The organism is Shewanella sp. MF08487, assembly GCF_050848685.1.
GTDB classification, from domain to species: domain Bacteria; phylum Pseudomonadota; class Gammaproteobacteria; order Enterobacterales; family Shewanellaceae; genus Shewanella; species Shewanella glacialipiscicola.
In genome coordinates this window covers 1-99,149 of sequence record NZ_JBOZPB010000019.1, presented here as the reverse complement: position 1 = coordinate 99,149, position 99,149 = coordinate 1, and the positions used below count along the sequence as shown (strand labels likewise).

Below are 99,149 nucleotides of genomic sequence, written 5' to 3'. Positions count from 1 at the left end.
TTGCTTGGTGACAATAGCCTTGTGGAACCACCTGATCCCATCCCGAACTCAGAAGTGAAACGCAAACGCGCCGATGGTAGTGTGGGGTCTCCCCATGTGAGAGTAGGTCATCGCCAAGCGCCTAATTTAGGTTAATGTGTAAACGTTAGCTTAAAGGAGCGGTAGTTCAGTTGGTTAGAATACCGGCCTGTCACGCCGGGGGTCGCGGGTTCGAGTCCCGTCCGCTCCGCCAACATAAAGAGATAAGCCTCATCGAAAGATGAGGCTTTTTTCGTTTTTAGTTGTGAGAAATGCATTATTAATCAAAAACGCCGCGTAGAATTATCTATCTGCGGCGTTGTCATTTATCTCTCGTCTCCAAAAATTAACGTAAAACTCGTTGGAAAAATGACACAGCTTGCAGGTACATTTGCAGTGCCAGTGCGGCATCGTAGCGCTCACCTTCATCACGCATAAAAGCATGCTGTGCATTGACTTCAAGCCAAGTGAAATGACAGTTTAATGCCATTAATCGTTGATGAATCAACACTCGACCTTCTGCAGATACATGGGGGTCTTGTTTACCAAACACCAGCACCAATTCCCCTTGAATATCGCCGCAGCGGCTCAGAGAATCATTGCCATAGGCGCAGGGTAGGGTATTTGAGTGGATATCGGTTGGATAGAGGCAAAATGCACCGAGTATAGCGGGATTCAGTGCGGCGCGATAAGCTAAGTGCCCACCGATACACACGCCCATGCTCCCCACTTTACCACTGCAATAGCCTTGTTGACGGGCAAAGCCTACTAGCGCTTGGGTGTCACTATCATGCTGTTCTAAAGACTTAGTAAATTTATCGGCGTTACCTTTATCTTTACCTGACTCATCGTAGGCTAGCACTGTACCTAAGGGATTGAGTTCGTGGAATACTTCGGGGACTAACACCACAAAACCGTGGCTCGCGAGAATATTAGCTGCGCGCGCAATAGGCGCCGTTTGCTGAAATATTTCAGAATAAAAGATAATGCTTGGGAATTGTCCCAGTGCTTCTGGGCGGTAGATATAAGTGCGCATTGACCCTGAGGACGTAAAGATATCCTGAGTTTCCTGAATCACTAACATATTAAGATCCACTATATGAGGCTTCAAAGGTGAAGCCTCACTTTAGCAGTCAGAATTTTGTCTGTCAGTTAAAACAGTTCGTTACCTGATAGTTCACCTGCAGATAGTGCTTTTATGTTACTTAAAGTCGTTTTGGCAATGGCGCTTAGGGCTTCTTCGGTGAGGAAAGCTTGATGCCCCGTGAAAATTACGTTATGGCAGGCTGATAAACGGCGAAATACATCATCTTGAATAATTTCATTCGATTTATCTTCAAAAAATAGGCCTTTTTCGTTTTCATATACGTCTAAGCCGAGTGAACCTATCTGACCTATTTTTAACGCTTCCATGGCATCGAAGGCATTTAGCAAGCCACCGCGGCTAGTGTTAATCACCATCACGCCGGGTTTCATTTTAGCGAAACTGGCTTGATTGAGTAGATGATGGTTATCGGCTGTGAGTGGACAGTGTAGGCTGATAATGTCACTGTTAGCATAAATGGTTTCAAGATCCTCATACTTCACATTGAGTGCTAATACTTCTGGATTAACGTAAGGATCTGCTGCGATGACTTTACAGCCAAAGCCAAGTAGTACTTTAATCGTTGCCACACCGATTTTACCAGTACCAATCACACCGACGGTTTTACCAAACATGTTAAAGCCGACTAAACCTTCAAGTGAGAAGTTAGCATCGCGGGTGCGCTGATAGGCTTTATGGATTTTACGATTGAGTGTCAACATTAATGCGACTGTGTGTTCAGCAACAGACTCAGGTGAATAGGCCGGTACGTTAACGACTTGCATGCCCAAACGCTTGGCAGCGACTAAATCAACATTGTTAAAGCCAGCACAACGCATCGCGATTACTTTAGTGCCACCCTTAGCCAGCTCGACGAGTACTTCTTCGCAGAGTGAGTCGTTGACAAAAGCGCAGACAATTTCAAACCCTTCTGCAAGTTTCACTGTTTGCATGCAAAGGCGATAATCAAAATACTCAATTTGTGCACCAAAGGCGGTATTCGTGTGGTCAAAATACTGCATGTCGTAATGTTTTGCGCTAAAAAATCCAATTCTCATTTCAATCTCCTACCGAGTTTGCAGATAGTGTTATCTGCTAAAGAGTGTAAGTGACTTAGGCCTTTTTGTCCTCAGCCTTAGAAAATCTCCCGTTAAAAGAGTGAGCTTTGTCATCAATTGTTTAATAGTTATAAAAAAGCGAGCCAAGATGGCTCGCTATGGATTTATGACACTTAGCTTTACATTCTTTAGTTTATAACTTTGGGCTAGTGATCCTTGGCAAATTTAGCCGCTTCAGCACCGGCAATACGGCCGTAAGTGACGATGTCGGATACTGCATTACCACCTAGGCGGTTAGCACCGTGAACGCCTCCGGTTACTTCGCCCGCGGCATAGAGACCTTGGATGGGTTTACCGGTTTTTTCGCTCTTCACTTCGGCTTTAGTATCAATGACAACGCCACCCATAGTGTGGTGAACAGCGGGGGCAATTTCTAATGCGTAGAAAGGTCCGACATTCAGTTCTCGCGGTAAATCAGGACGTTCAAATTGAGTATCTTTACCTGATTTCACAAAACCGTTATAGGCAGCGATAGTTTTTGCCAGCTCAGCAGCAGGAACATTAAGTTGTTTCGCTAACTCTTCGATGGTTTTACCTTCTTTAACGATATTCAGGTGCACATAACCTTCAATCGCCTTTAAGCTCTTGCGGATTGAGTCATCAAAGACTAGATACGCACTTTCGCCTTTTTGTTGCAAAATGGCCGCAGAAGCTTTGTCGCGGGTGGTAATTTCGTTCATAAAGCGTTTACCTTCACGGTTAACCACGATAGCACCGTTACCACGAACCGCTTCGGTAATCATCACGCCACCCGCTGGTGAATAGGTTGGGTGAGCTTGAATGAACTCTAAATCACGAGTAGCTGCGCCAGCTTGCTGAGCTACGTCTAGGCCATCACCGGTTGCACCTGGGTGGTTAGTGGCTTTAAAGCCTTTTAACTTAGGGTCGTACTTAGCAACACGCTCGTTATTTTTAGCAAACCCCCCTGCTGCAATAACAACTGCATCGGCTTTGATGACGTAATAGCCGGTGTATTCGCCTTTGACTAATACGCCAGTCACATTGCCTTTCGCATCTTCAATAATGCGGACAACACGGCTATTTAGGCGGATATCAGTACCGCGCTTAACGGCGTTGTCCCACAGGACTTGTGCCACATGTGCACCCACACCAGCGCCACCCGTTGGACGGTGACTGCGGTTAACACTAGCGCCACCCATACGGCCAACGTCTGTCATATCGGCACCCATAGAGGTTAGCCAATCGATAGAGTCAGAAGAGTTATTCGCGAGGACTTTAACCAGCTCAGGATCGTTGATGTTACGGCCACCTTTCATAGTGTCGTCTATCATGATTTGCTTTTTGTCTTCAATATTTAACTTAGCTTGTGCCTTGGTTTCGGCAGCGTTCATTCCACCAGCGGCAAGTTTAGTATTCCCCCCTGGAACCGGTTCTTTTTCTAACAGGATAACGTTAGCGCCAGCATCACGGGCTGATACCGCTGCGGCAAGACCTGCACCACCTGAACCTATAACGACCACATCAGTGGTTTCTTTTACGCCCGCAGCAATGGCTTTATCTTGTGCTGCTTTGTCGGCATCAACAGGGACAAACTTACGTTCCCATTTACCACCGTAAGGCATGTTGAAGTCAAAACTATGGCAAGCATCGCAATAGGTGACTGACTTTTCGTGACCTTTATGGCAACTGGTACAAGCAATTTCGCCTATAAGGTGAGATTTATGTGGTGATACTTTATCTTTAGGTGCGGCGGCGGCCAGTTCTTTTAAATCGCCGTGACAGCTAACGCACTGAGCATTTTCATGGCTAAGATTGTCATCGCTGACGCCACCTTTGTCTGAAACATGGCAGCTATCACAACTGCCCATTTCACCGTGAAAATCAGCTAGCACTTCTGGAGCTGCATAGGCTGTTCCTGCCATTGCACCAGAGATCAGCATGGCTAGTGCTGTTTTTTGAATTTTTGTTGTGAACATGATAGTTCCTCCGCCGTACATTCATCTACTTAATAAGGGGTATTTGTCGTGGCGTGATATTGATTTTCTGCATAGCTCACGCGCTTTTAGAGTATTCTCCATTTGCCAATTTAGCACTATCTAAAGAGGTATATATGTGTTCAGGTCACATAACTTTTTTATTGCGGAAATAACTTATTTAATGTGTGCAACTGAATTGAATATATGAATTTAGTAGAGGCTAATCACTGGTCGAATACGGTATAACTTGCGTGAGTTAACATATAGTGAGAAGTCATTGTAATGTGATGGAATATAAGTAATGTTAATTACTATGTGATGCATTATCCTTTTGTTTTTATGATTATTATAATTTTATCATTACGAGTGGCATGCGTGATTTATTATCGAGAGTTCTCCTCATCATATTATTTCGTCGATATTTATTACATCCAAGTATAATTAATGTTTATATTACTGATTTTCAGAGAGTTATGATGCAAAAAAAAGTGATATCAGAAAAACGTTTTTGGTTTCAACGTTTAAGTAAAACCAGTTTAAGGGCATTACATATTTTAGGCATCATTGGTGTTGGTGGGGGGATTTTATTGGGTGTTGATAAAGTGCAGTGGCTGAATTATTGGTATCTTGCTATGACGACGGGCTGCATATTAATGCTATGGGAAATCGTACGGGATTGGCGCTGGCTTATCCAACTTAAGGGCGTGTTAACGATCGTCAAAGTAGGCTTGCTGAGCTTATTTGTACCTTTGGCGACTTTTAAGCCTGAGCTGTTGGTTTCGATTGTTTTTCTCTCTGTGATTGTATCCCACGGCCCCGCGGGGCTGAGGCACTATTCTATTGTGCACCGTCGGCAAATCGACTCGAAAAAAGAAATTAAGGGCTAATCATGACGTTAGTCACTCGTGCGTCAACCGTAACTCCAGCAGTACTAATCACAGAATTTGCTTGGCCTAACTTATGCTTTGATGAACTTAAGGTGCTTGATCTCGCTTGTGGTTCTGGACGTAATGGGTTGTGGTTTTTAGCACAGGGGGCTGAGGTGACGTTTATTGACAGAGATCTCTCTGGCATGTCACACATTGAGCATATGAATGCCCACAAATATCAATGTGATTTAGAAGCAGAAGCTGCGCCATTATTGCCAATTGAGGCATATGATATTGTCTTAGTATTTAATTATCTGCATCGGCCATTATGGTCACAAATCATCAATGCGGTTAAGGCTACAGGCGTTATAGTCTATGAAACCTTTACAGCGCAACAAGCTCAGATAGGCCTACCCCGTAACCCCGATTTCTTACTGACTGAAAATGAACTTAAATCAGTGTTTGCTAACTGGCAGTCTTTACATTACTTTGAAGGTCAGTTATGTGATCCGCAGTCCACTCACAATAGTTATAAAGCACAGTTGATTGCACGAAAGCCTAAAACGTAAGTTTATCGATTGATATAAAAGAGGCCGTAGGATGTTTCCCTATCCAGAGCAATATCGCATTGCAACACCACCGCTAACCACTGCCACTATGGTTGTTTGGGCTTTATTAAGTCATAGCTTATTTTCCGATGCCAGCCCTGTGGCACTTTATCCGCTGTTAGTGCTTTTTCCGCTAGTGATTTCTATACACTTATATTTGATTTGGCTAGCAAAAGGAATGGGACGACTCGATCAGTGTTTTTATGCTTTAGTGCATATCCCACTGGCATTTGTAGTGTGGACATTTACCATTATGCATGTGAATGGTAATGCTTTTTCTTAAATGACTCTGACTGCCTATCAACAAATAAGCAAAAAAAAAGCGCCCTATCATTAGAGGCGCTTTTTTGATGCTAACAAGCAAACAATTAGGCCGTAGTGTTGATATTGTGGCCTGCATTGCCTACTGGCTTTGGCGCTGCGGCAGCAATTAAATCTACCGCAATTTTACCTTCGGCTTTTTGCTGCTCTTTGGCTAATTGAGCAACCTTAACGCCAATTGCACCATTTTCTAAATTAGGTGCGATAGCTTGGGTGTTCAGTGAAATTGACATAACTAACCTCGATTGTAAGCTGAGCCCATCTATCGGCGGATCCTATATTTACTTTAGTCATAATAGGTTAATTTGCCTATTTTCGATTACTTTTTATAAGTTGCTAACCATTTTCGACCCAGTAAAATCATCGCCGTGATCCCGAGTGAACCAAAGATTAACCCGAGTGCCAATCCCACATTTTGCAGTGCTGTTGGGTCGATAACCAGTGCAATCCCCATACCGCACATCATCACACCTGACATAAGTTTTAGCGTTTGTCCTTCTTTTTCAGTCAGTTTGCGTTTGCCTAAGGTCGCACTGAACACGATAACAATAATCGCTAGCGGTATTACATAAACAATATTGTACAAAACCAGGTACATATAGCGTTCAATGTCAGGTAAATTATGCATAGACAGTACGCTGGTGTAGATCATCGGGAAGCCCGCGGTACAGAGTAATTCATAGGCGTTAGCGAGAATGGCTAATACGGTAGAGCCGATAAGTAACGCACCTAAGCTACTGGAGTTAGACAGTTTGCCCATACGCTTGATCAAACTGGTGCGATTTTCTGCCGACATCGACAGCGTGACATCTCCCTTAGTAAAGAAATAATCCTTGACGTTGATAACGCCAGCTATCAAGGCTAAGCAACCTGCCGCTAGGATGATCATGCCACCATCGCTACCCGCGCCCAGTAATTGGAAGATGTTCAACCACGCGGTCATAAATAAGAAATAGATAAAGCCTGAGAAGAACACGAAAATTCCGCCAACCAGCAACATGCGGCCGCGACTCTTGGCGTTGACCATGATTGACAATAAAAATAACAATACGAAAAAAGCGCAGGGGTTAAATGCATCAACACCTGCGAGCACTAAGGTAAGTAGCGGTAGCGACATGGTCTCGGGCGTGACTACGCCAATTAAGGGTAATTCAACAGGTTGTACTTCAGATTGGCCATTTGACTGCGTGGCTGGCTCATTCAAGCTAGTGGCGTCGCAGGTACCGTCGCCAGTATCGGTGCCACAAGTACCAAAGAGTGGCGCATCCGCTGCTGCGTTTTGGGCTGTATTAGCCACTCCCTTAGTTGGTAAGTCTGCTTCGCTTAATTTACCGCCAAGGGATAAATAACAATTCTTCAGGCGATTGACTAAGAACTCCCCGGTGACCGCGGCACTTGAATAACCGATAATCGCTTTTTCACAACTGGCCATGTAGGGCACAGAACGCGCCTCTGTGCTGGTTTTAGCGGCGATGTTCTGCCAAATATCCTGCACGCCAGTGTCGGACACTTTATGGGATACAAGCTCTATCCAAGGGTATTTTTGTGGTAAGGAATCAATAAAAGGATGAGCTTCTGCACAATGGGGGCAGGTTTTTGACCAAAAAAAATACAGCTTAATTTTAAGCTCACCCTGTTCATTCACATAATGCCATGTTTGATCTGTTGTGTCTGACGACGCTATCTCGGCCCAACTTGGGATAGAAAAGGTAACGAGCAATAACAGTGAGAAACAGAGGGATAATTTCGATAGGTATTTTGTCATAGTGCCTCCCACTCATAGTGGGTTTAAGTATCGTCACACGATTTGGTTAACTCTTACTCTACTTAAATCAATCAGTTTGCTTAAATTAGATATGAAGAAGTGTTAGTTAACTCGCGAATAACCTATTTTTTGGGAACTGAAACAAGTTTATCTTTAGCGTAGTGCGTTGCGCACTTCGGGGGGCCACGAGTTCGGGTGTGCTCACTAGCTTAACTCTATTATAGCGTCATAAAAATAAAGCACCCTAAGGTGCTTTATTGCTGGCTAGAACAATGTGTATAGACGATAGGGTTAACCTAACGCTACGCCATTTACGCTGAGCTTAACGTCGATATTATTACGTGTTGCGTTTGAGTATGGGCAAACTTGATGTGCATGACGCACTAAAGCTTCAGCAGTCTCTAGCGGTAAATCTAAGCTGACCTCTAAGGCAACCGCTAATGCAAAACCACCGGCGTCATTGGCACCTATGCCTACATTGGCACTCACTGGAGCTTCGGTAATATCCACTTTGTCTATTTTGGCTACATGTAAAATCGCATTTGAGAAACAGGCTGCATAACCTGCGGCAAACAGCTGTTCTGGGTTAGTAGCAAGTCCACTTCCCCCCATGGCTTTTGGATAGGCCAACGCGACATCGAGTAAACCATCATCAGTACTGACTTGACCCTGGCGACCGGCTCTAGCTGTGGCGCGTGTTTCATAAAGTGTTTTCATAGTATCGACCTTTTAAGGTTAAGGATTAATTTTGGTTGTGCGCAATTCAATTGTGGTAAACTATAATTCGATCTTCAGTGTGAATGCAAGTATATTGTGCACAACATAGTTAATGTGTCGGATCTTCCTATGACAACAACCCAGTCCAATGTTCGTGCTAATTCTGTCGATATAACCCAAAATGCCAGCACAGATGATGCGTTATGTCTTGAAAATCAAGTCTGTTTCTCACTTTATAGCGCTGCGAATGCGATGGTGCGGGCCTATCGTCCTTTGTTGGATAAATTAGATTTAACCTATCCGCAGTATTTGGTCATGCTAGTGCTGTGGGAAGAGCAGGGGATCAATGTTAAAACCTTAGGCGATAAACTTTTTCTCGATTCAGGCACGTTAACGCCATTGCTAAAACGTTTAGAATCTAAAGGATTAGTGACTCGTGGCCGCAGCGAGCAAGATGAGCGGGTGAGAGTGTTAGCGTTAACCCCAGCAGGATTTACTCTCAAAACACTGGCAAGCGAAGTCCCCCATTTAATGCGTTGCAAAGTAGGGGGTGAGACGAGCGAGTTAAAAGCCTTAAAGGCTATTTGCGATCAAACACTTAAGCAATTACAAACTAGTGCAGATGCCCCTACTGCTACAGATATTTGATCTAAGACTCACTTATTGACATATTAACGCTTATGAACTGTTCGATTGAACCTGATTGTCTGTATGGTTGAGATGAACTATATAGTGAGGCAGTAGGTCGACCGTCTATTAAACGTGAGCGAGAGTGAGTTATGGCCTGTTTCGATATAGCGATTGTTGGCGGAGGGATTAGCGGTGTCGGCATTGCACAATATGCGGCTGCAGCGGGCTATTCCACTCTGTTGGTCGAAAAAGGCGAGATTGGCGGCCAAACGTCGGCTAATTCCAGCAAACTTATCCACGGCGGTTTGCGTTACTTAGAAACGGGTCAAATTAATTTAGTCCGTAAATCCTTACTTGAACGACGTCATTTGCTCGATCTGGCGCCCACTCTGGTTAAAGCTGTGCCGTTTTATATTCCCGTATATGGCAACAGTCAGCGTAGTCCTTTGACCATACGTGCTGGGTTGAGTTTATATGCGCTGCTAAGCCAGTTTGATCCCTTAGGACAATTTGTATCATTACCCGCTGTACATTGGCACCGTTTAACCGGGCTAAAACTCATAGGATTAAAGGCGGTATTTCAGTATTGGGATGCGCAGACCGACGATAAATTGTTAACGCAGGCCGTCGCGCGCAGCGCACAAGCGCTTGGCGCTGAGGTTTATGCTGAGGCTGAGTTGGTAGCATTAACGCATAGACGCGAGGGCTGCGAGCTGAGCTTTAACCATCGAGGCGAGACCCACAAAGCCGAGGCGAGATTAGTGATTAATGCTGCTGGCCCTTGGGTGAATGAGGTTTTGAGTAAAGTGTTACCTCCGCTAGCGGGTGTCGCACTCGATTGGGTGCAAGGCGCCCATGTGCTACTGGATATTCCCGCACCCAACGGCATCTTGTATTTAGAGTCTTGCTTTGATAAGCGGGTCATATTTGTGATGCCTTGGTATGGGCAAACCTTGGTTGGCACCACAGAAACAGAACTGGCTTCTTTGGATAAACCACCCGAGGCGACCGAGTCTGAAATTAATTATCTGCTGGGGATTTATAAACATTACTTTCCGCTAGCGCCAGAGTCCGATGCACTTAAAGCAAAGATAACCCAAACCTTCTGTGGTATTCGAGTCTTGCCTAAGCAAAATAGCCAAGCCTTTGAACGGCCGCGGGATACCCTGATGCAGACATCGATTTCCCATCCCCGAATACTCAGTTTGTACGGCGGTAAGTTAACCACTTTTCGTAGTACCTCGGCAGAAGTGCTTGAATGGATTGAAAAGGCCATTGGTAAGCGAGCATCGATTGCCGATGTGAATAAACTCACACTATCTTGAATGCGCCATAAATTGTGTGCTTGATGCGGATTTGAGTGCGCTTCAAGGTGATTTTTATCCGTAAAACCGCTACAGTGTGGCGCTTTTTACTGATATCTAGGATTTTTCGTGAGTGCTGCCACCGTGAACACTGTCATTGTTAATACCGTCAAGCAATGTGATTATTTTAATCAAGGCCAGTGTCTTTCTTGCCGACATATTCAGCAGCCTATGGCGCAGCAAGTAGCGGCTAAAGCCCAAATATTACAGCAATTACTCGCACCTTTTATTCCCGCAAATTCGGCAGAACTTTTTTTGCCTCCCATTACTGGCGATGACAGCGGCTTTCGTAATAAAGCCAAAATGGTGGTGCTCGGTGCCGCCCATGAACCCGTGTTGGGGATTATTAGCCCAAGTGGCGAGGCGGTAGATCTTTGCGACTGCCTGTTATATCCCGCTGATATGCAAACGTTATTACATCGCTTAAACCGCTTTGTGCAGCAGGCAGGCATTCCTCCTTATCGCGTCGATAAAGCCAAAGGTGAGCTTAAGTTTATTTTGCTAACCCGCAGTCAAGTACGTGGTGAGTATCTGCTGCGTTTTGTATTACGCTCTACCAATGGTATCGAACGTATCGAACGTGAATTGCCGACATTACTTGCGGAATATCCGCAGATCAAAGTGGTGTCAGTTAATATTCAACCCGTTCACATGGCAATTCTCGAAGGCGAGGAAGAGATTTTTTTAACCGAGAATACCCGCCTCGAAGAGCGCTTTAATCATGTGCCTTTGTTTATTCGGCCTAAAAGTTTTTTTCAGACTAATCCGCAGGTTGCGGCAAAGCTGTATCAAACGGCCCGAGAATGGGTCGCTGAATTTTCACCTCGCTCATTATGGGATTTGTTCTGTGGTGTGGGCGGTTTTGGACTGCACTGTGCATCGAAAGATATCAAGTTGACAGGGATTGAAATCGAAGCCGAGGCGATTGCCTGCGCGCAAATGTCGGCGCAAATGATGGGGCTTGAAGATGTGCAGTTTATGGCGCTTGATTCCACCGACTTTGCCAAGGGCAAAAGCGCTGCCGAAAAACCCGATTTGATTATTGTGAATCCGCCGCGACGTGGTATTGGCGAGGCGCTGTGTCAGTCCTTAAGCGAGTTTGCTCCCAAAGCGATACTCTATTCCAGCTGTAATCCGAAAACTTTAGCCAAAGATCTCGAGCATATTCAAGGTTATCACTTAACCAAAGTGCAGCTATTTGATTTATTCCCGCATACGGATCATTTTGAAGTGTTAGCCATGTTAGTGAAAAACTGATGTTTTATCGCTTCTCTATTCTAATCTAAGTCATTGTACTGGGTTGTTTTACTAATATTTCGTTCCAGTTAATCATCTTAAGGGCGGAGCCCTTGCCCTACTTTTATCAGCATTGCTCGCGTGATACTTCATCATAGTGTCTTTTTAGTGGCATAATATTCAGCACTTTATGCATTGAATGGCGGCGATTTATGCTACAGATTTTCCTACGCTTTTTTACCTTGGGCTTGATGAGTTTTGGCGGACCTGCGGCGCATATTGGTTATTTCCGGCACACTTTTGTCAACGAACTCGGTTGGCTCGATGATAAGCGTTACGCCAGTCTCGTCGCCTTAAGCCAATTTATGCCGGGACCAGGGTCGAGCCAAGTGGGCTTTGCCATTGGTTATCAAAGAGGCGGGCTGGTGGGGGCGCTTGCTGCCTTTACTGGTTTTACGCTACCTTCCTTTATCTTGATGTACTTACTGGCGGTAACAACGTCGGCGTGGCTCGCTAATCATTATGTTCAAGGGATGATTTATGGGCTTAAATTGATGGCCGTCGTTGTGGTTACCGATGCCGTTCTTGCCATGTTTAAGCAGTTCTGCCAACGCAAATCCGCCCGGTTGTTAATGCTCGTAAGTGCTGCGACGACTTTGATTGCGCCATTTATGTGGACGCAAATAATCCTGTTACTCGGCGCTGCGACTATCGGTATTTATAAGTTGAGCGTGATGCAAGATGATGCAACTCCACTTACCCCTATTCGATTGAACTACATCTATTTATTGCTGTTTTTAGTGTTACTCATCGGTAGCTTTTTTATCGTGCAGCTTGGGCCAGAGGCGTGGATATTTGGTGAGTTTTACCGTGTGGGGAGTTTAGTATTTGGCGGTGGTCATGTTGTACTGCCACTGTTAGAAACGGCAGTGGGCGATACCTTAAGTGGCGATCGCTTTCTAACGGGTTATGCCTTTGCTCAAGCTGTGCCTGGACCTATGTTTACCTTTGCCAGCTTTTTAGGCGCTGAGATGTTGCTCGATAGCCCATTGAAGGGCGCTGCCATTGCGACCATTGCCATTTTTTTACCGGGTTTTTTATTGATGCTGGTGGCCCTAAAAAGCTGGCATGCCATTGCGGCAAGACCTAAAATTGCTGGCGCTATCGCGGGAGTGAATGCCTGTGTTGTGGGGTTACTCGCCGCGGCGCTTTATCAACCGGTTTTTTCCCAAGCGGTATTTTCGGGCAAGGATATGGCTTTAGTATTACTCGGTTTTGGTGCCTTAAAGTTATTAAAACCATCGATGCTATTACTGGTAGTCGGTTTTAGTCTGAGCGGAATGTTACTGCATTCAATTTGATTCTTTATTAAGGTTTTGAATAAAATTAATAATTTGTTAACTAAATAGCATCCGTATTTATTCATTTTAGCTATACTCCAAAAATAATTATAAGCAGTATCCCTTTGGAGTATCTAGGTATGTCGAATTTTAGTTTGCGCAACAAACTGCTGATGTTATCGCTATTTCCGTTGATCTTAGCGTTACTGGTGTTGATGTCTGTATCATATTATATCGAAGAAGATGCGCTTACTGATACTGTCGCGACCTTCAGAACTAAGCTGGTTGATGAGCGTGAACAACAAATCAAAGAAGCCACTGAAATTGCCGCAGGCATAGTGAATTATCAATTATCGCTAAAAGAAAAAGGTGATGTAAATCAAGCTTTAAGGGATATACGTTTTGGCAGTGCGGGTTACTTCTTCATGTATGACTCTCAAGGAAAAAGTATTTTTCATGCCACGATGCCCAATCTTGAGGGGCAAAATAAAATAGATATGACCGATCCCCGCGGCACTAAAATTATCGTCGGTCTGCTCGATGCCGCTAAACGTGGCGATGGTAGTTTTTCCTATTACTATCAAAAACCTAATACTAATGAGCAGATTGAAAAAATCAGTTACGCCATGATGATCCCAGGTACTGACTGGATGTTAGGTACTGGGGCATATATCGATGATATTGAAGCTGTTGTTGAGGAATATCGCGCCACAGTGACAGAGCAAATGGTAGAAAAATCCTTCGCGATTTTGCTGATAGCGCTTTTCCTTACGGGTATTACGGGCTTTATCATTATGATTGCCGCCCATCGTATGGTCGTGCCAATCAAGAATATGGCCGATAACTTAAATGATATTGCTAAGGGTGAAGGGGATTTAACCAAGCGACTTACTGTAAAAGGTGAAGACGAAATTGCCCAACTTGGGCGCTCCTTTAACCTCTTTGTCGATAAACTTCAGCATATTATCGGCGATGTCGCGACTGCGACGGCTAAAGTAAAAACGGCAGCTAATGCGATTCATGCGCAAACTAAAGTCATGTCGAGCCAGTTGGTGAGTCATAACAATGAAACCGATCAGGTGGTGACGGCGATTACTGAGATGTCATCCACTGCGAACGAAGTGGCTAAAAATACCACTCAAGTGGCAGAGGCCACCCACGCAGCAACGGGCGATGTGGCTAATGCCCAGCGCTGTGTTGATGCTTCGCTGGAAGAAATTGCCTCTTTAATGTCGCAAATCAATAATGCAGCGGGCAGTATCAAATCACTCAGCGAGCAATCTCAGAAAATCAACAGCGTACTGTCAGTGATTGGTGGTATTGCCGAGCAGACCAACCTATTGGCATTAAACGCCGCCATCGAAGCGGCCCGTGCCGGTGAACAGGGCCGAGGTTTTGCTGTGGTCGCCGATGAGGTGCGTAACTTAGCCAGCCGAACTCAAGCGAGTACGTTAGAAATCAACGAGATGTTATCGGCATTACATAAGCTAGTGACCCAAGCCGTGAAAGCCATGGAAGAGAGTCAACAAAGCTGCGTGCGTTCGGTGGATTCTTCTCGTACGATTTCAGAAAGTTTAGGTTCAGTGACATCTGCCGTGACGGCGATTAATGATATGAGTACCCAAATTGCGGCTGCGGCGACAGAGCAAAGCTCAGTAACCGAAGAAATTAATCGTAACGTGTATGCCATCCAAGAGATTGTGAATGAGCTACTGCACTCCAGTGAAGATGCGGCCAGAGTGAGTCTGACGGTATCAGAGGAAGGCATTAATTTAGGTAAATTAGTGGGGCAGTTTAGGATTTAATCGTCTCAATCTTGAATAAAAACGGGAGACTTAAGGTCTCCCGTTTTTATTTGGCTCGTTTATTTTTTAAGCGTTAATTCAGCTTAGTGAATTCATCCAAGCGAATTCGCGTTAGCTAATTCACTCTAGTCAATGTACGTTAACCCATTCACCTTAGCTCGTTCGCCTTAATCAATCTTCTCGACAACCCGTTCCACCCTCACAGAGCAGACCTTATATTCTGGGATAAAAGCGACAGGATCGAGTGCATTGATGGTGAGTTTATTCGCCGCAGCTTCCACAAAGTGGAAGGGCAGGAATAGTACGCCAGCTTGGGCTCTTTTCGTCACAAAGGCGTCGATTTCAATTTCACCGCGACGGGTTGTGAGTTTGATTTTATCGCCATTGCCTATGCCGAGTTGCTCGGCATCGTAGACTGAAATCATTACTTTAGGCGAGCCGAGTAAGTCGAGTCCAGCCGTTTTACGGGTTAAGGTGCCTGTGTGGAACTGTTCCAGTAAACGTCCGGTCGACAGAGTGAGCGGGTACTCACTGCAGGGCATTTCTGCGGGTAAGCGATAACTTACTGGTGTGAACTTGCCTAAGCCGCGGGTGAATTGACCTTGGTGCATGATGGGCGTTCCCGGATGGGTTTCATCTGGACATGGCCATTGAATGCCTTGGGGAATTTTACCGTCAACTCCAGTGCTTAATCGCTGCCAAGTAATGCCGCGATATTGTGGTGTCAGCTCATTGATTTCCTGCCAAATCGCTTCTTCATTAGGGTAATCCCAAGCGGCACCCATCGCATTGGCAATGGCTTGGACAATTTGCCAATCGGGAAGGGCTTCACCTGGCGGTAGCAGGGCCTGTTCGAGTCGCTGCACTCGTCGTTCAGTATTAGTGAAATGACCGCGTTTTTCGACAAAGGCTGCGGCGGGCAGAACCACATCGGCAAGCTCGGCGGTTTCGGTGAGAAAGATATCCTGCACCACTAAAAAGTCGATTACATTAAGCGCCCTAAGCACATGGGCTTGATCTGGGTCGCTTAATACGGGGTTTTCGCCCATTACATATAAAGCCTTGATTTTCCCTTTGGAAATATCATGCATCATATTGGTTGCGGTCACGCCAATTTCTCCCGATAACGGCGTTTGCCAATGTGCCTCGAAACGCATTCTGGCATGAATGTCGGTGACTTTTTGGTAACCACTGAAGAAGTTAGGCAGTGCGCCCATGTCACAGGCACCTTGCACATTACTTTGTCCCCGCAGTGGATTAATCCCCGCTCCTTCAACCCCAATATTGCCGCACAGAAGTTGTAGATTAGATATGGCGGTAACATTGTCGTGTCCCGTCGTGTGCTGGGTAATGCCCATGGCATAGTAGACTGCGGTTTTGTCGGCAGTGCCTATGGTGCGTGCGATGCGGGCGATATCTTCGGCTTTAACGCCTGTTATCAAGGCTGCATTTTCTAGGCTGTAATCTACTTTTTTGAGTTCAGCATAGAGAGCATCCACGCCTTCGGTGCGCGCGGCAATGTAGCTTTTATCCTGCCAGTCGTTGCGGATAATTTCCGCCATAATCGCATTGAGTAGCATGACGTCAGTGCCGGGTCTGTGGGCGACATAAAGCTGTGCACTGTCGGCAATGGCGACACGTTTAGGGTCGGCCACCATTAGTCTCGCGCCATGCAAAGCCACGGCTTGCTTAATTTTCGAGGCGATGATCGGGTGAGCACTGCTGGTGTCTGAGCCTATGATAAAAATCACATCCGATGCTTGAATGCTCGGAATGTCGTTGGTCATAGCGCCACTTCCGATACTTTGCTGCAGGCCTGTGACTGTGGATGAATGGCACAGACGGGCGCAATGGTCGATGTTATTGGTGCCGAGTATGCTTCTGACAAATTTTTGCAGGAGGAAGTTTTCTTCATTGGTGGCTTTTGCCGAGGCCAAGCTTGCCAGTGCATTGCTGCCATGTTGCTGTTTTATTCGCTGTAAATTTTCGGCCACATAGGCGATGGCTTCAGGCCAACTACTTGGCGTGAGCTGGCCATTTTTACGAATGAGTGGCGTGGTGAGGCGTTTTTCACAGTGAATAAAATCGAAACCAAACCGGCCTTTCACACACAACATGCCTTGGTTTACCACAGACTCTTTATTGCCCTCGATATGACGGATCTGATTCGTGCTGGTATCGATTTTAAGGTCAAGCCGACAGCCTACGCCGCAATAGGTACAAATCGTTGATGCGGTTTTGAGTGGCATTTCATCGCCTTGGCGTTTATCCCGCGCATCGACGAGTGCACCCGTTGGGCAAACCTGCACACAGTTGCCGCATTGCACACATTTGCTGTCGGCCATGCTAGCGCTAAAGCCGACTCTCGGTGCGCGGCGCGTGGCGGTTTCGCTTATGTCTTGCGGCAGTGCTTGATAAGAATCATGGGCAAATTGAATCGCACAATGGCCACTCTGCAACTGGCACACATCGACGCACTTACCACAGCTAATACAACGATTTGCATCAAATTGAATGAACGGACTCGATTTATCGACCGAAAACTTGCGCGCGCTTTGAGTGCTGAGTGACTTAGGCTCGACATGGTAGTCGGTCGCATAGTCCCTTAATTTACAATCCGTATTGGCTTGGCAGGCGCATTCAAGGCAACGCGCAGCCTCTTGCATGGCGGCATCGGGAGCAAAGCCTAGCTCGACTTCGCCGTAATTGAGTAAACGTTGCACCGCGTTCAATTCGGGCATGGTTAAACGGGCTTTACGTGCGACATAGGGGTAGAGTTCGGTAGTTGGCAAGCCTTGTTTTATTGTGTTACCGACTGCTTTTGATGAATTAAATTCAGTGGCATGCAGCTCACAGCTTAGGCCTTGTTTGAGCAATTTATCTATGGCAATTGCGGCTTTATGGCCATCACCTATGGCGGCAACTGCGGTGGCAGGACCGCGGCGCGCATCGCCCACCACAAAGAGCTTTTCAACCCCGGACGACATAGTGTGCTCGCAGCCAATGAAGGTATTCCAGCGGCTGAGGGCAAGTGTGCCTTGGCTTAAAGGACTCGCGGGATCTTGCATGAAACTCAGGTCGGGAGTTTGCGATACTGCGGCTATTACAGTATCAAAATCCTGGGTAAAGGTTTCACCGGTATCAACGGGAGCACGTCTGCCAGAGGCATCGGCTTCGCCGAGTGCCATCTTAGCGAAGGTGACTGAATGGACTCTACCTTGCGCATCGCTATGGTTTTCAAGCGGATTGGTTAAAAAATGAAACTTCACCCCTTCGACTTCGGCCTCGTGTACTTCGTAAGCTTCGGCGGGCATTTCTGCGCGGGTACGACGGTAAATTAAGGTGACATCACAGCCTTCACGCACCGCTGTGCGGGCGCAATCAATAGCGGTATTGCCACCACCAATGACAGCGACTTTTTTGCCCAGTACGAGTGTCTTGTCGAGACAATGATCTTTTAAGTAATCGACACCTAAGTAGCAGCCCGCAAGTGTGCTGCCGGGATAATCCATTGGCACAGCTTTTTGGGCGCCAATGGCGAGACAGACGGCATCAAAATCTTCAACTAATTGATTTAAATGTATCTCGTGACCGAGACGTGTTTCTGTGTGGATGGTTAAGCCATTGCGGCACAGGAGTGCGATCTCCTTGTCTAGTATCGCTTTAGGTAAACGATACTCAGGAATGCCATAACGTAGCCAACCACCCGCCTGTGGCATAGATTCGAATATCTCAACGCTATGGCCTTGGTTTGATAAGTAATATCCGGCACTTAACCCTGCTGGACCCGCACCGATAATCGCGACTTTTTTGCCCGTGTCGGTTTGGCGTGGCGGCACATAACTCATGCCCCCATTTTCGCCATCAGCTAAGTCGAGGTCGGCGGCGTGACGTTTTAATTGGCGTATGGCAATGGGCTCATCGACCAGCCCGCGGCGACATTGTGCTTCACAAAAAGCAGGGCAGACACGGCCAATGGACAGTGGTAGCGGCAAAGTTTGTTTAATGACTTTAACGGCTTCAGTATGGTTGCCTTGGGCGATGTGATACAGGTAACTCTGCACATCGACGCCCGCAGGGCATGCTTGTTGGCAGGGGGCTTCGCAATCGGCAAAATGATCGCTCAAGATCTCAGTCAGCGCTTGTTTGCGTTTTTGACTTAAGTATTCAGACTGAGTTATGACTCGCATGCCGACAGTGGCGGACGTTTCACAGGCGCGTACGCAGCGCAAACTGGCGTCGGAATTCTCAATCTGGACGACACACAAATTGCAGGCTTGCTTGTCTGCATGTTCGTGAATGCCTAATTGCTGCGAGGCTGCGCTGGGATCACATAAGCTGGGTATGGCTATGCCAGCAGCATGCGCCACTTGCAGTAGGTTATCGGTCGGATTAACCGACAACACTTGGTCATCAATTCGAAGTTCTATCATCCCATGGCCTTTTTATATGTAGGGTGCTTAGCTGCTATAGCGCGGGGCTGCAGGCTTAGGTTGCTTCGAGTATACCTAGACAGCTTTAGAAGACGCTTATGGGCGAGGGAAGTTTGCTGCAAAATTGCAGCTTGAATCACAAACCCGCCCAGACTGTGCGCTGGTGAATGTTTGTTCTCATTTAGTCGTGATGGGGTTGGCGTTATCTGGCCTTTTTAGTTGTGTTTCCTTTGATATTATGGGTTTTTTTTAGGCAGGAGAGCGTTTGTAAGTCAGTCATTGGCCTCACGCATAGCACTATCTTGGCTAAATTTAAGTAAGATCACAGTCTTAACTCATTGCTTTTTGTTAGTCTCGGCTTTAGTACTATGGTCTTTTAGGTTGGAAAATAATCCTTATTATCCCATTTAATGAACAGTGCACCCCTAGGTTTACCAGCCTGCTTAGGTTAAAATGCGCGGTTGCAAATACTGTTAATCACCGCCTCTTTTAGTGGAAGATCAATTAAAGCGGCCAAATAAAGAAAGTTGAAAACTCATGTTTGAAGTTAATCCAGTAAAATTCAAAATTAAGGAGCTTGCCGAGCGCACGCAGCTTCTTAGGGGGTATCTTTGACTACGATGCCAAAAATGAGCGTCTAGAAGAAGTTACCCGTGAGCTTGAAAGTTCAGAAGTGTGGAACGACCCAGAGCGCGCCCAAGCCTTAGGTAAAGAACGTGCTGGTTTAGAAGCCGTGGTCAAAACCATAGATGATATGGACTCAGGTCTTGAGGATGTTGAAGGCTTACTCGAGCTTGCTATCGAAGAGGCCGATGAAGATACCTTCAATGAAACCAGTAAAGAGCTGGATTATCTCGAAAGCCGTCTTGCTGATCTCGAATTCCGCCGTATGTTCTCCGGCCCACAAGATGCATCAAACTGCTATTTAGACATTCAGTCTGGCAGTGGTGGTACTGAAGCTCAGGATTGGGCCAACATGGTACTGCGTATGTATCTACGTTGGGGCGATGCCCATGGTTTTAGCCCTGAATTAATGGAAGTCACCGATGGTGATGTCGCTGGTATTAAAGGCGCGACCATTAAATTTACTGGCGAATATGCGTTTGGTTGGTTACGTACCGAAACTGGCGTACACCGTTTAGTGCGCAAATCGCCATTTGACTCATCGGGTCGTCGTCATACGTCATTCTGCTCTGTGTTCGTTTATCCAGAAATCGACGACGATATCACCATTGATATCAACCCATCGGATCTACGGATTGATACTTACCGCGCATCTGGCGCGGGTGGTCAGCACGTTAACAAAACGGAATCGGCTATTCGTATTACTCACTTACCGACAAACACCGTCGTGCAGTGTCAAAACGACCGTTCTCAGCACAAAAACAAAGACGCTGCGATGAAACAGTTGAAAGCCAAGCTGTTTGAGTTAGAAATGCATAAGCAAAATGCCGACAAACAGGCCGCAGAAGACGCTAAGTCTGATATCGGTTGGGGTAGCCAAATTCGCTCTTATGTATTAGACGATGCCCGTATTAAAGACTTACGTACAGGCGTTGAGACCCGCAACACGCAGGCGGTGCTCGATGGCGATCTGGACAAGTTTATCGAAGCCAGTTTGAAATCTGGGCTGTAATTAATTCAAGCTATAGACGAGAAATTAAGATGACTGAACAAGTAATTGACGAGAACAAACTGATCGCTGAGCGCCGTGCCAAGCTAGATAGCATTCGCCCAAACTGCAGTGCTAATGCACATCCTAATACCTTCCGTCGCACCCATAAAGCGGCTGAATTACAAGCACAGTATGGTCAAAGCACTAAAGAAGAACTCGAAGCCTTAGGTTTTAAGACCAGCATCGCTGGCCGCATCATGGCAAAGCGTGGTCCTTTCTTAGTGATCCAAGACGTGTCTGGCCGTATTCAAGCTTACGCTGAAAAAAGCGTACAAGCTGATTTGAAAGAGCGTTTTCAAGGTCTGGATATCGGTGACATCATAGGTGTAACCGGTCAGCTGCATTTGTCTGGTAAAGGCGACTTATACGTCAACATGGAACAGTACGAGTTACTGACCAAGGCGCTGCGTCCATTGCCTGCGGATTATTATGGTCTAGCCGATCAAGAAATGCGTTACCGTCAACGTTACGTGGATCTCATCGTTAACGAAGATTCGCGCAATGCCTTTATCATGCGTTCTAAAGTGGTTTCTGCAATTCGTAACTTCATGATCAAAAAAGAGTTCATGGAAGTTGAAACCCCTATGATGCACGTAATCCCAGGTGGTGCTTCGGCCCGTCCTTTTATCACTCATCACAACGCCTTAGACATGCCAATGTACCTGCGTATTGCGCCAGAACTATATCTGAAGCGTTTAGTGGTGGGTGGTTTTGAGCGTGTGTTCGAAATCAACCGTAACTTCCGTAACGAAGGTCTGTCGCCACGTCATAACCCAGAATTCACTATGATGGAATTCTATATGGCTTATGCAGACTACAAAGATCTGATGGACTTAACCGAAGAAATGCTCAGCTCGATTGCTATCGAACTGCTTGGCAGTGCGCAAATGCCCTACGGTGAGCACACAGTCGATTTCGGTGGCCCATACGCACGTTTAAGCATGTTAGAAGCGATTCAGAAGTACAATCCTGATAACGCCACTATCCAAGCTATGACCTATGAGCAAGTGAAAGATGTTGAATTCATGCGCGATTTAGCGAAAAGCTTAGGTATGAAGATTGAGAAGTTCTGGACTTGTGGTCAGCTGCTTGAAGAAATCTTCGGTGAAACCGCTGAATGGCAATTGATGCAACCGACCTTCATCACTGGCTACCCAGCGGACATTTCACCATTGGCACGTCGTAACGATGACAACCATTTCATCACTGACCGTTTCGAATTCTTCATCGGTGGCCGCGAAGTGGCTAACGGGTTTAGCGAGCTGAACGATGCCGAAGATCAAGATAAACGCTTTAAAGCACAGGTTGATGCTAAAGATGCTGGTGATGATGAAGCTATGTTCTACGATGCAGACTATATCACTGCACTGGAACACGGTTTGCCACCAACGGCAGGTCAAGGTATTGGTATCGACCGTTTAGTGATGTTGTTTACTAACACTCATACTATCCGTGACGTGATCCTGTTCCCTGCTATGCGCCCACAGGCGTAATGCTGTTGGATAACCCAAGTTAGCTGTCGCTGTTTGGGTTTATTTACTCTGCAGTTAATCGGTGGGCTCTTTTCCACGATTGCAGATATGAATGCGATGTAAAAAACCAGCCAACGGCTGGTTTTTGTTTTTTATTCATTTATAGGCGATGAGTGACTTCGGTAAGCATAGGGAATTGGTGTCACGATAGAAGAACCGCTGGAGAATATCTTCGCGGCAGAAGACTATTAGCTATATTGATTAAGCTCCTTTGCGCAAATACTGAGCGTCAGTCTTTCGGGGGAGGTATTGTTAAACAGTATGGTGCACTATTTTTCAAATGCTTTTAGGTCAAAAGTCATTGGCGCGGCGGTTTCAAATAATCTACTCGACCTTAGTCTAGTGCCCTGTTGCTTGACCTAGGTGTCTAACTCAATGAAACTCTACATTAAATAACTTCATAATAAAGCATGGATTAAATAATGTTAATTTTCTTTATTTGTATCGCACTTCTTGTGCTTGCATACAAGTTTTATAGTCCCTTTGTCGAACGTCAAGCGGGCATCGACCCAAAAGCACTGACGCCACAGGCTAAATTCGAAGATGGCGTCGATTATGTGCCAGTTCATCCCGCAAAAGCGTTTTTAATCCAGTTTCTTAACATCGCAGGTATAGGGCCTATTTTCGGTCCTATTCTGGGTGCACTATATGGACCCATCGCGTTAGTGTGGATTGTGCTAGGTAATATTATCGGTGGTGCAGTACACGATTACTTTTCTGGTGTGCTGAGTATTAAAGAAGATGGTAAAAGTTTGCCAGAAATTGCAGGCCATTATTTTAATATCTACTTTAAAGGTGTGATGCTGTTATTTACAGCCATGTTGTTATTTTTTGTGGGCGTTGTTTTCATTATGAGCCCAGCAGGGTTACTGAGTAATCTTGACTTTTTTAAAGATACTATTTTTAGTAATAATACCTTTTGGGTGTTAGTCATTTTAGCCTATTACTTTTTTGCTACTATGCTGCCAATTGACAAAATTATCACTAAGTTATACCCCGCATTCGGTTTATTGATGATTGTTATGACCACATCAATTGCGGTCGCATTATTACTGAATGCACCGCAGTTGCCAGAAATTGGCGATATCTTTGCTTATTTTGATCACAGCCATTACAACAACGACTTACTGGCACCAAACCCTGATGGTTTACCGGTATGGCCGCTGCTATTTGTAACCATTACGTGTGGTGCTATTAGTGGTTTCCACTCGACTCAAGCACCTATTATGGCCCGTTGCTTAACTAACGAAAAATATGTTCGCCCTGTGTATTATGGCGCTATGGTGGCTGAAGGTGTTGTGGCATGTGTATGGGCTATCGCTGGTATTGCAGCATTCCCAGGTGGCTATGTTGAACTTAAAGCCATACTTGACCAAGGCGGTCCAGGATTAATCGTTAACCAGGTTGCAACCTCATACCTTGGCGTATTTGGTGGTGTGATGGCGATTCTTGCTGTGGCAGTATTCCCTATAACCTCGGGTGATACCGCGTTTAGATCGCTACGATTAACCATTATCGACGCATTTAATATTCCACAGAGCATGCGAAATCGCTTATTCGTGGCAGTGCCTATTCTGACCATTGCCTACTTTATGACTAAAATCGATTTCACATTGATTTGGCGTTACTTTGCCTTCTCAAACATGCTGTTGTCGACCAGTGTATTGTGGCTAGCAACTAAATATTTATTTGATCGTGGTACTTTCCACTGGATTGTTAGCTTACCTGCGATTGGCGGTACTAGTGTGACAGTGTCTTATATCATGACCGCGGGTATTGGTTTTGGGTTACCACAACCTTTGAGCCAGCCAGTCGGTATTGCTGTTGGCGTTATCTGTCTCGTCGCATTAATTATTGCGCATAACAGACGTAAGCCGCTAGCCGAGGCTAAGTAGGCTTCAGAAGAGTGGATCAAATTGGTCTATTCGATAACTGACATAGTATGAGTAAGGGCTGCATTTGCAGCCCTTACTTTTTTATCATAAGTAGTCATCCTAGATACTAAAGTGATTATTTTTAGTACATAACCTTGGATTGCCTTCTACCTATGTTGTAGGTTCAAGCCAAAGAAAAATAGCGGTGTTTCCATACCGAGACTGATGACAAGTTGCTTAATTACGGGATGGAGGTTTATGTTCGTTGCGCGTTTTTGTAGTGAAAAAGCGTTAAGTTTGTTAATCATATTTTCATAAATAGGGATTACCATTGAAAATAGCTAACATGACATATTCCATTCAATAGAAAGTATGTTAGATTCTGGCGAATTGTTGCCGATAGCTGTATTGTTACCGCTGTCATCAACAGTTCTCCATAGGGCCATCGCTGCAAATTAGTTAAACTTGCAGAGAAGTGTCAGGAAGTTACACCAATTCAGAGTCTGCTTATGCTACCCAACTTATTTCCCGAACAAAAAAATGTTTACCCACAATCGATGATGACTGCATCATCGATTGAAGCTCAATCCTCTAGTCGCCGCGGCCGTTTGCAGCGTATGGTTGGCAGCGTATTGTTAACCTGTAGTGTATTACTGAGTCTTTCAGCTTGCGCTGCGAGCAAACAAGCATCACCAGAAGGTGAAGAGTTTAGTTATGCTTGGCTTAAAGGTTATGCCCGAACTATGGCATCACAACCCTATGAGAGCCATAAAGGCGAAGTGCCTAAAAGTCTTCAGGGTATGAGCTGGGATGATTACCAACAATTTCATTTCAAGAAAAAAGCCGCATTGTGGCGTGATCAAGAGTCGCAGTTTCGCGCAGAGCTATTCCACCTTGGTCTGTATTTCGACACGCCAATTCATATTTATGAGTTGAACGATGGCAAGGCGAAGCCAATCGAGTATTCGTCTTCCATGTTTGATTACGGTAAATCAAAGGTCAAAGGCAGTCAGTTACCTAAAGATCTTGGATTTGCGGGTTTCCGTATGCAATTCAATACCGATTGGGAGCGCGATATCGTGGCTTTCCTCGGTGCCAGTTATTTCCGTGCCGTGGGCCAAGAGATGCAATATGGTTTATCGGCGCGTGGTTTAGCGGTCGATACGGCGTTGCCTAAGCCTGAAGAATTCCCAATGTTCACCAACTTTTGGTTAGAAAAACCTAAACCAGGGTCAAATATCACCACAGTATATGCCTTGTTAGACTCTCCGAGTGTCACGGGGGCTTATCGTTTTGATATTGAGCCGGGTGAACGTTTAAAAATGAAGGTAGATGTGGCTGTCTATCCACGTAAAGCGATCGAACGTTTAGGCGTGGCGCCACTGACCAGTATGTTTATGGTGGGTGAGAACGATCGCCGTACGGGTTATGATTGGCGTCCAGAAATCCATGATACTGATGGCTTAGCCATGCACACGGGTAACGGTGAATGGATTTGGCGTCCGTTAGGTAATCCAGAAAATCTGCGATTCAATGCCTACAGCGATGAAAACCCTAAAGGTTTTGGTTTACTGCAACGTGACCGTAACTTTGATCATTACCAAGACGACGGCGTGTTTTATGATAAACGCCCCAGTTTGTGGATTGAGCCTACCAGTAGTTGGGGTAAAGGTTCGGTGCAGTTAGTTGAAATTCCAACACTGGATGAAACCTTCGATAATATCGTCGCTTTCTGGAATCCGGCAGAGCCGATTTTACCAGGGCAAGAACTGCTGTATAGCTACAACATGTATTGGGGCGGGATTCCACCTGTTCAATCACCTCGTGCCCGTGTTGTCGATACTTTCACTGGCATTGGCGGTGTTGTTGGCCAGAAACGCAAATACTACAGTAAGCGTTTTGTGGTTGATTTTGCCGGCGGTACTTTACCTATGATAGGTAAAAACACCCAAGTTAAAGCTGTGATTAGTACCTCAGCAGGCAAAGTAGAGATTGAATCTGCACGCCCATTGGCGTCTATCAATGGCTACCGCGCGATGTTTGACGTAGTGCCACCAGAAGACAGCCTTGAGCCGATTAATTTACGCGTCTATTTAGAAGTTGATGGTCAGCCGTTGTCTGAGACATGGATGTATCAATGGAGCCCACCGGCTCAAGATGACCGTGAACTGCATAACGCAGGTCATCTGCAGTAAATAATCAGTCAATGATTACCCTAAAACGTCAGCTAAGTTAGCTGGCGTTTTTATTTGGGCAGTAGCGTTACGGTTTATGGTGTAGAGCGACTCTGTTTAATTGCAAGTTTAGCGCTGAGTTATTGGGGTCTAATTCACTTTTTGGCGATCTAAACAATTTATCACTGTAACAGAAGCCAAACTTGGGCGTAATCTGTAGCCGTTATTACCTAGGGTCAGTATTTTATGTTTGAGATGTTCACTACACTCGGTTTTGCTTGGTCAGTGGGATTAGTGCTTGCGGTACTTTTTGTATTGGCATACGAATTTATCAATGGCTTTCACGACACTGCTAATGCTGTCGCTACGGTTATTTATACCAAGGCTATGCCGGCAAACCTCGCCGTTGTTTCTTCTGCATTGTGTAACTTTGCTGGTGTGTTGTTAGGCGGCTTAGGCGTTGCTTATGCGATAGTGCATTTGCTCCCGGTAGACTCCTTGCTGGGTATGGATTCTAGCCAAGGTTTATTGATGGTGTTTTCGCTGTTGTTTTCAGCCATCATTTGGAACTTAGGCACTTGGTATTTTGGTATTCCTGCATCGAGCTCTCATACCTTGATTGGCTCGATTATGGGCGTGGGTGGGGCATTTGCATGGATGAACCATCAGCCGATTCTACAAGGCATTAATCTTTCTAAAGCATCGCAGATCATGTTGTCCTTAATCATTTCCCCTACTTTAGGATTTGTGACGGCCGCAATATTTTTGCTCGTGATGAAATTGATCTGGAAAAAACATAAAATTCACCGCACTCCTGATGAACAGATGCAGGCTAATGGCAAAAAACATCCGCCGTTTTGGGCAAGGGTAAGTTTGATTGTCTCTGCTATGGGCGTGAGTTTTGCCCATGGTTCTAACGATGGGCAGAAAGGCATTGGCTTAGTGATGCTGGTGCTAATTTGTGTTGCGCCGGCTTATTTCGCTTTGGATATGGGTAGCCAAGCCTACGATTTAGAAAAAACGCAAGATGCGAATAGACGCATTATGGCGATTTACGATCGCAATCAAGCGGTTATCGCTGAGATGATCGACTTTAATGCTCCGGTAAATCCGCCTGAGAATATGCTGGTCCATTGTTCTTCGGTCAATGTATTGCCCGCGATGTCGCTGCTCGAGCACCGCTTAGCTAACGCTTCGACTTATAAAGACATGAGCATAGAAGAGCGACGAGAAGTGCGACGGTTATTACTGTGTATTGATGATACTGCTCGCCAAATATCGAAATTAGATCTCCCCGCTAAAGATTTACGTTCATTAGCTAAGTGGCGCCAAGATCTCACAAAAACGACGGAATATGCGCCCCTTTGGGTGATTATAGCCATTGCTACAGCGCTGGGTTGTGGCACCTTAGTAGGCTGGCGACGCATCGTTTATACCGTTGGAGAAAAAATTGGCTCATCGAGTATGACTTATAGCCAAGGTATTGCTGCGCAGGTGACCGCCGCGGCCTCGATTGGAATTGCAAGTTTAACGGGGATGCCAGTATCGACGACGCATATTTTATCCTCTGCCGTAGCCGGTACTATGGTTGCAAACCGCTCAGGTTTACAGAGTCAAACGATTAAACAAATCATGCTTGCTTGGATACTTACGTTACCCATTACTATGCTGCTTGCTGCCGGAGTGTTTATCCTCGCCAATACACTTTTTGGCTAGTTCACTTACCTAATTATCTCGTTCAATACTAAGTGCTAACACTGTTATCTGGGTTGGCACTTAGCATTTCGGTTGTGACTTTTACCAAGTGAGCCCCATCTGTGTGCTGGTTTCTTCAGGTTTTTTCTCAAGCAGGTTTATCTCGGCGAGTTGAATTTGCGCAGCAATTTGGCTGCGCAGTTTTTGATATAAACGAATCGCGAGTTCGGGTGCGTGGTGATTATCGGGCGTATGGATAAATAGATAGGGCTCTCGTCCTTCTTTAAGCCACTGCGGCAGTTGGAGTAGCCAATTATCGAAAAAGACATCGTTATCTTTGGGTAAAGCACTCACACCTTGCTGTGATAGTTGCGCTACGGTATCGTCAGGTTGCCCGATAAAACGCACGACAGGATGATTGGCGGTCGCGATAGCATGTACGGGTACCCGTGGTTTTTTATTATGAGCATCGATAATGGCGGCGTTATGCGGTGGTAGGGCAAACAGTGGGCGACTGTCCATGATGATGCGATTGGCTTTCTTTTCTATTAACAATCGATTCAGTTCCCGCTCTGCATCACCCTTGGCGAAAAAGGCGGGATGCCGTACTTCGACACCATAGGTAAGCCCCTGTGGGATTTGCGCTAAAAATTGTTTAAGTACAGGGAGTAACGCTGGGCTAAAATGAGCTGGGAGTTGAATTTTCCACATGCCAGTTTTATCGATTAATGGCGCCATTACGTCAAAGAAGTCCTTCAGTTCTTGGGCGCAATATTGCAATAACTTTTGGTGTGTAATCGTTTGCGGTAGCTTAAAAGTAAAGCGAAAATCATCGGGTGTGGCACTATGCCAATTCAGCACGGTTTTCTGTGCTGGCGTAGCATAAAAACTGGTATTACCTTCTACAGTATTAAACATAGTCGCATATCGCGCGAGCCTTTCAGCCTGCTTTATCCCTTGCCCATAAATGCTCTCTTGCCAACGTGGATGTGACCACATGGCAAGCCCAAGGCGTAAACTCGTCGGATTATGGGGTGAAGAAAAGCGTTGTTCCAAAAATAGATTCCTTCAGTCTGGCTAGCGTTTAGGGAATGTACATATCGACTATAGTGCGAGGCTATCGCTTTAGGTATGGTGCCGACATCATTTCATCTGAGATTAAACGAGCCCTTATGCACGATGCTGTCAGTGCATTCTGTTCGGGTTGTTGTGAGTTTAGTCTAAGTTAAGTCGAACTATCATGGAACGCTTTAGAGAATTAACCTACTCTAATAGTATGATTTATGTTTATCATTAGACTTAGTTGGTTATCGATATTAATTGGAGCCTTGTGTGAATAATGATGGCTACACTTCCTTAAGTAATTTTATCGACCTTCTTTTAGATGCTATTTGTGTTGTTGATAAGACGGGACGATTTGAGTTTGTCAGTGCTGGGGCCGAGCGTATTTTTGGTTATACCCCAGAAGAAATGATCGGTATGCAAATGCTTGAGCTTGTCTTACCTGAGGATAGAGAGCGCACCCTTGCAACGGCTAATGAAATTATGGCAGGTCGATTTAAAGTCGATTTTGAAAACCGCTATGTGCGCAAAGATGGTGTTGTTATCGATATTCTATGGTCTGCCCGCTGGTCTGATGCTTATCAACAGCGCGTAGCCGTTGCCAGAGATATCACTAAAAGCAGAAATGCAGAGCGCAGACAAGCGGCCTTATATGAGATTTCTGAAGCTGTGCATGTTGCAGAAGATCTCCTCGCCCTCTATCGTCGTATTCACGAGATTATTGCTAAACTTTTACCGGCAACAAATTTTGCTATTGCATTGTATGATCAAGATTTAAACGAGCTCAGTTTCCCCTATAAAGTGACGGCTCAAGAAAATACATATATTGATATTAGTCGTTTTAGTATCTTTACCGAACAAGTCATCCACAGTGCAGAATCTTTATTACTTTGCCCAACGTGCTTAGCTGACTATCCTCAGATGATGCAGGAAGAGCTTGATAATGGCAGTTTAAGTTGGCTAGGAGTGCCGCTAAAGCTACAAAAAGGAGTTATCGGTGCTTTAATGATGCACAATGAGCCAGATTCTGATTCTTACACGCACCAAGACCGTGAACTGTTGGAATTTGTATCGACACAAATTGCCTTTGCCATTGAGCGCCGACAAATGCTTGCTCGACTAGAGCATATAGCACTTTATGATCAACTGACGTTGTTACCCAATAGAGAGCTCTTCTACGATAGATTTCAAAAAGCGTTATCTCGTGCGCATAGAGAGTCAAGTTACTTCTCTTTGCTTTATTTGGACTTAGATAAATTTAAATGGATTAATGACACCTTTGGCCATAACGTGGGTGACTTATTATTGCAAGAAACAGCACAGCGGATAGTGAGTTGCGTGAGAGACGCTGATACGGTCGCGCGTTTTGGCGGTGATGAGTTTGTTATTTTACTTGAACGTGTTGACTCAGCGCACAATACCTTAATGGCGGCTCAAAAAATATTACAAGCATTGAATCAGCCCTTTGAACTTGTTGATGAGCAGCTGTACATACTTCCAAGTATTGGCATTGCCTTGTATCCAGAGCATGGTGCGGATGAAAAACAGTTACTCTGCTGTGCAGATGCTGCCATGTATAAAGCAAAAAAGAATGGTGGAAACCGAGTTGAAATGGGCTATCAAGGATTAAGAACCGTGCATGTGAGCCCTCAATCAGTTCGTTCTGACGTTGATACTCCTGATAACGTGACAGCTAAAATGAGTTAAGCCTAATTTATTTCGATTATTCATGTGGTTATAGAGGTTTTGTCGTTTAATGGCAGAGTGTTAAAAGCCTATAGTCACTCATTAAATGCCCGCGTATGTCAGTGACATACGCGGGCATTATTATGGTCAGGTAGAGTCTTATTTAAAGCTTAAAGCTATTCACTTCTTGCTGTAGTGAGGCGGCTAAATGAGCCAGTTCTTGAGCTTGAACCATAGAGGTTTGTGCTTCAATTGACAGGTTTTCAGATACTTCACGAATCGACTCCGTATTGCGATTGATTTCGCTCGTGACTGAAGTTTGTTCTTCAGCTGCTGTTGCTATCTGGCTAGCCATATCTGAAATATCATTAATCGCTTTACTGATAAGCAGTAAACTTTCGCTGGCTGAATTAGCATCATTCACGCTGGTTTCTGCCATTTCATGGCTCTGGGTCATAGACTTAACGGCTTTGCCCGCGGTTTGTTGTAGGGTTTCGATCATGGCTTGAATTTCTTGTGTCGATGAATGGGTGCGTTGTGATAGTACGCGAACCTCATCTGCAACGACTGCAAAGCCCCGACCTTGGTCACCTGCTCGTGCGGCTTCGATGGCTGCATTGAGTGCGAGTAAGTTGGTTTGCTCGGCGATACCACTGATGGTCAATAAGATGCTGTTAATTTTCTGTGAGTGCTCATTCAATTCACCAATAATACGCCCAGCGGTTTCAACTTCACTGGCTAAATTACGGATAGATTGCTGACTTTGTGTGACTTGTTTATGGCCATTCTTTGACAGCCCAACCGCATTTTGTGCTGTCTGCGCCGTATGTTCTGCATTGCTGGCAATTTCTTCAGTCGCGCTGGCCATTTCGGTAACGGCGGTGGCGACCATAGTTACTTCATCTTGTTGTACTTCAATGCGCTGGCTGTTATCTGTTGCCGATGCACTGCTGCCCTTGGCTTGATACTCGAGTTGACCTGCAATCTTATGCATGCGAGAAATCATGCCGTGAAGACGTTCGACAAAGCGGTTAAAGCCCGATGCTAGCATACCAATTTCATCGTGCTTGTTGGCTGTATGAATACGTACGGTCAAATCACCTTCACCTTCGGCTATGTCGTTGAGGGCTTGAGCAACGCGTTCGAGGTCTTTAAATTGGACTTTGAATATCGCGAATAAAATCAAACCGAATAGTATTAGAAGAGCGATACCCACGGCAGACATCCACCAAGCTAATGTCGTGGCGTGTGTCATAATCTCTTGTTTATCCATCACGAAAATCAGCGCCCAATCCGTCGAAGGGATTGCCGCAACATAGACTAATTTAGTTGCACCATCGAGAGTGCGTTCTTCCATGGTATTGGCAGTAATGTGTTGTGATAACCAGCTATTATTGAAATTAGTATCAATGTCAGTCAGTTGCTGAGCGTTTAACTCACTTTTAGGGTGGCTGATAATCATTCCCGCACTATTGGCCATTAGTGCATAGCCTTTACCGGGCACTTCTAAGCGTTGCACCGCATCAGTTAGTTGATCTATCGTTAAGTCTGCGGCCGTGACCCCAAAGAATGTTCCCGCGTTCATGACGGGTTCGGCAATGGTCACAACTTGTTTTTTTAAGGTTGCACTGGAATAGGGCGCCGTCATGATCATTTTTTTTGCGGCTTTAGCACTAATATACCAAGGGCGTGTGCGGGGATCATAATTAGCGGTATTCAACGAGGGATCTTGGCGATACATGTCGCCTTGCTCGTTACCATAGTAGGTGAGCGAAAAGTCCATCGTATTATGTGCTTGCTGTAAAAATGGCGTAACGTCAAGGTTTGGATTCGTTTCGATTGTTTTTTTTAGGCTGGTAATGGCTATTTTTCTATCTTGCATCCATAAACCCATTCCTTGTGCAAAGGTGTTGGCCAATTGATCAATTTCATTCTGGGTATTTATTAATGCGTTACTTCGAATAAAATAACTGGATATGCTGACTAGCACCGCGATGGTGAATACTACAGCGAAGAGACTACTAAATAGCAGTCGTGTTTTGAGCGTCATTTGCATAACTCATTCCTTATTTATGTTAGTTATTTAACGTTTTAATATCGCGGCGGAAATCGTTAAGGTATTAATCAATAATAGGGTCATTCAACATGAATAGCTTTAATTCACTGATATTAAGCTTTGTTAAATTAAATATTAAAAATACCGATTATAGATATCAATACCAAGCATGCTTTGAGGTTAATAACTTTATTGAATACAATGTACTCTTTAATAATGCAAAAAATATGTTGAATTAAAATATAGTTAAGACAGGGTGAAATGTCTTAAAGGGACTACATTCATCACCTTAAAAGTATCAGTTTATATAAGTGAGTGTTGTGATATGAAGTGGATTTTACCGTGTTAGAGTTAAATAGCTTTTGGCCACGAATAAAATATGGATATAGTGGCAGAGGGCGTTGAAACTAAAGTGTAAGTTGATTATCTCGCCGCTAAAGGCGTGTACCTTCATCAAGGTTATTTTTACGCAGAACCATTACCGTTAGATAAATTGATCCGTTTTTATAATAATTCCTCCCATTAATAAAAAAGAGGCTCAGTAGAGCCTCTTCAGTAATGGCGATGACTCAGTTTAGTGAGCCATAGTATTTTTTATTAGTACGCAACGTTGCTCTTTTTGGCGGGTCTCGAGTAAAGTGCGGCGAGCGAGATTCGATAATCCGGTTTGGCTATCGAGAACTTTATTTAATGCGGCAATACTTGTGTAATTACAATCTGTAGGGATCAGGTTGTAACCGTAGTTGCGCATAAATACCGGCCCTTTTTTGTCCATATCGTTCAAGCTCGACAGGCGTTCTTCGGCGGTTGCTGCACTTAATAGCTTTTGCTCTGCAGGATAAAGGTTGGCCATGACAATCCGTTGTTTAGCAAAGGGCAAGCTGTCTTGGTGGACTTTACTTAACCAACGACGTTTTGCGCTAGCCTCTGGGCGAATAACCTCGGCAGCAAGTGCCGCTTTTTGGCCTGCATCAGAATTATCTTTGATAGCTTCAGTGTTTAAACGCTGCAATGCATTAGGAAAATCATAACGATTCAGTTGAATGATGATTGCCCAACGTAAATCTTGATCTAAGGTTAATCCTTTAATTTTGGTGTCGCCGTCTAGTAGCTGCGCTAAATGACGTAGTGAATCCCTATCGCTCGCTAAACTGACATAGGCATTAAACCAGCGGCGCTGAAAGTCATTATCGTCTTTACTTTCCATCGTCTTTCTCAGGCTCATTTGGCTTAAGCCTTTTATGGCATTTTCAGCGTAATTTTGTTGAATTGGTGCAATTTGCGCTAAATATTCCTTTGAGCGCAACATGCTATCAATAATCTGACCGACGATAGTGTAATCGGACTCTGCTGGCGCGTTCACAAAAACAGTACTGAGATATTGTTCTAGGCTTAATTTACCCTCGCGAACACTGTCCCACAGGCTTTGCCATAGCATAGAACGTAGCAGTGGATCTGATACATTACTCAGCTGTTGCTGAGCTGTTGTAAAAGATTTTCTATCGAGCTCTACTTTGACAAAGCCCCAATCATCAAAATTTGGATACACTAAATCAGGGCAGCGTTCGCCAACCAGTTGTTTGACTTCAGTACGCCTGCCCTTGTAAGTCACAGGCACGGTAATGTCATTTCTCAAGCCAGAACGTGATTGAGTAAACAAAGCCACTTGAACTTTTTGTTCGCGCAAGATGGGGAGTTCGGCACTTGCTGGCAGCTGCACCAGGCTAAATGCGCTAATGCGGTTACCATTACAACGGTATTCCGCTTTAATCGTATTAACACCAGCACTATAGAGCCACTCTTGAGTCCACGCCGTTAAATCACGGCCTGCGGCTTTACCTAGGCTATTAATAAAATCGTCTAATTCGGCATTTTGATAGCTGTATTGTTTTAAATAATTACTTACGCCGCGCCTAAATACCATGTCGCCTAGCAAGTGGCGCAGTTGTTTTAGTGTTGACGCGCCTTTTTGATAAGTAATCGCATCGATATTATCGAAGGCATTTTGGGTTGTCGCGACGGGTACTTCAATGGGATGAGTGGTGACTAGGCTATCTTGCTCATAGGCTTTTTGTTTACCTGTGGCGTAAAAGTTGCGCCATGCATTAGTAAACTCAGTCGCTTCTTGAGTCGCGAGTGTGCCCATGAAAGAAGCAAAGCTTTCATTAAGCCACAGACCATTCCACCATTTCATGGTGACGAGATCGCCAAACCATTGGTGTGCCATTTCATGCATGATAACGCCCGCAAGACTTTGCTTTTGATCGGCTGTCATCGCTGCTTTATGCAGGAAAATATCTTCTGAAAAGGTCACCGCGGCTGCGTTTTCCATGGCGCCATAGAGAAAGTCTGGCACTAGAATTTGATCGTATTTCTTAAACGGGTAAGCAATGCCAAAGTAGTTATCAAAGAAAGTTAACCCTTGTTTAGTGTAGGTAAACCAATCTTGTGGCGTTACTTGATTTGCCACAGACTCACGGGCAAATAAACGCATTGGATAACGACCTGAGTTATCTTGCCACACATGGTAAGGACCAGCGTGCATCGAGAAGTTATACGGACTCAGTTTAGGCGTGTCAGGAAAGCTCCAGCGGTTATAAGCACCTGCTGGAGTGACTTGTGTTTCACGCATTGAGCTAATGACTTGCCAGTCTTTGGGGGCGGTGACAGTAATTTGATAGTTAGCTTTGATATCGGGTTGATCAAATACCGCAAACATCTGCTGGGCTGCAGCGGGTTCAAAATGAGAATAAAGATAAACTTTGTCATCAACCGGATCTTGGAAGCGATGTAAACCTTCACCATTGGTACTGTGAGCGCGGGTAAATTGTACCTCGACCGTGTTTTCACCTGAGGTCAGTAAACGCGTGTTCAAGCTGATATAGGCACCATTATAGTTAGGATATATCGCTGTGCCATTGATTATAAGGCGTTTTATCTGTGCTTTATTTAAATCCAGACTCAACTGTTTGGGTACTTCACTAAGCCTAAATGTTACCTTTGACGTGGCAGAAAACTCAGTCTCACCCGTGAGTTTAAAATCCAACTCATAGCGAACATCGGAAATGACCTGTGAGCGAAGTGATGCCTGATATTGGCTGATATAAGCACTGTTATCGCGCGGTGCTGTATTCAATGTGCTATGGGTTGCGCACGACATTAATGCACTACAGGTAAGGGCAACCAAACTGGCTTTAAACAAGTTCACAACTTAAATCCTTCAAACAATTGATTTTTAAGCTGCAGAGTGAGCGTTCGCTATCGCACAGGCTTGCATGACTAAGGTGAGCCTTAGCTGGCAGCGCGGTTAAGTTATAGCGGCATCATTGCAGGGTATTTTGGCCGAGTACACTACCTTATTTACTTAGGATAACCAATGTTAAAAATGTAAAAAAAAGCCAGCATTTAAGCTGGCTTTGTGAGAACGCAATACTTTACATATTGCGTTCTATAGGATAATTACATACCTAAGAAAGACTTAGACTTTGTTTTACGGATTTCTTTTTCATCAGACCATTCAATCAAGCCTGTTTCTAAATCCATTAAACGCATTGTCATCTTGTAGTACACGTCTTTAGTGCTACCGTCTTGCTTAACGATGCTGGATAAATTTCCGTATAACATGTATTGAGCGCCGATTTGACGACCAAACTTAATGGCGGTTGAGGGATCGACCATACCTGTATTGTTTTGGTAGTCTAGTTGCTTACGAACGGCATCTACTTTGGTCATATCGATAAAGCGGAACTTGCCTGAGCGTAATAGCTTGTTACTGATAGAGTCGGTCACTGACTCGGTATCAATATGCTCAGAAGTTTTATTCTTAATGCTATCGACGAACAGGATGGGGCGATTGTTGGCTGTCATTGCGACGATCGGTGGGAACGTCATCATACTATCGACCATTTTGGCCGCAATAGCTTGTAGATCCGTTGAACCAAAGTTTTCGTTGACGGTTTCAACTTCGGTGGCATCGCCATATTCAACTTTAGATTGACATGCTGCTAGCCCGATCACCGCAGCTAGCACAAAAATCAGTTTAAATTGTTTCATAGTCAGTTCCATTTTGTGATTGTATAAACCCAATAACACTCGTCTTATCTAAATGCATCTTGCGCTAGGCTAGATGATTATTGAATAAATGCGGGTGTAATTACCAGTATCAATTGCCCAGACTAAGGTGGTTTTGCCTGCTGCAACGTCAATTTTTGCCGGTGGCGCTTTATCTATCTGCAAAGTGTATTCACCTGCATTTAGATAACGCCGCCCGATTTGTGCTTGTTTTGGGAGCGTTAACCAACTACGGCGGTCGGCTTGCTCTGTTACTACGTTAAAAATCTGCATGGCAATACTCCCGATATTCGCGGCGTTATTACCAGGGCTGCCACTTTTCTCGATTTGATAGGCCATTTCTGATTTAGCGTACACCCGAGCCACTTGGCGCACTAAAGTGGCGGGCAGTTCTTCTTTCAGTGCAGTGATAGCTAACGCATCTATATTAGCAATCGGTTCTGTTTTCAGCACTGTACCTAAGCCTTGTACTTGCGTCTCTGGTACAAAAGTATTGTTTGGCATATAAGTGGCTAACGATACGGTCTGCCAGTTGCCGTGGATGGTAAAAGGTACTGTGAGTGATTGTTTTGCAGGTACAAAGCCACGCTCGACCATTAAAATAACTTGGCCATCCTGCGGATTAGGTAGCGTAGCATCACCCCAACGGCGTTTAAACTCATCATATTGTGGCATACCAAGCTGTTTAGCCAGGCGTACAAGATCTTGTTGTAAATAAGTATTATCGGGAGTGATTTGTGCGGCTTTACGATAATCGATATAAGCATCATTAGGCTCACCCAATACTTCATGCAGCAGGCCGGTAGTATAATAACTGTAGGCGTTTAAGAAAGAGCTGGTCACTGTTCCTGCCGCCTGACCTAGTTTGTTAACTTCGGCATCGATAGTGCCGTTTGCCATGGCTTGTACTGACTGTTGTGATTTTTGATAGCGTTCTTGCTCGCTACTTTGCAGCTCGTTACTGCGACGAACCTCAACTAAAGCGCCTTGATAATCGCCACTAAACAAATAGTTAAGTGCCTGATATTGGTGCAGCATAATACGTTCATATCCAGGGCCTCGATAGGGGATTGCATTATCGTTTAACACTAGACTACTTGCGGTGGCGCCTATGCCGCTGGCACTGATTTTGGCTTTATCATCAAAGGCGATGTAGGCATCGACCGCTTGTTGGTAATATTGTTTACTGCGCGCAAAGTCGCCTGCAACTTGGGTTATACGGCCCGCCTCTTGAGCGTAGAGTAGGCCATCTTTACCTGTGATATTACTCGTTAGTTTATCGATATCCGCCAAGGGAGTTACGCTATTGAGCTGCTGTTTAATTGGTTCAATTTGTGCGGGGTAATTGATAAAAATACTGTTATAGGCGCATCCTGATAAGCTCAACACCACACCTAGCATTAGCACGGGTCTTATAAAAGTTCGACATAAAGGGGCAACGAAGGACGGTTTCATTATTGTGCTTCACCTTTTACGGTAGTCGGTTGGAGTGACAAAGCGTGAGTTTGTTCAGGCATCAGTGATCGCTCAAGCAAGGTGATCCCTTGAAGGTGATCGAACTCATGTTGAAAAATACGTGCGATAAAGTCTGTTAATTTTGCCTGCTGCCACTCGCCTTGTAAATTCTGATAACGCACTTCAATGGTTTTATGTCTTTGTATAGTAAATCTTTGCCCTGGGACTGATAGGCAACCTTCTTCTCCGCTGACGAAGTCATTTGATGCATAAATAATGCGAGGATTCACCACCACGACGGGAGCCATGTTCGGCGCATCGGGATAACGTTCGTTCGGGCGTGAGGCCATAATAAATAAGGCTAAAGGACTGTGTACCTGCGGGGCTGCAATGCCAACACCTTTGGCCGCTGCCATACTGGCAGACATTTGCTGGGCAAGCTCAGTAAGCGCGGCGTCAAAGTGCTGCACCGCGATAGCCTGTTGCTTGAGAATGTCTTCACCCACTAACGCTATGGGCAATAGAGCAGAGGGGGTTGGCCTTAAAAATGTAAACATCGCATTCCCTGGATATTTTGCGTTGACCGTCTGTTAATTAAAGTTTCAATCAACAGTATCGGGTTAGTAATGAGGTGGCGGCGTTTCTTCAGCCTGAGTCGCCATATTACTCGGCTCCATGTCTTGCAACTTACCAATTAACATATGAATTTGGTGCTGCTGATGGGCGACAAGTCGATTCAACTTGATCACTTCTTGGTTTAACTCTTCGACGGTGAGCTCCTGAAAAGCCAATTTAGTTTCTAGCTCTTCAATCTGTGTTTGTACGCCTTGCATGACTAACCTCTATTGCTGCCAAGTTTCAACTAGGCCTTGGCTACTGATACTAACGACTTTATTGGTATCTCGAATTGCTACTGAGTATACAACGGCTCCTCGACTTTGGCTGTTTTTAGTAAGTGAAATCTGCCATTTACCGATTTCTTTACCGGTATCACGTTGCCAGAGTATGACTTCTCTGGCGGGGGTTCCCGTCAGTATTTGAGTGTCATTATTGACAAATCTTATCGCTGAAAAGTTCATTTGACGGCGCTGAATATCCAATTTATTTAAAAGGTTACCACTTGTGTTATCCCAAATTTTGGCTTCATTGGTGCTGCCATTGGTGAAGCTTAAACTGCCACTCTCATTGAGCGCGACTTTGGTAATGCGGCTGCTTAAGGTCCAAGTATGTAACGGTTGTCCGGTTTGTGCTTGCCAAAGAATAGCCTGCATATCATTTGAGCCTGTTAATGCTAATCGGCCATCCGCGGAGAGCGCCACGCTATTGACGCGATCTTTATGTCCTAGAAATTTGATTAAGGCACTTCGGGCTGAATTGAGTGACATGACTGAACCATCGTTTAAACCAACGAGTAGCACGCCATTATCCGCTACTGCAACGCTTTCACCGGATGATGGTAAGGACCACCAGCCTAAAGGTTTGCCATCAGCCATTCTCCATATAGCGACAGAATCTCGACTTAACGACGCGGCAAATGTCCCGTTGGGAGAAATCGCTGTGCTTGTAACACCGGTATTGATATCACCATGTATCCACTGATATTTAAGTGTATGAGTACTGAGATCCCAACATTGCACTCCGCTATTTTGTGTTGCGACTAGGGCAAATTCCCCATGACTTGACAGGCTAGCGCTATAGCTAGGTTCTGTCGTGAGAATGCTAATATCTTCCGCTTTAGGGCTACAAGCGGCAAGAAGAATAGTACAAATTACCAGCAGTAGGTATTTCTTCATGAACTTGCTCCCTAAGTTGCTGTCTTTAGAGTTGATAAAGTGACATTAATCACTATTAACCCATAAAGAATCTAGTTGGTATAACTGAGATAACTAGTATAAAGTTGTCGCGCTTAGGTTATTGTAACCGCTTGAGGATGCTGAGGAAGCTTTAATGAAATCGATTTATAAATTATCGTTAGTAGCATTAGCCGTTATTGGGCTATCTGCTTGTAATAAAGAAGAAAAAACAGAAAGTGTTGGCGCAAATGTTGAATTAACGACAGAAGCGCAAAAAGAAGCTTACAGTGTCGGCGCTTCAATCGGTCGTTACATGTCAGGTCACATTAAAGAGCAAGAAGAGTTAGGTCTACCAGTAGATCGCACTTTAATTGTTACCGGTTTCACTAATGGCTTGAATGACCAGCTGAAATTAACTGAAGAAGATATGCAAACCATTCTTCAGAGTTTAGATAAAAAACTAAACGATAAGCGTCAGGAACAAGCGACTGCTATTTCTGCAAAAAATATTGAAGATGGTAAAAAATACCTAGAAGAAAACAAAGCTAAGCCTGGTGTTGTTACCACTGAATCGGGCTTGCAATACGAAGTATTGACACCGGCGACGGGCGAGAAGCCAGCAGCTGAAGACACTGTAGAAGTGGATTATGTGGGCACTTTGCTCGATGGTACTGAGTTTGATAGCTCTTACAAGCGTGGCGAAACGGCTAAATTCCCGTTAAATCGCGTTATTCCTGGTTGGACTGAAGGCGTTCAGTTAATGCCTGTTGGTGCTAAGTTTAAGTTTGTTATCCCATCAAGCCTAGCTTATGGTGATCGCGATACTGGTACTATTCCACCAAACTCGACACTGATTTTTGAAGTTGAATTAAAGTCAGTTGAGAAAGCATCTGCAGAACCTGTTGCTGCACCTGCTAAAAAATAATTGGCTTTGTAATATATAGCTATTAAAAATACCGCTCCTTGATGGGCGGTATTTTTTTGTCTTTTAAAAAATTATTATCTGAATTCTGGCTTAACTCAATGCTTAGATTTAACGGGTTTACAGACTTTTATAATGTTTCATTTCTGGTTTATTACCTATGTAGTAAACATATCGCCATCAGTGTTAATCGCTAATTATATTTCAAAATAATGAACGCTAAATTAAGCTTTAATGATATTTTTTAATGTATCTAAAATATCCTGTTTTTTATTTATTATTAAGTACCTCATACTGAATAATATTTTAAAAATATCACATAAAAAGGTTGTCCATCATTTAAAGTATTCAACGATAGATTTTGTCTAACATGTATTTTGCTTACTGATTGTTTTCACATGGTTAATATTTTTAATTTATTATGTTGTTCTGTTTTATGAACAAGTATTTACGCATAATAACTTACTCATCAATATGTTACGTTTGTAATGTGCGAGCTGCGCCTCTATTTTTTCACATCCAACTCTGGAATAATCCCTTCGAACGTTAACAGAACGTTAGCGGCAAAATTATAATGATGGGGTTGATGGTATGGAAAGTGTTAACAAATTAACGGCTATTTCTTTAGCTGTCGCGGCGGCTTTACCTATGATGGCAAGCGCCGATGTGATGATTACCGAGTATGTTGAAGGTAGCTCAAATAATAAAGCGATTGAAATTTATAATAGTGGTACCGCAACCGTTGATTTGACTGGTTACAAGCTAGTTCAATATAGAAATGGTAGTACAGTTGCAACTGATATGGCGTTATTAGATGGCCAGACTATCGGTGCCAAAAAGTTAAAGGTTATTAAAAATCCCAGTGCGGCTTTAGATTTGGCTGTTGATGTAGATGCTATTGATGGTAGTGCAATCTATTTTAATGGTGGTGATGCCGTTGCTCTGGTTAAAGATGGTACGGTTGTTGATATTATTGGCGATGTGCCAACACCGACAGACTGGGGATTGGACGTTACCCTAAAGCGTAAATTAGATGCGTTAGTGGCGAATACTGTATTCAACGCCGCGCAATGGGAACAATTACCTAAAGATACTTTCTCAGGTTTAGGTTCACTAGATAAAACGGCAGAGCCAGAACCCCCCGTATTTAGCTGCACTGGCGCTAAAATTGTGCCTATTTATCAAGTGCAAGGTGCGGGTGAGTCTAGCCCATATATTGCTGACGGTACGTTTGAATCGGAAGCTGAAGTGACCGTGCGCGGCGTAGTCACCGCCCGCGGCGAGAGTTTGTTTAAAGGTTTTTATTTACAAGAGATTAAAGGCGATAACTCTCCGTATACCTCCGATGGTGTGTTTGTATTGCTCGGAGAGGCAGCACCTGCAGAAATTCAACCTGGCGTTGAGGTTTGTGTACAGGGCAAGGTGACGGAGTACTTCGGCTTAACTCAAATCGATATTAAAACCGATAAGAAATTTGAAGTCGGCGCTAAAGGCGATGTTCCTGCCCCAGTGCCATTTTATGTGGCCGATGGTGAAACCTTAGCCCAAGCGTTAGAGCGCTATGAAGGTATGAATGTCGTGTTAGATGCGGGTAGTGATCTTAAGATCAGCCGTACCTTTAGCTTTGACTATGCGGGTAAGCGCAACAACATGTTAGTGTCTTATCAAGCGCCTTTGATGAAACCAACACAGTTATACCCCGCACTTTCTGCCGAAGCGACAGCGTTAGTCAAGTCTAACCTCGAAAACCAACTTTTTATTGAGTCCGATTACAAACCTGCCGATGGCGAGATCCCATACTTCCCCGATTTCAACGTTGAAACGGGTTACATCCGTGTGGGCGATCAACTGACTAATCTGCAAGGTGTTATTGGTTATAGCTACGGCGCTTATCGTTTAGTGGCAACTAACCAAATCACAGCGGGTGATTTTATCCGTGGTGATGACAGAACCGATGCGCCCAGCGTTGCGACTAAAGGTGATATTCGCGTTGCCAGCTTTAACGTGTTGAACTTTTTTAACGATGTCGATGGTGGCAACACTAATCCCTCTGGTAGCAATCGTGGCGCATTAACGCTTGAAGAAATGGTGTTGCAACGCACTAAAATTGTTAGCGCAATTACTGCCATGAACGCTGATATCGTTGGCCTGATGGAAATTGCTAACAATGGTTTTGGTGAAAAGAGTGCGATTAAGGATTTAGTCGATGCGCTGAACGACAAACAAACGCCTGAAAATGCTTATAGTTTTGTTGAAATTGCAGATGCCGATAAATATGACGGTCAATACTTTGGTTCTGATGCTATTACTGTCGGCATGTTATATCGTGGTGGAAAAGTGACCTTAGCGGGCGCTGCACAAGTGATCGATACTCCAGAGCAGCATGCCAGTGCAGGTTCTGTCACTCGTACTAAAAATGACAAAACTGAGGTGAACCCAGGTAACGATGCTTACCAACGTCACAGCTTAGCGCAGGCATTTAAGATCCATAACGAATCCCTAACTGTTGTTGTTAACCATCTCAAATCTAAAGGTTCAGGATGTTTAGAAGATTGGATGAATTTCGAAGACTCAGTCGATCCAGCCGATCAACAGGGCAAGTGTAATGCTTTCCGTGTGTCTGCGGCTAAAGTGTTGGGTGAAACGCTAAAAGACGTCAAGGGCGGTTTATTGGTTATTGGTGATATGAACGCCTACGGTATGGAAGATCCTATCCGTGTGCTGACTGATTTTGATGCGAGCAAGTCAGATCGTGACATCATGACGGCTTCATGGACGACGCTCGATGGCAAAGTGTTTGAACGCCAAGGTAGTAAGATTGAAAAAGGTTATGGCTTGATTAATCTCAACACTAAGGCTCATGGTGTGGGCACATACTCTTACAGCTATAACGGTGAGCTAGGTAACTTAGACCACGCTTTAGCCAATACTAGCCTTGCTAATCGTTTAGTGGATATTGAGGATTGGCACATCAACTCAGTAGAATCTAACTTGTTTGAATATGGTAAAAAGTTCTCTGGCGAGTTGGCCAAATCTGAAAATGCCTTTTCGGCATCAGATCACGATCCTGTGATTGTTGCCTTAAGTTATCCAGCGCCTGTTGTGACACCCACACCGACACCTAAACCTAAAAATGATGGCGGTGCTTTGGGCTACTTAGGTTTAGCCTTAATATCCCTGTTTGGTTTGCAGCGTCGTCGCCGTTAGGTTGGCTTGTGCTCACAAGATAAATTTGTGAGCTAAACTGATGTAAAAAGGATGGGTAACCATCCTTTTTTTATGGTTGTTATTAAATGGGGGATTTTTAGATGGTAGTCATTTTTGAGCATAGGTTAATAACCTGAGTATTAAGTAAACTAGTTGAACTTCATTTACTTCGCAGTAAACTGCAGATTGGTGTTATTGATTAGGAAGTTATAATGAGTATTTGGTTCAGACCCATCACTTTAGAAGATTGTGTGCGTTTAGATGCAGGTATGGGCGGTAAAGGCACATTAATGCAAACCTTAGGGATAGAGATAAGTGAGATTGGCGACGATTATTTAAAGGCAACGATGCCAGCCAGTCCTGCGGTACATAATCCTTTGGGCATAGTGCATGGCGGTGCGAATGTCGCACTTGCTGAAACTGTTGCCAGTTATGCTGCAAATTTTGCGGTGGATTTTGAACAATATTACTGTGTGGGACAAGAGATTAACGCCAACCATCTACGGGCTTCCCGTAATGGCGTGTTAACTGCAACAGCTAAGCCTATCCATCTGGGTAAACGCAGTTCAGTATGGGAAATTTTAATCCACAACAGTGCGGGTGAACTGACCTGTATTTCTCGGATGACAGCAGCGGTCGTTAAACGCTAAATGCAATTGGCTAGCCTATTTCCAGTCGTGTGAGTAGCGTATCAATCGTTTGATTTAAATAACATATGATTAAGGATTAGCTATGGATAATGCAACAATTTGGGAATGGGTTGGTTATTTAGCCTCTGTAGTCGTGGCGATTTCGCTGATGATGTCAAACATCAAAAAGTTACGCTGGTGGAATCTTATCGGCGCGGCTTTATTTGTGGCGTATGGTATTGCAATTAGTGCTTATCCTGTTGCCTTAGTTAACTTTTTTATCGTATTAATTGACGCTTATTATTTGATTAAGCTTTACCGTGAAGCCGATTCACCCGCCCATTAATCCCAATATATTACCTTCTGTTTGCTTGTATCTAACAGCCCCTTTGATTTTCGATAGCAGCTTTAATAATGCCGTCTATCGCAGGTCATGGCTGTTTAGCCTACGTCATTGTTCAATTATCTTGTTGCACTACGTCTAATCTTATTTTCAGATTGAAAGAATCTAATTTAATCGCTTTCTTGTTGTGTGGTAATTGTCTATTCTTGCTCTATAGGCAACATGTCATCCGCCAAGGAGATAAGCCATGGCTACCATTTATGATCTAATTGAAACGTGGTTAATTACCCATCAAGACTAAGGAATAAGATATGAGTCAACAGAATCTAGCAAGTCAGTACTTAACGAGCCAAAACGGTGCACCTGTCGCTGATGACCAAAACTCATTGTCAGCGGGCGAACGCGGTCCTTTATTATTACAAGATTGGCATCTGATTGAAAAATTAGCCCATTTTAACCGCGAGCGTATTCCTGAACGTATCGTGCATGCTAAAGGTACTGGTGTTTATGGTACATTTACCCTGACAAAAGAGTTAAGTGATTTTACCATTGCCGACCATTTCAATGGTGTGGGCAAGCAAACTGAAACCTTTATGCGTTTCTCTACCGTAGGCGGTGAAATGGGATCAGCCGATGCCGAACGTGATCCACGTGGCTTTGGTCTGCGCTTTTATACCACTCGCGGTAATCACGATATTGTAGGTAATAATACGCCGACGTTTTTTATCCGTGATGGCATAAAGTTTCCTGATTTTATTCACACGCAAAAACGTAATCCGCAGACTAACTTAAAAGATCCACAGGCCATGTGGGACTTTTGGTCGCTAAACCCTGAAGCTATGCATCAAGTGACTATTTTGATGTCGGATCGCGGTATTCCGGCCAACTACCGTCAGATGCACGGTTATGGTTCACACACGTTCTCGCTATGGAATGCTAAGGGTGAGCGTTTCTGGGTGAAGTTTCACTTTAAATCTCAGCAAGGCGTGGTCAATTTAACCAATGAACAGGCAGATAAATTAAAAGGTATCGACCCTGATTCATCCCAGCGCGATATGGTTGTGGCGATTACTGATGGTAATTTCCCGCGCTGGAGTGTCAATGTACAGATTATGCCCGAGGCAGATGCGAATACTTACGCGATTAATCCATTCGATTTAACTAAGGTTTGGCCGCATAGCGACTATCCATTGATTGAGATAGGTGTGTTAGAACTGAATCGACTGCCACAAAACTACTTTGCTGAAGTTGAGCAAGTGGCATTGGCACCGAGCAATTTAGTGCCCGGCGTAGGCGCTTCGCCAGATAAGATGTTACAAGCGCGTTTGTTTGCCTATGCTGATGCTCAGCGTTACCGTATTGGCGCTAATTACAACCAGTTACCGGTAAACTGCCCACACGCAGCTAAGGCAAATCATCATCAACGTGGCGGCGCAATGGCCGGTACACAATGCCCGTTTAGCCATAGTCAAACCGGTGGTGATGCCAGTGCCAATTATGGCCCGAACAGTACCCCATCAGCCTTAATTGAGCCGGTTAACTTTACTGAGCCACCACTTCGATTAGAAGGTGAGGCTGCGCGTTATAGTCGTTATAACCAAGACGATTACACTCAGGCGGGTAACTTGTATCGTATCTTTAGTGAAGACGAAAAAGCACGCTTAGTGGCTACGATTTCAGGCTCACTTTGTCAGGCGAGTTTGGATGTGCAGCAACGTATGCTGGCGCACTTCACCCAAGCCGATGCTGATTACGGTCAACGTATAAAGCAAGCGTTAGGTCTATAGGGCATTAACCCTATTTATGTAACCTGAAAAGATACAGTGTTTATCCCGAGTTCTGGTTATGTCATGGCTTAAATAAAAAAAACGAGGTGATATTCAGCCTCGGTTTTTTTATTTATTAAATCGCACCCATTAAATAACGTTCATTCGATTATTGATATGCTTATAACGTCATAAATCAATATCAAATTAGGTAATGCTAACGCCTCCATTAAGCTGCGTCGAGCACGGTATTAGGGCTATTTAGTTGCTTTAATAATCCAAAAGCTTGTTTCATTTTATCTTCTGTTACGATAAATCCGAGTAATGTGTCATCTGCATCTAATGCTTTAATGCAGATGCCTTGGGCATCAATATCGACGCGCCAACGGTGAACATTATTGACCGTAATACCGCTTAACTGCATCGGTAATAAGGGCGTTTTGACTTTAATGAGCATCGCGGGAAAATTCACTGCAGTGGCTTGATTTAACAAGGTGCTTGCCAGCGCGTTGGCACTCAGTAACGCAGGTTGTAAATAAGCCATGCTTTGCCCATTAATTTGAGCACAATCCCCTAGCGCGTAAATATCGGCATCACTTGTTTGTAAGTACTCATTAACTATGATGCCTTTATTGACCTCAAGGCCCGCATTTTGCGCAAGTTGGCTGTTCGGTATTAGGCCTGCTGCGCAGATCACCGCATCACAAGTAAAGTGCTGACCGTTATCGAGGCTAACAGCAATACGGGTGTCTTGATATTGCAGCTGGCTTACCCGAGTTTGTAATTGCACGGTTACCCCTTGCTTGGTTAGCACGGCAGTAAGCTTTTGACTTAGCATCTCAGGTAATAAGTTTGCCATCAGGCTCGCCTGCGGATCGACCAAAAAGACTTGTTTACCCGCAGTCGCTAAATCCATTGCTAACTCAACCCCGACCAGACCCGCGCCAATGACGAGTACCTTGGCAGCGCTACGTATGTTGGCTTGGCAGGCTTGATACTCGCTCAAGCTGTTAAATGTATGAATCGCCGTTATGGCGTCCCCATTCATTTTAGGAATAAAAGGTCGTGCGCCAGTAGCGAGCACTAACTTCTCATAGGCGACTTCGCGGCCTTGAGTACAAAAAACTACTTTGCGATCTTTGTCTATTTGAGTGACTTCACAGTGACTCATCAAATCAATTTGTTGATCTTTAGCAAACTCTGCGGCCGTTAATTTAATCAGATCTGCCGCCATTTGCTGGCGACTAAATACATGGCTTAAATCTGGTTTATGGTATTCATCACCCGAGTCAGCGGTAATTAAGGTAATAGCCTGCTCGGCGTTTAAACGGCGTAGTGTTTTCACTAATTGATACGCCGCAAAACCACTACCAATAATGACGATAGGCTTAGGCATGGTTCACCTCATTTTTCTTTACCGCAAAGACGCTTTTTCCAAGGCCACATTCAGGGCAGAGGAAGTCATCAGCTACTTGTGCCCAAGGTGTGCCAGCCGCAACATCTTGATTGGGCTCACCGTCTTTGGGATCGTAAACCCATTGGCAGACAGTACAAATCATAGATTGTGCATCATCTATCGCGCTTGCTTTTGTTGCTGGCACAGGCGTAATGACAGGTGCTGCGTTTTGATTAACGGCTTGGCTAGGTTTAGACATAACCTGACTGATAATAGAGCGGCTATTGGCACTATCTAGCGGGCGTAATGCCCATTCTCTGGCAATACGTTGTCCGTGCTGACGGCATTCTTGCATCGCATCACGATCAGGGCGCCATTTAACCTTTAAGCCGACAGAGGTTTCAAATCCGGCATCCATCAAACGCGTATGAATTCTGTCGACTGCGCCGCCATTCCAGCCATAGCTACCAAAAGCGGCCGCTTTTTTATTACGAAAACGTAGGCCGGTGATCTCTTCTAACATGGCGGCAATTTTAGGCATCATCACATTATTCATTGTGGATGAACCGACTAAAATACCTTTAGATCTAAATGCTTGGGCGAGGATTTCATTCTTGTCGTGGCGAGCTACGTTATACACTTTTACCGCCACATTAGGGTCAACATCATGAATGCCTTGGGCAATACCATCGGCCATCATGCGAGTATTATTGGACATAGAGTCGTAGAAAATCGTGATGCGGTCTTCTTGATAAGAATCAGCCCAAGCCAAATACTGGTGAATAATTTGCGCAGGGTTGTCGCGCCACACAATACCGTGGGAAGTCGCAATCATATCCACAGGTAAATTAAAGCTTAATACTTCGTGAATTTTAGCGGTTACTAGGCTGCTAAACGGCGTTAAAATATTGGCATAGTAACGTAGGCATTGTTCCATCAATTCATTTTGGTCGACTTCATCATTGAAGAGATGCTCATCACAATAGTGTTGACCAAAGGCATCATTACTAAATAAAACCGCATCTTCAGTAAGATACGTCATCATGCTATCTGGCCAATGCAACATAGGCGCTTCAATAAAAATCAGTTGTTTACCATTACCAACATCGAGACTGTCACCCGTTTTAACGGTAATGAAATTCCATTCTGGGTGATGATGATGGCCTACGATAGAATCGACGGCATTTTCAGTACAGTAAATCGGAGTATTAGGAATTTTGGCCATAAGTGCCGTTAGCGCGCCGGAGTGATCTTCTTCGGCATGGTTCATCACAATATAATCGATATCGTTTAAATCAATTTCAGCTTCAAGGTTTTGTAAGAATTGCTGACTAAAGCGATGATCAACCGTATCAATTAATACGGTTTTTTCTTCACGGATCAGATAACTGTTGTAGCTAGTACCTTTGGTAATTTTATATTCAGTGCCATGAAAATCTTGAACTTCCCAATCGCGTTGACCAACCCAGTGGATATTGTTTTTTACATGAATTGTCATAAATACACCTATTAGATAAGAAAGATACGTTAGAGGATCAGTGTGTTATAGCCACGGCTTAACTATCTGCTTCCCTTAAAACAGCACTTCCTATGCCAACTTTTTAAGTGTTTGTAATTATTTGTTTTTATATTTACCTATAAAGATGGGTGTCATTATGACAACTTGTCGAGGTATCATAATGACAATGTTTATTGTCATTATGACTGCGAGCCATCAATATGTATGTTCAAGCCGAACTCACCCAACTTGCCTTAGATTTAACGATTGGTCTTTCTGCTCAGGATAGATTCGAGCGCCTGCTTGCCGTTGTTAGGCGACGGGTCAATTGTGATGCTGCGGCATTACTGGTTTTTAAGGATCAACAATTTATACCGTTAGCGATTGATGGTTTATTTACTGAGGTGTTAGGGCGTCGATTTAAAATTAGCGAACACCCAAGGTTAGAAGCCATTGCCCGTGCGGGTGATGTGGTGCGCTTTCCTTCGGATAGCCAACTACCTGATCCATATGATGGTTTAATCCCTAATCATAGCGATAACTTACAGGTACATGCGTGTATTGGCTTGCCCTTAATCGCCCATGATCGCTTGATTGGCGCATTAACGATCGACGGTTTTAATCCGCAACAGTTTGATGCTTTTAGTGATAGTGAACTGCGAGTAATCAGTGCGCTTGCCGCGGCCAGCTTAAATACGGCTTTGTTAATGCAAAAGCTAGAATCCCAAGTCGTGGAAGTATCAAGCGATACCGAAGTGTTAAATCGCCATGCTAGTCAGCAGGAGATTATTGGGCAATCGACTGAGATCCAATCGTTAAAACAACAGATTAGCGCGGTAGCCAATACCGATTTATCGGTTTTAATCACCGGTGAAACCGGAGTAGGTAAAGAGTTAGTGGCAGCGGCGATACATAATCAATCGACGCGAGCCGATAAGCCCCTTATCTATTTAAATTGTGCAGCACTGCCAGAGTCGGTTGCCGAAAGTGAACTATTTGGGCATGTCAAAGGCGCGTTTACTGGTGCGATTAGCCACAGACAAGGTAAGTTTGAATTAGCCAATAATGGCACTTTGTTTTTAGACGAAATTGGCGAGTTGCCTTTAAGTTTACAGGCAAAATTATTGAGGGTTTTACAATTTGGTGAATTACAGCGGGTAGGTAGCGATAAAAGTCTAAAAGTAAATACTCGGATTATTACGGCAACTAATCGTATTTTACATCAAGAGGCGACAGAGGGCCGCTTTCGCTTTGATCTCTATCATCGTTTAAGTGTGTTTCCTATTCATGTTCCGCCATTGAGGGAGCGTGGTCTAGATATTGTGTTATTAACCGGTTTTTTCCTAGAGCGCTGCAGGGCAAAGCTAGGGCTCACCCATGTCAGTATCACGCCATCAGCACAGCAGTTATTAGAGCAATATGCGTGGCCGGGTAATGTGCGTGAATTAGAACATGCAATACACAGGGCGGCGGTGTTAGCAAAAGCCGAACTAAAAACGGTGTATATCAGCTTAAGTGATAAACATTTTCAGTTTGATCCTGTCATTATTCAACCCCAAGCTAATGTGAACCGTGAGCCCATGGCGCGAGTCGAGCCTGTGGTACAAACCATTGAAGCTCCGTCTGTAATATCGGCTGAACTTCGCGAACCGCCATTATGGGATCCCGTGATGTTGGGGCTTAAGGCCTCTACTGAGGCCTATCAGCGCCAACTTATCCGCCAAGTTCTCGCTGCCAACCAACAAAATTGGGCTGTGTGCGCCAGAATTTTGCAAGTCGATACCGGTAATTTGCATCGACTCGCGAAACGATTAGGCCTGAAAGCATAAAATTAACTGCAGAGGTTTTGTCTCCATTTAATCGCATTATGCTGTTCTTAGACAAGCAAGGTTGCCACTCCTAATAAAGCAAATAGTACTGCACAGCCACGGTGTATCCATTGCATGGGTAATTTATCGGCGCTGAAATGTCCTGCAATCACTACGGGGACGTTGGCAAGCAACATACCTAAGGTTGTACCAGCAACCACCATAGTTAATGAATCGTATTTTGCGGCTAACACCACTGTTGCGATTTGCGTTTTATCGCCCATCTCGGCGATGAAAAACAGGATAAAGGTGGCGAGGAAGGGGCCCATTTTGTAGAAACGGCTCTCTTCTACATCGACTTTATCTGGGATTAACACCCAAAAGGCGATGGCGAAAAACGATGCAGCAACTAAATAGCGTGCAACATCTGGGCTGACCCAGTTGATGGCCCATTGGCCAATCCAAGCGGCGGCAAAATGGTTGAATAATGTCGATAGAAAAATACCTAGAATAATGGCGGTTTTATTTTTAAATCTTGCGGCGAGAATAAGTGCAAGCAATTGAGTTTTATCGCCAATTTCGGCAATAGCAACCGTAAAGGTTGAGGAGAGTAGGGCTTCCAAGTGTGATCCTTTAGGGGTGGTTAAGACATAAGCACAATAAACTGTCCACCCCTAGGTGCAGTTATCATGCTCAGGTCTTGCCGGGCAAATCATTGATTTGCTGTGAACACCATGGCGTATGGCCAAGTATGTTGATGTTCACCCTAGATGACGATGGCTCGAAATCCAGTTAGCTACTCCCCCGAAGCGAGGCGGGTATTATACCTAAGTGAAATGCGCTTTCAAGCGGAAGTGGATGAAAGTGGGTTAAATGATGGCAAGTTTGTGTTTTTTCGTTTATCGCCTCGCTATAAGCTTGTTACTGTATTTAATGCCATTCATCTTTGTTCACAACTGGCTTGCCCACTGGGTTTGGCTCTGTTAATGTCCCAAACAATTTATTTAATCGATATCATTATCGGTTTGTTAATTTGGATAATCACCATTGAAACTCATGCCATTTTTCAGCGCTCGATTTAGTTAGCCTCAATGGCGACTGGATTGAAACATTCAAAGCTATTGGGGCCAATTGATCCGTTATGCACAGATCCGATTGGATGCTTTAAGTGATATGTCGCTTAGTTTGATTTAAGACATAGAGGTTATCGGTTCAAATCTTACTGAGGTAACACTCAACTAAAATTTAAATAAAATAATAATTAATCATTGAACAGGACTATTGCGTGAATCCAAAAATGTTAGGTTCAGTCGCCATCGTTGCCGGGACGGCCATTGGCGCAGGTATGTTAGCTTTACCTCTTGCGACTGCAGCCTTAGGTATTATTCCGGCGTTAGTATTACTCGTGGTTATTTGGGGCGTATCTGCCTATACCTCATTGCTCATGCTTGAAATTAACTTACGCACTGGCGTAGGTGATAATCTGCATGTCATTACCGGTAAATTATTGGGTAAAAAAGGCCAGATAATTCAAGGCGCTTCTTTCTTAAGTTTATTATTTGCTTTGACTGCGGCTTATCTCACGGGTGGTTCATCGCTATTAGTGCTTAAAGCGAAAAATATGTTTGATATCGCACTTGATAATCAAGCCGCGGTATTGATATTCACCTTAGTGCTTGGCGGTTTTGCGGCGCTCGGTGTGGCTTGGGTTGATAAAGTTTCACGTTTCTTATTTTCGTTAATGATTCTATTGCTGGTGGTGGTCGTATTATTTTTATTGCCTGAAGTCAGTATTGCCAGCATGGCGACGGGCGCTATTGCCGAGTCGATGACCAGCAGCTGGATGGCGGCGATTCCAGTGGTATTTACCTCTTTTGGTTTCCACGTTTGTATTGCGACGTTAGTGCGCTATCTCGATGGTGATGCGGTATCTCTGCGTAAAGTATTATTAATTGGTTCGACCATTCCGCTGGTGTGTTATGTGCTTTGGTTATTGGTGACGTTAGGCACAGTGGGAGGGTATGACATTAATGGATTTGAAGGTTCATTGCCTATGCTTATCACCGCATTGCAAGAGATTGCTCATACGCCTTGGATCAGCAAATGTATCTCGTTATTTGCTGATTTAGCGCTAGTGACCTCATTTCTTGGGGTGACCTTAAGCTTGTATGATTTTGTCGCCGAGTTGACCCGCGCTAAAGAAACATTTGTAGGCCGGATTCAGACTTGGCTATTAACCTTTGTTCCGCCAGTATTGTGTGCCTTGTATCTACCAGAAGGTTTTGTGGCAGTGCTCGGATTTGCTGCTGTGCCATTGGTAGTGATGATCATCTTTTTACCTATTGTGATGGCGCTGCGCCAACGCCAATTACAACTGGGCGGTTATCAAGTGTCTGGTGGTATTGGTGCGTTAGTCTTGGCAGGTTTATTAGGCGCCGTGATTATTGGTGCCCAGCTATTTGTTGCTATCTAACTGGTTGTCATTAATTGGCGATTAGAAGAAGTAGCTTTAGCGAATGCCATCAGGTAACTTTGATGAGATGTATTTGCTTTGTAAGCGAATTTGTCTGAGTCTGTTATATTGTGTGCTCGATGTGATAAAGTCAGGCCCTGTGCCTGACTTTTTGCTTTTTAGGCTTTAAAGCGCGTTATCACAGAGTTTTACGCTAAATATTTAAAATTAAAACAACAAGATTAACACCATAAAATAGCCCAGCTTGCGCGTGGCTTCATTTATATAAAATGGACTTAACACAATGAAAAAATGGTTACTCACAGTTGCCGTAGCCGCCAGTTTTGGTGCTCAGGCTGATGAAGGAATGTGGCAGCCCCACCAATTGCCTGCTATGGCCGATGAGCTAAAAGCAAAGGGGCTAGAAATTGATGCAACATCAATTTCGAAACTGACGCAATTCCCGATGAACGCCGTAATAAGCCTTGGCGGCTGTACCGCTTCATTCGTATCACCAAAGGGATTGGTGGTCACTAACCACCACTGTGCCTATGGTGCGATTCAATACAATTCTACGCCGGAAAAAAATCTACTTGAAGAAGGTTTTTTAGCTAAAACCTTCGCTGATGAATTACCTGCCACACCGGGTTCACGTGTTTATGTGACCGAAGATGTGACCAATGTGACTGAGCGCGTACAAAGCGGGCTTGAAGGTAAAGTGGGTAGCGACCTTTATCAAGGCGTTGAAAACCAAGAAAAAGCCTTAGTTGCAGAATGTGAAAAAGAAGAGGGTTACCGTTGCCAAGTATATAGCTTCCACGGCGGGCTTGAGTACTATCTGGTAAAGCAGTTAGAAATTCGCGACGTACGTTTGGTTTATAACCCCGCGGCGAGCGTGGGTAAATATGGCGGCGACGTTGATAACTGGATGTGGCCACGTCATACCGGCGATTTCTCTTTCTATCGCGCCTATGTGTCAAAAGCAGGCAAACCTGCCGATTTCAGTAGCGATAACGTACCATACGAGCCAAAAAGCTTCTTAAAAGTATCGGCTAAAGGCGTGAGTGATGGCGATTTTGTCATGGTGGCTGGTTACCCAGGTCGCACTAACCGTTATCGCACTGCCAATGAAGTACAAAATCAATTCGAGTGGGCTTATCCAGAAGGTAAGTTACTGCGCGAACGCTTTATTGAGATCATTAAAGATACCGCCCCTGAGGGCAGTGACGAGCGGATTAAGTACGAGAGCCAAATTGCTGGCCTTGCTAATTACGCAAAAAACTTCACCTCGATGATCGAGTTTTACGGCAAATCAACCATGTTGAATGACCGTAAAGCCCGTGAAGCAGAGCTTGCAGCGTGGATAGCCAAAGACAGTAAGCGTGAAGCGAAATACGGTAAAACCTTAGCGCAATTAGACGCGTTAATTGCTAAAGGTAAGGTGCATCAAGAGCGTGACATGCTGCTAAGTTACATCGGCAATACCACTCTATTACCGACGGCGCGTGATTTATATCGTTTAGCGAACGAGAAACAACTACCTGATATACAACGTGAACCAGGTTTCCAAGAGCGAGATATGGCGCGCCTAACAGCCAGCATGGAGCGTATTGACCGCCGTTATGCGCCAAGTGTTGATAAAGCTGTGTTATTCGATATGTTAAAACGCTACGCCGCACTGCCAGAGGACAAACGTCTACCAGCATTGGATAAAGCTTTTGGTATCGATAAAAAGTTCAGCGAAGCTAAACTTTCGAAAACGCTCGATAAAATGTATGCCAAAACTGATCTAGGCAAAAAAGATGTTCGTCTGGCGTGGATGGATAAATCGGTTGCCGATTTTAAAGCCTCTAAAGATCCGTTCATTCAATTCGCTGTCGCTATGTATGACACAGATATAGCTGAAGAAAAGCAACAAAAAGAACTGGATGGCGAGCTGATGAAAGTGCGTCCGCAATATATGGATGCCATTATTGCCTATAACCTAGAGCAAGGTAAGCCTGTGTATGCTGATGCAAACTCAAGCCTGCGTGTCACTGTGGGTCATGTGAAAGGCTACTCGCCAAAAGACGGTCTACAAGCTGTGCCATTTACGCGTTTAGAAGGCATAGTACAAAAGGACACAGGTGTTGAACCATTCGATGCACCGAAAAAAGAGTTAGCGCTGATTAAGCAGAAGCAATACGGTGATTTTTATGTGAAAGCCATCGATTCTGTACCGGTTAACTTCCTGTCGACGTTAGACACAACTGGCGGTAACTCAGGTTCACCCACTCTAAACGGCCGCGCTGAATTAGTCGGCTTATTGTTTGATGGTGTGTATGAAAGCATAATCGGTGACTGGGCGTATGACGATAACATCAACCGTTCTATCCAAGTGGATAGCCGCTATATGTTGTGGGTAATGAAGTATTTAGATCATGCCGACAATCTATTAGCTGAGATGGAAATCGTTAAGTAAGCCATTGCCCCACCAGCAATGGTGCGGCCTGTAGTTGCTAAGAATATTTGGATTATCAGCATTCAAGTTTGTTTTAGCGCTCTTTGAATGCAGCCATAACAAGATAATAAAATAGCGATAAACTCACTGGGTTTATCGCTATTTTTGTATTGTAAGGTTGGAAACCGTTTTGTGTAATTTGGTCGTGAGAAAGCCGTTTTATACAAATTTTTATCTAGTTGGGTTTGAGCCAATTGCGGGGATTAATCGTGACTCGGTTTGGGGCTGGAACATGTTGGTCAGTATTGGGGAGTCGTCTAGTTAAACCCGTAACTTCAGTCATTAGGAGCTTTGTGTTCGCTGCTTGCCACTCATACAGGCTTGCCATGTAATTAGCTCACCGACACGCAGCAAGTCCATCCGTGGATGCTCGACCGCCCCGTCCATGGGGCGGACGGTCGTCTCGCAAATCACCATGGCTCACCTTTTTAGCATTAGCGTAACCTTTAGATTTAAAGACATACGCAGCTCGTTTTTGGACAAAAACGCGTTAGGTTTTTTACTCTAATCAGTTGATTTCGGATTCAGATTTCTATTGATTATCACCCCGCTCACACTACTGAGAGCGTTTTTGTGTAAAGTGGTGCACAGCGACACACAAAAACGAACGTAGCAGTATGTGTCGGCGTGTAGCGGTTTGTTAAGTTTATTTTTTGTCTGTAATTGCTTTTACGCCCTTAATTGACAACTTTCGCGAGTATAAAGGAGATTTATGATATGCAGGGCTAATTTTTTGTGCAGAAGAGATAAGGTTACGCATAGCCTCTTCTAGACCTTCTTCTTTATAAGCAGTCGATGGCTCACTTTGATATGGTAGATCTGGATTGTTAGTTACGCATGGAACTGAAGGATGATTTATTTCTTCCAAGTAGCTATAAAATGCATCTTTTGATATTACAGTACCGAACATTCTCCAAGCGTATTTTTTACCCCAATAGTAACCATCTTTTGCTTTGTGTGTAACACGCTGGTCATTCTTAGCTTTTTCTGCAGGTTTATTTTCCCGAGCAATTTGTTGTGCAAATGCATAGCTAAAAAAGGGGTTAACCTCAGCTGTTTTCGAAAGAGCAGATAACTCAATTACATTTCTTCCGTTTTTAACTGTAGAAAACCCAATATTATAGCGCTGACCTTCCTCGATAACGGGAGCACTATTGGCCTCAAATTCATACATAGTATTCGTCGTTTTAGGAGTGAAACTATGAAGAAATTTACCGTTTGGAAGTTGGCTTATTTTATAATTGCTAGCAATCAGATCGTGTATTGTAAAAAGGTCTCTCGATTTCATATTCTTCCCTTGTGTGTGCTGATTCCGAGTAAACGTAACGCCGCGCAGTTTTGTAGTGAAGGCGCAGCCGAAACGAAAAAGCTATCTCTGCGACTGCGATTGTTAATGGCTACTTACTTGATTTTCCTAGTATATCCTTTTTTGACTACTCTACCGATATAGCTATTTAAGCCTTGTCCAGCTCTTGCCAGCTTATGCATTTCGTTGATGCTGGCTGCACCTGCACTTTGATTCGTGTATAGGTAGACTGAGCCATCTCCGAACTGAACGGTGATTTCGCCTGCTCCAATTTCGTATGCAACCACATTCGAGTTACCACCCAAGTTTTTATAACGTTCCATCATCACTTCCTTTTTAGTTGATACTACTTTGATTTGGAGCTTAAGCCCCTTAACGCCTTAGTATTTATGCGCTGCGCTGTTTGCTGGGCATAAATCGCCTGTTGACTGAATCTCAAATATGGCCGCTGCCACATCCGTGTAAATGGGTATAAATGATGCTATAGGAATCTACTTTTTTGGGGTAGATGTTTTTTTATACCGTTTGGTGGGTAATTACTTGATATCGTTTTAGCTTTATCATTTTTTGCTGATGAATCGCTATCTTACGACTCAAAACTCTAAGGAATACACCTCCCCTCGGAGTTGCCGCAGGGCATTTGCGTTCGTTGCGTGATCGAGGCATGGATGCCAAGATAGAGTCAGTCGAATCATGGACGAGCGTCTGACGCGATAACATAAGGACGCTAAATGCCCAAGGGGCTTTCAACTCCGTTGGGGGCGTCTTGGAGCATCCAAGGAGGATAGGACGAGCAGTCCTCCTTGGTCGGGTGTGGGGTGAAGCCCCACGACTTTGATTTTGATTAAAGCATTCAAACTAAGCTTGGCAAGCTCTAAGGTCTTGCTTTGGGGCAGACGATTAACAGCTATTGGCTTAATGTAATATCCCAACCAACCATCTATTTATATTATCGTCAGCGCTACTTTTAGCTCTGCAATTTCCGATTCTGTTAATGGCCGCATTTGGCCTTCTTGTAACTCACCCAATGCTAATTCGTGTAAATTCAATGTCATTAAGGCAATACGTTCAAGATCGATAACGCGATACCCGAGCGCCTTGGACATACGCCGAATTTGTCGATTTAGCCCTTGGGTTAGTACGATTTCAAAGCTGTCCGAACTGAGTCGGTGGACGTGGCAGGGCAGGGTTTGCAGGTATTTATAACGCACTCCACTGGCCATTTGTTCAACAAAATCATCATTAAATGGCCTGTCGAGGCGCACATGGTAGGTTTTGCTGTGGGCAAAACTGGGGTGCATGAGTTTATGGGTCAGTTCGCCATCATTAGTTAACAGCAGTAGGCCGCGAGAATCTTTATCGAGCCTGCCGACAGGATAGAGTCTTGGCGCTTTAGGAAGCAAGTGTATAAGGCTAGTTTCATCTTGCTCCAGCAGTCGGCAGTCTGTGCCCACGGCTTTGTTAAACATCCAATAGGCGAGCGTTTCGGTTTGAATGATAGGTGTGCCATCAAGCTCAATACTATCGAGGCAGTTTAAAGATTCGTCTAAATGGATAGGATCTGTGTGGCAGGCGATGCGGCCATTGAGCGTGATGCGCCCAGCCTCAATCAAACGGCAGGCTTCACGGCGTGAGCCAATGCCACATTGGGCGAGGTATTTTGCGAGGCGCATAGTAATCCAATGTTGATGAATTTAAACATAAAAAAGGAGCCGAATCCGGCTCCTTCAATGGTACTTATCGGCATCTTAATTAGCTATTTCAACCTGCTGTTTAACACGCGATAAGTACAGTGCTATCTATCAATGACGTTTGCGGAAAATCACAATCGCAACAGCGACTACGGCTAAAATCATGCAATACCAAGCGTGTGATACCGCAGCTAGTGGTGTGATGCTAAAGGTCGAGGCGATAAGTAAAGCTTGGGCGCCGTAAGGGATTAACCCCTGGATAATACAGGCGAATATATCCAATATACTGGCGGCACGCTTTGGGCTCACGCCATGTTTTTCGGCTAAGTCCTTGGCAATATCGCCCGTCACAACGATAGAAACCGTGTTGTTGGCCACGCAAGAATTAGTCACTGCGACTATGCCAGCCATACCTAGCTCTGCTGCGCGGCATGATGCTTCACCTTGTGCCTTTGAGAAACGCGTGATCAGCTTTTCAATCTGTTTGCTTACAAAGGTGAGGCCACCTTGCTGCTGCATGAGCGCCGCTAAACCACCGACCAGCATAGACAGAATAAAAATCTCCTGCATATTACTAAAGCCGGCATAAATATCTTTACCAAATTGGATCACGCCGTAATCCATGGTCAATAAACCGGTTGCGCCCGCGAGCAAGATACCTAAGGTTAACACCACAAATACGTTCAAACCTGCCACGGCTAAGATCAAAATGGTCAGATAAGGAATGACCTTAATAAAATCGATGTTCTGCGCGGCTAACTCCGCTTGGCCTTGGCCTGCAAATACAAAGGCAATAAAAGTCAGCAGTGATGCTGGGATAGCGAAAATGAGGTTTTCACGAAATTTATCTTTCATATCACAGCCTTGGGTACGAGTGGCTGCAATGGTGGTATCGGAAATAATCGACAAGTTGTCACCAAATAGGGCTCCAGACATTACAGCGCCGGCCATCAGGGCATAGTCGATTTGTGCTTGGTCGGCTACGCCAAGGGCGATGGGGGCTACGGCGGCGATGGTGCCCATTGAGGTGCCCATTGCAGTTGCAATAAAAGCGGCAATGACAAAAAAGCCGGGTAATAACAGATTTGATGGGATTAACGATAAACCTAACGTAACCGTGGCATCGACGCCGCCAGTGGCTTTAGCGACGGCAGCAAAGGCGCCTGCTAACAAATAAATCAAACACATAGCAATAATATTGCTGTGACCAATACCGCCAATAAAGGTATCAATCGATTGATTTAATTTTTGCTTCGATAAAATTATCGCCAGTATGATCGCGGGTAAAATAGCGATAACACTCGGTAATTGATAAAAAGCAAAGTCGACACCTTGGCTTTGAAAATACATGCCAGCGCCAATAAAAAGACCTAAGAAGACAAATAATGGCAACAGGGCAACGAAAGATGCCGGGCTGTGCTGTGATGTTACTGTTGATGAATCGCTCAATGTTATCTCTCTTATACTTAGCGTTTTTCCGCAGCATCCTTAGCAGTCAAACTCGTTTAAATGGGCGTCGCTTTAGCTTCGTATCTTAGCAACTTAAGGCGAAGCATATTTGATCCTCTGCATCGTGTCAATTTAGACGTCTAGACGTTTTTACTTCTAATGTGATCGTGAGGTTATTATTTGGTTGTGCAACATGATATTTGATGGGTATTTAATAATTTAATCAATACTTTATTATTTTAAACTAACGCTGAAATAGTTGTTTTTATATGATTTTCTATGATTATTTTGAGGCCATAAGCCGAATATTAAATTGAATTTGCCCAAGAAAGGCATTTTTTGGCAGAAGGGTTATTGAATGATGCTGCAAGATTACTGCGATGATAAGAGTGTATGTTGCTATTGATTAGCATTTATCTGTAATCCATAGAGCCCAAAAGTCGTATTAGTTTTGGCTATAGTGGTATCAACAGGCTCATAAAAGGCTTAAATAAAGAGTGCCAACGCTGGGCACTCTTTATGGTTACAATCGCTTACTGTTATAAATTAGCCAACCTAGGCAACTTTAAACCGTGCCACTTCTTTTTGAAGATTACTGCAAATGGCTTTTGTGCTGATTACAATTTGCTGTGTTTCTTGAATCACTGAATTGCAGTATCTTGTTTTATCAGATAATTCTGTCAAGTTACGGTTAATTTCCTCCGTCACGTGGGTTTGTTCTTCAGTCGCTGTGGCGGTTTGAGTGGACATGTCACTGACCTTAGAGGTGGAGTTTAATATTTCATCTAATGCGTCTTGGGTTTGGCTGGCGAGGCTGACCGTGGACGCGGTCAAGCTGGCGCCTGATTCAATACTTCTCACCGCATCGTTTACACCGCGTTGTAATTCTTCAATCATGCGCTGAATATCTTGGGTTGAAGAGCCTGTTCGGCTCGCCAAGGTACGCACCTCATCGGCGACAACAGCAAAGCCGCGGCCTTGTTCACCTGCGCGAGCGGCCTCAATAGCAGCATTAAGTGCTAAAAGATTTGTTTGCTCAGCAATGGAGCGGATCACATCGAGTACCGAGGCGATATTGGCTGAGTTAACGGAGAGTTTTTCGATCACGACCACCGCATTTTTTACCGATTCAGAAAGTTGCTGAATATGATCGACTGACTGCGATAATACTTTTTTACCTTCTATCGTTTGCTCATTCACCTTAGTGATCTCGCTTGCCGTGTGCTGAGCATTTGTGGCAACTTCTCTCACCGCAGCACTCATTTGATTGACTGCGGTGACTATGGTATCGACAAACTGCTCTTGTTCATGGCTGATACTGATTGTTGTGGCTGACTTAATCGCTAGATTTTCAACGGTTTGACTCACATCTTTAGTTTGACTAATAATTGCGATAACCATTTCTTGTAACTGCGCGACAAATAAGTTGAAAGCATGGGCTAGTGCGCCTATTTCATCTTGGCGAACTATGGGGATCCGCTGGGTTAAGTTTCCGTCTCCGTCAGTAATATCATTGATTCTGTTGGTAATATCTTTAATAGCATCAACGATAATTTTAGGACCGAAATAGGCAATAAGAAGGGCGCCAATAGCCACTAAGCTGGCGATAGTTAAGGATATTTGGCTTTGAGTGGTTGCTTGTGCCGATGCTTGTAAATCTAACTCTTTGACTCTGTCATCCGCGGCCTCACCGGCGGCATTATAGATGTTTCTTAACGCATCAAACTCTTGTTTAGCTTTAGTTTCGTGCAGCCGTTTGGCGCTTTCAATATCATTGTTTTTGACGGCGTTAATGACTTCAGACGAAGCTTGATACCAAAGCGAAAATTGCGCATCAAATCCCTGGGTTGATGCTAAAACTTGGGGATGATCTTTGAGGATTTTGTTGAATTCACCCATTCTATCGCGGGATTGATTGACGTTTTCTTGCCAATTATCAATTTCACTCTTGCGAATATCAGCGCTTAGCTCTGGTTTTAGTAACACTTCTTCGCTTAATTGCGCTTGGTAAAGATCGCGATCAGCATTGAGTATTGCTGAAATTGCCGGATTAAATAACTGACTAAATTCTTGCATTTGTTTCACCGTCGCACGGCTCTGCGTAGCGTCGGTTATTGCCATAATAATCAGTGCTGCCGCCATAATGGCAAACATCAGCGAAAACTTAACACGAATACTATTGAACATAGGGACATCTCCATTAATAACTTACTAAATAGCTTAGCCGTTATTTATGAAATTGCCTTTATTTGCAGCGAATTACGACTCTATTTTATGTTTATGATTCGCGTATGAATTGCCTTGACAGTGTTGCCAAGGCTTTGATGTTTTGGGCTAGGTTATTTGGGGCAAGCTAAGCTGGGGACGGCTTTAGGTTTAAATTTAATCTGCACCAGCATAACCCCCATAATAATCATAGAACCGCCAATATAATGATAAATGGCTAAGGTCTCATTTAGGATAATTGCCGCCAGTACCGCTGCAATAATAGGCATCAGATTGAAAAATACGCTTGCGCGATCTGCCCCGAGTCGATTGATACCATTGATCCACGCCCATGGTGCCAAAAGTGAGGCTGCAATTGCGGCATACATGACTAGTGGCGCTGATTGTGCGGTCATGGCCATACTAGGGCTACTAAATAATAGCGGTAAGAGTAAAACGACAGCGATGACGCCTTGAATATATACAGATTCCCAAGTGGCTAACGGCAGTTGCCAGCGTTTGATTAAAACGCCATAGAGGGCATACATAAAAGCACTGATCAGTAGCAGTATGTCGCCTTGGGTTACGCCAACCGAAAAGTTTACGATATCGCCCTGACCCAACATAAAAACCAGTCCAAACAGTGAAATAAACGTACCGACCAATGCAAGTGGTGATAACTTTTGTTTGAGTAATGGTACGGCTAAAAATAGGCTCATCATCGGCACTAATGAGGTGAACAGGGCCATATTTGTTGCAGTTGTAGTGGCGGCGGCAAAATAAGCCAGACTCTGATTTAGCACCATGCCGAGCAATGCCAGCGTGGCAAATTTTGGTAAAAGCGGCTGAATAATATAGCGTTTTTGCCATACAGGCTTAATAACAAATGGCGTCAGTATTAGCATGGCGAAAAACCAACGATAAAAAGCGATAGCTTCGGGCTCAATCATTCCAAAGGAAAGCTTATTCACAATCGAATTACCCGCCCAGATAAAGACAGCCAATAGGGGAAATAGGTACAACATAATTTTGCCTTAATCTAGCGTCGTTAAGTATCGACATCACCTTATAAGCCGCTATTATCTATGGTCGGCTGCGATATAAATATCGCTTAACAGACAAGGTCAGTTTCACTTCGGACAGAGTGTGGTTAAATATTACACCTTGCATGAGCATTCTCGCGTTATTGCATTAATACCGTAATGTGGGGTTGAGACCGTTAACATGGGTGAAGCAGGTAATATCCGCTTGAGATGAAAATATGAACAAAAAAATGGTTTACCATCCCCTATGGGCAGATCAAAAACCTCTTGCGGATATCTTTTTCAATTATGAGGCCTTTTTACCTAATACGGTTACGCCCAAACACCAACATACTTGGGGGCAATTGCAGTTAATTAACGGCGGTATTATGGAGTTACATGCCGCAGGGCAGCGGTTTTTATCACCGTCACAATATGCTATTTGGGTACCTGCAGGTATAGAGCATGAAAGTTATACTCGGCGCAGTATTCATTATTGTTCAATGAACATTGTCGTCGAACAGACATTAGGCTTTCCCCTTAAAACTTGTCTTTTAAGCGTAACGCCTATTGCCCAATCGATTGTTAATGATTTGCGAGAGCGAGGCGTTAAGGTTGCAGAAACACCTGCAGATAAACGTTTAGTGAAGGTTTTACTCGATCAATTAACTTTAGGCCAAGCCTTACCGCAGTTTTTACCCAATGCGACAGATAAACTGTTATATCCGCTGTTGCAGGCGCTTGAGGCCGATCCCGCAAGTTCAAAAACCTTTAAAACTTGGGCGGTTGAGTTACATACCACTGAACGCACCTTGGCTCGTCGCTGCCAACAAGTATTAGGTATGAGTTTTACTGAATTAAGGCAAAGGCATAAGTTTATTTATTCACTGCAATTATTGCGGCAAGGATTAGCGATAAAAGAAGTTGCATTAACGCTTGGCTATAACCAAACCTCACCTTATATCGTGATGTTTAAAAAGTATGCTCAGTGTTCACCAGAACAGTATCGGCGCCGATTGGGATAGTTTATGACGTTAGGATGTATGAAACGATAGATTACCCAATGAAAACTGGATTGCAGAAATAGCGTGACTGAGTAATAAACCGATAAAATAAAATAGGGCGCTAAAGTATTTAGCACCCTATTTTTTACTTATTTCAAGAGAGGATTGAAGAAATTTTTAGGATAAGATTAGTCGGATGCTTTAGGGCGGTTCCGTTTATCCTGACGCTTCTCTTTTAAGGTTTTCATTGGCGGTTTTTTATTTTTTTCTTTACTCATAGATATTGACTCCAAAGTGAAGGTAACTACCTACTCCGCGCCGCAATTCGGTTTCGATAGTGAGGTTCAATTTTTTAATTTCGATTGAACTAAATGATTTATCGTGATGCATAAAATTATTGCTGTATAAACTTAACCATTGAGGTGTAATACTTATACCTCGTACATCATATTGTATAGCGAATAAAGCGCTGCCATGACTTTATATAAGCTAATGTATGAGTTAGTTTAAATGTTAGTTTTGTTTATACTTCATCGCATAATCAATGTGCATCATTAATAAATAGTGCGGCCAGTTAATGACTTCAAAATAAAATTTCCTCTTATTTTACCGTGTTTAAAGCCGCTATAAGCTTTGTCGCTAAAGCGAGTTTTTAGTATGTTGCCACTGAATTGAATATACTATTTTTAAAAACGAACACTTAAAATGTATATAGATGTCAAATAGCTACCTAGATTATTATAAATAAAAACTATTTTTTAATTAAACCAATGTCTTTAATCATAAATAGAACGGGTTTGCCTAAAATGTTGACCTCTGCCATCTCGCCCTTTGACCGTCCAAGTAAGCTGACACCTAAATCTGATATCACAGAATAGCGTCCTGCACTGGGTTTATGTTTTTGTGGATACACAAGTTCAACTTGATATTCCTGTTGATCCTGCAAATTAACTAAACAGATTTGCTTTCCTACAGTGACGTTATCGCTTGCGCTATCATTTTTTAATTGCTCAAGCTTGCTAATCACTCCCGCTAATGCGGTTGGACGTAGGGAGGTGTTAAAGCTATTTTGTAAATAATACGTTTCTGTTTTTAGAATAAGATTCTGAAAGAAACCGTTAAAAAAAGAGTATGTCATTGCCGCCTCTAAAATAACGAAGTTACAAAGATAAACAGAGAATTATATAATACTGTTATTGGTATTCTGTGTTTATTTGAAAAACTACTTAGTATCTGCCGAGCGTGAGTGACGCTCGGCTTAAACTGGGAATTTGAGAGAGAAGCGAATGGTGCTTACTGAGTTAAGCCTAGTAGCAAGCCCATTAAAAGATAGTGATGAAAATGCATTGTTAAACATAGTTTTACATCTCCAGTCAGAATGAGTGTTTCGCTATTTAATCTTTATCTAATCACATAATAATTAAAGTGATGATAGTTGATTTCGTAGCTGGTTTTTATCTAAAAACTTAGTCGTTATTGGCTAATCTGATACACCATAATTGCTTGCTTGATACCATAGGACAAGTAAAAAAATAAAGCAAGCCTGACTCTACTAATGTCGACAAATAGACTTATTTGTCTGTAGGAATGAGTTTGAGGCTGGAATAACGCTCGTAAGACATGACTTACGCTCATCAAATAAACAGCTTGTTTTATAGTGCAGCGCTAAAATAATACTCTTTAGGAGCAATTGTGTGGCTTAGCGTATTTAAATCAAGGTTTATAAAAATAGAACGAGGAGTTCAATTTAAAGCCTAAGCTCGTCAAATCAATGCTCTAGATGCATCCCGCTGGATAATGCATCGCTTAAAGCCACATTCAGATAGCCATGTTCACATAACCATATTCGGATAGTCACAGCCAACGCAGTGTTTAACAAACTTATAAAACATGATGCAGATAATGATTGAACATTGACTCGTTAAAAATATTTAGACTTCTAGATGGCTGTCTGTTAGCTTGTTGAACATGCACAAATCCAATGCTGTCCCAATGTTGTTTGGCTGAAGGCTGGCATTGTGATTAGCGAAAATACAGATGAGTGAGGATGCAGATTAGCGAAGTATTGTAACTGACAACTACATAGCGTTAATCCGTCGGCACCGTTAATAAGCGATATCAATAAGGAAGGGAAAATGAAACTAGAGTCACTGGCATTGCATCATGGTTATGAGTCAGAAGCGACCACCAAGGCGGCCGCAGTTCCTATCTATCAAACCACTTCTTATACCTTTGATGATACCCAACACGGCGCTGATTTATTTGACTTAAAAGTCGCAGGTAATATTTATACGCGGATCATGAATCCCACTACTAGTGTGTTAGAGCAGCGTCTTGCCGCCATTGAAGGTGGTATAGGTGCGCTGGCTGTGGCATCGGGTATGGCGGCCATTACCTATGCGATTCAAGCATTGACTCAGGTTGGCGATAATATTGTCAGTACTAGCCAGCTTTATGGCGGTACTTATAATCTGTTTGCCCATACGCTGCCGCGCCAAGGTGTTGAAGTGCGTATGGCGGCCTTCGATGATTTTGCAGGACTCGATGAGTTAATTGATGACAAAACCAAAGCTTTGTTTTGCGAATCCATCGGAAATCCAGCAGGTAATATTGTTGATTTACAGCGTTTAGCTGAGATAGCCCATAAACATGGTGTGCCTTTAATTGTCGATAATACGGTCGCGACACCTGTGCTATGTCGTCCGTTTGAACATGGTGCTGATATCGTTATCCATTCTCTAACTAAATATATTGGCGGCCATGGTACAACGATTGGCGGCGCGATTATTGACTCAGGCAAGTTTGATTGGGTGGCGAATAAAGAGCGATTTGCGTTACTCAATCAAGCGGATCCTTCGTACCATGGCGTGGTGTATACCGAAGCCTTTGGACCTGCCGCGTTTATTGGTCGTTGCCGCGTTGTGCCGCTACGTAATACGGGGGCTGCGCTTTCACCACACAGTGCATTTTTACTGTTACAAGGGCTAGAAACCTTAAGTCTTAGAATGGAGCGCCATTGTTCCAATGCGTTAGCCTTGGCAGAATATCTTGTGCAGCATCCCGCGGTCAGTTGGGTGAACTACGGCGCCTTAGCCAACAGTCCTTATCAAGCGAATTGCCACAAAATCACCGGTGGTAAAGCCTCTGGGATTATTAGTTTTGGTATTAAAGCGGCCACGTCTGAAGAAGGTAAAATTGTAGGTGGACGTTTTATTGATGCGCTGCAGATGATTTTGCGCTTAGTCAATATTGGCGATGTAAAATCGTTAGCCTGTCATCCCGCGAGTACGACGCACAGACAATTAGATGCTAATGAGTTAGCAAGGGCAGGGGTATCAGAGGATCTCGTGCGCATTTCGGTTGGGATTGAGCATATCGACGATATTATTGCCGATGTTGCGCAGGCACTTGATAAAGCACTGCTCTAATTGCAGTGTGATTGAAATCTTTTAACGTTTTATTCTTAAATTAATGATTTAAAAATTAAAAGCCGCCACCGACTCTGTCGCTGGCGGCTTTTTTGTCCGTAAAATTAACTGTGAGTCTTACTCACCTGAACTTTTAATCAGCTGCGTGATTTAATGGGCTATTTTTTCTGTGCTTGCAATATCACAAATTTACCATTGGAGGCGACTGTGGTGCAGTTCTGAAATAAGCGCTGTAATTTCACGTGATAATTTAAATGACGATTACCCACAATATGTAAGATGCCGCCATCTTTTAACCGGCGGTGGGCATCTAAAAACATCTGCCAGGCGATATGATCGGTAATGGCTTCACCTTGATGAAACGGCGGATTACACAGCACCAGATCCGGTTGGACTTCTTCTGGCAGATGCGTCATGCAATCGTCCCAATAGAAGTGGCCTTTGTCTGCGGGTAATTGGTTGCGTGCCCAGTTTGCCTTGGCTGATGCGACTGCCATTTCAGAATCGTCGATAAAGTGGATATCAGCCTCTGGGAATAACTGAGCGGTTCGCAGTCCCAGCACGCCATTGCCACAGCCGAGATCGACAATCGACTTAAAATCCCCTTTGGGCAGATTCTCCAGCATGATGCGCGCGCCAATATCGAGTTTGTTGGCGGCAAACACATTACTTAAGTTGCTGATCTCAAGTTGATATTCAGGTACGGCCCAAGTCACTTCTTTGGCTAATAGTTTGGGTTTACCATCACTGACACAGGTGATCACTCGCGTGTTTTTCCACGCTAAACTAGCGCTTGCTGGGCCTAAATGCTTAGCAAAGACATCGAGCAAGGCGCCATTAATCGATTTGGCTTTGGCGGCCACTAATACACGAGTGCCAGCGGGTAACACTTGCGATAAGCGTGTTAGCTGGTGGGCAAAGTAGCTTAAGTTCTTAGGCAACTTCATCAATACTAAGGCTAAGTTTTCAGGCAAGGTATCGCGGCTGGTAAACCATTGCAGATTATCCATTGGCAACTGATTGCGGCCATGGTTTTGTTCTGTGCCTAAAAAGCTGGTTCTGGCATCGGTTTCAACACACAGTGGCCAACTTGGATTCAGTTTCGATACACCACAGCTTAAGGCGCCGAAACTGTCGTTGATAATGGCGGTTGGCACGGCGGCTTGCTCTGACTCAATAAGGCTTTTGAGTAAGTGTTCATCGGCGGCATCCCAAGCTTGGAGATTAGATTCCTGCTGAGCCGGATACCGTAAGAGTTCGAGTTCAACACCCGCTACTGAAAATTGTGTTGTCATGTGCCACACTGCGCCAATAAATTTAAGGCGCAGATTATCGCAGATTTCATGGCGCAGTGCGACGGCTCGCATGGAGGACGTCAATGCAGCAAGGTAAGTTAGGGTTTGATACAGAGGGTGAGGCTCAAATTAAACCGCCCATCAACTTAGTGCGGGGTTATCTTAATGCTGAGCAGCAAGTGGCGCTAATGAAAGAAGCGCTGACCTATCCCTTAAGTCGCCCTGAAATCCAAGTCTTTGGTCAGCTTCACGCGATTCCTCGCCAGCAAGTGTGGTTTGGCGATTTGGGCTGCGACTATTTATATTCAGGACTGTTTATCCGCGCCTTACCTTGGCCTAAATATGCTCACAAGTTGAGGGGTAAGTTAGCGCGGGATTATGGCTTGGAGAGCAATGGGGTATTAGTGAATCGCTACGCCGATGGTAAGGATTGTATGGGTGCCCACAGTGATGATGAACCTGAAATTGCTCAGGGGAGTCATATTGCTTCTATTACCTTAGGCGCCACGCGGGATTTTGTGCTTAAGCATAAGCACAGCCAAACCAAGTACTGCATAAGTTTGCACAGTGGCGATCTACTGATCATGCACTGGCCTATGCAAAGTGACTGGTTACACAGTTTACCTAAACGTTTGAAAGTAAAAGAGCCGCGTTGGAACTATACCTTTAGACAATTAATCGTTAATTTTCATCGTTAATGCATGTGCTACACACCTTCGATGCATGGTGGTAAAAAATAATTTGGCCATGCTGGTAATATGATAAGTAGCGCCACCTACAAGCGTCGCCATTTGATCTTTTCCACTCGAAGCAGTAATCTTCGCCCACTGGATTTTCCCATTCTGAGACTCGAATATGTCCAATACTCAAACCCAGGGCACAGTGGCTAACATTATCACGCAGAAGTTAACGGCAGGTTTTTCGCCAACCCACTTAGAAGTGATTAACGAAAGTAATCGCCATCATGTACCGCCAAATTCAGAAACTCATTTTAAAGTGGTGCTCGTGAGTGGACAATTTGATGGTTTACGCCTGTTGGCTCGTCATCGATTAGTGAACACGCAATTGGCCCATGAGTTAGAGAATGGGGTGCATGCATTATCTATTCATACTTTTACTCAAAGTGAATGGGATGCGGACGCGCAAGTGGCCAATACGCCAAATTGCCGCGGATAATTAATAAATTTAAGTCTATTTTGTAGTTTTAAAGCCACTCCTAACGCGAGTGGCTTTTTTGTTTTAGGCTAATATTTTTAGTCTCGTGTAAGGTGGCAGTCTTGTTTGTTGTTTTTTGGGATAGGATATAGATGAGATGATTTCATCTTTGTTTATCTTGTTATCGGCATAATTATTTTGGTGTTATGCTTTAAAACCATAAACCCACAGTTATAGCGGCGTTGTGTCGCCCTGAGAATTTGGAGAGCCTTATGCCACTACTTGATAGTTTTACTGTTGATCACACTCGGATGAATGCCCCAGCAGTTCGTGTTGCTAAGCATATGAGCACGCCAAAGGGCGATGCGATTACGGTATTTGATCTACGTTTTTGCGCGCCGAATAAAGATATTCTCAGTGAGCGTGGTATTCACACTCTGGAGCATTTATTCGCTGGCTTTATGCGTGACCATCTAAATGGTAGCAATGTTGAGATCATCGATATTTCGCCAATGGGATGCCGTACCGGCTTTTATATGAGTTTGATTGGTGAGCCGACTGAGCGCCAAGTGGCCGATGCGTGGTTAGCTGCGATGGAAGATGTGCTTAAAGTGGTTGAGCAGTCAGAAATTCCAGAACTTAACGAGTACCAGTGTGGTACTTATGAGATGCATTCATTAGAGCAGGCACAAGATATCGCTCGTAATATCATTGCGGCTGGCGTGAGTGTCAATCGTAATGATGACTTGAAATTAAGCGATGAAATTTTGGGTAATCTGTAACGGTTAGCACTCTTACTTGTATAAGAGTGCTTAGCCAGTAAATTCAGTTTCCTGAAGTTAATAAGAGAAAGCGACGAGAGTCGCTTTTTTTTTCAAACAAACTCAGCTATTTTACAAGTTAATAACAAAAACACCGTACGCTAACAAAATTTTTGGGAGCTTGGTATGCCTAGTCGTTACTTCACAGTATCACTCTGTGCAATTTCTGTATCTCTTGCCTGTTCTAACACAACGTTCGCCGATGATTTCCACAGTCAAATGCTTGAACTGAATCAGCTCAATGACACATTCCACTCCACTGCTGACAGTTTAGCGTTAGGCCAGTTAACGGCTTTGACGGTTTTACCTGCAGATCTTAACGGAAATCCAGCAAGCATTAATATGCGCAGCGCGAGTCAAGGCGTGGCCGTATTGCAAGATAGAGTGTATTTCTCACCTGCGCCTTATTCTGCACCGCAATTACAACTATTACCCAATCTGCTGCAACAACAGAGTGTCACTGTCACGCCAATGGCGAATATGGCGGTTGGTGGGCAAGGGGCGTTTGGGGTGGTGAGTTATCAAACCTTACCTGTGGCCGAGCAAGCGGAAAACAGTAAAGTGACGCTCGAAGGCAATACTGACTCTGACTACAGTGTCGATGTGAACTGGGGCGTGAAGCAAAAAGAATACGGTATGATACTCGCGGTTAACTACAGTGATGGTAGCGGCGCCGATCACTTACTCAATGGTCAAGATACTGACCGCCAAACCACTGATATCTTATTTAAAATCAACGCTGCGAGTTTACTCGGCGCCCGAAGTCCGCAGGTGACTGAGTTTACCTATCAGTTCCTCGATGATGATAGCTATCGCTCCCAACTCGGCTTAACGCAGGCCGATTGGCAACAAGACCCGATGAGTTTGTATTCAGCCACGGCTGGAGATAAGCACCAAGGGCGGCACCATAAGTATCAACTGTCGCACCAAGTTGCGCTTAGTGGTGGGCATAAGGTCATCACAGACTTTTACTATCAATCCTATTCGCAGCAATTAAATCAACTCAATCAATTTGATGGGCAAATGCTCGATACCCAGAGTTTAGCAGCGCTGGCCGCATTTGAACGGCTGCCGACAGTCGATGGCGTCGCGGTCGCCTCCTTACAACAAGACAATGATTTCAGCTCCTTTGGTATGCAAACAGAATCGGTGAATCAATATGGCGCTCACCAAATTATCTACAGCGCCCGATACCATACCGATAAAGCCGAAATGCACTTTGGCGACCAGAAGAGCTTATGGCAGCAAGATTTAAGTTTAATGAGTGATGCGCCCAATGCGCTATCAGCCTATACCGACGATGCAACTGTATTCACTTCAGCAATCGACTCGTTATTTAATTGGGCGGGATTACAGCTCAAGCTCGCGTTAGCCTATGAGCAAGTCGACGTTGCCCGCGAGGTCGACATCGCTTATGTGGGGCTCGATGCGGTTGATTTTTCCGATAGCGATTGGATGCCGCAACTGGGCGTTTTATATGATGCAGGAGATTGGCGCCTCAGTACCGATATTCGCCGCTCATGGACCGCTGCGAGTGCGGGCAATCTTGATCAAGAAGCGCAAGTGTCATTGCATTATCAAGTCAGTGCCCAATATGCCAGCAACCGTTTTAATGCTGGTATTAAAACGTATATTCAAGATTTTGATAATCTGCATGTCAATTGTGATGCGTATACCCAATGTGCTGATAGTCGTTTGTGGGTTCAAGGTAATGTTACCGATGTACTAACCAAAGGCGTTGAGCTGGATCTTGGCTATCAATGGGATGCTGGCAGTGTGCAGTTGCCTTTAGCTTTGAATTATCAATATTCAAATGCCGAGTATCAAACCAATAGCTGCAACGAAATCCAAGGCTGCGTCGTGGCTGGCGATAGAGTGGCTTGGTTACCAGAGCAACAATTGCAGTTGAGTGCTGGGATGAAATATGACGAATATGCGATCAATGCTAATATCTTTTATCAATCTGAGCGCGAAATGGGCCAATTTGGCGCCGAATTACAGCCTGTAGCTTCACAATGGCGGGTAGATCTAGCGGCGAATTATCATTTTAACCGTCACCATGAGATTTATTTTCGGATAGAAAACCTCTTAGATGAGACATTAGTCACAACAGCATCAAATAGCGGAATTCGATCGGAAAATGGACGTATTAGCTATTTAGGTTATCAATGGCGCTTTTAAGTTGAATTTTATTTCGTTTGAATTTAAATCAATTGAAACAAATAAGATCGATTTAAGCCGCGTTTAGTGGATGTTTCGACTTTTTGCTAAATTAAATCTTTAATTATTAATGCTATAGTACCCAGTGGTCGTAATATTCGCTTTTTCTGATCTCTCATTCAGTCGGAAGCAGAACTCTGTAGTGCATGATTCTTTTAAACCAATTTTTAGGTTTGAAATCACCTATAATTTTCGTGGCGATGCCAAGTCAATTGGGGTAAACTGCGCGCGACCGGCGTGATTGCGATCGCATTTCTGTAATAAACCTGCGCTAGCTCAATGCAGTAGGTTTTTATTTAAAACTTACGTATTTAGCAGGAACGCGGCGCATTGTCTTTCCTTCAAACGTAGTGCTTGTGGATATGATTACAATTAAGAAAGGATTGGAACTGCCTATAGCAGGCGGACCAGAGCAAGTTATCCATAATGGCCCAGCCATTAGACATGTAGCTACTTTGGGTGAAGAGTATATTGGCTTACGTCCAACGATGAAGATCAAAGTGGGCGATAAAGTACAAAAAGGCCAGGTTCTTTTTGAAGATAAGAAGAATTTAGGCGTTAAATATACGGCTTTAGCCAGTGGTACTATATTAGACATTAATCGGGGCGCTCAGCGTGTTTTGCAGTCTGTTGTCATTGAAGTTGAAGGAAACGAAAGTGTTACCTTTGCTAAATATGATGCCACTGCGCTTGATACGCTGGACTCACAGTTAGTTCGTGACAATCTGATTGAATCAGGTTTATGGACTGCTTTGCGAACTCGTCCCTTTAGCAAAGTGCCTGCTGTAGACTCTTCTGCTGCTGGTATTTTTGTCACCGCAATAGATACTCAACCTCTTGCCGCTGATCCCGTTGTGGTGATCCGTGAGCATAAAGAAGATTTTGCTAACGGTCTTAAGATTTTAGCAAGACTTACTGACGGTAAAGTTTACCTTTGTAAAGCGCCTGGCGCTGATATTCCTGCCGCAAACGCCCAAGTTGAAGAATTTGCCGGTGTGCACCCTGCAGGATTAGTTGGTACTCACATTCACTTCTTATTGTCTGCTTCTGCAAAACGTACCGTTTGGCATATTGGTTACCAAGACGTAATAGCTGTTGGTCAGTTATTTACTACGGGTGAACTCAATACCGAACGTGTTATTGCGATCGCAGGCCCTAAAGCGGCTAAGCCAAGACTACTACGCACTGTAATGGGTGCCAGTATGACGGAACTAACTGCCGGTGAAGCCTTAGATGGCGATGTTCGTCTAATTTCAGGCTCAGTTCTGAACGGTCGTACAGCTGTTGGCCCACAGGGGTATTTAGGTCGTTACCATACTCAAGTCAGTTTGCTAGAAGAAGGCACAGAAAAAGAATTTTTAGGCTGGGTTTTACCTGGTTCAGACAAATATTCTATCACTCGTGCATTCTTAGGGCATCTTGTTCCTTCTCGTCTGTTCAATATGACGACCAGTACAGGTGGTTCAGACCGCGCTATGGTACCTATTGGTAACTATGAGCGTGTCATGCCATTGGACATTCTTCCTACTATGCTGTTGCGTGATTTAATTTCAGGTGACTTTGATGGTGCTGCTACTTTAGGGGCATTAGAGTTAGATGAAGAAGATCTTGCACTGTGTACGTTCGTATGTCCTGGCAAGTATGACTACGGTTCATATTTGCGTGACTGTTTAAATACGATCGAGAGGGAAGGCTAATGAGCTTGAAAGATTTTTTCGAACGTATTGAGCCCGACTTTGAGAAGGGCGGTAAATACGAAAAGTTTTATGCCCTGTTTGAAGCGGCATATACGATTTTTTATACTCCAGGCAAAGTGAACAAGGGCAAAACCCACGTTCGTGATAACCTCGACCTAAAACGTATGATGATTACGGTTTGGGCTTGTGCCTTCCCAGCGATGTTCGTGGGAATGTACAACGTAGGTTTACAAGCTCAAGTTGCATTAATCGCGGGTTTTGCGACTCCTGATGTATGGCAAGTAAGCTTGTTCAGCCTATTTGGTACTGAACTGACTGCAAACTCTGGCTGGCCAGCACTGATGTGGTACGGCGCTTGTTTCTTCCTACCTATCTATGCGGTGACCTTTGCCGTAGGTGGTATATGGGAAGTACTGTTCGCCTCTATCCGTGGTCATGAAATCAACGAAGGTTTCTTCGTGACTTCTATCCTGTTTGCTTTAACGCTGCCAGCCACTATTCCATTATGGATGGTCGCGCTGGGTATTACCTTCGGTGTGGTCGTGGCGAAAGAAGTATTCGGTGGTACAGGGCGTAACTTCTTAAACCCAGCACTAGCGGGTCGTGCCTTCTTGTTCTTCGCTTATCCGTTGAACATGTCAGGTGATACCTCATGGGTTGTGGCTGATGGCTACTCAGGTGCAACTGCACTGAGCCAAGCGGCGTCTGGCACGTTAGATTACGCAATCAACCAAAACTGGTGGAATTCGTTCTTCGGTTTCATTCCTGGTTCTGTCGGTGAAGTGTCTACATTAGCGATTCTGTTAGGTGGTTTGGTCATCATCTACACGCGTATCGCATCATGGCGTATCGTTAGCGGTGTAATGGTCGGTATGATTGCCATTTCTACTCTGCTTAACTTTGTCGGTAGCGACACTAACCCAATGTTTGCAATGCCTTGGTACTGGCACTTAGTGTTAGGTGGTTTTGCGTTTGGTATGATTTTTATGGCGACAGACCCGGTGTCAGCGTCATTTACTAATCAAGCTAAATGGGCATACGGTATCTTGATTGGTGCAATGGCTGTGTTTATCCGCGTGATTAACCCTGCATTCCCTGAAGGCATGATGTTGGCAATCTTGTTTGCTAACTTGTTCGCGCCATTGTTCGACCACTTCGTGGTTCAGGCAAATATCAAGCGGAGGATTGCCCGTGGCTAATAATAAAGATTCGTTCGGCAGAACCTTATTTGTCGTCGTTGGCCTGTGTTTGATTTGTGCGATATTTGTATCTACTGCAGCCGTTCTACTGAGACCGACTCAAGCAGAAAATAAACTGCTCGATAAGCAAAAGTATATTCTGGAAGCCGCAGGTCTTATCGATACTAAAGCTGGCAAGGTTACTAAAGCGCAAATTTTGGATACATACGGCAAACACATCGAAGCTAAACTGGTCGATTTAAAAACGGGTGCTTGGGTTGAGGGTGTTAATGCTGACACGTTCGATCAACGTAAAGCGTCTCGTGATGTGAAAACCTCATTTGTACCTGAGAATGACATTGCGTCTGTGAAGCGTGTAGCGGATAACGCCGTGGTTTATCTGGTTCGTGATGAACAAGGTAAGTTAACGAGTGTCATTCTACCAATCCATGGTTATGGCCTATGGTCAACTATGTACGCCTTCCTTGCGATGGATGCTGACCTAAACACAGTGCAAAGCTTAGTCTACTACGAGCAAGGTGAAACACCTGGCTTAGGTGGCGAAGTACAAAATGCACAGTGGAAAGCGAAATGGCATGGCAAAAAGTTATTTGATGAGCAAGGTAAACTCGCTATCAGCGTAACTAAAAACCCAGCTGTTGCTAGCACTGAATACGGTGTTGATGCATTGTCTGGTGCAACCTTAACCAGTAACGGTGTACAACATTCACTGACATTCTGGTTAGGAAAAGAAGGTTTTGCGAGTTTCATTGAAAAAGCACGCAATGGAGGTCTCAGCTAATGTCTGACGCTAAAGAACTGAAACAGGTTCTGACAGGACCGATAGTCAACAACAACCCGATTGCTTTACAAGTACTGGGTGTATGTAGTGCATTAGCAGTAACGAGTAAACTCGAGACTGCTCTGGTAATGGCGCTGGCGTTAACTGCGGTAACTGCGTTTTCGAACCTGTTTATCTCAATGATCCGAAATCATATTCCAAGCAGTGTGCGTATTATCGTGCAGATGACCATTATTGCCTCTTTGGTGATCGTGGTTGACCAATTGCTACAGGCTTATGCTTATCAGATCTCTAAGCAGTTGTCGGTATTCGTGGGCTTAATCATTACGAACTGTATCGTAATGGGGCGCGCCGAAGCCTACGCGATGAAAACACCGCCAATGTTGAGCTTTATGGATGGTATCGGTAACGGTTTAGGTTACGGTGTCATTCTGTTAGCGGTTGGCTTCGTACGTGAACTGTTTGGTAACGGTTCTCTGTTCGGTGTTGAAATCCTGCACAAGATCTCTGATGGCGGCTGGTATCAACCAAACGGTTTGCTACTACTGCCTCCGAGTGCGTTCTTCCTGATCGGTATTCTGATTTGGATTATACGTACCTATAAGCCAGAGCAAGTTGAAGCAAAAGGGTAAGTGCGATGGAACATTATATTAGCCTGTTAATTCGCTCTGTTTTCATTGAAAACATGGCACTGGCCTTCTTCCTAGGTATGTGTACTTTCTTGGCTGTGTCTAAGAAAGTGACCACTGCTATGGGCCTAGGGATTGCGGTAGTTGTAGTGTTAACTATCTCTGTCCCAGCAAACCAAGTTATCTATCAAGGGCTGCTTGCTCCTGGTGCACTTGCTTGGGCTGGCGCACCTGAAGCTGACTTAAGCTTCTTGAAATTCATTACCTTTATCGGTGTGATTGCGGCTTTGGTTCAAATTCTGGAAATGGCACTAGACAAGTACTTTCCGCCTTTGTACAACGCATTAGGTATTTTCTTACCTTTGATCACAGTGAACTGCGCGATTTTCGGTGCGGTATCATTCATGGTTGAGCGTGACTACAAGTTAGGCGAGAGTGTGGTGTTTGGTTTCGGCTCAGGAGTGGGTTGGGCATTAGCTATCGTATTGATGGCCGGTATCCGTGAGAAGCTGAAGTATGCCGACGTGCCTAACGGTCTGCGTGGTTTAGGTATTACCTTTATTACTGCGGGTTTAATGGCCTTAGGTTTCATGTCGTTTTCTGGTGTGTCTCTGTAAGAGATGCATAACGGCTTCTTGAATTGGACCTTCTAAGGATAAGTTAATGGATATTCTTGGTATTTTTAAATCTACTCCGCTTGAGGTTTACCTCGGTGTGAGTATGTTTACTGCTATCGTCCTCATCTTGGTATTAGTGATTTTATTCGCTAAGTCTAAGTTAGTGGCTAGCGGTGACATCACGATCGGCATCAATGACGATCCTGAAAAAGCAATTACAACCGGTGCTGGTGGTAAGTTGTTAGGTGTTTTGGCTAATAGCGGTATCTTCGTATCGAGTGCGTGTGGTGGCGGTGGCTCATGTGGTCAATGTCGCGTGGTGATTAAGTCTGGTGGCGGTGATATTCTGCCAACCGAACTTGATCACATCAGCAAAGGTGATGCCCGTAAAGGTTGTCGTCTTTCTTGTCAGGTTAACGTTAAGAACGATATGGAAATCGAGCTTGACGAAGAAATCTTTGGTATCAAGAAATGGGAATGTGAAGTTATCTCTAACGATAACAAAGCCACTTTCATTAAGGAACTGAAGCTGCAAATTCCTGATGGCGAGTCTGTACCATTCCGTGCTGGTGGTTATATTCAAATCGAAGCTCCGGCTCACCATGTTAAATATGCAGATTTTGATGTACCTGCAAAATACCGTGGCGACTGGGAACACTTTGGTTTCTTCAATCTTGAGTCTAAGGTTGATGAAGAAACTATCCGTGCATACTCGATGGCTAACTACCCAGAAGAGTTCGGTATTATTATGCTGAACGTGCGTATTGCTACGCCTCCACCACGTAACCTGACCCTGCCTTGCGGTAAGATGTCATCTTACATTTGGAGCTTGAAAGCTGGCGATAAAGTCACGATTTCAGGCCCATTCGGTGAATTCTTCGCGAAAGATACCGATGCTGAAATGGTGTTTATCGGCGGTGGTGCGGGTATGGCGCCAATGCGTTCACATATCTTCGACCAACTGAAGCGTCTTCACTCTAAACGTAAGATGAGCTTCTGGTACGGTGCACGTTCTAAGCGTGAAATGTTCTACGTAGAAGACTTCGATGGCCTCGCGGCTGAGAATGATAACTTCGTATGGCATGTGGCACTTTCAGATCCTCAGCCAGAGGATAACTGGGATGGTTACACAGGTTTTATTCATAACGTATTATATGAAAACTATCTGAAAAACCATGATGCACCAGAAGATTGTGAGTTCTACATGTGTGGACCTCCAATGATGAACGCTGCCGTCATTGGTATGTTGAAAAATCTTGGTGTCGAAGACGAAAACATCCTGTTGGATGACTTCGGCGGCTAATGTTCATTCGTCCTAGATAAAAGAGTTGCAGATGTTAAGGATATCCTTTCATCTGCAACTTTTGCGTTTAAGGGCATAAATAAGAGTGGTAGGTCATTATGTTTCAGACCTTAAAAATCAATAGCTCAGTATTAAAGCATTCAGTAAATTGGCTGGTCCTTCTAGGGCTGGCCTTTTTTGTTTCAGCTTGTGCCAAACAGAACGAAATGATTTCGTTGTCTGGCAGCACTATGGGTACCACGTATCATATTAAAGTCGTTCCGAATGAGCAGATGCCCACAGCGCAGTTACTGCAAGAGGAAATTGATTTAGCCCTTGAGCTCGTCAATGACCAAATGTCGACATACCGACCTAATTCAGAATTATCTCGTTTCAACCAATTGCCATTGGAACAAAGTGTTGAAGTCTCACCGGATACCATCAAAGTGGTACAAGAGGGAGTACGTTTATATCAAGTGACGGATAAGGCACTTGATATTACCTTAGGTCCTTTAGTTAACCTGTGGGGATTTGGGCCAGATAAGCGTCCAACAAAGGTCCCGAGTCAGGCCGATATCGATGCGGCGAAAGCCAAAACAGGTATTAGTGAACTTTCCATTGAAGGTAACCGTCTAACTAAGCACAACGCCCATTTATACGTAGACCTATCATCTATTGCCAAAGGGTTTGGGGTTGATAAAGTGGCTTCCATTCTTGATAAATACAACGCTGCTGGATATTTAGTTGAAATTGGTGGGGAGCTGAGTATCAAAGGCACTAAGTCCGATGGCAGTGCTTGGCGCGTTGCAATAGAGCAACCGACCGACGATGGTACTGAAGCGATACAACAAATTATCGCGCCGGGTACCATGGCAATGGCGACATCAGGCGATTATCGTAATTATTATGAGGAAGACGGCCAGCGTTTTACCCATATAATTGATCCGCGTACGGGCATGCCGATTAATCATAAACTCGCATCCGTGACAATATTGCATCAAAATTGTATGACAGCTGACGGTTTTGCTACGGCCATGATGGTTTTAGGGACCGAAGCATCATTGGAGCTTGCCAAGCAGCAACACTTGGCGATAATGCTAATTGAAAAGCAAGGCGACGGATTTAAGGTCTATTACAGCGACGCCTTCAAGCCTTTCCTTATCTAGTTTTTGGAGTAAACCATGACCTCTTTTATCGCGGCATTTGTGATTTTGTTATTATTCTTTTTGTTCATGTCGATAGGTTATCTCATAAAGCGCAAGGCCGTTGAAGGAAGTTGTGGCGGTTTAGGTGTTCTAGGGATTGAGAAAGCGTGTGATTGTGATGACCCTTGTGACAAACGTAAGCGTCGTATGGCCGCTGAAGAAGCGCGCCGTGAGAAGTTAACAAAAGACCGTATTATTTAATTGTCTTAACTAAATGACCTGCAGAGACGTAAAACTTATCTCTAGTTCAGGTTAAATAATAGCCTCCCATTGTGGAGGCTATTTTTTTGCCTCAGATTTATCTACATGGCCTAACCGTTTGAGATTTATCCTTATGATATGAGTAAGATGGCCTGTGAATCTAAGTGTGAATGAGAACGGTTTTTATCATTAAGTGAGTGAAATATAAAGATAATTTGAGTTATAGGCTAAATTGTACTAGGCTAGTCGTTTGATATAGATCAATCTTTTCTCGTTTACCAAGGATAGTAACTTATGAAAGGTCATCCTAAAGTGGTTGGACAACTGAATCGGGTGCTTACCTGTGAGTTGACTGCCATCAATCAATATTTTCTCCATGCCCGCATGTTTAAACATTGGGGCTTTGAGAAGCTTAATCACGTTGAATATAAAAAATCCATTCAAGACATGAAGCATGCCGATAAGCTTATCGAGCGGGTATTATTTTTAGAAGGATTACCTAATTTGCAGCAACTTGAAAAGCTGCGTATTGGTGAGCATAGCGAAGAAATGCTCGGCTGCGATGCGGCCATGGTACAAGAGCAACTCATTATACTGCGTGATGCGATTAGCTTGTGTGAAGCAGAGCAGGACTATGTGAGCCGCGATCTGCTGGAAGACATTCTCGAAGACGAAGAAGAGCATTTAGATTGGCTTGAATCGCAGCAAGAGCTTATTACCTTAACGGGTATTCAAAATTATCTACAATCGCAAATTAGCGACCAATAGGAGCGGAATATGAAAGGCGATAAAGACGTTATCGATGCGTTAAATCGACTCCTAACGGGAGAACTCTCGGCCATGGATCAATATTTTGTCCATGCCCACATGTATGAAGATTGGGGATTCAATGAGCTCTATGAACGTATTGCCCATGAGTCAGACGATGAAAAAGCCCATGCTGCTAAGTTAGTGCAGCGCATTTTATTTCTCGAAGGTACGCCTGATGTTGCCGCCCGTGAGGCATTAAACATAGGTAAAGATGTAACTGAAATGATGCGTAACGATCTCGCCTACGAGTACAAGGTCGCAGATGATTTACGCCAAGTCATTGCACTGTGTGAGCAAAAACAAGATTACCAGACCCGCGAAATTCTCGAAGTGTTGCTCGACGATACTGAATCTGATCATATGTACTGGCTTGAGAAACAACTCGGACTGATTGACCGCATCGGGTTGCCAAATTATTTACAAACTAAGATGTAATCTATAACCCCAGTGCCGATAAGCCTTGGTGCTGGGGTTAATCTACATAATCTATACTCTCTTTTGTACGACAAGCCTGCTTCTACATACCTTGTGTCTTCCCTGTTGCCCTTCGCGAATAAATACTAGACAGTTAACGCTTTAGTTTACTTTCCTCAAGTACCTATTCCTACCCCGCTATCTCAAGCTTAATAGATCAAAATATCTCTCAGGTGTCTTTATCCAGCATAAAAGTCGTGGCAAATATGTCACAATGCTTGATAACTGTTTTTATATACAGTATTTTGGCGCTGGAGGCATTCAACGTGCGAAAAATTATTCACATCGATATGGACTGCTATTTTGCTGCGGTGGAAATGCGTGACTTTCCTGAGTATCTTGGCAAACCTTTAGCCGTGGGCGGCAGTAGTGATCGCCGCGGCGTTATTAGCACTTGTAGTTACGAGGCGCGTAAATTTGGCGTACGTTCAGCGATGGCCACGGCTTATGCTTTTAAGTTGTGCCCCGATCTTATTCTGGTGCCTGGTCGTATGCAGGTTTACAAACAAGTGTCGTTGCAGATCCGTGAAATATTTTCCCGCTATACGTCATTGATTGAGCCGCTGTCTCTCGATGAAGCCTATTTAGACGTGAGTGAGTGCCAACAATATAAAGGTTCTGCTACCTTAATAGCCCAAGCTATTCGCCGTGATATTTTAATGGAAACGGGGTTAACGGCATCGGCAGGTATAGCGCCAATTAAGTTTCTCGCTAAGATCGCATCGGATCTGAATAAACCCAATGGTCAATATGTGATCACGCCAGATACTGTGCCTGAGTTCGTTAAAACCTTATCCTTACGAAAAATTCCCGGTGTAGGTAAAGTTACCGCTGAAAAGTTAGCCTTGTTAGGGCTCCATACCTGCAGTGATGTACAAGCCTATTCTAAAACTGAGCTTGTGGCGCGATTTGGCAAATTTGGCAGTGTATTGATTGAGCGTTCTTACGGCATAGATGAGCGGGGTATTTCTGCTGACAGAGAGCGTAAATCAGTCGGTGTAGAAACCACACTGGCAAAAGATATCTATCATTTAGATCAATGCCAACAAATTATACCTGGATTAATTCAAGAGTTGCTGCAGCGCTTGGATCGCGGCGCTAAAAACAGACAAATATGCAAACAAGTGGTAAAGCTCAAATTTAACGATTTTAAGCAGACCACTATTGAACATCGCAGTGACCAAGTCTCAATTGAGATGTTTTATGAGCTACTTGCGCAAGCGATGGTAAGGCAGGAGGGGCGCGGCATTCGGCTACTGGGGATTTCGGTTGGGTTGGCAGATTCTATCCACATTATTCCCACGCTTATCCCAGCCCAAACGCAACTCAATTTAGCGTTTTAATAACGCTTAGCAACGTGACCAAGTTTTCAGACTAGTGCTAAAAATAAGCCGCATCGTCATTAAGCTGATGCGGCTTTATATTAAAAGCGAACGAAGTAAGTAAACTTCGTTAAGGCTTAAGCCTTAACGGGAATGCGCTCGAGTACCGCTAGTAACAAGGTCCAGTACTGGCCGACTGTGGTGATATTCACCATCTCATCTGGTCCGTGTGGATAACGGATCGTGGGGCCAATCGAGACCATATCCATCTCAGGGTAAGGTTTCTTGAATAAACCACACTCAAGACCCGCATGGATCACCATGATCACTGGCTCTTTTTGGTAAATGTCTTGATAGGTTTCGCGTACTATAGCCATCACAGGCGAGCTGTTATCTGGTTTCCAACCTGGGTAAGCGCCGCTTAAATCGATATCGGCTCCGGCTAAGTTGGTCAGCGCAGTTAACATGCCTTCGACTTGAGTACGGCCAGAATCGATCAGTGAGCGGATAAGGCACAGGATAGTGACTTCTTCATCATCAGTGCTGATCACGCCTACGTTGAGTGAGGTTTCAGTCACACCTTCTACTTCATCACTCATGCGGATCACGCCGTTCGGGCACACATGCAGCAAATCGATCAGGGTATTTTGGCTGTTTTCGCTCATCACACGTTTTGGCGTTGGGATAGTGTTTAACACTAAACGTATATCAGGATCGGCAATGGCGAGTTCGGTGCGGATAAGCGCTTCAAACTCAGCGACTTTTTCGTTTAATGCACTGACGTTTTCTTCTGGCAACATAAAGCTGATGTTGGCTTCCCGTGGAATCGCATTACGCAATGAACCGCCGCTAAATTGTGTCAGCTCTAACGCTAAATCATCTGCATTTTCAAATAGGAAACTCGCCAATAACTTGTTGGCGTTGCCGCGACCTAAGTGAATATTCACTCCAGAGTGACCGCCTTTTAAGCCAGATAAATGCAGGCTAAAGGCAGAGTAACTTTGCTCAGACGCTTGCCACACCATTGGCAGTGTGATTTGAGCATCGACACCGCCGGCGCAGCCCATGTAAATTTCACCTTCTTGCTCTGAGTCGGTATTGATCAGAATGTCAGCGTCTAACATGCCCGCTTGTAAACCAAAAGCGCCTGTCATGCCCGCTTCTTCATCTATCGTCAGCAGCACTTCTAATGGGCCGTGCTTGATATCATCAGAGCCTAAAATGGCCAGCGCCGATGCCATGCCAATACCGTTATCTGAACCTAAGGTTGTACCCTTGGCTTTAACCCAATCGCCATCGACATAAGCTTCGATAGGATCTTTAGTAAAATCATGCACTTTATCGGCATTTTTTTGTGGCACCATATCGATATGGGCTTGAATGACCACGATTTTACGATCTTCCATTCCAGGCGTAGCCGGTTTGCGGATGATCAAGTTGCCAACGGCATCTTCAACGACGGCAAGTTGCTTGCTTTTTGCCCACGCTTGAATGTGCTGGCTTAAGGCTTGCTCATGCTTAGATGGATGGGGAATCGCGCAAATTTGTTCAAACCATTGCCATAAAGGCTGTGGGTATAACTGACTTAAAGCTGTCACTTGAGTGTCCCTCATAAGGTCTTGTGGGTATAGGGCAAATTTGCGGCCATTCTACCACATTCTGCGCAGCCAAATAATCTCAGCATCACAGGCTTTTGTTACGCTGGCAGCCAAAGTTTCCAGTTGGGATTTTTCAGAGGGTCTCGATACCACTTTTAGATTGGTAATTAAGCGATAGAGCGGGAATAATGCAGGCACAATAATGAAAAAGGATGGGTTATGTTTCAAGTTAACTTCGTTGATGTAAAAGCAGAAAATGCCATTTTTGATGGTGAAGGCTGGGATGCTGTTGTGGTGGTGACGCCAGATCTGGATGCTATAGGTTTTGATGAGATCAGTTTATTGGCTCAGCACGGTGCCCACGTGGATAAGCGCGTAGGTAAGAGCCCGACATTACTGTTTGCGCCAGGGCTTGCTGGAGGTCGCTTGATCATCGCGCCTGTCACCCAAGTGAACGACGAGTATGTGGACGTGCGTGTGTATGCCGATGCCGCTAGGGCGGCGATTGCTATCGCAAAAGAGGCGGGCGCCAAACGTCCGTTATTATATGTGGTGCCATCGAAGGAGCTGCGTTTTGGTTTTGCCTCTGAAGTTGCAGCATTAGCCTGCGGTCAAGAACTGTGGCAAGCCTTAGAGCTGCGTGAAGCGACGGGCCTAACGCCTTCATTTGAGGCCATAGGGTTATTATCTTCGTCAACCCATAACAGCAATTTGCTCAATGCGTTAGAAGCGGGCCGTGTATTAGCGCGGGATTTATGTGGTACTGAACCTGAGCGCATGTCGGCTAAAGCCTTTGCTGACTATTGTCTGCAATCCTTAGCGGGCAGCGTGATCAAAACCGCAGTGGTAGAAGACAGAGATATTTTAGAGCGTGACTATCCGCTGCTCAGTGCCGTGGCGCGCTCCTCTTTTGCCGTCGGTCGTCATCAACCTCGGGTGGTGAAATTAGAATATCTGCCAGAGGGTGAAGTGACTCGTACTTTCCTGTTCGCGGGTAAGGGCGTGATCTACGATACCGGCGGCGCTGATCTGAAAGTCGGCGGTTCTATGGCGGGCATGAGCCGTGATAAAGGCGGCGCTTCTGCTGTGGCGGGGCTATTCAAAACCCTGTCAATGCTCAAGCCTAAGGGCATTCGTGTGATTGCCGAGTTAGGTTTAGTGCGTAACAGCATAGGAAGCGAAGCCTTCGTGACCGATGAAATCATCACCAGTCATGCGGGTGTGCGAGTGCGGATTGGTAATACGGACGCCGAAGGGCGCTTAGTGCTGGCGGATTTACTGAGCCATTTACGCATCAAAGCCGTGTCGGCGGTGAAGCCTGAGATGTTTTCGGTCGCAACACTCACAGGTCATGTCGTACGTTGTTATGGCAGTTATCCCGCGGCGGTGGAAAACTCAGTGGCGAGTGCGCAGCAATGCGCTGTCACTTTACAACAGCAGGCGACTCAATGGGGCGAACCCTTTGAAGTGTCTACATTACGCCCTGAAGACTTCGCTAAGATCCGCGATGTATCAGGCGCTGCTGAAATATTATCGTCAAATAATGCGCCATCATCGATTACAGCCCGTGGACATCAATATCCTGCGGCATTTTTACTGAAAGCCTCTGGACTATTTGATCATGGGGTAAATGCCCCTATTCCCTTGGCTTACACACACTTAGATATCGCAGGCAGTGCGACCGAAGGTGATCCGCTCTACGGCAAACCTACCGCGAGTCTGCTGGTGGGCTTGTATCAATATCTGATCAATCGCTAACGAGTAGTAGTAACAAATAGAAATAATTCTGTAATATCTTACTTATTAGATGGTTACAGGGTTATTTCTGTTTTTCTGTGAAGCAGATCGACATTAACCTCACTATAATTGTGTAATTTAATTACACGCAAAGGCCTTAATTAAAAAAAATACAAATAAAGGTTGTAATAAAACTACAAAACCATATAATGATTTTCGTGGATTAGGCACTAGCCTATTCCCTCTAGTCTATCCAGGATGGATAAATTTCTCCAAGGACCCGAGTGACAAGTCGTCTCAACGGATATGAGAATCTCTAGTTCCATGGAACCGAGCCAAGCTTTACTAGAGTACTTAATCACAACTAATTTAGGAGTATTGACTATGTCTTATACAGGCAGCAAACATATTTATTGGCAGAACACTTGGTTTAATACTGATGTTTTGCGTGGCGGTTTATTCGCCATGAGCTTTAAGGCCTAACCCTCCTTAAAGTTTGAGTTTCCATCATCCATCAACCTTGTATCGCCTTTTTGGCGTGTTTAGACTCAAGTAGTATGTTTGTGTTTTTGCATGAATATACCAGGTTTTTCCCGTTAGCGCGGTAATGTACTTCCCCGAAAGGGACGCTTGAAATATGTCTTTGCCTGCTCATTGAGCAGGCTTTTTTTTTGCTTATTTTTTAAATTAATGACTTTTTATTAAAGTAGATTGAGCTTTTGGGCCTTTAAAAAGTTTGTTCTCGCAGCAAGTTAGAAATAGTCAGAATCATTCCATTCAGTCTTACATCCAGTGCTCATGCCACTAAAATTGTTACTGGCATTTATAATGAGTCGCTAGATATTTTGCCTTTGTTATACCCTTGCCAATTTTCTGGCCTGACCAGCCTAAACTCCCTATACTTGCAACAAATATAGCCATGTTAAAAATGGTGATATGTAGTGACCCTACCTACTTAAAATAAAAAGGCATCCAGTTTCATGTTAGAAAAATTGTTCAAACTTAAACAAAATCAAACGAGCCTCAAGCAGGAAGCTATCGCAGGTTTGACCACATTTATGACCATGGCTTACATTATTTTTGTTAATCCCATGATGTTAGCCGATGCGGGGATGGACCATGGGGCTGTGTTTGTTGCCACTTGTTTAGCCGCTGCCGTTGGCTGTTTAGTGATGGGCTTGATGGCGAATTATCCTATCGCGCTTGCACCTGGTATGGGGCTTAACGCCTTTTTTACTTATACAGTTGTGGGTGAGATGGGTTACAGCTGGGAAACAGCCCTCGGCGCGGTATTTCTGTCGGGAATTTGCTTTCTCATTTTGTCTTTAGTACGTATTCGAGAGTGGATAGTCAATAGTATTCCTATGTCGCTGCGTATTGGTATTGCCGCCGGTATTGGTTTGTTCCTCGCGCTGATTGGTCTTAAGAGTGCAGGTATTGTGGTGGCAAACCCTGCAACATTAGTGACTTTAGGCGATATTACTGCCTTTCCGGCAGTGATGGCGGTGTTAGGTTTTTTCCTGATTATTGCGTTAGTGCAACGTGGGATGAAATCGGCGGTGATGTTAAGCATCCTGATTATCACTGGCCTTGGGCTGATATTTGGCGATGTGCAGTATAACGGCATTGTATCTATGCCGCCGTCGATCATGCCAACATTTATGAAGATGGACTTATCTCAAGTATTTGAAGTCAGTATGTTATCGGTCGTATTCGCTTTCTTATTTGTCGATCTATTTGATACCTCTGGTACCTTAGTTGCCGTTGCGCAGCGCGGTGGTTTTCTTGACGATAAGGGCCGCTTACCACGTTTAAATCGTGCTTTAACCGCCGATAGTTTGGCAACTATTGCAGGCGCAGCCTTGGGGACATCGACGACAACAAGCTATGTAGAAAGTACCGCGGGCGTCAGTGTGGGTGGTCGTACTGGTTTAACTGCTGTGGTGGTGGGATTACTGTTTATTGCCGCGTTATTTATATCACCCTTAGCTGGCATGATCCCTGCTTACGCTACTGCGGGTACGCTGCTTTATGTGGCTATTTTGATGATGTCAGGGCTTATGCATGTGGAATGGGAAGATTTAACCGAAGCCGCCCCTGTCGTTGTGGTGTGTATTTTAATGCCGCTGACTTTTTCTATCGCAACGGGCATTGCCTTCGGGATGATTTCCTATGCGGCGATTAAGTTAATGACTGGTCGTTTTAGCGATCTCAATGTCGGCATATTAGTGATTGCTGCACTGTTTTTGGCTAAATTTATTTACGGTTAATGGTGTATATAGTGCAGCGCCGTCGGTCATGCTTGTACGCACTATGAGCCATACTGATTAGCGCAAACGAGTATGCATATTGTCTACAATAGACAATATTTTTTGAGGGTCATCTAACAGATGACCCTTTTTAATGTACGATTTCTAACAAACTCCAAAATTTATCTCTAGTTAACCACTCCTTGCTACCAATTACCCAGCGGATTAGGTATAAGGGCTGTTCGGTTATTTTTTACTAATGAATAATGAACTTAAGTGATATTGCGTATCGCCGCGTGGTAGTGAAATTAGGGACGAGTGTGCTGACCTCTGGCAGTAAACAGCTAGATAAAGCCCACATGGTTGAGCTTGCTCGTCAAATGGCCGCACTGATGAAGTCTGGGGTCGAAGTCGTTTTATGTACCTCAGGGGCCATTGCCGCTGGGCGCGAACATCTCCAATACCCGACACTGCCCGACACTATGGCGAATAAACAATTATTAGCCGCTGTCGGGCAAAGCCAGTTGATCCTCGCGTGGTCACAACTCTTTAGTATTTATGGGCTGCATGTGGGCCAATTGCTGCTGACCCGTGCCGATTTGCAGGATAGAGAACGTTACCTTAATGCCCGCGATACACTTAATGCGCTGTTAGCTAATAATATTGTGCCGATCATCAATGAAAACGATGCGGTGGCTACTAACGAAATCAAAGTGGGCGATAACGATAATTTATCGGCCCGTGCGGCGCTGCTGTGTGATGCTGATTTATTGATTTTATTGACGGATCAGAAGGGCTTATTCGATGCTGATCCACGCACTAATCCCAATGCTAAATTGATTTCGCAGGTAGTGACAATTGACGATAGCCTGCGGATGCTGGCCGGCGGATCTGTGTCTGGTTTAGGCACAGGCGGAATGTCGACTAAATTGGAGGCGGCGGATATTGCTCGCCGTGCGGGGATTGAAGTCGTTATTGCCTCTGGTCATCACCCCGATGTGATTAAAAAAGTGGTGAGTAAAGAATCGGTTGGCACGCATTTTAGTGCCATCGAAAACCCGCTCGAAAGCCGTAAACAGTGGATTTTAGCTGGCCCTGCGACCCAAGGCTCTTTAGTGCTCGATGCGGGCGCAGTGAAAGCGGTGACAGACAAGGGCCGCAGCCTATTATCTAAAGGTATTGTCGGTGTTAAAGGCAAATTTGAGCGCGGTGCAACGCTGCAATTAGTCGATCAACAGGGTAAAGTGATAGCCAAAGGAATGACACGTTATTGCGCTCAGGCCCTAGGTTTAATCGCAGGTAAACATTCCGACGAGATCGAGTCAGTACTCGGTTACGATTATGGTGATGCAATAGTGCATCGCAACGACATGGTAGTCCTATAAGCGAGGTCTGTTTTGAGTCAAATTCAGCAAGAGCAATATATACAGCAACTTGGCATAAATGCTAAACAGGCAAGTTATGCTTTAGCGAACTTAACGGCAAGCCAAAAAGCCGAGTTACTCAAAGCCATTGCCGATGCGTTAACCCTTAATACGCTGGCGATTTTAGCCGCTAATGCCAAAGATGTGGCTGCGGCTAAAGCGGATGGGCTCACCTATGCAATGATCGACCGATTATTGTTAGATGAGGCGCGTCTGGCGGGGATCATCGGCGATATTAGTGACGTTATTAGTCTTGCCGATCCCGTTGGCGAAGAGTTCGGTAGTCAATTACTCGATAACGGGTTAAGGCTCACTCGCCGCCGAGTACCGCTTGGGGTGATTGGGGTTATTTATGAGGCGCGGCCCAATGTGACGGTTGATATTGCGGTGCTGGCACTCAAAACCGGCAACGCGGTTATTCTTCGTGGTGGTAAAGAAACCCTGCAATCGAATAAGTTAATCAGTGACGTGATCCGCAGCGCTGTGGTCGCCCAAGGTTTGCCTATCGATGCGGTGCAATTTATCGACTCGCCAGATAGAGCACTAGTGACAGGTTTACTTAAGCTTGACCAATATGTCGACATGATAGTGCCCCGCGGTGGTCAAGCGCTGCAGCGTTTATGCGCAGAGCAGGCGACAATCCCCGTAATATTAGGGGGGATTGGTATTTGCCATTTGTATGTTGATAAAAATGCCGATCTTGAACGTGCGCTCGCGGTGATTGCTAACGCCAAAGTGCAACGTCCAACCGTGTGTAATGCGCTCGATACTTTGCTGGTGGATGAGCGGGTGGCGAGCACATTTGTGCCGCAAATTGCCGAATATCTACATCGTTTAGGTGTGCGTTTTTCAGTCTGTGAGCAAACTTATACATTGCTTGATGGCTTAGGTTTTGATCTTTCCCTCGCCAAGCCTGAAGATTTTGGTATCGAGTGGTTGTCGTTAACCATAGGTATCAAAGTGGTGAGCGATATTGACGCCGCCGTTGGTCATATTCGTCACTATTCTAGCGGCCATTCTGAAGCGATTTTAACTGATGATATTCATGCCGCGGCGCACTTTATGAATGAAGTGAACTCTGCTGCTGTATATGTTAATGCCAGTACGCGCTTTACCGATGGCGGTCAGTTTGGCCTTGGCGCAGAGGTCGCGGTGAGCACACAAAAACTCCACGCCCGTGGCCCCATGGGGCTTGAGGCATTAACCACCTATAAATGGTTAGCCTGGGGTGATTACACCAGCCGCGTGTAATGTTTTTCTGTTAGAAATAAGCAGCCGTTAACGCCATGCGTTGACGGCTTTTTTATGCGAATTAATCGATAGGTTCCGCTTAATACTATTGATATAACAGTATGTTGCGGTGTGAAATATTTTGTGAAGGGTGGTGTAAAGGTTTGCAATGAAGGAGCTAAGGGTTAAAAGTATTAAAAATAAAACGATGATAAACAAGAAGCTTAATGGAATAGCTGCAGACTCGTGGCGATGATCCAAATACAAAGAAATACCAACGACATCAATGCTGTAAATTTACGAAACGGGACAATGTATTCCAAGGTATAGATAAAGTATTTTTCTTGCACTCTGCGGGTGAGTAATACCGCCGGTAGCATAAAACTGCAGTACAGCATGACCACCATAGTGGTGAAGTCATTACCCCAAAAATATTCGTAAATAAATAAGCCAATACAAAGCAGCATCGCCACCCAACTGAGGCGGCTTAAGCCATTTTCTGGCATCCATTGTGTTGACTTTTCCATATGACTATCCTTAGCCTTATTTACCACTGTACAATTTATAGCTTGATATGGGTGGGTTTTCAAACGTTTTAAATACGATAAACCTATCGTAATGATATTAGATGCCGCTTATAGCGTCTTGATATCGGCAAATGATCCCTTGCACAATTTTGCCAAATCAGCGGCGGCTAAGCTAATTTCTAAACCGCGTCGGCCGGCGCTTACATAAATCCTATCAAAGTTCTGCGCACTAGCATCAATCAAGGTGGGTAACGGTTTTTTTTGTGCCAGCGGGCTAATGCCGCCCACAAGATAACCCGAAGATTTTTGCGCTAACTCTGCATCGGCCATTTGCAGCTTTTTTTGTCCTAACCATTTAGCTACGGCTTTGAGATTGAGCTGATGATCAACTGGCACTAAAGCGACCGCAAGCGGGGCGTGCGTTTTATCGGTGGCCACTAACAGGGTTTTAAACACCTGTGCGGGGTCTAACCCTAATGTGTTGGCCGCTTCTTCGCCGTAGGCCGCGCAGTGTGGGTCGTGGCTGTACTCAAGGATATCAAACGGGATCTGGGCTTTCTTAGCCAGACGAACGGCAGGGGTCATTGTCTACTCCTTTACAACATAGAGATTTATTTGGCTAGCTTTGGGCGTAATTTACGGTTTCGGTCGATATAACGCGGTAAAAGTTGCTGTAACACCATACCCGACAGAATAAAAGCGAGCCCGAGATACGTGGCCGTAGTAATTGTTTCTTGCAAAATCCATGCGATAAATCCAATCGACATCACCGGAGATAAAAACACCATAGTGCTAATGTTAGCGGTGCGGGTGGCCATTTTAAGCGCCATTAACCACAGCACAAAAGTAATGCCCATCTCAAATAGTCCGACATACATACCCGCAAATATTGCCTTAACACTAAAACTTGGCATCACATCGGTCAGTACTAAAGTGGCGGTGATAAAAGGTAAGCCGATGAGAAAACTGAGTAATAAGCTCACCACAGGATCGCCTTGATCTTTGGTGTTGACGATCCAATATAAGCACCAGAGTAAGGTACTGGTGAGGGCAAGGCCAATGCCGAGCGGGCTATCAAAGTTAAAACCGCTTATATCGCCGCCAGTGGCAATGATGAACACCCCAGAGTAGGCAATCAAAGCCGCGGCAATATCACTTTTACGTAAGTGTTGTTTTAACAAAGGTGCGGCGAGTAACGGCAACAATACCGCCCAAGTGTAATTAAGTGACAAGGCTTGCTGTGCAGGCAGTAAGGCATAGGCTTTAAATAGCACAACGTAGTAAAGAAAAGGATTGATAAGCCCTGTGACTAAATAAAAAGTGGGTCGGCGCAAAAATTGTTGTGGTAGCAAAGAGAGCTTATGTTGCCAAGCGAGAATACCGCTAAGGGCAACAATGGAGGTGAGTACAGCCACAAAAACTAATTGCAGCGGGCTGTAATAGCTCAAAGCAATTTTAAATGCTGTGGCAACCGTAGACCAAAGAAAGACCGCCGCCATGCCATACACATACGCTAGATTTGAAGCCTTCACTCTAATGACCTTACTATAGATAATCACCCGCCCAATGGGGGCCGATTGAATAACAGCCTTGGCTGATAAGCAAGACTATTTTGCAGTGATAAATATTTTATCTTGATACTGCTACGGGAAAGATAAATTAGAAAATTTTTTTGTTAACCCTTGTAATTAAATTCCCTGTCCCAATATAGGTATCAAGGCAGAGAAGTGGCTAATGATGGACTTGGTATTTACACCGTCTAGCCCTATATCAAAACCAACTAAACAAATTTAGATTGAATGAAATTTTTCGGAGGACCTCATGGGTAAAATTATTGGTATCGATTTAGGCACAACAAACTCTTGTGTAGCAGTCCTCGATGGCGGCAAAGCACGTGTTATTGAAAATGCTGAAGGCGATCGCACTACACCGTCAATTATCGCTTATACAGACGATGAAATCATTGTCGGTTCGCCAGCAAAGCGTCAGGCTGTGACTAACCCAACTAACACATTCTTCGCGATTAAGCGTTTGATCGGTCGTCGTTTTAAAGATGATGAAGTTCAACGTGACGTGAACATCATGCCATTCAAAATCATTGCAGCCGACAACGGTGATGCATGGGTTGAATCGCGTGGTAATAAAATGGCACCACCACAAGTGTCTGCTGAAATCTTGAAAAAGATGAAGAAAACAGCAGAAGACTTTTTAGGTGAAGAAGTAACAGAAGCAGTTATTACTGTTCCTGCCTACTTTAACGATTCACAACGTCAAGCCACTAAAGATGCCGGTCGCATCGCAGGTCTTGATGTTAAGCGTATTATCAACGAACCAACGGCAGCTGCATTAGCCTACGGTATTGATAAGAAGCAAGGCGACAACATTGTTGCGGTATACGACTTAGGTGGTGGTACGTTCGATATCTCTATCATCGAAATCGATAGCAACGATGGTGACCAAACATTTGAAGTATTGGCAACTAACGGTGATACCCACTTAGGTGGTGAAGACTTTGACAACCGTTTGATCAACTACTTAGCTGACGAATTCAAGAAAGAACAAGGTCTTGATCTGCGTAAAGACGCCTTGGCAATGCAACGTCTGAAAGAAGCGGCTGAGAAAGCAAAAATTGAGCTTTCAAGCACAAATCACACAGAAGTTAACTTGCCATACATTACAGCAGACGCAACCGGTCCTAAGCATTTAGTGATTAAAATCACTCGTGCTAAGTTAGAAGCACTGGTTGAAGACATGATCATGCGCACATTAGAGCCATTAAAAGTTGCCTTGGCTGACGCTGATTTATCAGTATCAGACATCAACGAAGTGATTCTTGTGGGTGGTCAAACACGTATGCCTAAGGTTCAAGAAGTAGTAACAAACTTCTTCGGTAAAGAACCTCGTAAAGACGTGAACCCAGACGAAGCCGTTGCCGTAGGTGCTGCGATTCAAGCCGGTGTTCTGTCGGGCGAAGTGAAAGACGTATTACTGTTAGACGTAACACCACTGTCTTTGGGTATTGAAACCATGGGCAGCGTAATGACCAAGCTGATTGAGAAAAACACTACGATTCCTACTAAGGCGCAGCAAGTGTTCTCAACAGCAGATGACAACCAAAGTGCAGTGACGATTCACGTACTGCAAGGTGAGCGTAAGCAAGCGAGCGCGAACAAGTCATTAGGTCAGTTTAATTTAGACGGTATTGAGCCTGCACCACGCGGCCAGCCACAAATTGAAGTGATGTTCGACATCGACGCCGACGGTATTTTACATGTGTCTGCGACAGACAAGAAAACCGGCAAGAAACAAAACATCACCATCAAAGCCTCTTCTGGCTTAAGCGAAGAAGAAGTGGCACAAATGGTACGTGATGCTGAAGCTCACGCAGATGAAGACAAAAAGTTTGAAGAGTTAGTGCAAGCACGTAACCAAGCTGACGGCTTAGTCCACGGGACTAAGAAACAAGTAGAAGAAGCGGGCGATGCACTGCCAAGCGAAGATAAAGAGAAGATCGAAGCTGCTATGGCTGCTGTTGACACTGCCATCAAAGGCAATGACAAAGAAGCCATTGAAAAGGCAACTCAAAACTTAATCGAAGCGTCTGCTAAGCTGATGGAAATTGCTCAAGCTAAGTCTCAAGCTCAAGGCGGCGACAATGCCGACGCGGGCAAACAGGCTAACGCTGCTGCCGATGATGTTGTCGATGCTGAATTCGAAGAAGTGAAAGACGACAAGAAATAATGATTTGTTCTCAATCAAATCGATTGATTTCAAATAGTTAATTTCTAGGCGGGCGTTACGGGGCAACCCTAACGCCCGTTTGTTCAACTTAAGCCAGAAGCATGAGATTATGTCAAAGCGAGATTATTACGAAGTATTAGGTGTCAGTCGTGACACCAGCGAACGTGAAATTAAAAAGGCCTACAAACGTCTGGCCATGAAATTTCACCCAGATCGCAACCCAGGCGACAAAACCGCAGAAGCTAACTTTAAAGAAATTAAAGAAGCCTACGAGATCCTAACCGACGCCGACAAAAAAGCGGCTTATGACCAGTTTGGTCATGCAGGTGTCGATCCTAATCGCGGTGGCGGTGGTTACGGTGGTGGGCAGGGCGATTTCGGTGATATTTTCGGTGATGTCTTTGGCGATATTTTCGGCGGTGGACGTCGTGGCGGCGGTCAACGTCAAGCGGCCCGAGGCTCAGATTTACGTTACAACCTCGAATTATCACTGGAAGAAGCGGTTAAAGGTTTCACCAAAGAATTACGTATACCCACGCTGGCGAGTTGTGATCTGTGTGACGGCAGCGGCGCTAAAAAAGGCACCTCTGCAACCACTTGTGGCACTTGTCATGGCCAAGGCCAAGTACAAATGCGTCAAGGTTTTTTTGCCGTACAACAAGCTTGTCCAACCTGTCATGGTCGCGGCAAGATCATCAAAGATCCTTGTACTAAGTGCCATGGTGATGGCCGTGTTGAAAAGAGCAAGACTTTATCAGTTAAAATCCCAGCTGGCGTCGATACGGGTGACCGTATTCGTTTAGCCGGTGAAGGCGAAGCAGGTGAGTTTGGCGCGCCTCCAGGGGATTTATACGTTCAGGTCAGTGTGCGTGAGCATGCGATTTTCGTCCGTGATGGTAACAACCTCTACTGCGAAGTGCCGATATCCTTCAGTAAAGCGGCCCTAGGCGGTGAGATTGAAGTACCCACACTGGATGGTAAAGTGAGCCTGAAAATCCCAGCCGAAACGCAAACGGGTCGTATGTTCCGTTTACGTGGCAAAGGGGTTAAATCGGTTCGCAGCCATGCTGTCGGCGACTTGCTCTGCAAAGTGGTCATGGAAACACCAGTTAGTTTAAACGAACGTCAAAAAGAACTGTTACGCGAATTTGAAGCCACCCTAACGGGTGAGTCAAGAAAGCACAGCCCAAAGGCTGAAGGTTTTTTTGATGGCGTGAAGAAGTTTTTTCAAGACTTGAATAGCTAACTTGGTTTGATGGCGCTGCTGTTATGTTAGCTGCGCACTAGAAGAAAAAAGCCCCGAAGTGTTTAACACTGCGGGGCTTTTTTATGTTCGATTGAATGCTCAGATTTTGAGAGAGTAGTTCGCAGTAACTGATTAAGCACTGTCATTCCAGTGACTCGCCATGAACTCATCCCTGAGGGCTCGACGACGGAATCCATGCCGTCAACGGTCACTTCCATGGCAGTGCTTAATCCCTTTTAAGTCCTGCGTATACCTGATAAATGTTATGCCTGTCCGGTCTTTTGTTGGATAACTTGCATTGTGCGAAGTATTAAACGTTATCAATGAGCAAAAATTTAGTTTTTGATATACAAAGAGAACGTTTGTTGTCGATGATTATTTTCTCGTCACCGACTAAGCATCCTCCTTCTAGACGCCATTGCATTTCTTTGACGTTTAAGCTTTTAGCCAATTTTTCTGCATATAACTCTACTTCAAATAGGTCACCAGTTTTTAATAGCTTTTTGCTTATGTATTCTTCAAAGCTATTATTTCAATTTCATATAGTTGCATAATTTCTGTTTCCTTTATCTATTGGATAGATAAAGCTTACCAAATTGTTCCTACTATTTAGTAGGCTGTTCTGGTCTAATCCCATCGGACACTTAATTTTGAGACAGTATGGTCAATAAATTAAGAGGTCTATATGAGTTTAAAAAAATCACATAAGAGTTATCCGCAGGCATTTAAAGATGAAGCCGTCTTG

Annotated in this window: 76 protein-coding genes, 1 tRNA gene and 1 rRNA gene; 47 read left to right on the top strand and 31 right to left on the bottom strand. The window is 44.4% G+C overall.

All coding sequences use genetic code 11. The annotated features are described in order from the left end of the window. The first annotated feature begins 3 nt into the window (after positions 1-3). Positions 4-119, top strand: a 5S ribosomal RNA gene (gene rrf, locus ACRN9H_RS13740). A gap of 36 nt (positions 120-155) precedes the next feature. Further along, a tRNA-Asp gene (locus ACRN9H_RS13735) sits at positions 156-232 on the top strand. 132 nt (positions 233-364) lie between these two features. Here the strand turns inward: ACRN9H_RS13735 and ACRN9H_RS13730 are convergent. The 3 genes from ACRN9H_RS13730 to fccA all read right to left on the bottom strand — a co-directional run bounded on the left by ACRN9H_RS13730 (position 365) and on the right by fccA (position 4,157). Further along, positions 365-1,102 (bottom strand): dienelactone hydrolase family protein, encoded by a 738-nt coding sequence (locus ACRN9H_RS13730; protein WP_432314471.1) that lies wholly within the window; start codon positions 1,100-1,102, stop codon positions 365-367. A gap of 68 nt (positions 1,103-1,170) precedes the next feature. Next, the gene (locus tag ACRN9H_RS13725; protein ID WP_432314469.1) at positions 1,171-2,160 is read right to left on the bottom strand and encodes a 2-hydroxyacid dehydrogenase; all 990 of its coding nucleotides are present in this window, start codon (positions 2,158-2,160) and stop codon (positions 1,171-1,173) included. A 206-nt stretch (positions 2,161-2,366) separates the two neighbouring features. After that, on the bottom strand, positions 2,367-4,157 hold the full coding sequence (fccA, locus tag ACRN9H_RS13720; protein WP_432314467.1) for a fumarate reductase flavoprotein subunit FccA: 1,791 nt from the start codon (positions 4,155-4,157) through the stop codon (positions 2,367-2,369). Between the two features lie 476 nt (positions 4,158-4,633). Here fccA and ACRN9H_RS13715 point away from each other — a divergent pair, with 476 nt between their 5' ends. The 3 genes from ACRN9H_RS13715 to ACRN9H_RS13705 are packed head-to-tail and all read left to right on the top strand — an operon-like array spanning position 4,634 to position 5,917. Continuing rightward, on the top strand, positions 4,634-5,044 hold the full coding sequence (locus ACRN9H_RS13715; RefSeq protein WP_432314481.1) for a hypothetical protein: 411 nt from the start codon (positions 4,634-4,636) through the stop codon (positions 5,042-5,044). 2 nt (positions 5,045-5,046) lie between these two features. Then, positions 5,047-5,595: a methyltransferase domain-containing protein gene (locus ACRN9H_RS13710; protein ID WP_432314465.1), complete on the top strand. Its 549-nt coding sequence runs from the start codon at positions 5,047-5,049 to the stop codon at positions 5,593-5,595. 31 nt (positions 5,596-5,626) lie between these two features. Beyond that, the gene (locus ACRN9H_RS13705; RefSeq protein WP_432314463.1) at positions 5,627-5,917 is read left to right on the top strand and encodes a hypothetical protein; all 291 of its coding nucleotides are present in this window, start codon (positions 5,627-5,629) and stop codon (positions 5,915-5,917) included. Between the two features lie 85 nt (positions 5,918-6,002). Here ACRN9H_RS13705 and ACRN9H_RS13700 read toward each other — a convergent pair whose 3' ends face one another. The 3 genes from ACRN9H_RS13700 to ACRN9H_RS13690 all read right to left on the bottom strand — a co-directional run bounded on the left by ACRN9H_RS13700 (position 6,003) and on the right by ACRN9H_RS13690 (position 8,437). Then, positions 6,003-6,188 carry a hypothetical protein gene (locus ACRN9H_RS13700; protein ID WP_028759392.1) on the bottom strand — a complete coding sequence of 62 codons (186 nt, stop codon included), beginning with the start codon at positions 6,186-6,188 and terminating at the stop codon, positions 6,003-6,005. An 86-nt stretch (positions 6,189-6,274) separates the two neighbouring features. Continuing rightward, entirely contained in the window at positions 6,275-7,720 is a 1,446-nt protein-coding gene (locus ACRN9H_RS13695) for a cytochrome C biosynthesis protein (protein ID WP_432314461.1), read from the bottom strand. A gap of 291 nt (positions 7,721-8,011) precedes the next feature. Further along, entirely contained in the window at positions 8,012-8,437 is a 426-nt protein-coding gene (locus ACRN9H_RS13690) for an organic hydroperoxide resistance protein (protein WP_432314459.1), read from the bottom strand. A gap of 129 nt (positions 8,438-8,566) precedes the next feature. On the opposite strand from ACRN9H_RS13690, the gene ACRN9H_RS13685 reads away from it, so the two are divergent. The 5 genes from ACRN9H_RS13685 to ACRN9H_RS13665 all read left to right on the top strand — a co-directional run bounded on the left by ACRN9H_RS13685 (position 8,567) and on the right by ACRN9H_RS13665 (position 14,812). After that, entirely contained in the window at positions 8,567-9,085 is a 519-nt protein-coding gene (locus ACRN9H_RS13685) for a MarR family winged helix-turn-helix transcriptional regulator (RefSeq protein ID WP_432314457.1), read from the top strand. A gap of 131 nt (positions 9,086-9,216) precedes the next feature. After that, positions 9,217-10,392: a glycerol-3-phosphate dehydrogenase/oxidase gene (locus tag ACRN9H_RS13680; RefSeq protein WP_432314455.1), complete on the top strand. Its 1,176-nt coding sequence runs from the start codon at positions 9,217-9,219 to the stop codon at positions 10,390-10,392. Positions 10,393-10,515: 123 nt separating this feature from the next. Then, positions 10,516-11,688 (top strand): 23S rRNA (uracil(747)-C(5))-methyltransferase RlmC, encoded by a 1,173-nt coding sequence (gene rlmC / locus ACRN9H_RS13675; RefSeq protein WP_432314479.1) that lies wholly within the window; start codon positions 10,516-10,518, stop codon positions 11,686-11,688. 191 nt (positions 11,689-11,879) lie between these two features. Beyond that, positions 11,880-13,028: a chromate efflux transporter gene (gene chrA / locus ACRN9H_RS13670; protein WP_432314453.1), complete on the top strand. Its 1,149-nt coding sequence runs from the start codon at positions 11,880-11,882 to the stop codon at positions 13,026-13,028. 119 nt (positions 13,029-13,147) lie between these two features. Next, positions 13,148-14,812: a methyl-accepting chemotaxis protein gene (locus ACRN9H_RS13665; protein ID WP_432314451.1), complete on the top strand. Its 1,665-nt coding sequence runs from the start codon at positions 13,148-13,150 to the stop codon at positions 14,810-14,812. 167 nt (positions 14,813-14,979) lie between these two features. Here the strand turns inward: ACRN9H_RS13665 and fdhF are convergent, their stop codons facing one another. After that, a complete protein-coding gene (fdhF, locus tag ACRN9H_RS13660; protein WP_432314449.1) occupies positions 14,980-19,245 on the bottom strand; it encodes a formate dehydrogenase subunit alpha in 4,266 nt (1,421 codons plus the stop codon). A gap of 537 nt (positions 19,246-19,782) precedes the next feature. On the opposite strand from fdhF, the gene prfB reads away from it, so the two are divergent. The 5 genes from prfB (at position 19,783) to ACRN9H_RS13635 (ending at position 28,216) form a co-directional block, all read left to right on the top strand. Continuing rightward, positions 19,783-20,881 (top strand): peptide chain release factor 2 gene (prfB, locus tag ACRN9H_RS13655; RefSeq protein WP_432314447.1). Its coding sequence is split into 2 segments (ribosomal slippage): positions 19,783-19,857 and positions 19,859-20,881, totalling 1,098 coding nucleotides; the frame shifts between segments, so codons are not numbered across the junction. A 29-nt stretch (positions 20,882-20,910) separates the two neighbouring features. Then, on the top strand, positions 20,911-22,413 hold the full coding sequence (gene lysS, locus ACRN9H_RS13650) for a lysine--tRNA ligase (protein ID WP_432314445.1): 1,503 nt from the start codon (positions 20,911-20,913) through the stop codon (positions 22,411-22,413). A gap of 461 nt (positions 22,414-22,874) precedes the next feature. Then, positions 22,875-24,347: a carbon starvation CstA family protein gene (locus tag ACRN9H_RS13645; protein WP_432314443.1), complete on the top strand. Its 1,473-nt coding sequence runs from the start codon at positions 22,875-22,877 to the stop codon at positions 24,345-24,347. Between the two features lie 488 nt (positions 24,348-24,835). Continuing rightward, complete coding sequence (locus tag ACRN9H_RS13640; protein ID WP_220774081.1) at positions 24,836-26,521, top strand: glucan biosynthesis protein; 1,686 nt, start codon at positions 24,836-24,838, stop codon at positions 26,519-26,521. 225 nt (positions 26,522-26,746) lie between these two features. Continuing rightward, the gene (locus tag ACRN9H_RS13635; protein WP_432314440.1) at positions 26,747-28,216 is read left to right on the top strand and encodes an inorganic phosphate transporter; all 1,470 of its coding nucleotides are present in this window, start codon (positions 26,747-26,749) and stop codon (positions 28,214-28,216) included. An 81-nt stretch (positions 28,217-28,297) separates the two neighbouring features. Here the strand turns inward: ACRN9H_RS13635 and ACRN9H_RS13630 are convergent, their stop codons facing one another. After that, a complete protein-coding gene (locus tag ACRN9H_RS13630; RefSeq protein WP_432314477.1) occupies positions 28,298-29,194 on the bottom strand; it encodes a DUF72 domain-containing protein in 897 nt (298 codons plus the stop codon). Positions 29,195-29,527: 333 nt separating this feature from the next. Here ACRN9H_RS13630 and ACRN9H_RS13625 point away from each other — a divergent pair, with 333 nt between their 5' ends. Continuing rightward, positions 29,528-30,964, top strand: a complete 1,437-nt coding sequence (locus tag ACRN9H_RS13625; protein ID WP_432314438.1) for a diguanylate cyclase domain-containing protein — start codon at positions 29,528-29,530, stop codon at positions 30,962-30,964. A gap of 142 nt (positions 30,965-31,106) precedes the next feature. Here the strand turns inward: ACRN9H_RS13625 and ACRN9H_RS13620 are convergent, their stop codons facing one another. From ACRN9H_RS13620 to ACRN9H_RS13590, 7 genes are all read right to left on the bottom strand, one after another. Then, positions 31,107-32,999 carry a methyl-accepting chemotaxis protein gene (locus tag ACRN9H_RS13620; protein ID WP_432314436.1) on the bottom strand — a complete coding sequence of 631 codons (1,893 nt, stop codon included), beginning with the start codon at positions 32,997-32,999 and terminating at the stop codon, positions 31,107-31,109. Between the two features lie 574 nt (positions 33,000-33,573). Continuing rightward, a complete protein-coding gene (gene pepN, locus ACRN9H_RS13615; protein ID WP_432314435.1) occupies positions 33,574-36,207 on the bottom strand; it encodes an aminopeptidase N in 2,634 nt (877 codons plus the stop codon). A 251-nt stretch (positions 36,208-36,458) separates the two neighbouring features. After that, the gene (gene lpoB / locus ACRN9H_RS13610) at positions 36,459-37,052 is read right to left on the bottom strand and encodes a penicillin-binding protein activator LpoB (RefSeq protein ID WP_432314434.1); all 594 of its coding nucleotides are present in this window, start codon (positions 37,050-37,052) and stop codon (positions 36,459-36,461) included. Positions 37,053-37,121: 69 nt separating this feature from the next. After that, positions 37,122-38,525 (bottom strand): COG3014 family protein, encoded by a 1,404-nt coding sequence (locus ACRN9H_RS13605; protein ID WP_432314432.1) that lies wholly within the window; start codon positions 38,523-38,525, stop codon positions 37,122-37,124. Continuing rightward, positions 38,525-39,082, bottom strand: a complete 558-nt coding sequence (def, locus tag ACRN9H_RS13600; protein WP_432314430.1) for a peptide deformylase — start codon at positions 39,080-39,082, stop codon at positions 38,525-38,527. The genes ACRN9H_RS13605 and def overlap by 1 nt, the downstream gene beginning before the upstream one ends. Positions 39,083-39,145: 63 nt before the next feature. Beyond that, on the bottom strand, positions 39,146-39,358 hold the full coding sequence (locus tag ACRN9H_RS13595) for a SlyX family protein (protein WP_220774696.1): 213 nt from the start codon (positions 39,356-39,358) through the stop codon (positions 39,146-39,148). A gap of 9 nt (positions 39,359-39,367) precedes the next feature. After that, a complete protein-coding gene (locus ACRN9H_RS13590) occupies positions 39,368-40,318 on the bottom strand; it encodes a WD40 repeat domain-containing protein (RefSeq protein WP_432314428.1) in 951 nt (316 codons plus the stop codon). A 154-nt stretch (positions 40,319-40,472) separates the two neighbouring features. On the opposite strand from ACRN9H_RS13590, the gene fkpA reads away from it, so the two are divergent. The 5 genes from fkpA to katB all read left to right on the top strand — a co-directional run bounded on the left by fkpA (position 40,473) and on the right by katB (position 47,206). Continuing rightward, positions 40,473-41,243, top strand: coding sequence for an FKBP-type peptidyl-prolyl cis-trans isomerase (fkpA, locus tag ACRN9H_RS13585; RefSeq protein WP_432314426.1), 771 nt, complete (start codon positions 40,473-40,475; stop codon positions 41,241-41,243). A 588-nt stretch (positions 41,244-41,831) separates the two neighbouring features. Then, positions 41,832-44,447, top strand: coding sequence for an extracellular exonuclease ExeM (gene exeM / locus ACRN9H_RS13580; protein WP_432314424.1), 2,616 nt, complete (start codon positions 41,832-41,834; stop codon positions 44,445-44,447). Positions 44,448-44,659: 212 nt separating this feature from the next. Then, positions 44,660-45,097 carry a PaaI family thioesterase gene (locus tag ACRN9H_RS13575; protein ID WP_432314422.1) on the top strand — a complete coding sequence of 146 codons (438 nt, stop codon included), beginning with the start codon at positions 44,660-44,662 and terminating at the stop codon, positions 45,095-45,097. Between the two features lie 82 nt (positions 45,098-45,179). Next, positions 45,180-45,422, top strand: a complete 243-nt coding sequence (locus ACRN9H_RS13570) for a YgjV family protein (protein WP_220774877.1) — start codon at positions 45,180-45,182, stop codon at positions 45,420-45,422. A gap of 308 nt (positions 45,423-45,730) precedes the next feature. Further along, on the top strand, positions 45,731-47,206 hold the full coding sequence (gene katB, locus ACRN9H_RS13565) for a catalase KatB (RefSeq protein ID WP_432314420.1): 1,476 nt from the start codon (positions 45,731-45,733) through the stop codon (positions 47,204-47,206). 208 nt (positions 47,207-47,414) lie between these two features. Here katB and norW read toward each other — a convergent pair whose 3' ends face one another. After that, positions 47,415-48,581 carry an NADH:flavorubredoxin reductase NorW gene (gene norW / locus ACRN9H_RS13560; RefSeq protein WP_432314418.1) on the bottom strand — a complete coding sequence of 389 codons (1,167 nt, stop codon included), beginning with the start codon at positions 48,579-48,581 and terminating at the stop codon, positions 47,415-47,417. Then, the gene (gene norV / locus ACRN9H_RS13555; protein ID WP_432314416.1) at positions 48,574-50,079 is read right to left on the bottom strand and encodes an anaerobic nitric oxide reductase flavorubredoxin; all 1,506 of its coding nucleotides are present in this window, start codon (positions 50,077-50,079) and stop codon (positions 48,574-48,576) included. Before norV ends, norW begins: the two co-directional genes overlap by 8 nt. A 221-nt stretch (positions 50,080-50,300) precedes the next feature. On the opposite strand from norV, the gene norR reads away from it, so the two are divergent. Continuing rightward, complete coding sequence (norR, locus tag ACRN9H_RS13550) at positions 50,301-51,908, top strand: nitric oxide reductase transcriptional regulator NorR (RefSeq protein WP_432314414.1); 1,608 nt, start codon at positions 50,301-50,303, stop codon at positions 51,906-51,908. 47 nt (positions 51,909-51,955) lie between these two features. Here norR and ACRN9H_RS13545 read toward each other — a convergent pair whose 3' ends face one another. Next, positions 51,956-52,510 carry a TMEM165/GDT1 family protein gene (locus ACRN9H_RS13545; RefSeq protein ID WP_432314412.1) on the bottom strand — a complete coding sequence of 185 codons (555 nt, stop codon included), beginning with the start codon at positions 52,508-52,510 and terminating at the stop codon, positions 51,956-51,958. A 674-nt stretch (positions 52,511-53,184) separates the two neighbouring features. Here ACRN9H_RS13545 and ACRN9H_RS13540 point away from each other — a divergent pair. After that, entirely contained in the window at positions 53,185-54,360 is a 1,176-nt protein-coding gene (locus tag ACRN9H_RS13540; protein ID WP_432314475.1) for an aromatic amino acid transport family protein, read from the top strand. A 283-nt stretch (positions 54,361-54,643) separates the two neighbouring features. Further along, positions 54,644-56,800 (top strand): S46 family peptidase, encoded by a 2,157-nt coding sequence (locus tag ACRN9H_RS13535; RefSeq protein WP_432314410.1) that lies wholly within the window; start codon positions 54,644-54,646, stop codon positions 56,798-56,800. Positions 56,801-57,485: 685 nt separating this feature from the next. Here ACRN9H_RS13535 and ACRN9H_RS13530 read toward each other — a convergent pair. The 6 genes from ACRN9H_RS13530 to ACRN9H_RS13505 all read right to left on the bottom strand — a co-directional run bounded on the left by ACRN9H_RS13530 (position 57,486) and on the right by ACRN9H_RS13505 (position 64,515). Continuing rightward, positions 57,486-58,127, bottom strand: a complete 642-nt coding sequence (locus ACRN9H_RS13530) for a hypothetical protein (protein WP_432314408.1) — start codon at positions 58,125-58,127, stop codon at positions 57,486-57,488. 113 nt (positions 58,128-58,240) lie between these two features. Continuing rightward, on the bottom strand, positions 58,241-58,468 hold the full coding sequence (locus ACRN9H_RS13525) for a hypothetical protein (protein WP_432314406.1): 228 nt from the start codon (positions 58,466-58,468) through the stop codon (positions 58,241-58,243). A gap of 621 nt (positions 58,469-59,089) precedes the next feature. Continuing rightward, positions 59,090-59,818: a 23S rRNA pseudouridine(2604) synthase RluF gene (locus ACRN9H_RS13520; protein ID WP_432314404.1), complete on the bottom strand. Its 729-nt coding sequence runs from the start codon at positions 59,816-59,818 to the stop codon at positions 59,090-59,092. A gap of 129 nt (positions 59,819-59,947) precedes the next feature. Beyond that, the gene (locus ACRN9H_RS13515) at positions 59,948-61,285 is read right to left on the bottom strand and encodes a Na+/H+ antiporter NhaC family protein (RefSeq protein ID WP_432314402.1); all 1,338 of its coding nucleotides are present in this window, start codon (positions 61,283-61,285) and stop codon (positions 59,948-59,950) included. 555 nt (positions 61,286-61,840) lie between these two features. Next, entirely contained in the window at positions 61,841-63,472 is a 1,632-nt protein-coding gene (locus ACRN9H_RS13510; protein ID WP_432314400.1) for a methyl-accepting chemotaxis protein, read from the bottom strand. Positions 63,473-63,624: 152 nt separating this feature from the next. Beyond that, positions 63,625-64,515, bottom strand: coding sequence for a DMT family transporter (locus tag ACRN9H_RS13505; protein WP_432314398.1), 891 nt, complete (start codon positions 64,513-64,515; stop codon positions 63,625-63,627). Positions 64,516-64,751: 236 nt separating this feature from the next. On the opposite strand from ACRN9H_RS13505, the gene ACRN9H_RS13500 reads away from it, so the two are divergent. Beyond that, a complete protein-coding gene (locus ACRN9H_RS13500) occupies positions 64,752-65,537 on the top strand; it encodes an AraC family transcriptional regulator (RefSeq protein ID WP_432314396.1) in 786 nt (261 codons plus the stop codon). Between the two features lie 730 nt (positions 65,538-66,267). Here ACRN9H_RS13500 and ACRN9H_RS13495 read toward each other — a convergent pair. Next, positions 66,268-66,654, bottom strand: a complete 387-nt coding sequence (locus ACRN9H_RS13495; RefSeq protein WP_432314394.1) for a GreA/GreB family elongation factor — start codon at positions 66,652-66,654, stop codon at positions 66,268-66,270. A gap of 997 nt (positions 66,655-67,651) precedes the next feature. On the opposite strand from ACRN9H_RS13495, the gene ACRN9H_RS13490 reads away from it, so the two are divergent. Then, positions 67,652-68,944: an O-acetylhomoserine aminocarboxypropyltransferase/cysteine synthase family protein gene (locus ACRN9H_RS13490; protein ID WP_432314392.1), complete on the top strand. Its 1,293-nt coding sequence runs from the start codon at positions 67,652-67,654 to the stop codon at positions 68,942-68,944. Positions 68,945-69,102: 158 nt separating this feature from the next. On the opposite strand, the gene ACRN9H_RS13485 is transcribed toward ACRN9H_RS13490, so the two are convergent. After that, complete coding sequence (locus ACRN9H_RS13485) at positions 69,103-70,239, bottom strand: methyltransferase (protein ID WP_432314473.1); 1,137 nt, start codon at positions 70,237-70,239, stop codon at positions 69,103-69,105. Between the two features lie 83 nt (positions 70,240-70,322). Here ACRN9H_RS13485 and ACRN9H_RS13480 point away from each other — a divergent pair, with 83 nt between their 5' ends. From ACRN9H_RS13480 to dinB, 15 genes are all read left to right on the top strand, one after another. Next, positions 70,323-70,937 carry an alpha-ketoglutarate-dependent dioxygenase AlkB family protein gene (locus ACRN9H_RS13480; protein ID WP_432314390.1) on the top strand — a complete coding sequence of 205 codons (615 nt, stop codon included), beginning with the start codon at positions 70,323-70,325 and terminating at the stop codon, positions 70,935-70,937. Positions 70,938-71,094: 157 nt separating this feature from the next. Further along, on the top strand, positions 71,095-71,415 hold the full coding sequence (locus tag ACRN9H_RS13475) for a BolA family protein (protein ID WP_220775106.1): 321 nt from the start codon (positions 71,095-71,097) through the stop codon (positions 71,413-71,415). Between the two features lie 251 nt (positions 71,416-71,666). After that, positions 71,667-72,176 carry an S-ribosylhomocysteine lyase gene (gene luxS / locus ACRN9H_RS13470; protein WP_006080460.1) on the top strand — a complete coding sequence of 170 codons (510 nt, stop codon included), beginning with the start codon at positions 71,667-71,669 and terminating at the stop codon, positions 72,174-72,176. A gap of 165 nt (positions 72,177-72,341) precedes the next feature. Next, positions 72,342-74,396 carry a TonB-dependent receptor domain-containing protein gene (locus ACRN9H_RS13465; protein WP_432314388.1) on the top strand — a complete coding sequence of 685 codons (2,055 nt, stop codon included), beginning with the start codon at positions 72,342-72,344 and terminating at the stop codon, positions 74,394-74,396. Between the two features lie 401 nt (positions 74,397-74,797). Next, the gene (locus ACRN9H_RS13460) at positions 74,798-76,132 is read left to right on the top strand and encodes a Na(+)-translocating NADH-quinone reductase subunit A (RefSeq protein WP_432314386.1); all 1,335 of its coding nucleotides are present in this window, start codon (positions 74,798-74,800) and stop codon (positions 76,130-76,132) included. After that, positions 76,132-77,331, top strand: coding sequence for an NADH:ubiquinone reductase (Na(+)-transporting) subunit B (locus tag ACRN9H_RS13455; protein WP_432314384.1), 1,200 nt, complete (start codon positions 76,132-76,134; stop codon positions 77,329-77,331). Before ACRN9H_RS13460 ends, ACRN9H_RS13455 begins: the two co-directional genes overlap by 1 nt. Further along, entirely contained in the window at positions 77,324-78,112 is a 789-nt protein-coding gene (locus tag ACRN9H_RS13450; RefSeq protein ID WP_432314382.1) for a Na(+)-translocating NADH-quinone reductase subunit C, read from the top strand. Before ACRN9H_RS13455 ends, ACRN9H_RS13450 begins: the two co-directional genes overlap by 8 nt. Then, positions 78,112-78,744 carry an NADH:ubiquinone reductase (Na(+)-transporting) subunit D gene (locus ACRN9H_RS13445; protein WP_076496277.1) on the top strand — a complete coding sequence of 211 codons (633 nt, stop codon included), beginning with the start codon at positions 78,112-78,114 and terminating at the stop codon, positions 78,742-78,744. The genes ACRN9H_RS13450 and ACRN9H_RS13445 overlap by 1 nt, the downstream gene beginning before the upstream one ends. A gap of 5 nt (positions 78,745-78,749) precedes the next feature. Then, on the top strand, positions 78,750-79,358 hold the full coding sequence (nqrE, locus tag ACRN9H_RS13440; protein ID WP_006080469.1) for an NADH:ubiquinone reductase (Na(+)-transporting) subunit E: 609 nt from the start codon (positions 78,750-78,752) through the stop codon (positions 79,356-79,358). Between the two features lie 46 nt (positions 79,359-79,404). Next, a complete protein-coding gene (gene nqrF / locus ACRN9H_RS13435) occupies positions 79,405-80,661 on the top strand; it encodes an NADH:ubiquinone reductase (Na(+)-transporting) subunit F (protein ID WP_220772489.1) in 1,257 nt (418 codons plus the stop codon). Positions 80,662-80,759: 98 nt separating this feature from the next. Beyond that, entirely contained in the window at positions 80,760-81,806 is a 1,047-nt protein-coding gene (locus ACRN9H_RS13430) for an FAD:protein FMN transferase (protein ID WP_432314380.1), read from the top strand. A 15-nt stretch (positions 81,807-81,821) separates the two neighbouring features. Next, complete coding sequence (gene nqrM / locus ACRN9H_RS13425; protein ID WP_432314378.1) at positions 81,822-82,046, top strand: (Na+)-NQR maturation NqrM; 225 nt, start codon at positions 81,822-81,824, stop codon at positions 82,044-82,046. Positions 82,047-82,340: 294 nt separating this feature from the next. Further along, positions 82,341-82,814: a bacterioferritin gene (gene bfr, locus ACRN9H_RS13420; RefSeq protein ID WP_432314376.1), complete on the top strand. Its 474-nt coding sequence runs from the start codon at positions 82,341-82,343 to the stop codon at positions 82,812-82,814. A 9-nt stretch (positions 82,815-82,823) separates the two neighbouring features. After that, complete coding sequence (gene bfr, locus ACRN9H_RS13415) at positions 82,824-83,291, top strand: bacterioferritin (RefSeq protein WP_432314375.1); 468 nt, start codon at positions 82,824-82,826, stop codon at positions 83,289-83,291. A 305-nt stretch (positions 83,292-83,596) separates the two neighbouring features. Beyond that, positions 83,597-84,673, top strand: a complete 1,077-nt coding sequence (gene dinB / locus ACRN9H_RS13410; protein ID WP_432314374.1) for a DNA polymerase IV — start codon at positions 83,597-83,599, stop codon at positions 84,671-84,673. 116 nt (positions 84,674-84,789) lie between these two features. Here the strand turns inward: dinB and ACRN9H_RS13405 are convergent, their stop codons facing one another. Further along, a complete protein-coding gene (locus ACRN9H_RS13405) occupies positions 84,790-86,250 on the bottom strand; it encodes an aminoacyl-histidine dipeptidase (protein ID WP_432314372.1) in 1,461 nt (486 codons plus the stop codon). Positions 86,251-86,469: 219 nt separating this feature from the next. Here ACRN9H_RS13405 and ACRN9H_RS13400 point away from each other — a divergent pair, with 219 nt between their 5' ends. The 4 genes from ACRN9H_RS13400 to ACRN9H_RS13385 all read left to right on the top strand — a co-directional run bounded on the left by ACRN9H_RS13400 (position 86,470) and on the right by ACRN9H_RS13385 (position 92,911). After that, a complete protein-coding gene (locus ACRN9H_RS13400; protein WP_432314370.1) occupies positions 86,470-88,008 on the top strand; it encodes a leucyl aminopeptidase family protein in 1,539 nt (512 codons plus the stop codon). 959 nt (positions 88,009-88,967) lie between these two features. Then, on the top strand, positions 88,968-90,257 hold the full coding sequence (locus ACRN9H_RS13395) for an NCS2 family permease (protein ID WP_432305748.1): 1,290 nt from the start codon (positions 88,968-88,970) through the stop codon (positions 90,255-90,257). 245 nt (positions 90,258-90,502) lie between these two features. Next, positions 90,503-91,621: a glutamate 5-kinase gene (gene proB / locus ACRN9H_RS13390; protein ID WP_432314368.1), complete on the top strand. Its 1,119-nt coding sequence runs from the start codon at positions 90,503-90,505 to the stop codon at positions 91,619-91,621. A gap of 12 nt (positions 91,622-91,633) precedes the next feature. Continuing rightward, positions 91,634-92,911, top strand: a complete 1,278-nt coding sequence (locus ACRN9H_RS13385) for a glutamate-5-semialdehyde dehydrogenase (protein WP_432314366.1) — start codon at positions 91,634-91,636, stop codon at positions 92,909-92,911. A gap of 203 nt (positions 92,912-93,114) precedes the next feature. Here ACRN9H_RS13385 and ACRN9H_RS13380 read toward each other — a convergent pair whose 3' ends face one another. The 3 genes from ACRN9H_RS13380 to ACRN9H_RS13370 form a co-directional block, all read right to left on the bottom strand. Next, a complete protein-coding gene (locus ACRN9H_RS13380) occupies positions 93,115-93,417 on the bottom strand; it encodes a hypothetical protein (protein WP_432314364.1) in 303 nt (100 codons plus the stop codon). Between the two features lie 108 nt (positions 93,418-93,525). Further along, complete coding sequence (gene ybaK, locus ACRN9H_RS13375) at positions 93,526-94,002, bottom strand: Cys-tRNA(Pro) deacylase (protein ID WP_432314363.1); 477 nt, start codon at positions 94,000-94,002, stop codon at positions 93,526-93,528. A 26-nt stretch (positions 94,003-94,028) separates the two neighbouring features. After that, positions 94,029-94,949: a DMT family transporter gene (locus tag ACRN9H_RS13370; RefSeq protein WP_432314361.1), complete on the bottom strand. Its 921-nt coding sequence runs from the start codon at positions 94,947-94,949 to the stop codon at positions 94,029-94,031. A 289-nt stretch (positions 94,950-95,238) separates the two neighbouring features. On the opposite strand from ACRN9H_RS13370, the gene dnaK reads away from it, so the two are divergent. Continuing rightward, complete coding sequence (gene dnaK / locus ACRN9H_RS13365) at positions 95,239-97,158, top strand: molecular chaperone DnaK (protein WP_220772463.1); 1,920 nt, start codon at positions 95,239-95,241, stop codon at positions 97,156-97,158. Between the two features lie 109 nt (positions 97,159-97,267). Beyond that, on the top strand, positions 97,268-98,404 hold the full coding sequence (gene dnaJ, locus ACRN9H_RS13360) for a molecular chaperone DnaJ (RefSeq protein ID WP_432314359.1): 1,137 nt from the start codon (positions 97,268-97,270) through the stop codon (positions 98,402-98,404). Between the two features lie 62 nt (positions 98,405-98,466). On the opposite strand, the gene ACRN9H_RS13355 is transcribed toward dnaJ, so the two are convergent. After that, the gene (locus ACRN9H_RS13355; RefSeq protein ID WP_432314357.1) at positions 98,467-98,622 is read right to left on the bottom strand and encodes a hypothetical protein; all 156 of its coding nucleotides are present in this window, start codon (positions 98,620-98,622) and stop codon (positions 98,467-98,469) included. Positions 98,623-99,149: the final 527 nt, after the last annotated feature.

Excerpts from the sequence above, each read along its gene's own strand:
- chrA (WP_432314453.1), top strand. The coding sequence starts at position 11,880 with ATGCTACAGATTTTCCTACGCTTTTTTACCTTGGGCTTGATGAGTTTT.
- ACRN9H_RS13500 (WP_432314396.1), top strand. The coding sequence starts at position 64,752 with ATGAACAAAAAAATGGTTTACCATCCCCTATGGGCAGATCAAAAACCT.
- ACRN9H_RS13485 (WP_432314473.1), bottom strand. The coding sequence starts at position 70,239 with ATGACAACACAATTTTCAGTAGCGGGTGTTGAACTCGAACTCTTACGG.
- fdhF (WP_432314449.1), bottom strand. The coding sequence starts at position 19,245 with ATGATAGAACTTCGAATTGATGACCAAGTGTTGTCGGTTAATCCGACC.
- ACRN9H_RS13685 (WP_432314457.1), top strand. The coding sequence starts at position 8,567 with ATGACAACAACCCAGTCCAATGTTCGTGCTAATTCTGTCGATATAACC.
- luxS (WP_006080460.1), top strand. The coding sequence starts at position 71,667 with ATGCCACTACTTGATAGTTTTACTGTTGATCACACTCGGATGAATGCC.
- norW (WP_432314418.1), bottom strand. The coding sequence starts at position 48,581 with ATGCCTAAGCCTATCGTCATTATTGGTAGTGGTTTTGCGGCGTATCAA.
- ACRN9H_RS13400 (WP_432314370.1), top strand. The coding sequence starts at position 86,470 with ATGTTTCAAGTTAACTTCGTTGATGTAAAAGCAGAAAATGCCATTTTT.
- nqrE (WP_006080469.1), top strand. The coding sequence starts at position 78,750 with ATGGAACATTATATTAGCCTGTTAATTCGCTCTGTTTTCATTGAAAAC.
- ACRN9H_RS13620 (WP_432314436.1), bottom strand. The coding sequence starts at position 32,999 with ATGCAAATGACGCTCAAAACACGACTGCTATTTAGTAGTCTCTTCGCT.
- dnaJ (WP_432314359.1), top strand. The coding sequence starts at position 97,268 with ATGTCAAAGCGAGATTATTACGAAGTATTAGGTGTCAGTCGTGACACC.
- dnaK (WP_220772463.1), top strand. The coding sequence starts at position 95,239 with ATGGGTAAAATTATTGGTATCGATTTAGGCACAACAAACTCTTGTGTA.
- ACRN9H_RS13595 (WP_220774696.1), bottom strand. The coding sequence starts at position 39,358 with ATGCAAGGCGTACAAACACAGATTGAAGAGCTAGAAACTAAATTGGCT.
- ACRN9H_RS13465 (WP_432314388.1), top strand. The coding sequence starts at position 72,342 with ATGCCTAGTCGTTACTTCACAGTATCACTCTGTGCAATTTCTGTATCT.
- ACRN9H_RS13640 (WP_220774081.1), top strand. The coding sequence starts at position 24,836 with ATGCTACCCAACTTATTTCCCGAACAAAAAAATGTTTACCCACAATCG.
- proB (WP_432314368.1), top strand. The coding sequence starts at position 90,503 with ATGAACTTAAGTGATATTGCGTATCGCCGCGTGGTAGTGAAATTAGGG.
- ACRN9H_RS13510 (WP_432314400.1), bottom strand. The coding sequence starts at position 63,472 with ATGTTCAATAGTATTCGTGTTAAGTTTTCGCTGATGTTTGCCATTATG.
- ACRN9H_RS13490 (WP_432314392.1), top strand. The coding sequence starts at position 67,652 with ATGAAACTAGAGTCACTGGCATTGCATCATGGTTATGAGTCAGAAGCG.
- ACRN9H_RS13505 (WP_432314398.1), bottom strand. The coding sequence starts at position 64,515 with ATGTTGTACCTATTTCCCCTATTGGCTGTCTTTATCTGGGCGGGTAAT.
- ACRN9H_RS13380 (WP_432314364.1), bottom strand. The coding sequence starts at position 93,417 with ATGGAAAAGTCAACACAATGGATGCCAGAAAATGGCTTAAGCCGCCTC.
- ACRN9H_RS13715 (WP_432314481.1), top strand. The coding sequence starts at position 4,634 with ATGCAAAAAAAAGTGATATCAGAAAAACGTTTTTGGTTTCAACGTTTA.
- ACRN9H_RS13690 (WP_432314459.1), bottom strand. The coding sequence starts at position 8,437 with ATGAAAACACTTTATGAAACACGCGCCACAGCTAGAGCCGGTCGCCAG.
- ACRN9H_RS13525 (WP_432314406.1), bottom strand. The coding sequence starts at position 58,468 with ATGGAACGTTATAAAAACTTGGGTGGTAACTCGAATGTGGTTGCATAC.
- ACRN9H_RS13635 (WP_432314440.1), top strand. The coding sequence starts at position 26,747 with ATGTTTGAGATGTTCACTACACTCGGTTTTGCTTGGTCAGTGGGATTA.
- bfr (WP_432314376.1), top strand. The coding sequence starts at position 82,341 with ATGAAAGGTCATCCTAAAGTGGTTGGACAACTGAATCGGGTGCTTACC.
- ACRN9H_RS13630 (WP_432314477.1), bottom strand. The coding sequence starts at position 29,194 with ATGTGGTCACATCCACGTTGGCAAGAGAGCATTTATGGGCAAGGGATA.
- bfr (WP_432314375.1), top strand. The coding sequence starts at position 82,824 with ATGAAAGGCGATAAAGACGTTATCGATGCGTTAAATCGACTCCTAACG.
- ACRN9H_RS13605 (WP_432314432.1), bottom strand. The coding sequence starts at position 38,525 with ATGAAACCGTCCTTCGTTGCCCCTTTATGTCGAACTTTTATAAGACCC.
- ACRN9H_RS13495 (WP_432314394.1), bottom strand. The coding sequence starts at position 66,654 with ATGACATACTCTTTTTTTAACGGTTTCTTTCAGAATCTTATTCTAAAA.
- ACRN9H_RS13355 (WP_432314357.1), bottom strand. The coding sequence starts at position 98,622 with ATGGAAGTGACCGTTGACGGCATGGATTCCGTCGTCGAGCCCTCAGGG.
- exeM (WP_432314424.1), top strand. The coding sequence starts at position 41,832 with ATGGAAAGTGTTAACAAATTAACGGCTATTTCTTTAGCTGTCGCGGCG.
- nqrM (WP_432314378.1), top strand. The coding sequence starts at position 81,822 with ATGACCTCTTTTATCGCGGCATTTGTGATTTTGTTATTATTCTTTTTG.
- ACRN9H_RS13535 (WP_432314410.1), top strand. The coding sequence starts at position 54,644 with ATGAAAAAATGGTTACTCACAGTTGCCGTAGCCGCCAGTTTTGGTGCT.
- ACRN9H_RS13445 (WP_076496277.1), top strand. The coding sequence starts at position 78,112 with ATGTCTGACGCTAAAGAACTGAAACAGGTTCTGACAGGACCGATAGTC.
- ACRN9H_RS13665 (WP_432314451.1), top strand. The coding sequence starts at position 13,148 with ATGTCGAATTTTAGTTTGCGCAACAAACTGCTGATGTTATCGCTATTT.
- ybaK (WP_432314363.1), bottom strand. The coding sequence starts at position 94,002 with ATGACCCCTGCCGTTCGTCTGGCTAAGAAAGCCCAGATCCCGTTTGAT.
- ACRN9H_RS13475 (WP_220775106.1), top strand. The coding sequence starts at position 71,095 with ATGTCCAATACTCAAACCCAGGGCACAGTGGCTAACATTATCACGCAG.
- ACRN9H_RS13430 (WP_432314380.1), top strand. The coding sequence starts at position 80,760 with ATGTTTCAGACCTTAAAAATCAATAGCTCAGTATTAAAGCATTCAGTA.
- nqrF (WP_220772489.1), top strand. The coding sequence starts at position 79,405 with ATGGATATTCTTGGTATTTTTAAATCTACTCCGCTTGAGGTTTACCTC.
- ACRN9H_RS13460 (WP_432314386.1), top strand. The coding sequence starts at position 74,798 with ATGATTACAATTAAGAAAGGATTGGAACTGCCTATAGCAGGCGGACCA.
- ACRN9H_RS13590 (WP_432314428.1), bottom strand. The coding sequence starts at position 40,318 with ATGAAGAAATACCTACTGCTGGTAATTTGTACTATTCTTCTTGCCGCT.
- def (WP_432314430.1), bottom strand. The coding sequence starts at position 39,082 with ATGTTTACATTTTTAAGGCCAACCCCCTCTGCTCTATTGCCCATAGCG.
- ACRN9H_RS13520 (WP_432314404.1), bottom strand. The coding sequence starts at position 59,818 with ATGCGCCTCGCAAAATACCTCGCCCAATGTGGCATTGGCTCACGCCGT.
- ACRN9H_RS13695 (WP_432314461.1), bottom strand. The coding sequence starts at position 7,720 with ATGACAAAATACCTATCGAAATTATCCCTCTGTTTCTCACTGTTATTG.
- ACRN9H_RS13700 (WP_028759392.1), bottom strand. The coding sequence starts at position 6,188 with ATGTCAATTTCACTGAACACCCAAGCTATCGCACCTAATTTAGAAAAT.
- ACRN9H_RS13710 (WP_432314465.1), top strand. The coding sequence starts at position 5,047 with ATGACGTTAGTCACTCGTGCGTCAACCGTAACTCCAGCAGTACTAATC.
- fccA (WP_432314467.1), bottom strand. The coding sequence starts at position 4,157 with ATGTTCACAACAAAAATTCAAAAAACAGCACTAGCCATGCTGATCTCT.
- ACRN9H_RS13645 (WP_432314443.1), top strand. The coding sequence starts at position 22,875 with ATGTTAATTTTCTTTATTTGTATCGCACTTCTTGTGCTTGCATACAAG.
- ACRN9H_RS13455 (WP_432314384.1), top strand. The coding sequence starts at position 76,132 with ATGAGCTTGAAAGATTTTTTCGAACGTATTGAGCCCGACTTTGAGAAG.
- ACRN9H_RS13705 (WP_432314463.1), top strand. The coding sequence starts at position 5,627 with ATGTTTCCCTATCCAGAGCAATATCGCATTGCAACACCACCGCTAACC.
- ACRN9H_RS13395 (WP_432305748.1), top strand. The coding sequence starts at position 88,968 with ATGTTAGAAAAATTGTTCAAACTTAAACAAAATCAAACGAGCCTCAAG.
- ACRN9H_RS13570 (WP_220774877.1), top strand. The coding sequence starts at position 45,180 with ATGGATAATGCAACAATTTGGGAATGGGTTGGTTATTTAGCCTCTGTA.
- ACRN9H_RS13540 (WP_432314475.1), top strand. The coding sequence starts at position 53,185 with ATGTTAGGTTCAGTCGCCATCGTTGCCGGGACGGCCATTGGCGCAGGT.
- ACRN9H_RS13730 (WP_432314471.1), bottom strand. The coding sequence starts at position 1,102 with ATGTTAGTGATTCAGGAAACTCAGGATATCTTTACGTCCTCAGGGTCA.
- ACRN9H_RS13575 (WP_432314422.1), top strand. The coding sequence starts at position 44,660 with ATGAGTATTTGGTTCAGACCCATCACTTTAGAAGATTGTGTGCGTTTA.
- ACRN9H_RS13480 (WP_432314390.1), top strand. The coding sequence starts at position 70,323 with ATGCAGCAAGGTAAGTTAGGGTTTGATACAGAGGGTGAGGCTCAAATT.
- ACRN9H_RS13680 (WP_432314455.1), top strand. The coding sequence starts at position 9,217 with ATGGCCTGTTTCGATATAGCGATTGTTGGCGGAGGGATTAGCGGTGTC.
- norV (WP_432314416.1), bottom strand. The coding sequence starts at position 50,079 with ATGACAATTCATGTAAAAAACAATATCCACTGGGTTGGTCAACGCGAT.
- norR (WP_432314414.1), top strand. The coding sequence starts at position 50,301 with ATGTATGTTCAAGCCGAACTCACCCAACTTGCCTTAGATTTAACGATT.
- fkpA (WP_432314426.1), top strand. The coding sequence starts at position 40,473 with ATGAAATCGATTTATAAATTATCGTTAGTAGCATTAGCCGTTATTGGG.
- ACRN9H_RS13725 (WP_432314469.1), bottom strand. The coding sequence starts at position 2,160 with ATGAGAATTGGATTTTTTAGCGCAAAACATTACGACATGCAGTATTTT.
- katB (WP_432314420.1), top strand. The coding sequence starts at position 45,731 with ATGAGTCAACAGAATCTAGCAAGTCAGTACTTAACGAGCCAAAACGGT.
- lpoB (WP_432314434.1), bottom strand. The coding sequence starts at position 37,052 with ATGAAACAATTTAAACTGATTTTTGTGCTAGCTGCGGTGATCGGGCTA.
- lysS (WP_432314445.1), top strand. The coding sequence starts at position 20,911 with ATGACTGAACAAGTAATTGACGAGAACAAACTGATCGCTGAGCGCCGT.
- ACRN9H_RS13530 (WP_432314408.1), bottom strand. The coding sequence starts at position 58,127 with ATGAAATCGAGAGACCTTTTTACAATACACGATCTGATTGCTAGCAAT.